A 114,303-nucleotide genomic window follows, 5' to 3' on the forward strand; every position below is an offset into this window, starting at 1 on the left:
CGGCGCCACCCGCGCCTCCTGCGTACCGGGGGTGCGGCGTGGACCGCGGGGTCTCGGCCGTCGGCCACTGCTGCAGGGCGGCGTAGCGGCCCCAGTCCTGCCACCAGGCCGACTGGGCGTCACCCATGCGCAGGTAGGCGGACAGCAGCTGGGCGGTCGCCGCCGCGTCGCCGAGCGACTCGTGGGCGACGGAGAGGTCGACGTCGATGGCCGCGCAGCAGTCGGCGAGCGTGCGGCCGGCGCCGGGCAGGTACGTGGGGGCGAGCTTCATCGTGCAGAGTGCGCCCGACCCGTCGGTCCCGAGCGGCGACACCAACCCGAGGCGCGCGAACTCGGCGGCCAGGAACTGCGCCTCGAAGCGGGCGTTGTGCGCGACGACGACGCGTCCGCGCAGGCGGTCGCAGAGGTCGTCGACGACGTGCTCGAACCGGGGTGCCCCGCGGACGTCCGCGCTGCGGAGCCCGTGGACGTGGATGGGCCCGAGGTCCCGCGAGGGGTCGACGACGGTCTCGAACGACGCCTCGACCTCACCGTGGACGTCGAGGTGCACGATGCCGATCTCGATCACCCGATGGTGTCGCCCGGGCCAGAGACCCGTCGTCTCGACGTCGATGACCGCGTAGCCGCCGTGAACCATGTCATCCCTTTCGTCGGGGCGAGCCTGGCAGGTTGCCCGATGGGCATCCAGCCCGCAATCGGGTGACACCCGTCGTGGGGCGGTGGGGGGACGCGGGGTCAGGAGGCGCGGCTCGGTGCTTCCCGTCGGTCCCGTCGTCCGCCACGATGGGGGCATGACCGCCGCCCCCGCCTCCGTCACCGCCGCGACCGCCTCCGTCACGGCCCCGACCGCGTCCGTCACGGCCGTCTGCCGGGTGTCGGCCCTGCTGCCCGACTCGGGCACGATCGGCGTGACCGCCATCGACAAGCGCCCCGTGGACGGGCCCGTCCACGTGCGCCCCCTCGGCCTCCGTGCCGACGTGCAGGCCGACCGCAAGCACCACGGCGGGATCGACCAGGCGGTGTACGCCTTCGCCGACGAGGACGCCGCCCACTTCGCCGAGCTGCTCGGCCGCGAGGTGGTGCCGGGGCTGTTCGGCGAGAACCTGCGGACGTCCGGGATCGACGTCACCGGCGCGGTGATCGGCGAACGCTGGGCCGTGGGCGGCACCCTCGTGCTCGAGGTCACGAAGCCTCGCGTCCCGTGCGGCACGTTCGCCCGCCGACTCGGCGAGGCCATGTGGGTCAAGCGGTTCTACGCCGAGGGTCGCCCCGGCACCTACCTGCGGGTGGTGAAGGCGGGGCCCGTCCAGGCGGGTGACGGCGTCACGGTGCTGTCACGACCGTCGCACGGGGTGACGATCGGCGAGTCCTTCACGGGGCTCCGGCCCGACCGGGCCGAGGCCCTCCTCGCAGCCGTCGACGGACCCGACCGCCTGAGGCTCACCGACGAGGTCCGGGGCTTCGCCGAGAAGGCCCTGCGAGGGCGCGTCCCCGCCTGAGCGCCGGCACGCACGCTCCACTAGCCTCGACCGAGAGGGCCCGGACGGGGCCCGCGCCAGAGGAGGCACCCATGTTCGAAGCCGAGAACATCCGCGACTGGATCGGCATGCCGGTCGTCGACCCCGACGGCGACAAGGTCGGCTCGCTCGAGAGCATCTACTTCGACACCGCCGCCGACCAGCCCGCCTTCGCCACCGTGACCGCCGGACTGCTCGGCCGCTCGCGCCTGGTCTTCGTGCCGCTGCAGGGTGCCGTCGTCGCCCCCAAGCACCTCAAGGTGCAGTTCGCGAAGAAGCTCGTCAAGGACGCCCCGTCGATCGAGACCGACGGCGAGCTCGAGGCAGCCCGCGAGCCCGCCGTGTTCGAGCACTACGGCCTCGTGTACCAGACCGGCGCGGCCGGCGAACGCCGCCTCGGCCGCCGCTGACCGCCGCCGCTCCCGACCGCGAAGGGCCCCGCCGCATCGGCGGGGCCCTTCGGCGTCCGCTCCGGCGATGGTGCGCGGACGAGTGCAGAACGTGCAAAAATCAGGAGGCGCGGGTCGGTGACCCGCGCCTCCTGCGTCGTGCGCCCGCCCCGACGCCGCCGCCACGTGCTCCGGCCTCGTGCCGCCCCTCCCCCCCTCGCCTCGCCCCCGTCGCCTCGCCCCACGCCCCCTTCGCCTCGCCTCACGCCCCCTTCGCCTCGCCTCACGGCCCGTGCCGCTGCCCGAAAGGCCACCCCATGACCCACGCCCCCGCCCCGACCGGCGCCACATCGCCGTCCTCCCCCGGAGCGGGCCCCGGCCAGCCCGCCGGGGTGCCGCGTCACGCCTGGTACGCCCTCGTCGCCCTTCTCCTCGGCATGTTCATCGCCCTGCTCGACACCACGATCGTCAACGTCGCCCTGCCGACGATCCGCACGACTCTCGACGCCTCGGAGTCGACCCTGTCGTGGATCATCTCGGGGTACGCCCTCGCCTTCGGCCTCGCGTTGATCCCCGCCGGGCGCATCGGCGACCGCATCGGCCACAAGTGGGTCTACTTCACGGGAGTCCTGCTCTTCACGCTGGCGTCGCTCGCCTGTGGCCTCGCCCAGGACGACACCCAGCTCGTGGTGTTCCGCGTCGTGCAGGGCCTCGCCGGCGGCATCTTCGTGCCGGCCGTCACGGCGTTCATCCAGTTGCTGTTCCCCGGTCGCTCGCGGGGCAAGGCCTTCGCCATCATGGGCGCCGTCATCGGCGTCTCGTCGGCGCTCGGTCCGATCATCGGCGGCCTGATCATCCAGGCCTTCGGCGACGAGAACGGGTGGCGTCTCGTCTTCTACGTCAACCTGCCGTTCGGCATCATCACCCTCGTCGCCGCCGCCGTCCTGCTGCCCAAGCGAGACGAGTCGGTGCCCCGTCCCGACCGCGGGCTCGACTGGATCGGCCTCGTGCTGGTCTCGGGCGCCTTCGTCGCCCTGCTCGTCCCGCTGATCCAGGGGCAGGACGAGGGCTGGCCGCTCTGGACCTACCTGACCATCGCCGCCGGCGTCGTGCTGCTCGCCCTGTTCGGCCTGTGGGAGGTCGCGTACACGAAGCGCGGCAAGACCCCCCTCGTCCCGCCGAAGCTGTTCGCGCACCCGTCGTTCACCGGTGGCGTCGTCCTCGCGCTCGTCTACTTCGCGGCCTTCACGAGCATCTTCTTCACGATCTCGCTACTCTGGCAGTCGGGGCTCGGCCACAGTGCGTTGGCCTCGGGCGCCGTGGCGATCCCGTTCGCGGTGGGCAGCATCATCAGCTCGTCGCAGAGCAACCGCATCGCCGCCCGGCTCGGTCGCGGCGTGCTGATCCTCGGCACGGCCCTCGTCACCATCGGCCTCACCTGGATGTGGCTCGTGCTCGTCACGGTCGACGCCTCCGACCTGACCAACTGGATGCTGCTGGTCCCTCTGCTGCTCGCCGGCCTCGGCAACGGCTTCTTCATCGCGCCGAACGTCCAGTTCATCGTCGCGACGGTCGACCGGCAGGACGCCGGCTCGGCCAGCGCCGTCATCTCGGCGATCCAGCGCATCGGGTCGGCCGTGGGCATCGCGATCATCGGCAGCGTGCTCTTCGGCACGCTGACCATCTCGGGCCGCACGCCGGCCGACGTCGCCACCGGCTTCACCGACGCGGCGGCCCACGCCATGCTCGTCAGCGCGATCTTCGCCCTGGCCTCGTTCGTGCTCGTGTTCGCCCTGCCGCGTCGCGTCCCGCAGCAGCGCGGATAGCGCCGTCCGGGCGCCGCCACGCGCGGGTGGGGCCGGGATGCGAACCCGGCCCCCTCGTTCGGGCGGCACCAAGGAAGGTGAGGCACACTGCAACGATGCCCTCAGCCCTGCCGACCACAGAGCCGACCGTCCGCCCCGTCTCGACGACCCGTCGAGACCGGGTGCTGCCGCTCGACGGCCTGCGCACGCTGGCCATCGCCCTCGTCGTGCTCTACCACCTGCACGTGCCGGGCTTCGGCAGCGGTTTCGTGGGCGTCAACGTCTTCTTCGTGCTGTCGGGCTACCTGATCACCACGTTGCTGCTGCGCGAGCACGCGTCGACGGGACGCATCCGGCTCGGCCGGTTCTGGGTCCGCCGCCTGCTGCGGCTCTACCCGACGCTGCTCGCCGTCGTCGTGGTGGGCGTCTCGCTGTGGTGGCTCGTGGGTGACTACCAGGGCTCGACCCTCGGCCCGGTCGGTGCCGCCCTGATCGCCCTCACCTACACCGGCAACGTCGCCCGGGCGTTCTTCGACACCTCGCAGGGCGTCTTCGCGCCGATGTGGAGCCTGTCGATGGAAGAGCAGTTCTACCTCGTCTGGCCGCCGGTGCTGGTGCTGCTGCTCGCCGTCGCGGTCAGGCGCAAGGCCCTGGTCGCCGGCCTCTCGGTGGTCGTGGTCGCCTCGGCCGTCGCCACCTGGTTCCTCTACGACCGCCCCTCGGGCGGTGCGACCCCCGACATCTACTTCAGCCCCGTCCTCAACGTGGCCCCCCTGCTGATGGGCTGCGTGCTCGCGGTCGTCCTGCGGTCCGACCGCGTGCGGGCAGCCCTCGCCGGCCGCTGGGGAGCCCTCGCCACCTGGCTCGGATTCGCCGGGGTCGTGGGGTCGCTCTTCGTCATCGGAGCGGGGTGGCAGCAGAGCGTCCTCACCTTCGCGGTCGCGTTGCCCGCCGTGGGCCTGGCCTCGATGCTCCTGATCGGTGGTCTCGTCACGGCGTCGTCCCCCGTCGCCTGGGTGCTGTCCCTGGCACCGGTCGCCTGGTTCGGACGGGCCGTCTCGTACCCGCTCTACCTCTGGCACGTCGTCTTCATCGCGCTGGTCGAACCGTACGTGCAGGGTGCGCTCGGCATCGTCCTCGTGCTCGCGGCGGCGATCGGCACGTCCGTTCTCTCGCACCACTTCGTGGAGAAGCCGGCCCTCGCGCTGAAGGGCCGTTTCGAGCCCCGGGAGCCTCGCCGCGCCTCCTCGACCGTCTCACGCGACCGCGAGCTCACGAACGCCTGACGCCGGGCGCCTGACGCCGGGTGCGGGCGCCTGACGCATGGCGCCTGACGCCGGGCGGACCGGGGTCAGAGCCAGCCGCGCTCGCGCGCGACCCGGGCGGCGGCGTGCCGCGACGAACTGCCGGTCTTCTGCATCGCCGACGACAGGTAGTTGCGCACCGTGCCGGACGCGAGGTGCAGCCGGGCGCTGATCTCACGCACCGAGAAGCCGTCGGTCGTCAGTCGCAACGTGTCGAGCTCGCGCTCGGTCAGCGGACAGTCGTCCATCATCGCCGAGGCCGAGATGTCGGCGTCGATGTAACGGCGGCCGTCGTGCACCTGCACGATCACCCGTTCGAGCTCGTCGGGATCGACCGACTTCGGCAGGAACCCTCGCACCCCGGCACGGAGGGCACGACGGAGCACGCCGGGGCGGCCGTGACGGGTCAGCAGCACGACCGCCTGCTCGGGTCGTCGACCCAGGATCGCGATCGCCGCGTCGATGCCGTCCATGCCGGGCATCTCGAGGTCGAGCAGCACGACGTCGGGCTCGTGAAGCGCGGCGAGGGCCACGGCCTCGGCACCGTCGGCGGCCTGGGCGACGACGGTGATCGTGTCGCTCAGGTCGAGCAGGGCGGCGATCGATCGACGCAGCAGGGTCTCGTCGTCGGCGAGCAGCACGCGGATCATGCGGGCCCCGTGCCGGTCGACGCCGCGGTCGACGCCCCGGTCGACGCCCCGGTCGATGCCGCGGGGGCCGCCCCGGCCCGTGTCGCCGTCGGCCGGGATGCTCCGCCGGCTCCCGTCGCCGTCGCCCTCGCCTCGACCCGGAACCGGCCGTTCTCGAGCCGGGTGGTCACCGTGCCGCCGACCGCGGCGAACCTCTCGCCGAGACGGGCGAGGCCGCTGAGTCCGCGCAGGGGCTCGGGGGCACCGTCGTTGACGACCTCGACCGACTCGGGGCCGAGCACGATGGAGACCCGCTCCGCCTGGGCGTGACGCAGCACGTTCGTCGTGGCCTCACGCACGACGTGGCCGAAGAGGTCGTCGGCAGGGTGACCGACGGGAGGGACGCCCGTGACCTCGAGCTCGATGCCCGCCGCCCGGATCAATTCGGCCGAGTTGGCCAGTTCGCCGGCGAGCGTGAGCGTGCGTTCGCCGTAGGCCAGCCGACGGGTCTCGGCGATGGTCTGCACGATCAGCTGCTCGGCCTCGCGGAGGTGCCGTCGCGCGGCGGCGGGGTCGCGGTCCAGGGTCTTGTCGGCCAACTGCAGCTGCAGGCGACCGACGTGCAGGGCCTGCCCTTGGATGTCGTGCAGGTCGACCGAGAACCGGTACCGCTCGCGCATCACGGCGAGCTCGGACTGGGTCTCGCGGGCCGCGTCGATCTCGAGGTACAGGTCGAACCCGTACCGGTTCAGCCGACAGATCCCGTAGAGCGACAGCAGGCCGATCACGACCACCGTCGACAGCCCCACGAGCGGTGCGGCCGCGTCGACCTCGACGACCACCACGGGCACGAGCGCCGCGACCACGGCGGCGACGACCCATCGCCAGGAGGCGGACGGGGGCGTCGTCGCCAGGTACCCGACGGTGAGGCCGAAGGGGAAGAGCAGCAGGGCGTTGTGCCCGCCGAGCGGGACCGCCAGCCAGACGAGGTACGAGACGACGAGACCGGCGACGGCCAACGGCACGGGTGGGCGGCGTTCCCAGAAGAACGAGTGGGCCGTGACGAGAGCCCCCGCGGCGCCGGAGGCCGCCACCAACCACCAGGAGGTGCCCTCGGCCACCAGCGTCACGACCAGGACGAGGGTGGTGAAGAGCGCGAGCGCCACGAACGACCACGTGACGTACCGCCGCATGCGCGCGAGCGGGGGCAGGTGGCCGCCCGGTCGAGGACGCACGGCCAGCGGGAGGTGGGGCATGCGACCACGCTAACGGAGGCCGCCGACGCACGGAGGTGCCCGATGTCACGGCCGAGCATGACCGATGTCACACGGCACGGGTGGCACGCCGGCACTACCCGTCGTCCGCCCGGCACGAGATCGTCGAGGTCATGACGAACTCCACCGACACCACGCCCCGACCGGCCGTCGCGCCCGGCTCCGCCGAGCGCGGCGACGCCGTCATCTCGACGCACGGCCTCCGCTGTTCGTACGGCTCGTTCACCGCCGTCGACGGCCTCGACCTGACCGTCCACCGCGGCGAGCTGTACGCGCTCCTCGGCACGAACGGTGCCGGCAAGACCACCACGCTCGAGGTGCTCGAAGGGCAACGCACGGCCGACGCGGGCCGGGTCGAGGTGCTCGGCGGTGATCCGACCGACCGGGGGCGCATCCGACCGCGCATCGGCACGATGTTGCAGGACTCGGGCCTCGCCCCCGAGCTCACCGTGCGCGAGAGCGTCCAGCTGTCGGGCGCCGTCTCGGGTCGCGACGACGACGTCGACCGCGTGCTCGGCCTCGTCGGCGTGGACCACAAGGCCTCGGCCCGGGTCGCACGGCTCTCGGGCGGCGAGCGGCGGCGGGTCGACTTCGCCGCGGCCGTCTGGGGCACGCCCGAGCTGGTCTTCCTCGACGAACCCACCACGGGCCTCGACCCCGCGGCACGGGACGCGCTCTGGGCCGTGGTCGCCGGACTCCGGGAGGCGGGGGTCACCTTCGTCCTGACCACCCACTACCTCGAGGAAGCCGCCGAGAACGCCGACCGCATCGGTCTGATGCACCGCGGGCGCATCCGCCGCGAAGGGACCGTCGCCGACCTCACCGCCGGCAGCACGACCTCCATCCGCTTCGTCGCCCCCGGCCCGCTGGACGGCCTCCCGCTGCAGGTCGCCCGGACCGAGAACGACCTCGTCGTGATCGAGACCGACGACGCCCAGCGCGACCTCGGGGCGTTGCTCGGCTGGGCGGCCGACGCCGATCGCCCGTTGGCCCGTCTCACGGTGCACGAGTCGGGACTCGACGACGTGTTCCGCGACCTCGGCCGCGCCTCCTGACCGTCGACCGTCGCCGACTCCGCTCCCCACGCGCATCCCCGAAAGGACATCCCATGACCACCGTGACCCGTCCCTCCCCCACCCGGTCGGCAGGCTCGCGACGTCGTTCCGGCCCGCTCGCCATCGCCCTCGCCGAACTGCGCATGCTCGTGCGCAACCGCACCGTCGCCCTCTGCGCCCTGCTGCTGCCCCTCGGCTTCGGGGCCCTCACCTACGCCTTCGACTCGTACGGCACGGCCGGCATGCTCGCCGGCGTGCAGATCATCGGCATGGTGGGCCTCGGCGTCTACGTCACCGCGACGACCACCCTCGCGGCCCGTCGTCAGTCCCTGTACCTGAAGCGGTTGCGCAGCGGGTCCGTCGGCGACGCGGGCATCATCGCCGGGCTCGTGCTGCCCGTCGTGGCGGTCAGCGTCGCGCAACTCGTCGTCGTGCTCGGCGTGCTCGCGCTCCGCGAGCCCCCGGTGCACGCCGGGCTGCTGATCGTGGCCGTCCTGGTCGCCGAGGCCATGTTCGCCGGCTTCGCCCTGGCCACGGCCGGGTTCAGCACCTCGCCCGAGCACGCTCAGTACACGACCATGCCGCTCTACCTGATCACGCTCGGGGTGGCGATCTGGTGGACGGTCACGGGTGCCGACGACCTGCTCTGGCTCAAGCGCATCCTGCCCGGGGGCGGACTGATGGAACTGATCACCCTCGCCTGGAACGGCGGCGACCTGTCACTCGTGTCCGTGCTGCTGACTCCGACGCTGGTCTGGGCCGCCCTCGGGGCCCTCGCGGCCACGAAAGCCTTCCGGTGGGAACCCCGGCACTGAGCGGCCCCGACCTCGTCCCGAGGGCCGATGCGGCCTCGTCAGGGTCGATGCGGCTTCGTCAGGGCCGGCGCGGCTTCGTCAGGGTCGACGCGGCTTCGTCAGGGCCGACGCGGTAGGTCAAGGCCGACGCGGCCGGGCGACGGCGGGCACGCCCACCGCGACCGACCCGGCCGGAACGTCCTTGGTCACGACCGCGTTGGCCCCGACGACGCTGCCGCTGCCCACGGTGACGCCGCCGAGCACGGCGGCCCCGGCACCGATCATCACGCCGTCACCGACGGTGGGGTGCCGGCGGCCGAGCGCGCCTCCGCGTCCCTTGCCCCCGAGGGTCACTCCGTGGAAGATCGTGCAGTCGTCACCGACGACCGCGGTCTCGCCGATCACGACGCCCATGCCGTGGTCGATGAACAGACGGGCCCCGAGGCGAGCCCCGGGGTGGATCTCGACGCCGGTCAGCGATCGGACCGCCTGCGACAGCAGGCGGGCGGCGAACCGCGACCCGAGGAGGCGCGGTGCCGGCCCCGCACGCCACAGTCTCGAGGTCACGCGGTGCGCCCACACCGCGTGCAGGCCCGAGTAGACGAGGGCGGTCTCGAGGCGTCCTCGGGCAGCCGGGTCGCGCCTCCGGACGGTGTCGAGGTCCTCGCGGAGGCGCGCGACCAACCGCACCCTAGGCGTCCGCGAGGTCCTGGAACAGCACGGTCGACAGGTAACGCTCTCCGGTGTCGCAGACGATGGCGACGATGCGCTTGCCGGCGTTCTCGGGTCGCTTCGCGATCTCGAGTGCGGCGTGGATGATCGCCCCCGACGAGATGCCCGAGAGGATGCCTTCCTTCGTGGCGAGGTCGCGCGCGACGCGCAGGGCGTCGTCGAGCTGCACGGGGAACACCTCGTCGATCTGCGAGCGGTCGAGCACCTCGGGCACGAAGTTCGCCCCGATGCCCTGGATCTTGTGCGGGCCGGCCTTGCCCTCGCTCAGCAGGGGCGAGTCGGCGGGCTCGACCGCGACGACCTTCACACCGGGGACCTTCTCGTGCAGCACCTGACCGACGCCCGTGATGGTGCCGCCGGTCCCGACGCCCGCCACGAAGAAGTCGATCTTCCCGTCGGTGTCGCGCAGGATCTCGGGCGCGGTCGTGCGGCGGTGGATCTCGGCGTTGGCCTGCGTCTCGAACTGCTGGGCCCAGATCGCGTTCTCGGTCTCGGCCGCGATCTGCTTGGCGCGTTCGACGGCGCCCTTCATGCCCTCGGGTCCGGGGGTCAGCACGATCGTCGCGCCGTAGGCCTTCATGACGGTGCGTCGTTCGACGCTCATCGTCTCGGGCATCGTGACGATCACCCGGTAGCCGCGGGCGGCTCCGACCAGGGCCAGCGAGATGCCCGTGTTGCCACTCGAGCCCTCGACGATCGTGCCGCCGGGCTTCAGGTCGCCGGAGGCCTCGGCCGCGTCGACGATGGCGACGCCGAGACGGTCCTTCACGCTGGCCCCCGGGTTGTAGAACTCGAGCTTGGCCAGCACCTCGGCCCCGCCCTCGGCGGGCAGCGAGTTGAGCTTGACGAGCGGGGTGTTGCCGAAGGCCGAGGTGATGTCGGCGTGGATTCCGGGCATGCGCGGGTCTCTTCCGTGAACGGGGGTCTGTGCGGACGGATCGATGCTCATCTTAGGCAGCCGTCCTGCACCGTCCCCCTGTGTGTCCCCGAGCGACGTGTGCGTCCCCCGCCAGCCCTGCCACCCCGCCGCCGCCGTCCTGCCGCGCCACCCCGCCACCCCGCCACCCCGCCACCCCGCCACCCCGCCACCCCGCCACCCCGCCACGAAGTGGTCACAGCACCATGCCTAGATCTGGCGGTGTGGCCACATCCTGGCGTTCTGCCGTGGCCTGAGCTCGACCTCGAGGTCTCGGAGAACCCTGGCGAGCGGTAGGCGGAGCGCAACGTCCTCGGCGTCGCATCGACCGATCGCCGTGATCGCACCCGATCGCACGAGTCGCCGCTCACGGGCCTTCTCGGCCTTCACCACCGCCGACGGCACCCGTCCCGCACGCATCGCCGCGTCGTCGTACTTGGCCTTGCCGTCGAACTCGAGCGCCACGTCACCCATCACGAAGTCGCAACGTCCCGCCAGCCCTGCGCCGTCGAAGATCTCGACCTGCATCACGGGCTCGGGAGCACCGAGCTCGAGGAGCGCGAGCCGACAGAGCGATTCGCCGCCGTTCTCCGTCCAGGGCGTGCCGAACGCCGTGACCTGACGAGCCGTCGCGAGTCCTCGGGCACCGGGTTCGCGGTCCAGGCGCTCGAACAGCAGACGGCGCATGGCGTCTGCCGCCGCGTCCACGCCCGACCGGTGACCGGCGGACGGATGCGGGCCGCGTCGCGCGGGCGCGTCGAAACATCCCGCCCGGGCGGCGGCGCGGCGAAGGACGGCGTCGACACAGAGCACTCCGTCGGCGAACGACGCCGTCCGCGACCTGTCGACCGCCGTACGCCCCTCGCTCGTCAGGACGAGCCCGTCGACCGTGACCGTGTCGCGGGCATCGATCGGACCCGGGTGGCGAACGACTCGTGCGGTCGCCTGCGTCCGGTCCCGACCGGGATCGATGACGTGGATGGGCCCCCGCGGCCAGTCGACGCTCGGCAGCCCGTGGAGGGCGACGGCGGAGCCGTGCGACACGACGACCCGAGGCGACAGGCCTGCCATGACCGCTCTCGTCGTCAGGACGTGCCGTCGACGTCCGTCGAGACACGCCCAGTCGGCCGCGTCGACGTAGGCCCCGGGGTGCACCCGATGCAGAAGGCCGCGACTCGCGTCACGTCGCAGGACGGTGCCGTGCCTGGTCTGAGAACCGTAGGTGGCGGCGAAGACGAGGGGTGGAAGCGCGTCGGTCACGCACCCGAGAGTGTCCCCGCAGCCCACCCTCGAGAGCCGAGCTGCGCCTCCTTGTGGACGGCCTCCACGCAGCCATCGCTGTGTGCGAGACGCGCACTGTCGCACAACACCGAGAAATGGTCACAGCACCCGGATTAATCGGGGTGCTGTGACCATCTCGTGGCGGGGTGCGGCAGCGGCGCGGCGGCGGCGGCGCGGCGACAGCGCAGGAGGCGCAGCGCGGGACTACGCGCCCGTCACCTTCCCGGGGTTGAACACGCGCCCCGGGTCGGCCGAGTCGAACAGCCCCTGCATGACGGCCACGCCCTCGGGCGAGACGTCCTGTGCGAGCCACGGCTGGTGCTCGAGCCCGACGCCGTGGTGGTGCGAGACGGTCGCCCCGGTGTCGATGAACGCCTGCTGGATGGCGTGCTTGACCACGTCGTACTCGGCCTCGGCGTCGTCACCGTGCTCGAAGGCGAAGGTGAAGTACAGGCACGCGCCCGAGTGGTACGAGTGCGACAGGTGGCCCATGATCCAGCCCTGCTTGCCGATGCTGTCGAAGGCCTGGTTCGCCGCGGCGTAGACGCGCGACGACACGAGGCGCAGCTTCGACCAGGGGGCGGCGGTCTCGGAGACGTCCGCCGCGCCTCCGTGGTCCATGAAGAAGTCGCGCAGGTAGGGCGTGTCGAACTTCTTCTGGTCGTAGAGCTTGCCCGGCCCCTTGCCGACGCTCATGCCCTTGTTCGCCTTGACGATCTTGGCGACGGCCTTCTGGGTGTGGGCGACGTGCTCGGGGCTGCCCTCGTAGCCGATGAACGACAGGCACATCGCGTCGACGTCCCAGCCCTTGGCCTTCAGGATGGTCGGCAGCAGGTCGGTGACCTTCTGCGAGATGCCCTTGCCCGGCTTCGACGTGGCGAACGAGAAGGCGGTCTCGTGTGCGTCGCTGACGCGGGTGACCGACGGGCTCACGTCGCTCTCGGCGATGGCCTGCATGGCGGCGAGGCCGTCGTGCCACGACGGGAACAGGTAGGCGAGGATCTCGCGCTTCTCGGGCAGGCGGTGCACCTGGGCGGTGACCTCGGTGATGACGCCGAGACGTCCTTCGCTGCCGATGATCATCTCGCGCAGCGACGGACCCGTCGACGCGCTCGGCACGGCGCGGATCGACAGCACGCCGCCGGGGCGCACGACCCGCAGCCCCTTGGTGATGTCGGCGATGTCGCCGTACTTGTCGCTCTGCATGCCCGACGAGCGGGTGGCGACCCAGCCGCCCATGGTCGAGTGGGTGAAGCTGTCCGGGAAGTGACCGAGGGTCCAACCGCGGGCGTTGAGCTGCTCCTCGAGGTCGGGGCCCTGACCGCCGGCCTGGATGCGCGCCAGTCCGCCGTCCTCGTCGATGTCGAGCACCTTGTCGAGCCGGCCCATGTCGAGCGAGACGATCGTGCGCTCCTCCGCGGGCAGCGGTTCGAGGCTGCCGACGATGTTGCTGCCGCCGCCGAAGGGGATGAGGACGAGGTCGCTCGCGACGGCCAGGTCGACGATGCGCTGGATCTCGTCCTCGTCGGCCGGGTACACGACGACGTCGGGCACCCGGTCGAGACGTCCGGCGCGGATGCGGATCAGGTCGCGGATGCTCTTGCCGTAGGTGTGGACGACCCGGTCGTGGTCGTCGGTGACGACCTGGCCGTCGCCCACGATCTGCACGAGCGAGTCGAGCACCTCGGTGCCGACCCGGGACGAGGGGACGTCGAGGTCGTCGAACGAGAGGCCGGTGTCGTGCCCCTGGGACAACTCGACGCCCACGATCTTCTTGACGAAGGGGGCGAAGGCGGGCTTGTCGTCGTGGTGGAAGGCGACGCCCTCGACGCCCCAGCCCCACCACTTCATGTGCTTGACGCCGTCGACGGCAGGACTCTTCTTCTGTTGGACGTCGGTCACGGGCGTTCTCCTTCGAGCGGGTCTGACGGGCCCAGGATGCGGGCGGTGTTGGCGTCCTTCAGACGCAGGATCTCGGTGCGCACGCGCGTCGAGAAGTCGGTGACGGACTCGCCGTCGTGGGGCCGCATCGGGTCGCCGAACGCGACTCCGACGGGCAGTCGGCCGGGCCGGGGCCAGCTGCGGCCGCGCGGTTGGGCGATGTTGGCCCCGATCAGGGCGAGCGGCACGACCGGCACGCCGCAGGCCGAGGCGAGGGCGGCGGCGCCGGGCTTGAAGGCGGCGACGGTGCCGTCCTTCGAGCGGGTGCCCTCGGGGAACACCAGCACGGGGTAGCCGCGCTGCAGCAGCGATCGAGCACTGACCGTGGGCTGCCCCTGACGCCCCCGGGCGGCCGCCTTGGCCGCGGCGCGTCGGCGGGCCGAGCTCTGCGGAGTCGACCCCGCCGACGCACCGGACGAGGAGGCGCGGGTCGCGTCGACCGCGGAGGCCGGGGTCCCCGAGCCCCGCTGCACCGGGAACGCGTTGAAGAACAGTTCGGTCAGCTGACGCCGCCAGGGCACGTCGAAGAAGTAGTCGGCCGCGGCGCCCGTGGCCAGGTAGCGCGCGAGCTTGCGCGGCAGGGCACCGAGGATGAGCGGCGCGTCCAGGTGGCTCGAGTGGTTCGCGACGACGATGAAGCCCCCGGTGAGGCCCTCGACCCGGTCGCGGTCGATGACCGTCACGTCGGTGATCGACCAGATCGTCGGCTTGAGCACCATGCGCTGCGCGACGTAGCGGGCCATCGCGTGTCGCCGCGAGCTGAAGCGGTCGCGGACGTCGCTCGCGACGTCACCGGCACGCTGGGCGACGCCACCGGCCCGCTGGGCGACGTCCCCGGCTCGCTGGGCGACGTCGGCCCTGACGTCGTCGACCCGCTGGGCCACGGCGTCGAGGCGGGCGTGTTCGCGGCGTCGTTCCCCGTCGTCCTTCACGCTCACTGCCCCACCGGCTTGCGGCGGCTCGACGAGATCGCGCCGGACGCGGCCCGGACGGCGCCCTTGGGGGCGTGCCGGACCAATCCCATCAGCACCTTGTACCGAAGCGTGGGCATGGAGATCACCTTGCCTTTGTCGACGTCGCGCAGACAGGCGACCACGAGTTGTTCGGTGCTGAGCCACAGGGCGTTGGGTATGGACGACGACTTTATGCCGGCACGCTGATGGAACTCCGTCCGCACCCAGCCCGGCAGGAGGGCCGTGACGCCCACGCCGGTGCCCTTGAGCTCGACCGAGAGACCCTCGCTGTACGAGGTCACCCACGCCTTGATCGCCGAGTAGCTGCCCATGGCCATCAGCCCCGCGGTGCTCGACACGTTGACGATGCGACCGCGGCCGCGCTCGCGCATGGACCTCGCCGCCGCACCCGAGAGCACGAGCACGGCCCGGCACATGACCTCGAACGCGAGGTCGTGCGCGGCGACGTCGGTGGAGGTCAGCGGGGTGTGCATGCCGAAACCGGCATTGTTCACCAGCAGGTCGACGGGGCGGGTCGGGTCGGCCAGCCGTTCGGCCACCCGGTCGACGTCGCGACGGTCGCCGAGGTCGGCCGCGAGCACCTCGACGTCACGGCCGAGCGCGCGCAGGGCGGTCGCCGTCTCGTCGAGTCGGGTGAGGTCACGAGCGACCAGGACGATGTCCCAGCCGCGCATGGAGAGTTGGCGGGCGAATTCGGCTCCGATGCCGGACGTGCCCCCGGTGACGAGCGCTACAGCCATGCCGCTTACGATACGGTGCTGAGAGCAGACTGCGCGCATCGAGACACGTTCGAGGCCCTTCTCGCCTCGTCCACTTCTGCCCCGGAGGACCCCCTGTCATGACGACCAGAGATGCCCCGCGCGCCGACCCCGACTTCGACATCCGCGAGTTCACCAAGACGGCCCAGGGCAACTGGCGCCCCGACCTCGACCTGTCCGGCTTCGCCGACCGCCCCCTGGGCCCCGACGCCCTGCGCCTCGTCCGCCATCTCGGACGTCTCGAGAGCGCCACGATGGAGAACCTGCGCAACCTCCTGGTGACGGCCACCCACAAGGACACGAGGGTCACCGCGTTCCTCGTGACGTGGGCGTTCGAGAAGTTCTGGCTGGCCGACGCCCTCGACGCCGTCCTCGAGGCCCACGGCGAGCCCCGCAACCGCGACGTGACCGAGGGGCCCAAGCGTCACGCCGCCTCCGAGGCCGTCGAGCGCCGTGGCCCGATCACCCGGGCCCTCCAGGCCATCACCGTCGGGTCCCCCATCGTCGCCGTGCACACGACGACGGGGGCCGTCGACGAATGGGTGCTCCGAGAGGCATACGACCGCCTCGACGAGCTCGCGGCACACCCCACGCTGACCACCGTGATCGACCGTGTGAGGGTCGTGAAGGGTCGTCACGAGCAGTTCTTCGCGAGCGAGGCCGACTGGCGCCTGCGCGACTCGCGCCGGTCGGTGAAGATGACCCGCGCCTCCTTGCTGACGGCCGTCTGGCCGATCGGCGCCGTCGAGCGCGCCGACTCCGAGCGCACCTTCTTCGACGCCACCGTCTTCGGCGGGGCCGAGGGCCACCTGCGCGCCGACCGCGTGGGCGCGCAGGTCGCCGACCTGCCGGGCCTGGACGCCTCCGTCGGGGCGGCCGTGACCAGAAAGCTGACCGCATGAGCTCCACCCCCGGCCTCGCGCTGCCCGACCAGACCCCGGGCGCCACCCGAGTCGACCTCGGCGGCTCGCACGTCCTGCTCACCGGCGGCACCGGCTTCGTCGGCCAGGCGATCCTCGAGCGTCTGCTCTCGTCGCACCCCGGCACGACGGTCACGCTCCTCATCCGACCGAAGGCCGGCACCTCGGCCGAGGGGCGTCTGCGGCACCTGCTGAAGAAGCCGGTCTTCGCCTCGTGGCGCGAGGCCGTCGGGGCCGAGGGCGTCGAGAAGGCCCTCGCCGAGCGGCTCCGGGTGATCGAGAGCGGTCTGGGCGACCTGCCCGACCTGCCCGACGACCTCGACGTCGTCATCCACAGCGCGTCCACGGTGTCGTTCGACCCGCCGATCGACCAGGCCTTCGAGACCAACGTCGGCGGGGCGGTCGGGCTCTACGAGGCCCTGCGGAAGACGGGCACCGACCCGCACGTCGTGCACGTGTCGACCGCCTACGTCGGCGGCATCCGCAAGGGCGTGTTCCCCGAGGCGTCGCTCGGCCACACCGTCGACTGGCGTGTCGAGCGCGCCGCCGCCGCCGACGCCCGCGCCCGGGTCGAGGCCGCCTCCCGCCAGCCCGAGACGCTTCGCACCTTCCTCGCCCAGGGTCGTGCGGCGCACGGCAAGACCGGTCCGCAGGCGGTCGCCACGGCCGCAGAAGACGCCCGCGTCGCCTGGGTCAAGGCCCGTCTCGTCGACTACGGACGCACCCGGGCCGAGACGCTCGGCTGGACCGACGTCTACACGCTGACCAAGGCCTTCGCCGAGCGCGCCGCCGAAGAGCTCTGGGCCGAGGCCGGGCACCGCCTGTCGGTCGTCCGACCGGCGATCGTCGAGAGCGCCCACCGGCACCCCTACCCCGGCTGGATCGACGGCTTCAAGGTCGCCGACCCGCTGATCATGTCGTACGCCCGCGGGCTGCTGCCCGAGTTCCCCGGCGTGCCCGACAGCGTGCTCGACGTGATCCCGGTCGACTACGTCGTCAACGTCATCCTCACCGTCGCGGCGAACCCGGTCGAGGCCGGCAGCCCCCAGTACTTCCACGCCAGCTCGGGCGGCAGCAACCCGTTCTCGATCCTGCGCATGTTCGAGAACCTCAAGGCGTTCTTCACGGCCAACCCGCTGCCCCGCGACGAGCACTCGTCGATCGAGGCGCCGCACTGGAACTTCCCAGGCGTGCGCAAGGTCGAGGGCGCCATCCGCACCGCGAACCGTGTCAACGACGTCCGCGAGGCCGTGCTCACGCGACTGCCGAGCACGCTGCGCACCCGGACGGCGCTGGCCGGGGTCCAGACGCGGCGGGCCGACCTCGAGTCGCTGCAGAGCCTCACCGACCTCTACCGCCACTACGTGCAGTCCGAGATCATCTTCGACGACCGACGCACCCGGGCCCTGCACGCCGGACTCCCCGCGGGCTCGCCCGCGGACATCGGCTTCGACGTGACCGACGTCGACTGGGAGGCCTACTTCCAAGAAGTGCACTTCCCGTCCATCACCTCGATGACCCGGGCGTTCTCGGTGCGACCCGCCGCGTCGGCCGCCGTCGCCGACACGCGGGCCCTGCCGCCGCGCGACGACGTCGTGGCCGTGTTCGACCTCGAGGGCACGGTGCTCGACAGCAACATCGTCGAGCAGTACCTCTGGGTGCGCTCGGCCGGGTTCCGCAAGGCCGCCTGGCCCGGCGAGGTCGCCAGCCTGCTCACCTCGCTGCCGCGCTACCTCCGGGCCGAGGGTCGCGACCGCGGCGAGTTCATCCGCACGTTCTCCCGACGGTACGAGGGCATGCCCGTCGCGCGGCTCTCGGGAGTGGTCCGGTCACGCGGCTACGCCGACACGGTCCTGCGCCACACCCTCCCCGACGCGCTCGCCCGACTGGCCGAGCACCGTGCCGCCGGGCACCGCACGGTACTGGTCACGGGCTCGATCGACACCCTGACGACTCCCCTGGCACACCTCTTCGACGACGTCGTCGCCAGCACGATGCACCAGCGCAGCGGCGTCTACACGGGTTACCTCGCACAGCCTCCGCTGGTCGACGAGGCCCGTGCCGCCTGGCTGCGCCAGTACGCCCAGGCGAACGACATCGATCTCTCGGGGTCGTACGGTTATGGTGACTCGTTCGCCGACCTCGCCTGGCTCGAGATGGTCGGCCACCCGAACGCGGTCAACCCCGACAGCAATCTGGCACGCGAGGCGCTCCGAAGAAGATGGAGCATCCGCGATTGGACTCGCAGCGGCCCCCACGGCAGAAGCGGCACCAGCACCACGAGCGGCACCAGCAGCACCACAGCGAAAGGAGACGGAGGCAGGGCCTGAGCCCGCGCCTCCTGACATCACATGGCCTTCGACATCGACAAGTTCGCCGCGACCTCCGAACGCCTGAGCTGGGACGACCTCGACCTCGACCACTTCCGGAAGAACCCGCTCTCGGCCGACTCGCTGCGGACGCTGCGCTACATGGCCGACGTCGAGTACCACACGGTCTGCTACACCCGTGACCTCCTCACGACTCCTTCTCACAAAGAGAACGAGATGACCACGTTCATGACGATGTGGAACCGCGAGGAGTTCTGGCACGGCGAGGCCCTCGCCGCGATCCTCGAGGTCCACGGCATCACGGTCGACTACGACCAGCTCCGCGCGAACCGGCTCAAGCTCGGCTGGCGTGAGCGCCTCGACCCGGTCAAGCAGGGCCTGCTCGGCAAGATCGTGGGCTCGGACTTCGTCGCCGTCCACATGTCGTGGGGCGCGGCCAACGAGTACTCGGCCGTGTCGGCGTACAAGCGCATGGCCGAGCTCGAACAGGACCCGGTCCTCGCCGAGTTGCTGAAGCGCATCGCCAAGCAAGAGGCCCGCCACGTCGCGTTCTACGTCTCGCAGGCCCGTGAGCGTCTGCTCGCGAGCAAGAAGGCGCAGAAGCTGACGCGCTTCCTGCTGTCGAAGGTCTGGGCCCCGGTCGGCTCGTCCATCATGGAGGTCGACGACGTCAAGTTCGTCTTCGGCCAGCTGATGAGCGGCGAAGAGGGCCGCAAGGCCGCCGTCAAGCTCGATCAGAACATCTCGAACCTCCCGGGCATGAGCGGTCTGACGATCTTCCAGAAGGCCCTCGACGGCCTGGGCATCCGCGCGGACTCGGTCGGCGGCTCCTCCGCCGGTTCGGTCGCCACGGCGTGAAGACCAGCCACCTGAGACACTTCCTGGTCGCGGCCGACGTGCTGCACTTCCCGGTGGCGGCCGACAAGCTCGGCATCTCGCGGCAGAAGCTCGAGTCGTCGATCGAGGCCCTCGAGCTCGAGTTCGGTGCGAAGCTGTTCGACCGCGACGTCACGCCCTACCGGTTGACCAAGGCCGGCAAGGCGGCGGTGGTCGTCGCCGAGGACGAACTGGCGAGTCCTTCCACCCCGACCCCGCCGCCACCCCCGCCGGCCGGCGGCAAGGCCAAGGCGTCGAAGGGCAAGGGCCGTACGCCCGCCGTCAAGGGCCAGCCCAAGCCGTTCAAGAAGCGCCAGGGCCGCTAGCAGCGCCTGAGGCGGGCCGCCCGCTCGCCACCGCATCACACCGCACCACGAAGTGGACACGGCACCGCGTTTTCGCCTGGTGCGGTGTCCACTTCGTGGCGGAGTGCGCCTCATGGCGAGATGGTCAGTTCGTGGCGGCGTCGGGCCCGACCGTGGCGAACCAATCCGCGTACCGCGTGTTCCGTGCCATGCGGCGGGTCTCGTCGGGGGCGTCGTCGTCGCACCACACCGGGCCGCGTTCACCAAGCAACGTCTTCGCGGCGTCGACCCGGGCCCGCGCGTCCTCGACGGCGGCAGCGTCGTCGGCGGCCAGCGCCGTCTTCTTCGCGCGTCGCGCCTCCATCAGGTCGTGGACCAAGGAGGCGCGGGTCGCCTCGTCGAGGCGAGGATCGGTCCGGCGCCACAGCCGGCCGCGGACCACGAGGTACCGGCCGTCGGGCGTGACCAGGGGTTCGGCGCTCATCCGTCGCGTCGGTGACGCTGCACGAGGGAGTGCAGGAGGGGAAAGCTCCGGGTCACGGTCTGCCAGAGGGTCTCACGGTCGAGGCGATCGTAGTGATGGACGACGAAGTCGCGATTCTTGGCGGCGAGTGAGAACTCGACCTCGTGGAACCTCGTGCCGTCGTACGCGACCAAGCGCTTGCTCAGGTCACCGGCCCGGTTGGCCAGCGCCTCGAACGCCAACGGAAGCGCAGGGTCGCCGTCGAACGCCTCGCGACCACGGGACACGAGCTCGGCCGAGGCCGCCAGGGTCGCGTCGAGGTCGACCAGCCAACGTTCGGCGCGGTCCGGAGAGGGGTTCACACGGGCACCGCTTGTGTCAGGATCTCGCGGTCGGCCTCGGGGTCGAGCCCCCGCCGGGACACGACGTCGACCGGACGCTGGAACACGGCTTCCATGTCGATCTCGAACTGCGCGAAGTCGAAGTAGGTCGCCTCGGCCCCCGGATCGACCAGGAGGTCGATGTCACTGTCGTCGGTCTCGGTCCCGCGAGCGACCGACCCGAAGACGCTGACGGCGTCGATGTGGCTCAGGCCCGCGAGGCGCCGGACGAGACCGGCACGCGAGGTGATCCTCGTCCAGCAGCGAAACGCCCTCTCGACCAGACGGAGGACGCTCGGACATCTCGACGAAACGGCTCCACGGCACGATGACGACCTCGGGGCGGCGGTGCGGCCCCACGGCAACGGCCGGACGGTCGGGGTCGAGCCGGAAGTCCCTCATGAGGCGGCTGAAGCCGCTGCGGGCATCAGCCACGGCGAGGACGTCGGCGCTTCGGATGGAGGTCTCCATGGAGACGATGCTAGCGCGGAGCCCCTCATCGTGTACATCTTTCTGTACATCTGCTCTCAGGCCCGCGCGACGGCCTGCCTCGCGAGCTCGCGCTGCACGCTGAGGGCGAGCTCGCGCAGCATGACGAGGTCGACGCTCTCGACCGTGCGGGGCTCGGGGTCGGCGACGCAGAGCGCTCCGATGCGGACGCCCTCGGGGCTCTCGACCGGGTAGCCGGCGTAGAACCGCGCCGGCGCCTCGACGCCGAACCGTTCGTCGGCCCAGGCGTCCTCGACGATGAACGGCTGGCCGCCGGCGACCGTGTGGGCGCAGAACGAGAGCGCCATGGGCAGCTCGCGGTCGCCGCCCCCGGCGAGGGCCTTGTTCCAGTGTCGGTCGGCGGTGACGAGGGAGAACGCGGCCCCGCTCGCGCCGAGCAGGGTCCGCGCCCGTTCGACGATGTCGTCGAAGCGTTCTTCGGGGTCGGTGTCGAGGAGGCCCAGGGCCCTGATCGCCTCCACGCGGTCGACCTCGGCCTGAGGGGCGTGCCGGCGCGCCCGGGCCACGCCGCCGCCGGCGGACATCTGCGCGTCGAGCATGGGCGCGAGCATCTCGGCCTGCGCCTCGCCCCAGCGGGCGTACTTGGCGATGAGCTTGTCCCGGTCGTCGTGGCCCGAGAGCGGCGACGGAGGCATGAGCACGTGCACCCGGGGGTGGGTCGAGCAGACGTCCCGGATGGTCTCGTTCAGCTCGGCCGCGTGTCGGTCGACGAGGCCCCCGCCGGCGATGCGGAACACCGTCACCTCGCTGGGCGACTGGACGCCCGTGACGAGCACGGGACTGCTCGCGCCCCCGGTCTCGGTCTCGATGTGCACGAGCAGGTCGACGAACGCGCGCCGCCACTTCGTGACGTCGGTCATGGCGAGGGCGTCGTTGATGCCCGTCACCACGACCACGGCGTCGTAGCGCGTGAGGTCACGGTGTCCGAGCACCCGGCGGGCGGACACCGTCCCCATCGAGGGGTCGGCCACGACGTCGACGTCGACCCCGCGACCCGTGGCCTGCGAGACGGCCCGCGCGAGGTGACCCGCGAGCCCCAGGTCGTGGCTGCGGACGCCCCACCCGACGGCGGGCCCGCTGCCGAACAGCAGCACGCGATCGGGGCTGACGCCGGGAGCGTGCGTCCGGGCGACGCTCTCGGGCCTGGGCAACCCCAGGCGTCGGTCGAACCAGCGGTTGCGCTGGCGGATCATCCCGCGCACGAGCGGGCTGACGAAACGGTTCATGCCGGGTTCCTCCCACAGCGGTGGCCTGATCGACGAGGGCTCCGCGTGGTGAGGGCCGAGCGGTGTCCCTCCATGCTCTCGCCCGGGTACCGGGCGGGACAGCCCCAGGTCGGGGGCCGCCGGACGGCGCGTCCGTCAGACCGCGCGGGGACCGTCCGACCCCGGCGGCGGCTGGGCGAGCAACCGCGCGAGGTCCACGTCGACGAGATCACGGAGGCGCTGGTCGCGTTCGACGGGATACGCCGGGTCGACCGCCTCGACGGCCGACACCTTCGTCACGATCGCGGCCCCGACGTCGCCCCAGGCCCGGTCGACCGCCGCCGCGACGATGTCGCCCACGAAGTCGTCGTCGGACTGCAGCTCGTCCAGCCGGTGGGCCACGGCCGTGTAGGTCTTCTCCCGGAACCAGAGGGTGTCGTCGTCCCCGCGCCGGTAGTCGTGCTGGTGTCGCGACCGGCCCTTGGCCTTGAGGGCCTTCGCCCGTTCGCCGCCGATCCGTTCGTTCTGCTCGCGTTGTTCCGCCGCGAGGCGACCGAGGATGGTGCGCACGGCCTCGCGGGTGCGCTCGTGGTCGAAGTGCTCGTCGTCGCGGAGGGCACGGATGACGATCGAGTTGGCCACCGAGACGACGGCGGCCGCCCGCGAGATGAGCACCCCTTCTGCGACGGCGCGCTCGAGGGCGGCGGGATCGGGCGTCGCCGGCTCGGAGGGGGCCCCGCGCGTCTTGCCGAACTTCATCGCGCCTCTCTCTCGACCGGTGGGCGCCGGAGCGCCGGGTGACGGACCGACGATGGCCCGACGTCCCATTAAAGACCCACGGAGGGGTCCGTCGCCCCGGGGTGGGACGACGGACCCCGCCGCGACGGAGACGACGGATCAGGCCGTGGCGGCCAGCGCCGACGAGGTCTCGCGGACGAAGTCGTCGAGGTCGCCGGGGTCACGCGACGTGACGAGCGTGAAGCCCTGCTCGACGTCGGTCACCACCGAACGGTCGACCCAGCTGCCGCCAGCGTTGCGGACGTCGGTCTGCAGCGACGCATAGGAGGTGAGCTCCTTGCCCGTCACGAGGCCGGCCTCGATGAGCGCCCACGGGCCGTGGCAGATCGCCGCGATCGGCTTGCCCGCCGTGGCGAAGGCCTTCACCAGGTCGACGGCGTCGCTCTCGGTGCGGAGGGTGTCCGCGTTGATGGTGCCGCCGGGAACGAGCAGGAGGTCGTGGTCGGCGGCGTCGACCTCGGCGATGGTCGTGTCGGGGCGGACGGTCTGCCCCGGGTCCTTGTCGCCGACGAGCGTCTGGATCGGCTCGGTGGAGACGCCGGCGACGACGACGGTGGCGCCCTGCTCGCGCAGCTTCGCGACGGGGACGACGAGCTCGTCCTGCTCGACGCCGTAGTTGGTGACGATCGCGAGAACGCGGCGTCCGGTGAGTTCGGTGCTTGCCATGGTGATGCTCCTCTCGGGGCCGGTCGGGGCCCGGTGTACGACGCCTCCCGTCTACGCGGGCGGGCTGGGTCGTGGCTGGCTCGGTGTACCCCACCCGCGCCTCCGGACCGCGGCCCCTCCCGCTCAGCTGGCCAGGAGCGCCCTGGCGGTCCCCTCGTCGAGGATGAGGTCGGTGACCAGGCCCGCGGCGAGCGCACCGCGGACGCTGACCACCTTGGCCTCCCCCGCGACGACGCAGACGCGACGCGGCGTGCGTCGGATGGTCGCCAGGTCGGGCCCGGTGGCGCGCCGGTTGAGCTCGATGTCGGCCGACGAGCCGTCCTCGCGGAAGAACACGGTCGCGACGTCGCCCACCACGTGGTCGTGGGCCAGGCTGTCGTGGTCGCTCTGCTCAAGGTAACCACCCGAGTAGACGTGGCTCGGCACGTGTGCCTCGCGCGAGCCGACGCCGAAGACGACGAGGTCCATGGCGCCCTGCAGCGAGAGGACGCGTCGGGTGCTGCGCTCCCGCCACAGGGCGCTCTTGGTGGCGGGGTCGTCGAAGAACGCGGGCACGGGGAACTGCTGGATCAGGGCGCCGTACGCGTGGCCGAACCGACGCAGGATCTCGCTGGCGTACTCGATGCCGGTGGTGCGGGTGTTCGCCGCACCGTTGAGCTGGACGAAGACGGTGTTGTGCGTGGTCTTGGGCACCAGGTACCGGCTGACCGCACTGACGGTGGAGCCCCAGGCGACGCCGACGACCATGTTCGAGTCGACGTACTGGGTGAGCGTTCGTGCAGCCGACAGCGCGACCCGGTCGAGCCGGTCGACGTCGCTGGTCTGGTCGGGCACCGGGACCACGTGCGCGACCACGCCGAACCGCCGGTGCAGCCCGTCGCCCACGGCCGTCGGCTGGTCGAGCGGGGACTTGATCTGGATGTCGACGAGGCCCGTCTCGCGTGCCGCCTTCAGGAGGCGCGACACCGACGAGCGGGACGTCTGCAGTTCGTGCGCGATCGCCTCCATCGTGAGGTCCTGCATGTAGTAGAGGTGCGCGGCGCGCAGGGCCTCCTGCGTGCGTTCGGACGTGTCGCCAGCGACCAACGGGACCTCCTTGCACGTTCGTGCAGATACGTTGCACCTTGTGTGCATCGGGACGACGATGAATCTACCGGCCCGCAGGACGAGTCGGTCACCACCACCTGACATCGCATCTCGAAAGAAGCAGTGACCATGTCGAAGAAGACAGACTCGATCCGTCCCAACGTGCAGCGCATCGTCGACCGCCCGACGGCACAGGTGCTCGTCGTCGGCGGTGGCATCAACGGCATCGCGACCTTCCGCGACCTCGCCCTCCAGGGCGTCGACGTCGTGCTCGTCGAACGGGCCGACTACGCATCCGGCGCGTCCGCCGCGTCGTCCCACATGATCCACGGCGGCATCCGCTACCTCGAGAACGGCGAGTTCCGCCTCGTCCGCGAGAGCGTCGAAGAGCGCAACGGCCTGCTGAAGATCGCCCCGCACTACGTCAAGCCGCTGCAGACCACGATGCCGATCTTCTCGACGTTCAGCGGCATCATGAACGCCCCCTTGCGCATGCTGACGCACAAGCAGCGCTCCACGAAGGAGCGCGGCGCACTGCTGATCAAGGTCGGCATGACCATGTACGACTCGTTCTCGCGTGACGGCGGCTCGGTGCCCCGTCACAAGTTCCTCGGGCGCAAGAAGGCGCTGGCCGAGATGCCGCACCTCAACAAGGCCCTCAAGTACACGGGCACCTACTACGACGCGTCGGTGCACGAGCCCGAACGCCTCGCGCTCGACGTGCTGAAGGACGGCCTGGCCGCCGGCGACAACGCCCGCAGCGCCAACTACCTCGAGGCCGTCGGGACCGCCGACGGCGGCGTGACCCTGCGCGACGTCGTCAGCGGGACCGAGTTCACGGTGAAGGCCGACGTCGTCATCAACGCGTCGGGCCCCTGGACCGACCTCACCAACAAGGCCTTCGGCGCCGAGTCGCAGTACATGGGCGGCACCAAGGGGTCGCACATCGTCGTCGACAGCCCCGAGTTGCTCGAGGCCACGAACGGTCGCGAGATCTTCTTCGAGAACAACGACGGCCGCATCGTCCTGATCTACCCGCTCAAGGGTCGCGTGCTCATCGGCACGACCGACCTCGAGGCCGACATGGCCGAGCCGGCCGTCTGCACCGAAGAAGAGGTCGACTACTTCTTCGACCTGGTGAAGCACGTCTACCCCGACATCGAGCTCAACCGCGACCACATCGTCTACCGCTACTCGGGCGTCCGCCCCCTGCCCAAGCACGACGACCTCGCCGCGGGCTTCGTGTCGCGCGACTACCGCATCGTCGAGACCGAGGTCGCCGAGCTGCCCGGCACGGCCGTCCTCAGCCTGGTCGGCGGCAAGTGGACCACCTTCCGTGCCCTGTCGGCGCACCTCTCGACCGAGGCGACGACGAAGCTCGGCGTGAAGCGCACGGTCGACACCACCGGCATGGCGATCGGCGGCGGCAAGGGCTTCCCCACCACCGAGGGCGCCCGCACCACCTGGGTCGCGGCCCACGCCGACGGGCTCGACCGTGACCAGGTCGACCGTCTGCTCACCCGCTACGGCACCCGCGCCTCCGACGTCATCGAGGTGCTGCTCGACCAGCCGTCGCAGGCCCTCGAGGCCGACTCGACGCTGACCACGGCCGAGATCGCCTACTTCGCCGAGCACGAGGACGCCGTCCACCTGGCCGACGTCGTCCTGCGCCGCACGAACCTCGCGTTCGTCGGGGGCGTCACTATCGAGTTGCTCACCGAGATCGCGGACGTCATGGCCCGCTCGCTCGGATGGACGACCGAGCAGCGCGACGACGAGATCGAGCAGACCCTGACGACCCTGCGCGACTCGCACGGCGTCGAGGTCCACTCGCAGCACGTGCCGGCAGCGGCCCCCGCCGCGGCGACGAACTGACGACACCGACCCGATCGAGAAGCCCCGCCCCTCCCTCCGAGGGGCGGGGCTTCGTCGTCGTCGCCGGGGATGTCGTGACCTGACATTGACATGTCGACTTCGCTGCCCATCGGGCAAAATGTGACGTTTCCGTATTAGGATGCTGGCCGGGCACACGCCCGTGAGGATCTAGGAGGCCGCATGCCGATTCCCGTCACTCCCCCTGCCGCCGAACGACAGCTGCTGCGCGACACGGTCCGCAGCCGCATCCGTGACGCGATCATCGACGGCACGCTCGAACCGGGCGAACGCCTGCACGACGACGAGCTGATCGCCTGGCTGCAGGTGTCGCGCACCCCGATCCGCGAGGCACTCGGCGACCTCGTGCGCGCCGGCCTCGTCGAGATGGCGCCGAACCGCTACACGAAGGTCGCGACGCCGAAGGCCGAAGAGGCCGTCCAGGCGGTCCAGACCCTGGGCGTGCTCTTCGGCGGCGCCGTCCGGCTGGCCGTCCCGAACCTGCCGGACGCCGTCAAGCGAGAGATCGTGCGGGCCATCGACGTCTGCCTCGGCGACCTCGACCGTGAAGACGCCCCGGCGTTGAACGCCCACGCCATCGCGCTGTTCTCGACCTACGTCGACCACTGCGGCAATCCGTCACTGGTCAAGGTCTGCACCGACGTCACCGACGGCCTCGCCTACAAACTGCGCGTGCCGAACATCGTGCAGGTGCTGCAGTGGGACTCGATGGCCGACTCGTTCGCCGCCCTGCGCGAGGCGACCGAGGCGGGCGACCCCATCGCCGCCGAACTCGCCGCCGAGGACCTGCACGCCCTGCCCGGCCAGCGCCCCGTCGCCTGAGCGGGCGGGCGCGGCCGACCGAGCGGGCACGGGCGACCGAGCGGGCACGGCCGACCGAGCGGGCACGGCCGACCGTCCCTCGACCCGTCAGACCGCCGTGACGTCGTCGACCTCGCCGACGAGTTCTTCGATGATGTCCTCCAAGAAGAGCACGCCGGTGGTGACGCCCTCGGGCGAGACGGAGCGGGCGACGTGCGCGCCGACCCGGCGCATCGAGGCCAGGGCGTCCTCGAGGTCGGTGTCGCGGCCGACGGCACCCAGGCGGCGGATGCGCTTCTCGGGCACGGGTGCCTCGAAGGCCCCGTCGCCGGTGAGGTCCATGACGTCCTTGAGGTGCAGGTAGCCCGTGGGCTGACCGTCTCCGTCGGTGAGCACGTACCGCGAGTACCCCCGGGCCGCCACGGCGCGCTGCACGTCGGACGGAGTCGACCCCGGCGCCAGGTGCACCATCTCGTCGAGGGGCACCTCGACGTCGCGCACCTTGCGGGTGGTGAACTCGAACGCCGCCGACAGGGTGCCCGACGAGTCCGTCAGCGTGCCCTCGCGGGTCGACTGCTGGACGATCGTGGCGACCTCGTCGAGCGTGTACGAGCTCGTCGCCTCGTCCTTCGGCTCGACCCGGAAGAGCCTCAGCACGCCGTTGGCGATCGCGTTGAGCGACCAGATGACCGGCTTGAACACCGTCGCCACGAAGACGAGCGGGGGCGCCAGGATGAGCGCCGCCCGGTCGGGCACCGAGAACGACAGGTTCTTCGGGATCATCTCGCCGACGACCACGTGCAAGAACGTGACGAGCACGAGCGCCACGACGAACGCGACGACGCCGATCGCCTCGGCCGAGAGGCTGGTGAGACCGAGCGGGATCTCGAGCAGGTGGTGGATCGCCGGCTCCGAGACGTTCAAGATGACCAGCGAGCAGACGGTGATGCCCAACTGGCTGGTGGCCAGCATGAGCGTCGCGTGTTCCATCGCCCACAGGGTCTTCTTCGCGGCCTTGCTGCCGGCCTCGGCACGCGGCTCGATCTGCGAGCGGCGTGCCGAGATGACGGCGAACTCGGCGCCGACGAAGAATCCGTTGACGATCAGCAGCACGACCAGCCAGACGATTCCGGGCAGGTACTCGTTCATCGGTCGACCCCTTCGGTCAGCGAGGCGACCACGCGGTCGTGCTCGGTCGTGGGTGCGGCGGCGTCGAGGCCGCCGTCAGGTGGGGCCGGGACGAAACGCAGGCGTTCGAGGCGTCCGTTCGCGACGCGTTCGACCCGCAGGCTGCCGCTGCCGCTCTCGAGGGCGACCTCGTCGCCCACCTCGGGCAGGCGGTCGAGCCGGTCGATGACGAACCCGGCCACCGTCTCGTAGTCGCCGTCGTCGGGCACGCGGATGCCCGCCCGGTCGGCCAATTCGTCGGGCCGGAGGGCACCGTCGAAGAGCACGGTGCCGGCCTGGCGCACGATGCCCACGCGGGCCCGGTCGTGCTCGTCCTCGAGCTCGCCGACGAGCTCTTCGACGACGTCCTCGAGCGTGACGAGGCCGGCGGTGCCGCCGAACTCGTCACGCACCACGGCCATCTGCAGGCCGCCGTGGCGCAGCAGGCCGAGCAGCGAGTCGGTGCCCATGCTCTCGGGCACGAAGCGCGCCTCCTGCATGAGGGCGGTCGCGACGACGGAGGCGCGCTCGGCGAGCGGGACCGCGAACGCGTGCTTCACGTGCACGACCCCGACGATGTCGTCGCTGTCGTCGCCGATCACGGGGAACCGCGAGAAGCCCGAGGTGAGGGCGGCCTCGACGACGTCGGCGGCCGAGCCGGTCGACGCGATGGTCGTCATGCGGACGCGCGGCGTCATCACCTCGGACGCGTCGTGCTGCGAGAAGCGCAGGGTACGGCCCAGCAGGGTCGCGTGGTCCTGGTCGAGTTGGCCCTCGAGGGCCGACCGGCGCACGAGCGAACTCAGCTCTTCGGCCGAGCGCGCACCCGACAGCTCTTCTTTGGGCTCGATGCCCATGGCGCGGATGGCCGCGTTGGCGGTGTTGTTGAAGAGCAGGATGAGCGGCTTGAACACCGTGGTGAACGCGGCCTGGAACGGCACGACGAACTTCGCGGTGGCGAGCGGCAGCGCGAGGGCGAAGTTCTTCGGCACGAGCTCGCCGAGGACCATCGAGAAGAGGGTCGCGAGCACGATCCCCGCGACGCTGCCGACGACCGGGACGGCCGCGGCGGGCACGCCGAGCGAGCCGAGCGGACCGCTCAGCATCGAACTGATGGCGGGCTCGAAGGTGTACCCGGTGAGCAGGGTCGTCAGCGTGATGCCGAGCTGCGCACCGGAGAGGTGCGTCGAGGTGATGCGCAACGCCTTGATCGTGGGACCGAGGCGTTTCTCGCCCCGGTCGCGCCGCGCCTCCAGCTCGTTCCGGTCGAGGTTGACCAGCGAGAACTCGGACGCGACGAAGAAGCCGGTGCCGACGGTGAGCACGAGGCCGATGCCGACCATGACCCAGTCATTCATGTCGCCCCTCCCCGTCTGTGACGACCGCGCGGGCGGTCAGGCGTGGGAGAGGCCAGGGCATGTGAGAGGGAGGTTCGTCCATGACCGAGAACAGTAAGCAGATCCCCCGACCGATGCCTGAGAACGTGCAGTCGATGCAGTCGACCCGCCCACGAGCCGAGGAGGCGCGGGTCAGGCCGGAGGGGCCGCCGCCGCTGTCGAGGTGGTCGGCGTGGAGGTCTCCGGCGTCGAGATCGTGGGCGCCGGGATGGTCGGCGTCGGGATGGTCGGCGGCAGGGCGGGCGGCGTGGCCCGCAGGTCGGCCACGCGGTCGGCCGGCTCGGTGCGGGCGAGGAACCCGATGCGCGACTCGCGCACGTGCCAGCCCATCAGCTCGGCGGCCCCGGCCTCGTCGCCGGCGTCGATCGCCGCGAGGATGCGTCGGTGGTCGGGCCAGAGCCGCTTGCCTCGCGAGAAGGTGTCGAGGGCGTACAGCCACTCGATCTTGTTCGACAGCTGGCGCAGCAGGGTGGCCAGGGTGGCGCTCCCGCTCAGCTGCGCCACGCCCACGTGGAACCGGTCGTTGAGCTCGACGAGACGGTCGAGGTCGCCGGCCTCGACGGCGGCGTCCCCGTCGTCGAGCAGCTGGCCGAGCACGCGCCGCGTGCGCCACCAGTCCTCGGGCGGGCGCGGCTCGCCGAACAGCTCGCGCGCCCGCAGGGCGGCGCGTCGCGCGGTCGAGATCTCGAGGGCCTCGCGGACGGCGAAGAGGTCGTCGGCCTCGTCGACCGGGATCGCCGCGACCCGGCTGCCCACGTGAGGCGTCGACTCGACGAACCCCTCGGCCTCCAGCGCACGCAGCGCCTCGCGCACCGGGACGCGCGAGACCCCGTGGCGGCGGGCGACCGACGCCTCGGTGATGCGCGTCCCCGGCACGAGGGCGCCCTCGACGATCTCGCGACGCAGGGCGTCGACGAGGACGACGGGCGTCGGGCCCTCAGAGGGCGAGGCTGGCACCGGGGATGGCTCCCAACAGTTCGGTCGTGTACTCGGCACGGGGCGACAAGAAGATGTCGTCGACGCTACCGCGCTCGACCACGGCACCCTTGCGCATCACCACCACGTCGTGCGCGATCTGCCTCACGACCGCCAGGTCGTGCGTGATGAACAGGTAGCTGAGGCCGAGCCGACGCTGCAGGTCGCCGAGCAGCTCGAGGATCTGCTCCTGGACGAGCACGTCGAGCGCCGAGACGGCCTCGTCGCAGATGAGCAGCTCGGGCTCGAGCGCCAGCGCCCGGGCGATGGCCACGCGCTGACGCTGCCCGCCGGACAACTCGTTCGGACGGCTCTGCGCGACCGACCGCGGCAGGGCGACCTGGTCGAGCAGCTCGGCGACCCGGTGCCGACGCGAGGCACGGTCGCCGACGCCGAAGATGCGCAACGGCTCGTCGATCAGCCGCTCGACGCTGGAGGTCGGGTCGAGCGAACCGTAGGGGTCCTGGAAGACGGGCTGCACCCGGCGACGAAGCGCGCGACGGGACGCACCGCGGCTCGTCGTGATGCTCTCGCCGTCGATCAGGGCCGACCCGCTCGTCGCCGACTCGAGGCCGAGCACGATGCGGGCCACGGTCGTCTTGCCCGAACCGGACTCCCCCACGATCGCCGTCGTGGTGCCGCGCGGCACCTCGAACGAGACGTGGTCGACGGCCCGCACCTGCTCGCCACGGCGACCACGGAGGCGGAACTCCTTGACCAGGTCGGTGACGGTCAGGATCGGGTCGACCCGCGCCTCCTTCGCGTCCGTCGCCTCGTCGAGGACGGCCTCGCCGCGGCGGAGGGCGGTGGCCGAGGCCAGCGTCGGCGCCGCCGCGACGAGGCGCTTCGTGTACTCGTGCTGCGGGCGACGCAGGATCTGCTCGGGCGTGCCCTGCTCGACGACGCGTCCCTCGAGCATCACGACGATGCGGTCGGTGCGGTCGGCGGCGAGCCCCAGGTCGTGGGTGATGAAGAGCAGGGAGGTGCCACGGCTCTCGACCAGCGTCTGCAGGTGGTTCAGGATCTGCCGCTGCACCGTCACGTCGAGCGCGCTGGTCGGCTCGTCGGCGATGAGCAGCTGCGGCTCCCGGGCCAGGGCGATCGCGATGAGCACGCGCTGGCGCATGCCGCCCGAGAACTCGTGGGGGAACTGCCCCGCCCGGCGCTCGGCCTCGGGGATGCCCGCCTCGCTCATCAGCGCGACGACGCGGCGTTGGACCTCGTCGTGGCCGCGGAGGCCGTGGGTCCGCAGCGCGTCGGCGATCTGCGCGCCGACCTTCATCGACGGGTTCAGGTTGGTCGACGGGTCCTGCGGCACGAGGCCGATCCGGGCGCCGCGCACCTGACGCATGGGGGCCTCGGTCGCCTGCGCGAGGTCGAGGGAGCCGCCGTCGGGCCCCGCCAGCTCGATCGTGCCACCCGTGATGTGGCCGGCCCCGGGCAGCAGGCGCAGGATGGCGGCGACCACCGTCGATTTACCCGAGCCGGACTGGCCGACGATCGCCACCCGCTCGCCCGGCAGGACGTCGAGGTCGACGCCGTGGACGGCGGGGGTGTCGCCGAACGAGACGCGGAGGTCGCGCACGGTCAGCAGGGGGGAGGTCGGGTTCTCAGCGTCCTGCGGCATAGGCCTGGGCTCCTCGGGGGTTGGCGGCGGCGGAGAGCACACCGGTCTCGGGGTCTCGCGACACGCTGGACAGCCGGCCCAGGGACCAACCGCCGGCGCGGGTGACGACGTGGCCGCGGGCGACCAGCGCGTCGATGACGTCGTCGCCCAGGCGGTCCTCGACCACGACGCCTCCGGGCTCCCAGGTGCGGGGCCAGAAGCTGCCCGGGAACGACGTGGTGTGCAGGGCCGGGGCGTCGATCGCCTGCTGCGGGGTGTAGCCGCCGACGATCGTGCGCAGCAGGTAGAGCAGCTGCCACTGGTCCTGCTGGTCGCCGCCGGGCGAACCGAGCGCGACGACGGGCTCGCCGTCCTTCAGCACGAGCGTGGGCGTCAGCGTGGTGCGCGGCCGGGTGCCGGGTGCGAGCGTCGACGCCGTGCCCTCGTCGAGCCACGACATCTGCAGCCGGCTGCCGAGGCAGAAGCCGAGCTCGGGGATCGTCGGCGACGACTGCAACCAGCCGCCCGACGGCGTCGCCGACACGACGTTGCCCCAGCGGTCGACGACGTCGAGGTGGCAGGTGTCGCCGCGCGTCTCGCCGGTGGGCTCGGTGAACGGCTCGGCCAGACGGTCGGCAGGAGGCGCGGTGGCGGTCGCCGGGGCGTCCTCGGTCGGTGCGACGGGTGCGTCGGGTACGTCGGCTGCGTCGGCTGCGTCGGCCGCGTCGGCGCGAACCGGTGCCCGACCGGGGGCGGCGACGGTGGGCTCGCCGACGCCGGCGGGTGCCTCGCTGAGCGCGGGTGGCAGGTACTCGGTGCGCATCGTGGGCAGGGTGAACGGTTCGCGCCCCGGGACGTCGCCCGGTCGCAACTCGCGCGACGCCCGCTCGCCGATCAGCGCGCGACGCCGGTCGGCGTAGTCCGCGGACAGCAGCACGTCGAGGGGCACGTCCCCGGGGCCGTACCAGGCCTCGCGATCGGCCATCGCGAGCTTCTGCGCCTCGACGATGGTGTGGGCGCCGTCGGCCGTCGACGGGTCCAGCAGGGCGTCGTCGAGCGGCTCGAGCAGCGCCAGCACCTGCAGCAGGGCGGGACCCTGACCCCAGGCGCCGGTCTTGGCGACGGTGTGGCCGCGGAACTCGATCGTGGTCGCCGGCTCGGTCGTGGCCCGGAAGGCGGCGAGGTCGGCGGCCGTGACCACGCCCGCGTGGTCGGTGCCCGACGAGTGACGGTGCGGAGTGCGGACGAACGCGTCGATCGCCTGCGCGACGTGTCCGCTGCCCCACTCGACCCGCGCCTCCTCGATCTTCGCCTCGCGGGACGCGTCGGGGCCGAGGGCCTCGCCCGCCGCGACCAACTCGTCGAGCACGGCCGCGTAGGCGGGGTTCGTCAGCAGGTCGCCCTCACGGGGTACCTCGCCACCCGGCATCCACTGGGCGGCGGACGTGGGCCAGTGCTCGGTGAACAGGTCGGCGACGGTCTCGATGGTCGACGCCACGCGCGCCACGATCGGGTGGCCGTCGCGGGCGTAGCCGATCGCGTAGGCCAGGACGTCGGCCAGGGACCAGGTGCCGTGCTCGGCCAGCAGCTTCAGCCAGGCGTCGACGGCGCCGGGGACGGCGGCCGCGAGGGCTCCCGACCCGGGGACGAGCTCGAGGCCCTCGGCCAGGTAGTGCTCGCGGGTGGCCCCGGCCGGGGCGGGGCCCTGGCCGACGAGCACGGTCGGCGCGTCGGGGGCCTCGGCCGTGGCGTAGATCGCCGTGAGGTCGCCGCCGGGACCGTTGAGGTGCGGCTCGACGACGTGCAGGACGAAGGCGCCCGCGACGGCCGCGTCGAAGGCGTTGCCGCCGCGCTCGAGGACCGACTGGGCCGAGGCCGTCGCCAGCCAGTGCGTCGACGACGTCATGCCGAAGGTGCCGCGCAGGTCGGGGCGGGTGACGAACTCGTCAGGGGTGGTGTAGGTCACGAGGGGGTCACTTCCGGTCGCTGGCGGTGGGGTCGAGGGCGTCGCGCAGGGCGTCGCCGAACAGGTTGAAGCCGAGGCAGATCACGGCGATCGCGAGACCCGGCACGACGGCCGCGAAGGGCGCCTTGGCCAGGTACTGCTGCGCGTCGCTGAGCATGATGCCGAGACTCGCCGTCGGCGGCTGGATGCCCAGCCCGAGGAACGACAGGAGGGCCTCGCCGATCACGGCGACCGGCATGATGACCGTCGCCTGGACGATGATCGCCGAGACGCAGTTCGGCAGGACGTGCTGGAAGATCACCCGCAGCCCCGAGGCGTCCATGGTCGTCGCGGCGAGGACGAAGTCGGTCGACTTGATCCGGAGCGTCTCGCCGCGCACCACGCGGATCATCGTCGGCACCTGCGCGATGCCGAGGGCGACCACCGCGTTCGTCAGGCTCGGACCGCTGATCGCGGCGAGCGCGACGGCGATGATGAGGAACGGGAACGCCAGCATGACGTCCGTGAGGCGCGAGATCACGCCGTCGAGCCACCGCCAGTAGCCGGCCAGCAACCCGAGCGGCGTGCCGACCACGACGGCCAGCAGCACCGACAGCACGCCGACCTGCAGCGAGACGCGGATGCCGTAGACGGTGCGCGAGAGGATGTCGCGGCCGAGGTCGTCCGTGCCGAGCACGTAGCCGACCGTGCCGGGCACTTGGAACGGCAGCTCGAAGTTCACCCGGGTCGGGTCGTACGGGGCGATGAGGGGCGCGGCGAGGCCGGCGACGAGCACGACGAGCAGCATGACGCCGCCCGTGACGCCGAGCTTGTTGCGGACGAGGCCGCGCCAGACGCGTCCCCGCCCCGACCCGAGGCCCGCCCCTGCGGCGGTGGGTGTCTCGATGACGGTCACGATGCGCCTCCTACCCTGATGCGCGGGTTGATGACGGAGTACAGGACGTCCACCGCCAGGTTGATCAAGATGTAGCCGACCGTGATGATCAGCACGACGGCCTGGATCACGGGGTAGTCACGGGTGAACACCGAGTCGAGCGTGAGCTTGCCGAAGCCCGGCAGCGCGAAGATGCGCTCCGTCACCACGGCGCCCGAGATCAGACCGCCGAGTTGCAGGCCGACGATCGTGACGACCACGATCATCGAGTTGCGCAGGCCGTAGCGCATCAGCACCCGCCCGCGCCCGAGCCCCTTGGCCCGCGCGGTGCGCACGTAGTCGGTCTTCATCGTCTCGATCATCGAGGCCCGGGTCTGCCGCATGATGACCGCGGCGAGGCTCGTGCCGAGGATCAGCGCCGGCAGGGTCAGGTGGTAGAACGCGCTCGCCGGGTTCTCGGCCACCGGCACGTAGCCCGACGCCGGGAACAGGCCGAGGCCCGCCGCGAGCCAGAGGATCGCGAGGATGCCGAGCCAGAAGTTCGGCACCGACAGACCGACCAGGGCGGCGGCGTTGGCCATCCACTCGGGCCAGCGTCCGCGGTAGCGCTCGGCGACGACGCCGAGGGCGACGCCCACGACGACGGCGACCACGATCGCGTAGAGGGCGAGCCACAGCGTCACCGGCAGGGTGGCCCCGATCAACTCGGTGACCGGGGTGCCGGTGCGGGTGGACTCACCGAAGTCGCCGCGGACGAAGTTGCCGACGAACCGGCCGTACTGCACCAGCAGCGAGTCGTCGAGGCCGAGGTCGGCCCGGATCGCGGCGACGCGCTCGGGCGTCGCCTCTTCTCCGGCGAGGGCCAGGGCCGGATCGCCGGGCAGCTGGCGCACGCCCCAGAACACGACGATCGAGGCGATCACGAGCGTGACGGCCGACTGCCACAGCCGGGTGAACAGGTAACGGGTCATCAGGTCACTCCCCCTCGACGAACGCGGCGTTGCTGAGCCGTACGACGCCGTCGGCGTAGGTGGACACCCCGGCGACCTCGTTCGTCAGCGCGGTCAGGCTGCGGGTGCGGTACAGGTAGATCAGCGGTTCGTCCTCCTGCACCTGCGTCACGGCCTCGCCGTAGAGCGCCGCACGCTCGTCGACGTCGATGGACGCGGCGGCGTCGGCCAGCAGCTCGTCGACCCGGGGGTTGCTGTAGCCCGAGTAGTTGTTGCCGCCACCGGTGCGCAGGAAGTTCACCATGTTGCCGTTCGGGTCGACGCGGCCCGACCAGCCGAGCTGCAGCGCGTCGAAGTCGCCGCGCGACTGGACGTCGAGCAGGGTCGAGTACTCGACCGGGGTGATCGACAGGCGGAACCCGCCGTCGGCGACCTGGGCCTGCAACGCCTGGGCGAGGCGCAGCGTGTCGGCGTTGTTGCTGGCCTGGATCTCGATCTCGTAGGGCGTCGTCACCCCCGCCTCGGCGAGGAGGCGCTTGGCCCCCTCGGGGTCGTAGCCCGGGCACGCGTCGCTGGCATCGGTGGCGAACGGACTCGTCGGCGGGATCGGCGAGCAGGCGGTGTCGTTCCACCCGCCGAAGACGCTCTGGACCAGCGCGTCCCGGTCGATCGACATGGCCAGCGCCTGACGGACGCGCACGTCGCTCGCCAAGGGGGTGTCGATCTGGACGGGGTCGGTCCCGACGCCGTCCTGGTTGCCGATGTTCACGGTGATGCCCTGGTAGCCGAACGAACCGACCTGCAGCACCGTGAGGCCGTCGTCCGCCATGAGGGAGTCGACGTCCATCGTCGACATCGAGTCGGCGACCTGCACGTCACCCGCACGGACGTTCGCCGCACGGATGCTCGCGTCGGTGATGATGCGGTAGGTGATCGAGTCGAGGTGCACGTCCTCGGCGTCGTAGTACAGCGGGTCGCGCTCGACCGAGATCGAGGTCTGCGGCACGCGGTCGACGAACTTGAAGGGGCCCACGCAGACCGGGGCGTCGCCGAAGTCGTCGCCCTCGGCCTCGAGCGCCGTCGGGGACATGATCATCCCCGCGCGGTCGGCGAGGGCCGCGGTCAGCGGGGCGAAGGGGCGCTCGTAGGTCAGGCGCACCGTGTCGTCGTCGAGGGCCTCGACCCCGGTCACCGGGCCGAGCTCGCTGGCCCGCGACGAGTCGGGCTTGTCGAGGTGACGACGCAGCGTCGTGACGACGGCCTGGGCGTCCAACGGGGTGCCGTCCGCGAACACGGCGTCGGTGCGCACGGGGATGTCGACCGTCAACCCGCCGTCCGACAGCGTCGGCAGCTCGGTCGCCAGCAGCGGCACGAGGTCACCCTCGGCGTCGATGTCGTACAGCTTCTGGCACACGGTCTCCATGACGTAGCGCGTGTAGAGCGACGACGACGTGGTGGGGTCGAGGGCGTCCGGCTCGGCGGACAGCGCCATGACCAGGTCGCCCCCCTCGACGATGGTCCGGTCGCCGATCGGCGCGGTGGTCACGTCGGTCTTGTCGGGCGGGTTCGTCCCGGCGGGTTGCTGCGGGACGCAGGCCGTCAGGGCGAGCGTCGCGGCGGCGGCGAGGGCCGGCAGCGCGAGGGCCCGGCGCAGGCGGCGACGCCCGGCCGGGGAGCTCGCGGCGCGGGCCGTGCTCGCGGCGCGGGCCGTGCTCGCGGCGCGGGCCGTGCTCGCGGCGCGGGCCGTGCTCGCGGCGCGGGTCGCGCCGGCGCTCGCGGCGCGGGTCGGGCGGGGTGGGCGGGCCATCGGGCCTCCGATGCTCGGGTGGTATCGGTCTGCGCGGCGTGGATTGCATACAATCCTGCCGCACGCCCCAGTTTTGTATACGAATTGTTTCGCGCGGGTAAAACGTGGCCCGGCCGGTCCGGCTCCGGCCCGTCTCGCCTAGAGACGCACCCGCCCGCACCCGCACCCGCACCCGCACCGAGGTCGCACCACGATCGCGTCACGAAACCACGCTCGGGGTTGGTTCGACGACTCGGAAGTGGTGCGACCTGAGCGTCACGGCAAGGGCAGCCCTGCTGAGCGGAGGTTCGCGGCCAGGCGGGGTGGGTGCGACAACTCGTCCCAGACCGTTCGCGCGAATCCGTTGACCTCGGGCCGGTTGCGGATGCGGTCCTCTCGGATCTTCTCGTCCACCACGACTTGTCCGGGCGACCGGCCGTTCTTCCACCGCCCTTCCGCGTACTTGATCCGTCCGTCGAATTCGAGCACGACGCCGAACCGGGGCCACCAGAAGTCGACGACGTCGGCGAAGAGGCCGCCGTCTTCCCAGGTGAAACGCTGCTGGAGCACCGGAGGAGGCGCGCCCAGCTCGTGCAGGACGACCCGCGTCAGCGACTCCCCCGGGGATTCGGCCTCGGGCGTCGCGAAGGCGACCGCCCGGCGTGCACTCGGCAGGCCTCGTGCCGACCCACGTCCGTCGAGGACGTGCCGCACGTCATCCGCGGTGGCGAGCCCCCTCCGCACGAGGGCATCGAGGGCGACCACCGCGTCACGGAACGACGACGTGAGGGCGAGATCGGCTGCTGTTCGAGCCGGAGAGGTGAGGGAAAGTGGAGGGAGCGACCGCACCTCCTCACCGGAGAGCGGTCCCGGGTGCCGCACGACGTTCGCCGTCGTCTGGGTCGTGCGGCGGTCCGGGTCGACGACGTGCACGCGGCTCGGCCACTCACCGAGGGCCGGCAGCTCCCAGCATGCGGCCGCCGACGCATGAGACACCACCATCCGCGAAGCGAGCCGCGGCATGACGGCGAGGACGAGGATCAGGTGGCGATCCCGAGAGGAGGCCGCTCGCCACGCGGCAGCGTCGACGGCTGCCCCACGACGCACCCGGACGAACTCACCCCGCTCGACACCACGACGCACGGCCTCGGACTCCCGCCGCCCGTGCTCGAGCCGGTCGGACCGGATGATGTGGGGCAGATGTTCGATCACAGGGAGAGACTGCCGTCACATGGCGGCCCGCCAGTGGTTGTCCACAGGCAGGGCGACGACGAGGTCACACCACGTCTGCGGCATCGAACCGCCCGACGGGGCAGTTCGACGACTCGACGGTGGTGCGACCTCGTGCAGAGCGGGGCGAAGAAGCCGCGCGGAGGCGAGGAGGCGCGGGGCGGCTACTCGAGGTTGGCGTGACGGGGCCAGAGCTCGTCGGCATCGGCACCCGAGCGCTTCCACAGCGCGTGGAAGACGGCGTCGCCGAGCAGCACGACGGTCTGCTCGAACAGCCCGCCGGCGTACTGCGACGACGCGGCTCCCGAGCGGTCCTGCTTGTCGGCGGCGGGCACCACGAGCACGGCCTCGGCCAGGTCGGCCAGCGGCGAGTCGGCGGCGGTGGTGATGGCGGCCACCCGCGCGCCGGCGTCGACGGCCGTCCGGGCCGCGGCGACGATGCCGGACGTCGTGCCCGAGCCGCTCGCGGTGAGCAGCACGTCCCCGTCGGCGATGGCCGGCGTCGTGACCTCGCCGACGACGTGGACCTCGAGTCCGAGGTGCATCAACCGCATCGCGGTCATGCGGAGGGCGAGACCCGAGCGACCCGCACCGTGGACGAAGACGCGCTCGGCGTCGTCGAGCAGGTCGGCGAAGGCGTCGAGCTGGCCGGACGTGTCGGACGAGTCGTCGCCTCCGGCGTCCGCGTCGAGCACCGCCGAGACGGCGGCGTCGACCTCGTCGGCCACGAGCTCGAGGGCGGTGGCGACGGAACCGTGGTCGTCGTCGGGGGTCGTGCTGTCTGCGGGGGTCACGGGTACCAGCCTGCTCGCCCCGCGCCTCCGGCGTCCAGGTTCGGGCAGGCGGTCCGCGTCGACGGGCTCCGGGCGGGGGTGCGACCAGAAGGGGGGCCACCGTCGACCCGCACTGGGGGCAGCCCGGCTGCCGACCGCTGCCTAGCCTGGGACAGGGGGACGAGACACCGAGAGACACCCGAGGAGCACCACGTGACCAGGACGGTCGACACACCCGCGCACCCGACGCGCAGCTACGAGCGGCTGAGGCCTGCCATGCGCCTGTTCTACCTGTGGACGCTCTCGCGTTCCCGGCACGTGCCCTCGCCACGCGGACGGCCGACCTACCGGGCGGACTCCCCCGACCCCGACACCGTGCTGCTGATCGGCACGGGCCCGACCCACGGCTTCGGCGTGACGAGCCACGAGCAGGCGCTCACCGGTCAGATCGCCAAGGAGACCTCGAAGAGCACCGGTCGCGCCTGCTCGGTCGACTACATCGGCGACGAGATGATGAACGCCGGTTCGGCCCGTTCGTGGATCGGCGACCACGACCTCAGCCTGTACGACACGGTGGTCGTGATGCTCGGCCTCAACGACGCCGTCATGCTCACCCCGCTCGAGGGATGGCAACGTGACGTGACGACGCTCGTCACCGACCTGACCCGCCGCGTCCACCCGACCGCCCGCATCGTGCTGGTCGGCGTGCAGCCCGTGCGCTCGGTCACGCGGTTCGACAACCCGTTCGGATCGGTCGCCGACCGGCACGCCGCCCGCATGAACGAGATCACCGAACGGATCGCCGCGCAGCACCCGTCGGCCTCGTACTTCCGGCTGACCCCGGGAGAGCTGCAGCCCGGTCGCCCGCACGGCTGCGAGACGATGTACCGGAAGTGGGGCTCCGTGGTCGCCGACCGGGTGGCCCCGACCCTCGACGTCGTGCGCCGCGGCGAGACCGTCGAGCACATCGGACGCACGTCCGTCGCACCCGTCGTGCCCGAGCGGGTCGCCGCCCAGCTCGAGGTGGCCCGACTGGCGGCGTCCGTGGCCGCACCGGCCCCGGTCGACCCGGTCGTCGCACAGCTCGGGGCCGCGCGGGCGGCCGTCGCCCGACTCGAGGCCGAGCAGGCCGTCGCGGCACGCCCGGCGGACGCACCCGCGTCGGCACGCCCGGCGGACGCACCCGCGCCGGCCCCGGCTGCCGCAGCACCCGCACCCGCACCGACCCCGGCGGACGCACCCGGGACCGCTCTCGGAACCGGGGCCACCCCGTCGACCGACACCGCGCCTCCTGCCCGTCCGCGTCGGGCCCTGCCCGAGCCGACCTTCGAGTGGTCAGGAGCCGAAAAGCTGGTCGAGCTCGCGAGCAGCGGCGGGTCCGACACCCTGCAGGACCTCGCCCGCCGAGCCGAGAAGGAGTTCGGCGTCGACGTCGCGGTCGTCTCGCTGCTCGACGGCAAGAAGCTCTACTACGCGGTCAACACCGAACTGCTGCCGGTCTCGATCCCCCGCGAGCTGACGTTCTGCGACGTGACCGTGGCGGCCGACGCGCCGGTGATCGTCGAGGACGCCCGCAAGGACGACCGGTTCAAGGACAACCCCTACCTCGACCTCAACCACGGGTACTTCTACGCCGGGCACCCGATCCACTCGTCGTCCGGCGAGGCGATCGGCACCTTCTGCCTGCACAACACGCGGCCCCGCAAGGCGAAGAGCGTGTCGTCCGAGAAGCTGGCCGAGTTCGCCCGGCTCGCCGAACTCGAGCTGCAGAGCTACGAGACGGCCGAGGGCGGTCACGACCTGCCGACGATGTACGAGACCCGGGAGGCGGCGGTCGCGGCGGCCGTGTCGGGTCGCGCCCCACAGGCGGCCGCGCTGGCACGGGGCGTGGCCGACGCCACGAGCGTCGTCGCCGCGCCCCAGCCCGTGGCTACGCCCACGGCTGCGGGTGCAGGTGCGGGTGCGGGCACGGTCCCCATGGTCGCGGCTGCTGCCGCACCCACTCCGCCCCCCACGCGCGTCGGCCGCCACGCCGCTCCCTGACCGCGACCTGCGGGCGAGGACGCACCACGTCCGCGTCGTCGAACCACCCGAGAGCGTGGTTCGACGACGCGACGGTGGTGCGACCGGCACACCACCACACCGTCACACCGCCACGCCGGCGCGCCGTCACGCCGTCACGCCGTCACGCCGTGGCGGTCGGTGAGGCGCCCTTCCGCTGCTTCAGCCACAGCACGAGCACGAAGCTGAAGATCACGAGCACCATCCACGAGCCGATCTTGCTGGGGTGCACGAGGGTCCAGCCGTCGACCTGCGAGGCGTAGGTCCAGGCGCCGAGCATGGTCGCGGCGTTCTCGGCGATCCAGATGAACAGCCCGATGAGGGCGAACGACACGAGCAGGGGCATGCGGCGGTCGACGCCCCGCACGCGGAAGGTCACCGACCGCCGCGCGATCAGCAGCGCGGCGACGCCGAGCAGCACCCAGCGCAGGTCGGCGATCCAGTGGTTCGTGAAGAAGTTGACGTAGAAGCCGACCGCGACGGCCATGGTCGCCGCCATCGGCACGGGGTCGACGCGGAGGTCCAGCCGGCGCCACGCCTGGCAGATGTAGCTCGCGACCGCCGCGTACATGAAGCCGCTGTAGAGCGGCACGTCCCCCAGGCGCAGCACGCCGGGCTCGGGGTACGACCACGAGCCGATCGCGACCTTGAAGACCTCGAGCCCGAGCCCCAGGACGTGGAAGACGCAGATGACGAGCAGCTCGTCCCGGGTCTCGAGCCGCGTCGCGACGAGGACGACCTGCACGAGCAGGCACCAGATCAGCATCGCGTCGTAGCGCGGCACGCCCACGTCGACCACGCGGGTCAGGGCGAGCCCGGCGAAGATCGCGACGGCGAACGCGCACGAGAGGGCCTGGGCGCGGCCGAAGGCCAGCAGGTCGAGCAAGAACTCTCGCGCCCGGGTGACGCGACCCGGACCGTGGCGCGGGACGACCTCGACTGCGGACACCGTGCCTCCTCGGAGTTCGTCGTCGGTGCGGGCCGGGTGGCCGCACCGTCGCGCCCCGTGGGTGCGACCTCGTCCACGCTACGAACCCCGAGGAGGCGCGGCGTCCGCCCCGAGGACCACCCGCCTCCCCCGCGGGTCGCGTCCGCGGACACGCGAGAGCCCCCTCGCCGCGGGGGGCGAGGGGGCTCTCGTGGGGTGCTCGTCGGCGTCCCGCGCTGCGGGTCGCTGGTACGCACCGTCGACGGGCCGGGCGTCAGCCCGTCCGAAGTCGTTCACCGGGCCGGGGCCCGGGACGGTCAGATCTGGTCGTCGTCCACCAGGCCCGCCACGAAGGGGTAGCGGTCGGCCACGTACTCGTGGAGGTCGGGGTGGACGAGGGTGTCGAGCGAGGGAAGTGAGGAGGTCATGGTCGGGCCGTTCAGTCGAGGTCGTCGGTGTCGTCGAGGGCCGTGTCGAAGTACGACACGTGGTCGCCGACCTGGTCGGCGAGGATGCGCTGGGCGAAGGTCACGACGCGCGCCTCAGGCCGACATCGCGTGGGCCGGAGCCGCCACGAGGAAGTCGGCGTAGGTGGGCTCGTCGACCCGGGCGACGGCCGAGACGGCTGCCGAGATCGGGGCGGCGAGGGCGACGGCCGCGACTCGCGCCCGACGACGACGGGGGTAGGTCTCGATGCGGACGGCCGGGACGCGGGGGTCGCGGCGGTAGAGGCCCGCGTCGACGCGACCGGTGGTCGGGCGGGTCGCCGCGGGGCGGGCCGAACCGACCGTGCCCCGGACGAGGGAGACGAGTTGCTCGTGGCCGAGGCCCTGGAGCGAGGTGCTGCTGGTGTTCATGTTCTTCTCATTTCTGGTGACCCTGCGTCACCTGAGGAACCTGCTGGAACTCCGGCACCGCCCGTGAAGTCGGTGCCCGTACCGCCGTGAACCGGTACGTCCACCACTGTGGCAGGCAGATTGCTAGATGAACTAGCCAGATCGAGAAGAGTGCGCATTGCGGACATGGCTCGGTCCTCGCCTGCACGATCTGCGTTCTTCTTCGTTTTTCTGCTTTTGTCTTGTTTTCTCTGTGGAAGCGACGTACAGTCGGCCCACGCCGGCAGCACGCATGCCGGCAGCGCCGCGAGACGACGAGGAGGTCGCATGTACGCCACCGAACGGCACGAGTCGATCGCCGAAGCCCTGCGCTCGGCCGGTCGGGTGTCGGTCAGCGATCTCGCCCTGCGTCTCGACGTCACGGCCGAGACGGTCCGCCGAGACCTCGACGCCCTCGAACAGGCGGGCCTGCTCCAGCGCGTGCACGGCGGTGCCGTCGCCGCCGGCCGCTCCAGCGTCAGCGAACTCAGCCTGAGCGAGCGCGAGACCCGGCACAGCCCCGAGAAGACCTCGGTGGCCCAGGCCGCCGCGCACCTCGTGCCGCCGACGTTCACGGGCTCGATCGCCCTCGACGCCGGCACCACCACCGCCGCCGTCGCCGCCGAACTCGCCCGCTGGACGCCGGCGACGCCCGGCACCGTCCTCACCGTCATCACCAACGCCGTCCCGATCGCCGCGCTGCTGCAGCACAGCCCCCACGTCGACCTGCACCTGCTCGGCGGACGCGTCCGCGGGCTGACCAGCGCCGCCGTCGGCACCAGCACGGTCGAGCAGATCCAGGCGCTCCGCCCCGACATCGTCTTCGTCGGCGCGAACGGCGTCAGCGCCGGCTTCGGCCTGTCGACCCCCGACGAGTTCGAAGGCGCCGTCAAGTCGGCGTACGTCCGTGCCGGACGCCGCGTCGTGGCCGTGGTCGACCAGACCAAACACGGCGAGGAGGCGCTGGTGCGGTTCGCGCGCCTGGCCGAGATCGACACCGTGGTCACCGACGCGCCCCCCGCGCCCGACCTGGGCGAGGCCCTCGAGCTCGCCGACGTCGAGGTGATCGTCGCATGAGCGCCCCGATCCCCACGCCCCGCCCCGTCGTGGCCCCGATCGACACCGCCCCGCGGCCAGGAGGCACCCGCATGATCCTCACCGTCACCGCGAACCCCTCGCTCGACCGCACGATCGAGCTGCCGGGCACCCTGCAGCGCGGGGCGGTCCAGCGCTCGGTCAGCACGACCGACGAGCCCGGCGGCAAGGGCGTCAACGTGTCCCGGGCCCTGGCGGCGTCGGGTGCCGAGACCGTGGCCCTGCTGCCCGGCGCCCTCGACGACCCGGTCCTCGTCGCCCTGCGCGAGCGGGGCGTGCCCACCGTCAACCTGCCGATCGGGCAGCGCCTCCGGGCCAACGTCACCCTGACCGAACCCGACGGCACGACCACCAAGATCAACGAGCTCGGCCCCGACCTCGGCTCCCACGTTGACGAGCTCACGGCCCTCGTCGTCGAACACGCGGCCCTCGCCTCGTGGCTGGTGCTCGCCGGCTCGCTGCCGCCCGGCCTGCCGACGACCTGGCTGGCCGACGTCGTCCGGGCCGTGCGCGCCTCCTGCGGTGACGCCGCCCCGCGCATCGCGGTCGACTCGTCGGGCGAGCCGTTCGCGGCCCTGATCGCGTCGGGCGTCGGCATCGACCTCGTCAAGCCCAACGCCGACGAGCTCGCCGAGATCGTCGGCGGTGACCCCGAGGCGTACGAGGCCGACCCGGCCTCGGCCGTCGCCGGGGCCCGACGCCTGCGCGAGCTGGGCGTCGAGACCGTGCTGCTCACCCTCGGCAGCGCGGGCGCCCTGTTGATCGACGACGAGGGCTCGTGGTTCGCCGCCGCCCCCGTCATCACCGCCCTGAGCACGGTGGGCGCCGGCGACTCGTCGCTGTCGGGCTACCTGCTCGCCGAGACCGCCGGGGCCCCCGCCCCGGCCCGCCTCGCCCAGGCCGTCGCGTCCGGAGCCGCCGCCGCGGCCCTGCCCGGCAGCATCGTCCCCCGCCTCGACCAGACCTTCCCTGACGACATCGACGTCGTCCCGGTGGCCCCCGCGGCCGTCGGGCACCTCTGAGCAGCGTCGCCCAACCCCAAGGAGCAGAACAGCATGTCATCCCTCATCAGCACCGACCTCGTCGGTCTCGACGAAGACCTGGGCGGCACGTCGACCGACGTCATCCGCGCCCTGGCCGCGCGCGTCGCGGCCTCGGGCCGCGCCGGCTCGGCCGATTCGCTCGCCGACGACGCCATCAAGCGTGAAGCCTCGGTCGGCACCGGCGTCCCCGGCGGCATCGCGATCCCCCACGCGCGGTCGGCCTCGGTCACCGAGCCCACCCTCGCCTTCTCCCGGCTCGCGCGCACGGTCGGCTTCGGTGCCCCCGACGGCGACGCCGACATCGTCTTCATGATCGCGGTGCCCGAGGGCGCCGACGGCGACCACATGACGGTCCTCTCGACGCTCGCCCGCGCCCTCATCCGCGACGACTTCACCGCCGCCCTCCGCGCCGCGAAGACCCCGGCCGACATCGTGCAGCTCGTCGACGACGAGGTCAGCGGCGAGGTCGCCGAGACGCGCGGCGCCACCGCCGCCTCCGCGGCCGGGGCGACCAGCGCCTCCTCGACCGCGGCCGACGCGACGGGCGACGGCGCGCGGCGCCCGAAGCTGGTCGGCGTCACCGCCTGCCCCACCGGCATCGCCCACACCTTCATGGCCGCCGACGCCCTCGTCGCCGCGGCGAAGCGCCTCGGCGCCGACCTGCAGATCGAGCCGCAGGGCTCGGGCACGGTCACTCCCCTCGACCCGGCCGTCATCGCCGAGGCCGACGCCGTGATCTTCGCCGTCGACGTCGACGTGCGCGACCAGGGCCGCTTCGCCGGCAAGCCCGTCGTCCGCGGACCGGTCAAGCGCGGCGTCGACGCTCCCGACGCCATGGTGAAGGAGGCGCTGGCCGCCGCCAAGGACCCGAACGCCGCCCGCGTGGCCGGCACGGCCGGTGCCGCCGGTGCCGCCGCGGGCTCGACCGCCGAGAAGCAGGGCTTCGGCTCGTCGCTCAAGCGCTGGCTGCTGACCGGCGTCTCGTACATGATCCCGTTCGTCGCCGGTGGTGGCCTGCTGCTCGCCCTGGGCTTCCTGCTCTCGGGTTACGAGATCGCCGGCAACGCCGCGACCGTGCTGACCGACTACTCGCTGTTCAACCTGCCGCCCGAGGGCCTGCCGTACTTCCTCGGCGCCGCCGCGTTCCAGATCGGCAACCTGTCGATGGGCTTCCTCGTCGCCGCCCTGGCCGGTTACATCGCCTATGCCATCGCCGATCGACCCGGCATCGCGCCCGGTTTCGTCGCCGGTGCCGTCGCGGTCTTCATGGGGGCCGGCTTCATCGGCGGTCTCGTCGGTGGTCTGCTCGCCGGCTTCGCCGCCTACTGGATCGGCAAGCCCGACGTGCCCCGCTGGCTGCGCGGCCTGATGCCCGTCGTGATCATCCCGCTGCTCGCGTCGATCTTCGCCTCGGGTCTGCTCGTGCTCGTGCTCGGCGGCCCGATCGCCGCCCTGACCGTCGCCCTGACCGACTTCCTCAACGGCCTCAGCGGCACCGGGGCGATCGTCCTGGGCGTCATCCTCGGCCTCATGATGTGCATCGACCTCGGTGGTCCGGTCAACAAGGTCGCCTACTCGTTCGCCGTCGCCGGCCTGTCCGCGGGCTCCATCAGCGACAACCCTGCCCCCCTGATGATCATGGCCGCCGTGATGGGCGCCGGCATGGTGCCGCCGCTGGCCATGGCCCTCGCGTCGACCGTCCTCTACCGAAAGGGCTTCTCACAGGTCGAGCGCTCCAACGGCACGGCCGCCTGGCTGCTGGGCGCCTCGTTCATCTCCGAGGGCGCGATCCCCTTCGCCGCGGCCGACCCGCTGCGCGTGATCCCCGCCAGCATGGTCGGAGGCGCGGTGACCGGAGCCATCTCGATGGCCGCCGGCGTCACGTCGCAGGCCCCCCACGGTGGCATCTTCGTGTTCTTCGCGATCGGCAACCTGGGCATGTGGGCGTTGGCGATCGTCGCCGGCACCGTCGTGAGCGCGTTCGTGCTCGTCCTGCTGAAGAAGTTCGTCCGCCGGGGTGCGGCCGCCGGGGCCGACGCGTCGGCCGAGGCCGCCGAGGCCGGTTCGGTCGTCGGCCAGCGCAGCCCCGTCGCCGCGTAGCAGCGACGCCGCCTAGCAGCGACGGCACGTAGCAGCGACGCGGCCCCGCACCGACGGCCGTCGAGGCGACCACACGAGGAGGCGCGTTCCGGGAAGTCCCGGAGCGCGCCTCCTCGGCTGTGGACGGGCCGCGGACGGGCGGCCGCGTCCTCTACCCTGGCGTGAGCAACCGATTGGACCCCACGCCGTGACCGACATGAGCCTGAGGCTCCCCACCACCCATTTCCGTGCCGTGTTCGACCTGGGCCAGCGCCCGGCCGCGCAGACGCCACTGCCGACCGCGCTCGGCAAGCCGAACCTCTACGCCGAGTACGACGACGACGACCTGATCACCGCCCTGTACGTCGGCTACGAGACCGGACAGGTGCACCTCGAGACCACGCCCTCGGGCGACGTCGAGCACCACTTCCACCTCGCGAACGGTGACGACAGCGACCTCAGCCCCTTCGGCGTCGCCGACACGCGGGTGCTCGTCGAGTGGTCGACCCGGCTGATCGTCGACCTGCACCGCCGCATGCCCGACCTGCTCGACGAGGTCGACGAGGCGGCGGCCTGGCACGACGCCGGCTTCGACCTCTACGTCTGCGAGGTCGAGGAACCACGCAAGCTCGACCTGGTCGAGGTCGACATCGAGGGCGAGCTGCTGACCCTGCCGTGGCTCGGCTCGGGTGCCGTCGAACACGACCACATCGAGGGCGACGACCACCCGATCGCGCTGACCTGGACGCCCCAGGGCGCGTCCGAGGGCGTGCCGATCGCCGAGGCCTGGCTCGACCCCCGGACCGACCAGCCCCTGACGAAGGCCCTGCCCGGTGTCGACTGGGAGGCCGTGGGCTGGGGCCGCGACGAGGTGCTGCCCTGGCTCGAGGCGATCTACATGAACCACCACGTGCTGCCCGACGCGGCCGGCACGATCCTCACGGGCGTGCTCGAACGGCTGGGCGGGATCGACGGCACCGACTAGCCGGCGGGCCTTCGGCCCTCCGCTCTCCGCGCTCCGCAGTGCGGTGCACGAAAGGCGGTGCGGTGCGGTGCGGCCGGGGCTGCCAGGATGGCGCGATGAGCAACTCGCCCGCACCGCGCCTCCTGAACCTGTTGCTCCTCGACGTCACCGACGAGGCCCGCGACGACCCCGCGTTCGAGCGAGAGCTCGACGCCCTGTCCACCTCGGTGGTCGCCGCCGCCGAGCAGGTCGGGTTCACGGTGCGCCGGGTGCCGGCCAACCGGCTCGGCGACGTGCACGCCGCCCTCGCCGAGGCGGACGCGGTGCTCGTCACCGGTGGCGAGGACGTCGACCCGAGCCACTACGGCGGTCCCCTCGACCACCCGGGGCGGGGCCAGACCTTCGCCGACGCCGACCGGGTGCAGATCGAGGTGGTGCGCGGGTCCGTGGAGGCGCGGCTGCCGCTGGTCGGCATCTGTCGCGGCATGCAGGTGGTCGACGTCGCCCTCGGCGGCGACCTCGTGCAGCACCTCGAACACCCCGGCCACGTGAACCCGGACGACGTCTCGGACAGCATGGTCGACCACCCGGTCCGCCTCGCCGACGACAGCACCCTCGCCTCGATGCTCGGCACGACGTCGCTGGTCGTGCGCAGCTCGCACCACCAGGCGGTGGGACGCCTGGGCGAGGGGCTGCGCGCGGTGGCCTGGGCCGACGACGGCACGGTCGAGGCCGTCGAGCACGTCACGGCTCCGGTGTGGTGCGTGCAATGGCACCCCGAGGACCGCGGGGCCACCGGCACGGTGCTGACCGACCTGCTCGTCGCGGCGCGCGACGCCGCCCTGGTTCGTCGAGAGGACGTTTGATCCGCTAACCATGGCTAAGGTGGGTGGCATGCCCCTGATTCCCCCGCCCTCGTGGCCGCGGGTCGAGTACGAGAGCCACCCCTGGGACGACGACGAGGACGCCCCGCTCTCCCGCCGAGCTCGACTGCGGTCACGCGGCCCGTACGAGGCCGCCGTCACCCCGGCCATCGCCGGGGCGGCCGCGCCGAACCTGCCCGCGGACCTCGTGGTCGACTGCGAGGACGCCGTCGCCGAGCTGGCCCGCTTCGACGCCGAGGTGGGCGCGTTCACCGCCCCTTTCGCGGCGATCCTGCTGCGGAGCGAGAGCGCGTCGAGCTCCGAGATCGAGAACCTCACGGCCATGCCCCGTGGCATCGCCCTCGCCGCCCTTGGCCGGAAGGCCGGGACGAACGCCCGGCTCGTCATCGCCAACGCGCACGCGATGGAGGCCGCCGTCGCCCTCGCCGACGACCTCGACGACGCTGCCGTGATCGCGATGCACGCGGCCCTCCTGGGCGACGAGCAACCGCATCACACGGGCCGCTGGCGCGATCAGCAGGTGTGGATCGGCGGCACGGGAACGAGCCCGCACACGGCGGACTTCGTGCCGCCCCGCGCCGAGAGGGTGCCGCGAGCCATGGACGACGTGCTCGCCTTCGCCCGTCGTGACGACCTGCCGGCCCTCGTGCACGTCGCGCTGACCCACGCGCAGTTCGAGACCATCCACCCCTTCCCCGACGGCAACGGCCGGACGGGTCGCGCGATCGTCCACTCGATGCTGAGACGGCTGGGCGTCATGCGTCAGGTGACGGTGCCGGTCTCGGCCGGCCTCCTGCGGGACGCCTCGGGGTACTTCGACGCACTCGGGGCGTATCGCGACGGCGACGTCGAGCCGATCGTCCGCGCCTTCACCCGCGCGACCGTCGAGGCGGTCGACAACGGCCGTTCCCTCGTGATCGATCTGACCCGGCTCCGCCTGCAGTGGGACGAACTCACGACCGCCCGCGCGGGGTCGGTCGGTCGACGTCTGCTCGACGTGCTGCAACGCCAGCCCGTCGTCGACGTGCCGTCGGTCGCCCGCGAACTCGGGGTCGCGACGAACAACGCCCGGGCCGGCATCGAACGACTCGTCGACGACGGCATCGTGCGGCCGATCGGTGAGGCACGCCGCGGACGCCTGTACGAGGCGCCCGACGTGCTCGTCGCCCTCGACGCGTTCGCCGTGCGGGCCAAGCGCGGCCGACGACCCGGGCCCGGCGCCTAGCGCTCGCGGACGATAAGGGCCGAGGCCGCGGTCACGAGCCGCCGGGGCAGGAACCGGTGCGCCTGGGCACCGATCGCGTTGCCGAGCCCGCTGACCACGACGGCACGGCGACGGCGCACGGCTCGCAGCGCCGCGGTGACGACCTGCTCGGGCGTCTGGCGGCCGCTCGTGAGGAAGTCGCTCCCGGTCGCGGCGAAGAAGCCGGTCTCGGTCGCGCCCGGGCAGAGGGCCGTGACGGTGACGCCCGACCCCCGCACCTCGGCGTGCACCGCCTCGCTGAACGAGAGCACGAACGACTTGGTCGCCCCGTAGACCGCCATCGTCGGGATCGGCTGGAAGGCCGCGGTCGAGGCGACGTTGACCACCGTGCCGCGGCGTCGCTCGACCATGCCCGGCAGCAGCGCGCGCGTCAGCGCGACCACCTGCGAGCAGTTGAGGTGCACCTGCGCCTGGACGGCGGCGGGGTCGGACTCGACGAACGCCCCGTGGGAGCCGACGCCGGCGTTGTTCACCAGCACGTCGATCGCGCGGTCGCCGACGGCGGCCAGCACGGTCTCGACCCCGTCGGGCGTCGACAGGTCGGCGACCACGGCCGTGAACGACCCGGAGGCGCGGGTCGCCACGAGCTCGGCCCTCACCTGCTCGAGACGGTCGCCGCTGCGCGCCACGATCACCACGTCGTGGTCGGGGGCGAGCCGCCGGGCGAACTCCGCGCCGATGCCGCCGGAGGCGCCGGTGACGAGTGCGGTGGGCAGGGACGTGGTGGGTGCGGGCATGTCGCCCATCCTGCCTCGCCCGCCGTCGGAGGAGGTCGCACCACGCTCGCGTGGTCGAACCACCCGGGGGCTGGTTCGACCACGCGAGCGTGGTGCGACCGGGCCCCGCTGCCGGGCCCCGCGGCGGGGCGGTGCGACACACGGCGTCACGCGGCGACGCATGACGTGACACGTCCTCGCGAACGCGACCCGCGCCTCCTTATGCTCGGCGACACCCCGAACCCACCACCTCAGCCGACACCCTGGAGCCCCCATGATCAGCCTCGAGCAGCTGACGAAGGTCTACGAGACCGGATCGCACCGCACGACCGTCCTCGACCGCGTCGACTTCCGGGTCGACACCGGCGAGATCGCCGCGGTCGTCGGCCCGAGCGGCGCCGGCAAGAGCACCTTGGCCCAGTGCGTGACGCTGCTCGAACGACCGACCTCGGGCTCGGTGGTCGTCAACGGCGACGACCTGACCCGGCTCGGCGAGCGCGACCTGCGGGTCGCACGCCGTCGGATCGGCACGGTGTTCCAGTCGGACGGGCTCTTCGGCCGTCGGACCGCCGCACAGAACGTGGCCCTGCCGCTCGAGTACCTGGGCGTGACGAAGGCCGAGACGAGGCGTCGAGTCGCCGAGCTGCTCGACCGCGTGGGGCTCGGCCACCGCGCCGACGCCCGGCCGCACGAGCTCTCGGGCGGGCAACGCCAGCGCGTCGGCATCGCCCGGGCGCTGGCCCTGCGGCCGACCGTGCTGCTCTCGGACGAGGCGACGTCGGGCCTCGACCCCGCCTCGACCACCTCGATCGTCGACCTGCTGCGCGAGTTGCGTGACGACCTCGGCCTGTCGATCCTGTTCGTCACCCACGAGATGGACACCGTGCTGCAGATCGCCGACACCGTCGCGCGCCTCGACCACGGACGCATCGTCGAACGGGGTCGCGTGCTCGACCTGCTGCGCGACCCCGCGTCGGGGCTCGGTGCGGCGCTGCGACCGACCCGACCGGCGGCCGGCGCCCCCGACGGCTCCCGCACCTGGCGGCTCGACTACGTCTCGGCCGACGTCCCGACCGACTGGCCGACCACGCTCGGATCGGCCCTGGGGTCGCCCGTGTCGCTGCTCGGAGCCTCGATCGAGACCCTGGGAGGCGCGACCGTCGGGCACGCGACCGTCGCCGTCCCCGAGGCGGTCGCCTCGCGCCTGCCCGGGGTCGCCGCCGCACTCGGGCTCACCGCCCGCTCCCTCGACCCGTCCTCGGCGCCCACGCCCACGCCCGAACAGGAGCTCGTCCGATGAGCGTCGTCAGCACCGTCGCCCCGATCACGACGACCGTCCTCGCGTCGGGCACCAGCCCGTCGACCGCGTACGACAACTCGGTGCCGTGGGCGCAGATCCCCGCCCTGGTGCTCCCGGCACTCGGCGACACGTTCGTGATGGTCGGCATCGTGATGGCGATCGTCGTGCTGGTCGGGTTGCCGCTCGGGGCCCTGGTGCACAACCTCGGCCCCGCGGGCCTCGTGCCGAACGCGCCGGTGCACACGGTGCTCAGCGCCGTCATCAGCATCGGACGCTCGCTGCCGTTCTTGATCCTTATGGCGTCGATCGTCCCGTTCACCCGGTTCGTGACCGGCACCAACATCGGCATCGCGGCCGCGGTGGTGCCGATGTCGATCGCCGGCATCGCCTTCTTCACCCGCATCGTCGAGAACTCCCTGCGGAGCGTCCCGAGCGATCGGGTGCGCGTGGCGACCGCGAGCGGGGCGTCCCGCCTGCAGATCGTCCGCACCGCACAGCTGTCCGAGGCGCTGCCGGGCCTGATCGGTGGCCTCACGATCAACACGATCGCGATGATCGAGTACTCGGCCATCGCCGGCACCATCGGCGCCGGCGGCATCGGCTACGTCGCCGTCACCTACGGCTACCAGCGCTTCGACCACACCGTGATGATCGTCACGATCGTGTTGCTCGTCGCGACGGTCGCGGCCGTCCAACAGCTCGGCGACCTCGCCGTGCGGGCCACGAGCCCCGAACCGGTCCGCCGGCGCCGCTGGTGGCGGCGCCGCGCGACCGACCTGCCCCCGGTAGCCGCCGCGGCCTGAACCGCACCGCGCCTCCTCGTTCCCCCTGCGGTCCCGCACCGCGGCTCCTCGTCCCCCTCTGCGGTCCCGCACCGCGCCTCCCCGTTGCCCCCTTGCGGTCCTGCACCGCGCCTCCCCCGCCCGCAGGCGCCGCCTGCCCCCTCCCGAAGGACAGCCATGCCCGAGAACACCCCCACCCCTGCACCCCGCACCGCGACCGTCACGGACGACCACGGCTTCGAGCTGAGGCGTCGCCGCCGTTGGCCCTGGATCGCCGGAGGCGCGGTGGCGGTCGTCGCCGCCGCCGCCGCGATCGTCGTGCCCCTGACCGCGCCCGCCGGGCCGGCCGTCGCCGAGGCCGGGGCGACGCTGACCGTCGCCACCGCCGAGGGCAACGCGTCCGAGCAGGCCCTCGTGCAGTTCGTCGCCGACGAGGTCGCCCCCGAGTACGGCATCACCGTCGCCTTCACGGGCCTGAGCGACAGCAACACGATCAACCGGGCCGTCAGCGAGGGCGAGATCGCCGGCACGGTGTACCAGCACGAACTCTGGCTGGACCAGGTGCTCGCCTCGAACCCGGACTTCCGGGAGGAAGCGGCGACGCCGGTGTTCCGCTGGGGCTTCGGCCTCTGGTCGTCGAGGTACACCGATGCCGGGCAGCTGCCCGACGGTGCCACGGTGTCGCTGTACTCCGACCCGGCCAACGAGGCCCAGGGGCTCTGGGTGCTCGAGCGCGCTGGCCTCATCACGCTGAAGGACGGCGTCGACAAGGCACACGCCACCCAGGACGACATCGCCTCGAACCCGAAGGGGCTGCAGTTCACCCTGCTCGACTTCGCCGCGCAGTCGCGGGCCCTGCCCGACCTCGACGCAGCCGTCGGCTACACCGAGTACTATCTCGCCGCCGGCGTGCCGATCGAGCAGCAGATCTTCGCACCCGCCGCACCGGACGAGTTCGCAGGCCAGCTCACCATCGGCAGCGACTACGCCGACGAGGAGAACGTGAAGAAGCTCGTCGCCGCCTTCCAGGACCCGGCCGTGCAGGAGTTCCTCGCGACCGACCCTCGCGTGAAGGGCATCCTGCTGCCGCTCGACGCGGAGTAGGTCGTGACGCGGAGTAGGTCGCACCGACGGGTCAGGCGAGCACGACCTCCCAGGCGCGAGCGGAGGGCCACAGGGCATGACGGGGCAACACGTCGGGACCGCAGGCCCGCGAGCCGAGTCCGTGCTGCGCGTCGTCGAGGTAGAGGTGCAGCGCCGTGGGCTCGGGCAACTCGTGGGGGTGCGCGGCGAGGGCGACCTGCTGTGCCGTGTGCCTCGCGAGCTGGAACCCGCACCGGTGCCCCGCTCCGTCGGGCACGGTCGTCACCGACAGCACCGGGCCCCCCGCCGACGCAGCGACGCCACCCGGACCCCCGAGCGTCAGCGACCGCAACCCGGGGCGGTGCCCGGTCTCCTGCGGCCGGGCGTACTCGACCGAGAGCCCGTCGACGCTCGACGTGAACCGGCCCACCCGGGCGGCCGCCGCGCTGTCCGCGTACGACTCGGCGGGCCCGGTGCCGAGCCAGTCGACCGGCGACGACGCGAGCGACAGCGGCAGGTCGAACCGGGCGCCGACGCGCGGCCAGGTGCAGTCCCACGGCCCGAACGGCACGGCCTCGGTGCGCAGCAGCACGCCGTCGGCGGTCGCCGTCCAGCGGAAGGTGACGTCGACGCCGGTGCCGGTGTGCGCGGCGGACACCCGCACGCGCTGCTCGAGCCCGTGGTCGGACCGGCACACCGACAGCACCCGGTGCACGAGCCGGTGCAGGCCGCGCTCGACCCAGCGCTCGGCCGAGGGCGGGGTCTCCTCGGCCCCGCGACCGTGGGTCAGTTCGGGTTCGGCGAGCTCGTACGAGCCCTGGCCGGCCCCGCGGTCGTTGTCGGTCGGTGCCCGCCACAGTTCGAGGCGGGGCCCCGCCACGGGCAGCCCGTGCCACGAGGTCAGGGCGCCCCGGGCGTCGAAGGTGAGCGCACCGAGCGTGTCACCGCTCCAGGCCCCGGAGGCGCGGGTGCGGGCCGCCGGGCGACTCGCCACGAGCGCCTGGTCGCGCCCGAGCACGTGGCCGGCCCCGGCCCAGCGCAGGTCGTGACGCGTCACCGCCGTGACGGTGAGGTGGGCCTCACGGACGGTGGCGGCGTCGCCTGCCGCGCGCGCCTCCTCGGGGACCTCGACCGTCGCGGTCGACTGCGCGGTCAGCGACGGCACGTCGAGCACGCCCGAGGCGATGACGTGACCGTCGTGCTCGAGCTGCCAGCGCACCTCGACGTCGTCGGTCGACGCGGTGTGCCGTCGGTTCTCGACGGTGACCAGTCGGGCCGCGTCGAGCAGACGCACGCGGACCGGAGTGATCACGGCGGCGAACTCGGCGAGGGCCGGGGTGGGCGTGCCGTCCGAGAGCAGCAGGCCGTCCATGACGAACTGACCGTCGTGCACGACCTCGCCGAAATCGCCGCCGTAGGCGAAGTACGGCGTGCCGTCGGGGGTGCGGGTGGCGATGCCGTGGTCGCGCCACTCCCAGACGAAGCCTCCGTGCAGGCTTGGCCAGCGGTCGACGGCCGCCTCGTAGTCGGCGAACGAGCCCGGGCCGTTGCCCATCGCGTGGCCGTACTCGCAGAGCACGAAGGGCTTCTGCCGCTGCCGGGCACCCTGGGCGCCCTCGGTCTCGTGGATCGTCGTGGCCGGTTCGCCGCAGACCGACGCGATCTCTTCGAGGGTCGGGTACATGCGCGAGTAGACGTCGGTGTACTCGCCGGCCAGGTCGCCCTCGTAGTGCACCGGTCGGGTGGCGTCGCGCCCGTGCAGCCAGGTCGCCATGGCGGCGAGGTTGCGCCCCGTGCCCGACTCGTTGCCGAGCGACCACATCACGATGCTCGGGTGGTTCTTGTCGCGTTCGACCGTGCGGGCGATCCGGTCGAGGTAGGCATCGCACCAGGCGGGTTCGTCGCTGGGGTTGCCGCGCCACTCGACGTCCCAGAAGCCGTGGGTCTCGAGGTCGCACTCGAGCACGACCCAGAAGCCGTACTCGTCCGCCAGGTCGAGGAGTCGCGGGTGCGGCGGGTAGTGCGCGGTGCGGATCGCGTTCACGTGGGCCCGCTTCATCAGCTCGAGGTCGGCACGCGCCTCGGCCTCGTCGAACACGCGTCCTCGCACCGGGTGGGACTCGTGGCGGTTGACGCCCCGGAAGGTCACGCGGCGGCCGTTGACCTCGAACGAGTCGCCCACGATGCGCACCGTGCGGAACCCCACCCGCAACGAGACGGTCTCGCCCGGCGAGGCGACGGTCGCGTCGTAGAGGCGCGGCACCTCGGCGCTCCACGGCTCGACCGCGGGCAGGTCGACGGGAGCCACGTCGGCCGGGGTCGCCCAGGTGACGTCGACGCCCAGTGCCGGCACGCGCAAGGTCACGGGGAACGCGCCGACCACGTCGAGGTCGAGCCGGCCCGCCCCGGTGGCGTGGTCGTACGACGCCCGCAGGTCGACGTCGTCGAGGGCCGCGGCGGGGCGCGACTGCAGGGTGACGCTGCGGAAGATGCCGGGCATCCACCACTGGTCCTGGTCCTCGAGGTAGCTGGCCGCCGACCACTGGTTCACCCGGACCGCGAGGGCGTTGGCCCCCTCGACCAGCGCGTCGGTCACGTCGAACTCGGTGGCGAGGCGGCTGCCCGTCGTCCAGCCGAGCTCGACGCCGTTCAGCCACACGGTCGCGAGGCCGTCGACGCCGTCGAACCGCAGCACGACGCGCGCGCCACTCCGGAACGACGCCGGCACGACGAGCGTGCGTCGGTACTCTCCGGTCGGGTTCTCGTCGGGCACGTGCGGCGGATCGATAGGGAACGGGTACTGCAGGTTCGTGTAGATCGGCGACCCGTGCCCGTGCAGCACCCAGTGCGAGGGCACCGGCAGCTCATCCCAGTCGGCGTCGTCGAGTTCGGGGTCGGCGACCTCGGGGACCCGTGCCTCGTCGTCGAGGGGAGCCTCGGGCAGCAGTCGGAACCGCCACGGCCCGTCGAGCGAATGGGTCGGGGCGTCGCTGTGCAGCCACGAGCGGGGGGCAAGCCGTGAGGCGGAACCGGGGGCGACGTCGTCGAGGTGGGTCATGGTGCTCTCTGTGGTGGGGGCGGTCGCAGGAGGCGCGGGGGGCGGGAGGCGCGCGGGAGGCGCGGGGCGGTCAGACCGCGCCCAACGCCTCCCGGTCCGCGACGATCGTGACACGCGGGTGGCGCCGCAGCAGCGAGGCGGGCACCGACTCGGTCACCGGGCCCTGCAGGGCCGCGGCGAGCGCCGCGGCCTTCGCGCGACCGCGCGCGACCAGCAGCACCTGCCGCGCAGCCATGATCGTCCCGAGCCCCTGCGTGATCGCGTGCGACGGCACGGCCCGGGCGTCGCCACCGAAGTAGCGGGCGTTGTCGAGGCGGGTACGGTCGGCCAGTTCGACGACGCGGCTGCGGCCGTCGAACGGCGAACCGGGCTCGTTGAAGCCCAGGTGGCCGTTGGCCCCGATGCCGACGATCTGCAGCCCGACTCCGCCGAGCTCGACGATGCGCCTCTCGTGCGCGTCGGCGGCGAGGGTCGCGTCGACGGGGTCGGGGCACGACCCGTCGGGCACGACGACCCGGTCGTCGTCGACGCCGAGCGGCCTCGCGATGCGGTCACGCACGAACGTACGGTAGCTCTCGGGGTGGTGGGCCTCGAGCCCCACGTACTCGTCGAGCGCGACGAGGGTCAGGCCGCAGGTGCGCAGGCCGTCCTGTCGGCGCAGCACGAGCTCGGCGTAGAGCGGCTCGGGTGACGAGCCGGTCGCCACGCCGAGCACGCCATGGGGTTCGGCCCGCACGAAGGCGGCGACGACGTCGGCCGCGTGCTGGCCGATCTCGTGGGCCCCCGAGGCCGCGACGACCTCGGGGCCGACGACGGCCTCGGTCACTTCAGCGCCCCCTTCGCGATGTCACCGATGAACTGCTTGGCACCGATGAGGAACACGATGATCAGGGGCAGGACGGCGAGCAGGGCCCCCGCCATGACCATGCCGTAGTCCTTGCCGTGGGCGCTGTTCAGCTGGCTCATCGCGACCTGCAGCGTCAGCGTGCCCGGGTCGTTCAGCACGATCAGGGGCCAGAGGTAGTCGTTCCACGAGGCGATGAAGGTGAAGACGCCCAAGAAGCCGAGGCCCGGGCGGATCAGCGGGATGCAGACCGTGAGGTACTGACGGAAGAACCCGGCGCCGTCGATCTTGGCGGCGTCGATCAGTTCGTCGGGCACGGCCGACACGATGTACTGGCGCAGCCAGAAGATGCCGAAGGCGTTGGCCGCGGCGGGCACGATCAGGGCCTGCAGCTGACCGACCCACCCGAGGTTGATCATCGTGATGAACTGCGGGATCACGCTGAGTTGAGCGGGCAGCATGAAGGTGACGAGCAACAGGGTGAAGAGCAGTTTGCGGCCCGGGAACGAGAACTTCGCGAAGGTGAACGCCGCGATCGAGTCGAAGAACAGCACGAGTGCCGTGACCGAGACGGCGACGATCACCGTGTTGAGCAACGAGCCACCGAAGTCGATGGTCTCGAACACCGCGCGGATGTTGTCGAACAGGTGCGTGCCGGGCACGAGCACGGGCGGCGACTTGTAGATGTCGCTCGTCGTGTTGCTCGCCATGACCACGAGCCAGTACAACGGGAACAGCGAGACGACGGCTCCGGCGGCGAGCAGGCCGTGCAGCACGGCTCGCGAGGTCGGCACCTTCGCGCCGCGCCCGGCGGCCCGGCCACGACGCTGCTTCGGATCGTCGTCCGCCGTGGCGTCGACGACCTCGGCGGTCACGCCGCGGGCGGCGTTCACGATCGTGCTCATCGCGCGACCACCTCCTCGCGCGGGGAGACGGGATCGACGTCCACGGGTTTCTCCTTCTTGCCCGATCCGAGCCGCCAGTTGATGATCACGAAGATCACGACGAGCAGGAACACGGCCCAGGCGATGGCTGCTCCGTAGCCGAAGCGGTTGTAGTTGAAGGCCTGCTGGTAGAAGTACAGGACCGTCGTGAGACCGGCTTGACCCGCGCCTCCGGAGTTGGGGTTCGTCGTCGACGACGACGCCGTCAGCACCTGCGCTTCGGTGAAGCTCTGCAGGCCGGTGATCGTCGAGACCACCAGCACGAAGAGGATCGTCGGGCGCAGCAGCGGAAGCGTGATCGACCAGAAACTGCGGATCACCCCCGCGCCGTCGAGCTTGGCGGCCTCGTAGACCTCGCCACTGATCGACTGCATGCCGGCCAGGAACAGGATCGCGTTGTAACCGGTCCACTGGTAGGTGATCAGCACGGCGATGGTGACCTGGATCGCCCAGGGGGTCGACAGCCAGGCCACGCCGTCGAAGCCGAGGGCCCGCAGGCCGGCGTTCAGCAGGCCGAAGCTGTCACCGAAGATCGAGCCGAAGAGCACCGCCATCGCGACGACCGAGGTGACGTTCGGCACGAAGAACGCGATGCGGTAGAACGTGCCGAACCGCTTCGCCGAGTTGAGCATGGCCGCCACGATCACGGCGATGACCATCATCGGGAAGGTCGACAGGGCGAAGATGATCAGGGTGTTCTTGATCGACAGCCAGAAGGTCTGGTCGGCGACCAGGGCCCGGAAGTTGTCGAGGCCGACCCATTCGGGCGAGCCGAGGCCGTTCCAGTCCTGGAACGACAGCACCAGCGAGTAGCCCGCGGGGAACAGCCCGAAGATCGCGAAGAGCACGAAGAACGGCGCGATGGCGACGTAGTAGGGCCAGCTCTTGCGCAGCCCCGCCCGGGAGCGCGCGGTGGGGCGCGCTCCCGGGCTCAGCACGGTGGGGATCACTACTCGGCGGCCTTCAGGGCGGCCTCGCCGGCCGAGACGGCGTCGTTCCAGGCCTGGTCGGGGTCCTTGCCGAGCGACTGCACGTTCTGCAGCTCGGTCATGTAGGGCGCCGCGACCTGGTTCTCGAACGGGCTGGTGTACGCGGTGGGCATGTCGGCGGCGGCCTGCGCGAAGACCTCGACGGTCGACTGACCGCCGAAGAACTCGTCGCCCGCGGTCAGCTCGGGGGCCGAGTAGGCGGCCGTGGCCGACGGGAAGATGCCCTTGTCCTGGTAGGCGACGATCTGGTTCTGCTCGCTCAGGATGTCCTTGATCACGGCGAATGCGGCCTCGGGGTCGTCGGTGCCCTCGGGGATCGTCAAGAACGACCCTCCGATGTTGGCGGGGCCGCCGGGCATCGGTGCGACGCGCCAGTCGCCCGAGGTGTCGGCCGTGGCGCTCTTGATGTCGGCCTGGTACCAGGCGGCACCGAGCAGCGTCGGCAGCGAGCCACCGGTGATGGCGGCGGCCCAGTCGGGGCTGCCGTCGGTGAGCCCGGCGGTCAGGCCCTTCTCCTTGGCCTCGACCGCACGGTCCCAGGCCGCCTTGATCTCGTCGCCGTCGCCGGTGAACTCGCCCTCCTCGTTCACGAAGCGGGCGCTGCCCTGACCGATCGACTTGGTGAACACGTCGCCCATGTCGACCTCGAGGCTCGCCCCCGTCGCCGCCTTGAGCTTCTCGCCGAAGGCGAAGTAGTCGTCCCAGGTCGAGGTCGCCGCGGCGACGTCAGCGGGCTCGGAGGGCAGACCGGCCGCGGCGAGCACGTCGGCCCGGTAGTAGAGGGCGGTGGGGCCGATGTCGATCGGGATGCCGATCAGCTTGCCGTCGGCGGTCGTCGCCTCGGCGAGCTTCCAGGCCGGGAACTGGTCGACGATGTCCTTGGCACCGAGGTCGTTCAGGTCGGTGAAGAGGTCGGATTCGCTGAGGAAGTACGGCATGTCCTCACCTTTGACGCCGCTGACGGCGGGCAGGCCGGTGCGTCCGGTGAAGGTGGTGACGAGCTTCTGCTTGAAGTCGCCGCCGATCGTCGACACCTTGATCGGCGTCGTCTCGTCCACGCTGCTCAACACCTTGTCGCTCAGGCCGTCGGGCCAGATCCAGACGTCGGTCTCTCCGGAGGCGTTCGCACCCCCGCCCGAACCGGCGCACGAGGCGAGCAGGGGGGTGACGAGGGCGAGCGCGGCGACGGTGCCGGCGATCTTGCCGACGAGGCGTCGGGTGGGGAGTGCCATGGGGTCTCTCAATCGGTTGGGGGGAAGCCGAAGTGGGGCGGGGGGACGAGCAGGAGGTACGGGTCAGCGGAACAGCGTCGTGCTGCTCTCGCCCTGGTCGTGGAGGGCCTCGAGCACGAAGTCGTAGCGGCCGGGTTCGGCCGCCGTCGGATGGGCACCGAGCCAGTCGGCGAGTTCGTCGAGCCGAGGGGCGCCCGAGGCGCCACCCGGTCGCGAGACGGTGACGCCGGCCACGAGGCAGGCGAAGTCGACGCGCTGCAACAGCGACCAGTCGGACCGCGAGCCGGCCACGGCCAGCGCGGCACCGAACACGTCGCCCGCCCCGGTGGCGTCGACGGCGTGCACCCGCACGGGTGGACGGACCACCTCGTCACCACTGGCGGAGTCGACGGCGACGACGCCGGCCGAGCCCGAGGTCACGACGCTCAGCGGCACGCGGTCGCCGAGGCGGCGTGCGGCGTCGATCGCCGAGTCGGTGCCGGTGTAGGCCATGGCCTCGAGGTGGTTCGGCATGAACGCGTGGCAGTCGTCGAGCTGCTCGAGCAGGGAAGGGTCCCAGCGTTCGGACGGGTCCCATCCGACGTCGGCGAAGACGCGGGTGCCCTGGGCGGTGGCCCGCGCGGTCCAGGTGCTGCGCGCCTCCTCGAGGTGCACGAGGGCGACGGCGGCGGCGGGCAGGACGTCGGGCAGCAGGGCGTCCGACCCGATCGGAGCGGGCGTGCCGCCGGTGACCAGCGCGCGGTCGTCGCCGTAGCCGAGGGACGCGGTGACGGGCAGGGCCCAGCCGGGCACGGTGACGAGGTACGACAGGTCGATGCCCTCGGCAGCCAAGGAGGCGCGGGTCATGGTCGAGAACGTGTCGCCGCCCACGGCGGCAGCGATCGAGGTGGGGACACCGAGGCGAGCGCCCACCAGGGCGAAGTTGGCGATGCCGCCGGGGCCGGCCCCGAACGACGAGGTCCAGACCTCGTGACCGAGCACGGGCGCACCGGGCAGGTCACCGAACACCACGTCGGCGAACAGCTGCCCCACGACGAGCATGCCGGCGAGGGCGTCGCTCTCGGCGGGTGGGGCGGTGCGGGGTGCGGTCTGCACGGGGTCCTCCTCGGGTCAGATCGGCGTCGGCGTCGACCTGCTGAGACGTTTCTAGCCCATGTGCGCACAAATGTGAATGATTTTGTTTGTTACAAGATTGTTTCTGCTCGAAATTGCGCGCTACTGTTCAGACTATGAAAGACGTCCGAGACATCGTGATCCTCGATCGGCTGCGCTCCGAGCGGGCGGCGACGGTCACCGACCTGGCCCTCGCCACCAGCACGAGCGAGGCCACGATCCGCCGCGACCTGCAGCGCCTCGACGAGGCGGGGGTGCTGAGACGGACCCACGGCGGCGCCGTGCTCGTCGAGGCGGATGCCCCCTTCGCCGAGGTCGAGCAGGTCAATCGCCGCGCGAAAGAGCGCATCGCCGCGGCGGCGGCATCCCAGGTGGCCGACGGTCAGTCGGTCGTGCTCGACATCGGCACCACGACCCTGCACGTCGCCGAACACCTTCGGGGTCGCGACGTCACGGTGATCACGGCGAGCATCGCGGTCTTCGATCTGCTGCGCGACGACCGTGCCGTCCAGCTCATCCTGCTGCCGGGCGACTGGGACCCGGTCTACCGGTCCGTCTCGGGCCCGCTGACGGCCGAGAGCCTGCGACTACTGCACGCCGACCACGCCTTCATGGGCGTCAGTGGCATCGCCGACAACGGCGACCTCCGCGACACGACCATGAGCCAGGTGCCGATCAAGCGCGCCATGGCCGAGGTGAGCGACCGGGCCACGGTGCTCGCGGACTCGAGCAAGTTCCCGGGCACCGGCGCCGGCCGCGTCGCCCCCAGCGCGTCGTTGACGCAGCTGATCACCGAATCGACGCCGCACGAGAACGTCTCGGCTGCGCTGGCACGCAAGGGAGTGACGGTGACCGTCGCATGAAGCTGACCATCCTGGGCGGGGGCGGCTTCCGCGTCCCGCTCGTCTACTCGGCGCTGCTGCGCGACCACGCCGAGGGCCGGGTCACCTCGGTGGCCCTGTACGACACCGACGCGATCAGACTCTCGGCCGTCGCCCGCGTGCTGCGAGAGCAGGCACTCGAGCACCTCGACGCGCCCGTGGTCTCGCTGCACACCGACCTCGACGACGCCCTGCGCGGAGCCGACTTCGTCTTCTCGGCGATCCGGGTCGGCGGCATGGCCGGTCGCTCCTGCGACGAACGGATCGGTCTGTCGCACGGCGTGATCGGTCAAGAGACCGTGGGCTACGGCGGCATCTCGTACGCCCTGCGCACCCTGCCCGTCGTGATGGACCTCGCCGTCCGCGTCAAGGCCCTGGCCCCCGACGCCTTCGTGATCAACTTCACCAACCCGGCCGGCGTCGTGACCGAGGCGATGTCGCGCGTGCTCGGCGACCGGGTGATCGGCATCTGCGACAGCCCCATCGGCCTCGCGCGCCGCGTGCTCGGAGCCCTCGACGTGCGCGTGCCCGACGACGCCTTCGACAGCGTCACCATCGACTACGCGGGCCTCAACCACCTGGGCTGGCTGCGCGGACTGACCGTCGACGGCGTCGACGTGCTGCCCCGGCTCTTCGAGCAGCCGGAGCGCATCGAGACCTTCGAGGAAGGCAAGCTGTTCGGTGCCGACTGGGTCACCGAACTGGGCGCCGTGCCCAACGAGTACCTGCACTACTACTACTTCACCCGCGACGTGCTGCACGCCGACCAGCTGGCCGTGCAGACCCGCGGTGGTTACCTCGTCGACCAACAGGCCCGCTTCTACGACGAACTCGCCGAGGGCGACGGCTCGGCCCTCGCCCTCTGGGAACGCACCCGACTCGAACGCGAGACGACCTACATGGCGACCAACCGGCAGTCCGCAGGCATGGGCGACCGCGACCAGGACGACCTCGTCTCGGGCGGCTACGAGCACGTCGCGCTGGCCCTGATGCGCGGCATCGCCTACGACCAGAGCGCCCGACTCATCCTCAACGTGCGGAACGGCGGCACCTTGCCCGAACTCGACGCGGACGCCGTCGTCGAGGTGCCCTGCGTCGTCGACGCGAGCGGCGCCCACCCCGTCGTGGGCACCTCGCTGCCCGACTTCGGCGTCGGCCTCGTTACGAACGCGAAGTACGTCGAGCGCCAGACGATCGAGGCCGGCGTCGACGGCTCGAAGGCGGCCGCCGTGCGCGCCCTCGCGCACCACCCGCTGGTCGACTCGGTCACCGTCGCCCGCTCGCTGCTCGGCGACGCGATGGCGAGCTTCCCCGGGCTCGACTACCTGCGCTGAGGCGCGACCCCGCAGGGCCGGGGCGACCCGCGCCTCCTCGACCTCCCCCCGACCACCCTCTTACCCGGCGACGCCGCCGGGGCCCCACCCCGTGAGGACCCACCGTGCACCAGAACCAGAAACTCGTCGAAGAGCGCATCGAGCGCGTGCTGAACGAGCGCATCACCCCCGCCGTCCACTCGGCGACCACCCCGGTCACCCTGCGCGCCTGGCAGGTGCCCGACGAACCGGTGCCGGTCGCCGAGGCCCTGGTCCAGACGTACGACCCCTTCGAGATCGGCCAGCCGTGGGGACGCGCCTGGTCGACCTGGTGGTTCGAAGTCCTCGGCGAGGTCCCTGCCGACTGGGCCGGGCACACGGTCGAGCTCGTGCTCGACCCCGGGTTCATCGGCGACTGGCCGGGCAACCAGGCCGAGTGCCTGGTGCACACCCCGGACGGCGTGCCGATCAAGGGCATCCACCCGCGCAACACCTACGTGCGCCTGCACGACGAGGCCGCCGGGGGCGAAGCCGTGCACTTCTTCGTCGAGGCCGCCGGGAACCCCGACATCTTGGTGAACGAGTTCGTTCCGACCGCCTACGGCGAGAAGTCGACCGCGCCGACGGAGCCGATCTACCGGTTCCGCACCGCGCAGCTGGCCGTCTTCGAGCACGAGGTCTGGGGCCTGCGCTTCGACGTCGAGGTGCTCTACCAGATGATGAAGGAGCTGCACCAGGACGACCCGCGTCGCCACGAGGTGCTGCGAGCCCTCGAACGCTCGCTCGACGTGCTGCGCCTCGACGACATCGTCGGCACCGCGGCAGCCGCCCGCGAGGTGCTCGCCCCGGTGCTCGCGAGCCCGGCCGTCCCGAGCGCCCACACCCTGAGCGGCATCGGCCACGCGCACATCGACAGCGCCTGGCTCTGGCCGATCCGCGAGACCAAACGCAAGACGGCCCGCACCTTCTCGAACGTGCTGACGCTGGCGAAGCAGTATCCCGACTTCCGCTTCGCCTGCTCGTCGGCGCAGCAGTACCAGTGGGTGAAAGAGAACTACCCGACCGTCTTCGAGGGCATCAAGCAGGCCATCGCCGACGGAACCTGGTACCCCGTCGGCTCGCAGTGGATCGAACCCGACGGCAACCTGCCGGGCGGCGAGGCCATGGTGCGTCAGATCACCCACGGCCTGCGCTTCTTCGCCGACGAGCTCGGCGTCGAGACGCACGGCGTCTGGCTGCCCGACTCGTTCGGCTACACGGCGTCGTTCCCGCAGATCGCCAAGCTGGCGGGCCTCGAGTGGTTCCTCACCCAGAAGCTGTCGTGGAACCAGACCAACACGTTCCCGCACCACACCTTCTGGTGGGAGGGCATCGACGGTTCGCGGGTCTTCACCCACTTCCCGCCGATCGACACCTACAACTCGACCCTCGAGGCCGAAGAGCTGCACCATGCGGTGCGGCAGTTCCGAGAGAAGGGCGCCGCCACGCGCTCGCTCGTCCCCTTCGGCTACGGCGACGGAGGCGGTGGCCCGATCCGCGAGATGATGGAACGCCAGCGTCGGGTGAAGGACCTCGAGGGTTCGCCCCGGGTCGAGATCGAGCACCCCGACGAGTTCTTCGCCAAGGCCCGTGCCGAGTACGAGGACGCCCCCGTCTGGGTCGGCGAGCTCTACCTCGAGCTGCACCGCGGCACGTTCACCTCGCACGCCCGTGAGAAACGCGGCAACCGCGAGGCCGAGCACCGCCTCCGCGAGGCCGAGCTGTGGTGGACCACCGCGGCCGTCCGCACCGGTGCCGCCTACCCGTACGCCGCCCTCGACCGCCTCTGGAAGCTCACGCTGCTGCAGCAGTTCCACGACATCCTTCCGGGCTCGTCGATCGCCTGGGTGCACCGCGAGAACGAGGACGACTACCGCCGCAGCCTCGCCGAGCTCGACCTGCTGATCGAGGAGGCGCTGGTCGCCGTGGCCTCGCCCGGCAGCGTCGTCAACGCGGCCGGTCACGACCGCGTTGCCCTGGTCGAGGACGCCTCGGGTGTCGCCGCCGCCCTGGTCGCGGTGCCCGGCTCGGGCGTCGCGCCGCTGGTCGCCGTGGACGCGACCTCGCCGGTGGTGGTGACCCGCGCCTCCTCGAGGGGTGCGACGGTCGAGAACGGGCTCGTGCGCATCGTCGTCGACGAGCGCGGCCTGATCACCTCGATCGTCGACCTGCGGCACGACCGCGAGCTGGTGCCGGCCGGCCGCGCGGCCAACCTGCTGCAGCTGCACGAGGACCTGCCGAACGCGTGGGACGCGTGGGACATCGACGCGCACTACCGCCACAGCCGCACCGACCTGGTCGAGGCCGACGCGGTCGAGATCGTCGAAGAAGGGCCGCTGCGCGTCACGGTGCGCGTCGAGCGCTCGTTCGGCCGCTCGCGGGTCGAGCAGTTCGTCTCGCTCGTGGCCGACGACGCCCGCGTGCACGTCCGCACCGAGCTCGACTGGCGCGAGGACGAGAAGCTGCTCAAGGTGAGCTTCCCGCTCGTGCTGCACGCGCAGCACCACAGCGCCGAGATCCAGTTCGGCCACGTCCGCCGCGCCACCCACACCAACACCTCGTGGGACGACGCCCGGTTCGAGGTGATGGCGCACCGCTGGGTGCACGTCGAGGAGCCCGGCTACGGCGTCGGCCTGACGAACTCGGGCAGCTACGGCCACGACATCACCCGCACCGTGGGCGAGACCGGCGAGGTCGAGACCGAGGTGCGCGTCAGCCTGGTGCGCGCGGCCCGCAGCCCGGACCCCGTGCAGGACATCGGTCACCACCGCTTCGACTACGCGCTCGTGCCGGGTGCGACCATCGACGAGGTCGTCCGCGCGGGGTACGAGCAGAACCTGCCCGTGCGCGTGGTCGGCGCCGGACGCGGCGGGGCGACGTTCGTGCTCGGCGCGGGTGCCGGCAGCACGGCGGGTGCGGGGCACGGCGCGTCGACGACTGCGGAGGTCCCTCCGGCCTCGGACGTCTCGGCCAGCTCGACCACCTCGGCCGCCTCGACGCCGTCGACGTCCTCGGCGGTCGGGGGTCTCGTGTCGCTCTCGGGCGAGCAGGTGCGCATCGAGTCGCTCAAACTGGCCGACGACGAGACGGGCGACGTGGTCGTGCGGCTGTACGAATCGACCGGCGCCCGGGCCGGCACCCGTGTCGACGCCCACTTCGACGTGACCCGCGTGACCGAGGTCGACGTGCTCGAGCGTCCGCTGACCGAGGCCATGCCCAGCGCGCTGCGCTTCGCGCCCGACGCCACCGGGGCCGACCTGACCCTGCGCCCGTTCCAGGTCGTGACACTGCGCCTGCACCGCGCCTGAGTCGCGTCGGGTCGCGACCCGCGCCTCCTTCCCCCTGAACCGGCAGGAGGCGCGGGTCGACCCGGCCGCGGCGGTGCCACCCGACCGACATCGCACCGCCGAATGGACGTCGCACCGCCGAAGTCGGCGGTGCGACGTCCATTCGGCGGTGCGACACGGGCGCTGGCGCGCCGACGGCGGCGCGCGGGCCAGAGGCTCAGCCGGCGGGCGCGACGACCACGTCGACGCCGGCGGCCGCGAACTCGGCCAGCGCCTCGGTCGTGGCGGTGGCGTCGGTCACGAGCGTCCAGCCCTCGGGCAGCGCCGCGCGGGCGCGGAACGTCGCGCGACCGAGCTTCGACCCGTCGGCCAGCACGTAGACGCGCTCGGACTGCCGGCACATCAGCTCTTTGAGCCGGGTCTGCACGAGGTCGGCCTCGACCACGTGGCCCGAGGCGAGCACGCCGTCGGCGCCGAGGAACACCCGGTCGAAGGTCAGGCGCTCGAGGGCGGCCTCGGCCAGCGGCCCGACGAAGCCCTGGCTGGCCGGGCGCAGCGTGCCGCCGAGGCACTCGAGGTGGATGCCGTCCGAGTCGGCGAGCTGTTGGATTACGGCGATCGAGGTGGTGGCGACGGTCGCGACGAGACCCGAGCGCGCCTCCCGGGCGAGGGCCGCGACCGACGAGCCGGCGTCGAACAGCAGCGTCTCGCCGTCGTGGACCAGCGTGCGGGCGTGCCGCGCGATCTCGGCCTTGGCCACCCCGGCCTCGAGGTTGCGCTGACGAAAGGTCGGCTCGGCACCGGGGGCACCGAGCGGCATGGCCCCGCCGTAGGTGCGGGCGATCTCGCCGCGCCGGGTGAGCTCGGCGAGGTCGCGGCGGATGGTCGACGGGGTCACCTCGAAGCGACGACTCAGCTCGTCGACGCTCGCCAGGCCGGTGGTGTGGGCCAGGTCGACGATGTCGCGGCGTCGCTCGCGTGCCGTGGTGCTCATGCGGTGGTGCTCATGCGATGGCCGTCCTGATCGGTGGGGCGGGCGGCGTCACGCCGACGACGCACCGACCCGGGCGGCGTCGGCCGGGCTGGGCGACATCTCGACCGCCTGGCGCAACGCCTCGATCATGCTACCGACGGCCACGACGCCGGTGCCGGCGATGTCGAACGCGGTGCCGTGGTCGACCGAGGTGCGGATCACGGGCAGTCCGACGGTGATGTTGACCCCCGCCTCGATGCCGAGGACCTTCACCGGGCCGTGGCCCTGGTCGTGGTACATCGCCACGATGAGGTCGTAGTCGCCGCGGCCGCCGAGGAAGAACGCGGTGTCGGCCGGCAGCGGCCCGACGGCGCGGATGCCGTCGGCCTGGAGCACCTCGAGGGCCGGGGTGATCTTCTCGGCCTCCTCGCCGTAGCCGAAGAGCCCGTTCTCGCCGGCGTGCGGGTTGATCGCGCAGACGCCGATCCTGGGGTCGTCGACGCCGGCCCGGCGCAGCGCCTCCCAGCCGCGGCGCACGGTGCGCTCGACGAGGCCGGGCTCGATCTTCGCGATGGCGTCGATCAACCCGATGTGGGTCGTCACGTGGATCACCTTGATCTTGGGGGTCGAGAGCATCATCGACACCTCGCCGACGCCCATGAAGTGCGCCAGCAGCTCGGTGTGGCCCGGGAACACGTGACCGGCCTCGTGCAGCGCCGCCTTGTTCAGCGGTGCGGTGCAGATGCCCTGCACGAGACCGGCCATGCCGAGCTCGCACGCGATGCGGATGTACTCGTACGCCGCGTGCCCGGCCTCGGCCGAGACGGCACCCCAGGGCAGGTCGGCCGAGAGCAGGTGCGGGTCGACGACGTTGATGCGGCCGGGGGTGAAGACGGCGTCGGCGGGCCCGTCGACCTCGACGATCTCGGTGTCGACCCCGAGCGCGGCGGCGCCGAGCCGCAGGCGGTGGGCGTCCCCGACGACGACCGGTCTCGCGTCGCGGTAGGCGGCCTCGTCGAGCAGTGCGCCGACGGTGACCTCGGGTCCGACGCCGGCGCCGTCGCCCATGGTGACGGCGATGAACGGCCGCGTGTCGGGGGTCGTCGTGGTCATGGGGTTCTCCGTTTCGTGGGGGCGCCGGACGCTGCCGACGCGGTGAGGACGTGGGGGTCGGCGCCGGCGCGCGTGCGGCGCACCAGGTCGACGAGGTCGGCGAGCACGGTCGGGCCGCCGAAGCTGCCGGGCTTCGTGGCGACGAGCCGGCCGTCGCCCGCGGTGCCCCGCCCGTCGGCCGCGAGGCTGAGGACGGCACCGTGCTCGACCTGCGCGAGCGGCCGCAGGGTGATCGTGGCGAGCCGGTCGAGCACCGCGCGGGCGGTCTCGCCGCCGGTCAGCACGAGGTCGAGCTCGACGTCGGCGCCGATCCGGGCGACGACCTCGGCGAGGGCCGCCGACCCGACGAGCGGGTCGGGCAGGCGCCGGGCGGTCACCGTCAGCACGGCGACGGACGACCGGGACAAGGAGGCGCGGGTCACCTCGACGAGGTCACCCGCGTCGTCCGCCGGGTCGAGCACGTGCACGTCCGCACCGGTCGCGGCGAGCGCGTCGGCGTGGCCCCGGGCCACCTCGGCGGCCGAACCGACCACGACGAGGACGGGCCGCTCGGCCCCGGCCCCGTCGCGGGGCCCGGCCTCGTCGCGGACCCCGGCCTCGTCCGACGCGTAAAGACCAGCCTCCGTGCTCGACGCCGGAGGGACCGCGTCGGCCAGGGCAGCGGCGAGCGCCGCACTGCCCGCGAGGGCGACCGGCCGACGGACTCCGGGAGCGGCGACCAGCCGGAGGACGGCGTCGACCACGGCGGCGAGGTCGTCGTCGGTCTCGGCGTCGACCAGGAGCACCGCTCCCCCGGCGAGGGCCGCGTCGAGGTGCGCCGCGGACGCGTCCGGCCCCGAACGCACCACGTCGAGGCCGACGAGCACCGTCGGCCGATCGACGAGTTCGGCCAGGGTCGAGGGGGCGCCGTGCGGTTCGAGATGCCAGAACGGCGTCTCGGCGAGGGGTCGCCCGTCCACCAGGGGCCGCCCGTGGACGACGGTGCGCCCGAGGGCGGGCAGCGCGCCGGCCACGACGAGGTCGTACCCGCGGGCGGCCAGGGCCTCGAGCTCGGGCCCGACGTGGCCGCGCCACAGGGAGTCGGTCTTCTTGAGCACGAGGGTGCCGGCCGTCAGGGGCAGCGTGTCGATCGCGACCCGCGCCTCCTCGGCGGTGCCGGAGCGGGTGCCGACGTCGACGACCGTGACCGCCGCGGCGGGACCCGCCGGCACGCCGAGCGAGACCACGGTCTCGTGACCGCGCAGCCGGAACTGCTCGGCGGTCTCGGCGGCGCCGGAGAGGTCGTCGGCGATGACGGTGATCGGGCTCATGATGCCGCCATCCTGACACGACTGCGCGTTATGCGCCACCGGTCTTGCGCGAAACGCGCAGCGGTGGCACAGTGTCATCCAGCCCGGACGAGGGCGTCGCAGCGCTGCGGGACCGGGCGCCGTCGACCTCGTCGAACCCCTGGATCGAGAGGTCGATGATGACCGTTCCGTTCGCGGACCACGAGATGTCTCGCCGCACCCTGCTCCGCTGGGGTGCCGCGGCCGGCCTCTTCGTGACCGCCACCAGCCTCGCCGGCTGCGCCGGACCGACCGGGTTGCCCGGACCCGGCACGCTGACCCTGGCCCTCAACCGCTCGCTGGTCAGCCTCGACAACAAGCTGAACCAGTTCGACGCGGCCGTCACGGTGCAGCGGGCGGTGCGTCAGGCCCTCACGCAGATCGGCCCCGACATCACGCCCGAGCTCGTGCTCGCCGAGAGCTTCGAGCCGACGAGCGACACACAGTGGACGGTCCGCCTGCGCGAGGGCGTTCGCTACTCGGACGGGACGCCCGTCACGGTCGCCGACGTCGCCACCGCGCTGCAGATGTACGAGCAGGTGCAGGGCTCGTTCGTCGCCAGCTTCTTCCCCGAGTTCCCGACCGTGACCGCGATCGACGAGCGCACCTTCACGCTCGACTCGTCGCAGCCGATCCCGGTGCTCGACGCGTTGATGAGCAACATCCTGATCACCCCGGCCGCGGCGAACAAGCCCGAGGAGCTGCAGGACGGCGTGGGCAGCGGCCCGTTCGTCGTCACCCGGTTCAACCGCGGCGCCGGCACCTACAGCCTGAGCCGCAACGAGCAGTACTGGGGCGAGGCGCCGGGCGTCGACCGGGTCGAGGTGCGGTTCCTGCCCGAGGAGTCCAGCCGCGTGATCGCCCTGCGCAGCGGCGAGGTCGACGTGATCGACTCGATCACGCCCGACTCGGCGACCCAGTTGCAGGGCCTGCCCGGCATCGTCCTCGACGAGGCCTCGAGCCTGCGCATCAACCAGATCTTCTACAACTTCCGCAAGCCCGAGGGGCACCCGCTGGCCGACGCCCGGGTGCGCGGAGCGCTCAGCCACGCGATCGACGGCCGGGCGCTCGTCCGCGACGTGCTCACCGACTCGGTCACGCAGGCCGACGGCGTCGTGCCGCCGAGCCTGCTCGGCTACGCCAAGACGGGCGAGTACACCTACGACCCCGACCTCGCCCGCCGCACGCTCGCCGAGCTCGGGGCGAGCGACCTCACGTTGCGCATCATCTGGGAGACCGGCGAGTTCGCCGGCGACACCTTCATCATGGAGGCGCTCGTCGAGATGTTCGGCGCGATCGGCGTGCGCACCACGCTGCAGCAGTTCGAGCCCGGCGGCGACATCCTCCAGTGGCGCCAGGGCAAGGCCGGCGACTGGGACCTGCTCGGCAACGGCTTCTCGGCCCCCACCGGCCTCGCCTTGACCATCCTGCAGGGCATGTACGCGGGCACCGCCGAGAAGGAACAGACCCGCGACACGTACCAGGGCTACGTGCAGCCCGACGTGGCCGAGGCGATCGCCCGGGCGTCGACCGAGCCGGACGCGACCCTGCGCCAGCAGCGGCTCGCCGAGGCGCAGCAGGCGGCCTGGGACACCTGGCCCTGCGCCTGGGCCTTCGTGCCCAAGTCGGTGCTCGCCCGTCGCGAGCGGGTCGAGCGCCTCGCCCTCGCGTCGTCCAACACGTATCCGCTCGCCGACGTCCGACTGGGGGCCTGACCATGGCGACCTACATCCTCAAGCGCCTCGGCCAGGGCCTGCTCACCGTGTTCCTCACGGTGTCGACGGTCTTCGTGCTGATCCGCCTCGCCCCCGGCGACCCGGCCGTGGCCTACGCCGGGCCGCTCGCGACCAACGAGCAACTCGCCGCCGTGCGCGAGCAGTTCGGCCTGGACGACCCGCTGCTCCAGCAGTACGGCGTGTTCCTGCAGCAGTTGTTCACGGGCAACCTGGGCACCTCGTACTCGTTCCAGGCACCGGCCGTGCAGGTCGTGCTCGAGCGGCTGCCGTACACGCTGACCCTGTCGTTCGCGGCGATCCTGTTGGCGGCGGTCGTGTCGATCCCGCTCGGCGTCTGGATGGCCCGTCGCACCGACACCCGCAGCGAGACCGGCGTCAACGTCGTCGCCATCGCGGGCCAGTCGATGCCCGACTTCTGGACCGGCATCCTGCTGCTCAGCGCCTTCGCCGTCGTGATCCCGATCTTCCCGGCCTCGGGCTTCGCCACCTGGGGCGGCCTCGTGCTGCCGACGGTGACGATCGCCATCCTGCAGGTGGCCCTGATCTCCCGGCTCGTGCGCCGCGAGATGGCGACCAACTTCTCGGCGCCCTACCTGACCGTGGCCCGGTCGCGCGGCGTCTCGGAGCGCGCCCTGACCTGGCGCTACGCCATGGGCAACTCGGCGATCCCCGTCTTCACGGCCCTCGGCACGCGCTTCGCGGCGATGCTCAACGGCGTCGTCGTGGTCGAGGTCGTGTTCGCCTGGCCCGGCGTCGGGTCGCTCATCGTGCGGGCGCTCGAGACCCGCGACTACCCCCTCATCCAGGCGACCGTGCTGGTCACGTCGCTGCTCGCCGTCGGCGTCCAGCTGCTGATCGACCTCGCCTACCCCCTGCTCGATCCGCGCGTGCGGCTCGGAAAGGCGAGTGCCGCATGACCCGCACCGAGACCACCGGACAGCCGTCCGGCACGTCGACCGCCGGCGCGGCCGGTCGCACCCCCGAGGAGGCGCGACGCACCGCGGTCACGCCCCGCCTGCTGAAGAGGTCCGAGGCGGCCCGGCGGACCTCCGCCGCACGGGTGAAGCTCTGGGTCGGCGCGATCTGCGCCCTCGTGGTGATCATCCCGATCGTGCTGGCCCAGGCCCTCCCGCTGCCCGACGCGAACGGCCAGGACCTCGGCAACCGCCTCGCGCCTCCGTTTACCGCCGGCCACCTGTTCGGCACCGACCAGCTCGGTCGCGACCTGCTCTCGCGGGTGCTGCACGGCGGTCAGGTCTCGCTCGCGATCGGCGTGCTGGCGGTCATCGTCTCGGGCGCCATCGGCGTCGTCCTGGGCTCGATCGCCGGGTTCTACGGGCGCTGGGCCGACACGCTGATCAGCCGCCTGCTCGAGGCCCAGATGTCGCTGCCGCTGCTGATGATGCTGCTGCTCGTCGTCGCCCTCTTCGGCCCGTCGATCCCGGTGATCACCTTCGTCATCGCGATCGCGCAATGGCCGGAGGTGGCCCGCCTGACCCGGTCGCTCGTGCTCGTCGAACGCGAGAAGCCGTACGTCTCGTCGGCCCGCACGCTCGGCCTGAACCGCTTCACGATCCTGCTGCGCCACGTCGTCCCGAACGTCATCAAGCAGGCGACACTCGTCGTGCTGCTGCTGCTCGCGCAGGCCGTGCTGCTCGAGAGCGCCCTGAGCTTCCTCGGGGCCGGCCCGCAGCGACCGTTCGCGACCTGGGGCCGCATCATCTCGGACGGCCAGGACTACGTCACGACCGCCTGGTGGATGGTGACGATCCCGGGCCTGTTCATCGTGCTGCTCGTCGTCGGGGTCAACCTGCTGGGCGACGCCCTGCGGGACCGGCCGCGCCGGTCGACGGCCTCGCGCCTCCGTCGGTTCGTCGGGCTGCGCCCGTCGACCCCGGCCTCGACCCCGGCCTCGGCATCGACCCCGGCCCCGGCCCCGACCCCGACCCCGCAGAAGGGAACGATCGCATGACCTCCGTGACCGACGACACCGTCGACCCCGACCTGCTCCTCGAGGTGCGTGACCTGCAGATCGAGCTCATGACGACCAACGGGATCGTGCGCGCCGTCGACGGCGTCTCGTTCCACATCGCCCGGGGCGAGACCGTCACGATCATCGGCGAGTCGGGGTCGGGCAAGTCGACCACCGCCATGGGCGTGCTGCAGCTGCTGCCCGCCGACCTCGCCGTCGTCTCGGGCCACGTGCGCATCACCGGACTCGACGTGCTCGCCTCGGCCTCGGCCGTGCGCAAGGTGCGCGGTCGGGCCGTCGCCCTGATCCCCCAGGACCCCATGACGGCGCTCAGCCCGGTGCGGTCGATCGGCTCGCAGCTCGGCGAGGCCATCCGCATCGCCGGGGCCGCCAGCGGTCGGGCCGCCGTCACCGCCCGGGCCGTGCGCCTCCTCGAGCAGGTGCACATCCCCGACCCTGCGGCCCAGCTGGGGAAGTTCCCGCACCAACTCTCGGGTGGCATGCTGCAACGCGTGCTGATCGCCATCGCGTTGGCCTGCGAGCCGCAGCTGATCGTGGCCGACGAGCCCACCAGCGCCCTCGACGTCACGGTGCAGGCCGGCATCCTCGACCTGTTGCTCGAGCTGCAGGAACAGCGCGGCATCGGCCTGCTGATGATCACCCACGACCTCGGCGTCGCCCGGCTCGTGTCCGACCGCATCCACGTCATGAAGGCCGGCGTGTTCGTCGAGTCCGGCGACGTGCGGCAGATCGTCGAGCACCCCGCCGAGCCCTACACGCAGGGGCTGCTCGCCGCGGTGCCCACCCTGGGCGCCTGGGACGAGACGCCGTCCACGCCCGCCACGACCAGCACCGACCGACCGGAGGCCACCCGTGTCTGACACCATCCTCGAGGTCGACGACCTGGTCGTCGACTACGGCAGCGGCTCGAGTGCCCACCGCGCCGTCGACCACGTGTCGTTCTCGGTGCGCCGCGGCAGCACCTTCGCCATCGTGGGCGAGTCGGGCTGCGGCAAGTCGACGATCGCCAAGGCGGTCATGCGGTTGCTGCAGCCGACCAGCGGGCGCATCGTGCTCGACGGCACCGACCTGGCGACCCTGTCGGAGGCGCGGTTGCGGCCCCTGAGGCACCGCTTCCAGATGGTCTTCCAGGACCCGTACGGCTCGCTCGACCCGCACCTGAGCGCCCGCGACATCGTCGCCGAGCCGCTCCGGCTGAAGGGCGTGCGGTCGGCCCAGGACCGGGCGACCGAGGCGGCGCGCCTGATCGACCGCGTCGGCCTGCCGTCGACGGCGCTCGACCGTCGCCCGCACGAGTTCTCCGGCGGCCAGCGCCAACGCATCGGCATCGCCCGGGCGCTCGCCTCGAGCCCCGACCTGTTGATCTGCGACGAGGCGACGAGCGCGCTCGACGTGTCGGTGCAGGCGCAGGTGCTCGACCTGCTGCGCGAGATCCAGGTCGACACCGGCATCACCTACGTCGTCATCTCGCACAACCTCGGCGTCGTGCAGCAGATCAGCGAGAGCGTCCTCGTCATGAAGCAGGGCGCCGTCGTCGAGCAGGGCGCCACGGCGCAGGTGCTCACGTCGCCCGCCGAGGACTACACGCGGCGGCTGCGCCGGGCCGCCCTCGACCCCGCGACGATGACCGGCGTGAAGCCTCGCCACGTCGTCCGCAGCCTCTCGTTGGGAGCCACCACATGACCCGGACCGACACCGCCCGGACCGACGCCAACCCGCTCGACCCCACCGCGCTCGACGCCGCGGACACGGTCGCCGAGGCGGCCACGCGCCCCGCGCCTCCTCGGCTCGTGCTCGGCACGATGACCTTCGGCGACACCGTCGACGAGGCCACCGCCGCCCGCATGCTCGACACCGCGCGCGACGCGGGCGTCACCTGGATCGACACGGCCAACGCCTACGTCGGCGGCTCGACCGAGACGATGCTCGGCCGCCTGCTCGCCGGGCGGCGCGACGAGGTCGTGCTCGCCTCGAAGGCGGGCATGCCGCACGCCGACGCGGGCGGACTGCCGCCGCTCTCGGCCGTGGCCCTGCGCGCGAGCGTCGAGGCGAGCCTGCGCCGCCTCGGCACCGACCGGCTCGACCTGTTCTACCTGCACCAGCCCGACCGGGCGACCCCGCTCGACGAGACCCTCTCGACCGTCGCCGCCCTGGTCGCCGAGGGCAAGGTGCTCTCGCTCGGGGTCTCGAACTACACCGCGTGGCAGATCGGCGACGTCGAGCGCGTCGCCGACGCCGTCGGCGCACCCCGGCCGGTCGTCGCCCAGCAGCTGTGCAACCTCGTGGCCCGCCGCCTCGACGACGAGTACCTCGAGTTCGCGAGCGTCCACGGGCTCGAGACGATGGTCTACAACCCGCTCGGCGGCGGCCTCCTGACCGGCCGGCACCGCTTCGACGAGACGCCGGCCGACGGGCGCTTCGGCGACTCGGCCCTCGCCGAGATGTACACGAAGCGCTACTGGGACGCCGACCTGTTCGCCGCGATCGACCGCCTGTCGGGCGTCGCCGCCGAGGCCGGCGTGACGCTCGTCGAGCTCGCCCTGCGCTGGGTGGCGTACCGGCCCGAGGTCGGGTCGGTGCTGCTCGGCGGCTCCCGGCCCGAACAGCTGACGGCCAACGTCGCCGCCGTCGCCGCCGGGCCGCTGCCCGACGAGGTGGTGGCGGCCTGCGACGAGGTCGGGCGTCAGCTGCGGGGGCCGATGCCTCCGTACGCGCGCTGAGCCGCGCCTCCCGACCCTCCGCACCGCGCCGCACGCCCCCGAACCGCACCGCACCGCACCGACCGCACGCCCCGCACGAGAGAGAGCACCATGAGCACCGCCAGCGACTTCGCCCGTACGATCCGCCGCCGCGAGAGGGCGGTCGGCTACTGGATCACCCTCGACGCCCCGCCGGCGACCGAGCGCATCGCGCGGCTCGGCTACGACTACGTCTGCCTCGACGCGCAGCACGGCCTCTTCGGCTACCAGGGCATGATGACCGGCCTGCTCGCCATCGACGCGGGGCAGACCTCGGCCGGGCTCGTGCGGGTCGAGGCGAACGACATCACGCCGATCGGCAAGGCCCTCGACGCCGGGGCGGCCGGCGTCATCGTGCCGCTCGTCGACACGGCCGAGGACGCCGCCTCCGCCGTGCGCAGCGCGAAGTACCCGCCCCACGGCCGCCGCTCGTACGGCCCCATGCGGTCGAGCCTGCGCATCGGGCCCGTGCCGGCGGACGCGAACGACACGACGATCGTGCTCGCCATGATCGAGACGCCCGACGGGCTCTCGAACGTCGAGGCGATCGCCGCGACGCCGGGGCTCGACGGCCTCTACGTCGGGCCGAGCGACCTGTGCATCGCGGTCGGCGGGGCCTACCCGGGCGACCCGGCCGTGCAGGAGGCCTTCGACGCCGCCCTCGTCCGCGTCGCGGCGGCGGCCGAGGCCGCGGGCATCGCCGCGGGCATCCACACACCGCACGGCGACGTCGCCCGACAGCGGCTCGCCGCGGGTTACACGTTCGCCACGGTCGCCGGCGACCTCAACCACCTCGAGGCCGCCGCCCGCGACCACCTGCAGCGGGCCACCGCGACGGACGACCCCGACGCGACCGCCGGAGGCGCGGCGTGAGCAGGCAGGACGCGGTCGCGGACGACGCGGGCGCCGACGGCGTGGTCGCCGACGGACGACTGCGGCCCGACGCGGCCGGTCGCGCCTGGGCGTACCTGCCGACGGCCACGGTGCAGTCGCACGCGGCCAACCTCGCCGAGCTGCCCGACGGGCGCCTGGCCTGCGTCTGGTTCGGCGGCACGCAGGAGGGCGTCTCGGACATCCACGTCTGGTGCTCGGTCCTCGACGGCGAGGTGTGGTCCGAACCGGTGCGCCTCAGCGACGACCCCGCACGCTCCGAGCAGAACCCGGTGCTCTTCACGGCCCCCTCGGGCGACGTCTGGTTGCTCTACACGGCGCAACGGGCCGGGAACCAGGACTCGGCCGAGGTGCGCCGCCGCATCTCCACCGACGGCGGGGCCACCTGGGCCGAGCCCACGACCCTCTTCGCGGCCGACGAGACGGGTGGCGTCTTCGTCCGGCAGCCGCCGGTCGTCACCCGCGCAGGCGACCTGCTCGTGCCGGTCTTCCGCTGCGTGACGACCCCCGGGCAGGCGTGGGTGGGCGACCACGACACGAGCTCGGTCATGATCTCCCGGGACGGCGGCTCCACGTGGGGTGAGGTCGCCGTCCCGGGGAGCACGGGAGCCGTGCACATGAACGTGCACGAGCTGCCCGACGGATCGCTGCTCGCGCTCTTCCGCAGCCGCTGGGCCGACGCCGTGCACGAGTCGCGCTCGACCGACGGCGGACTCCACTGGTCGGCACCGGTGCCGACCGAGCTGCCCAACAACAACTCCTCGGTGCAGTGGGTTCCGCTCGCCGACGGGCGCCTCGCGATCGTCTACAACCACCGCCGCGCCGACGCGACCACCCCGCGTCGCCTCGGGCTCTACGACGAGATCGACGAATCCGGCATCGTCGAGCAGGCCGTGCTGCCCGGCGCGGACGCGGACCTCGACCAGGAGGCGCGGGCCGGGTCGCCTGCGGAGGACGGCCGGACGGCGTTCTGGGGCACGCCCCGGGCTCCGATGTCGCTGGCGGTGTCGACGGACGGCGGGCGCAGCTGGCCGCACCGCGTCGACCTCGAGGATGGCGACGGGTGGTGCCTCTCGAACAACTCCCGCGACGGGCTGAACCGCGAGCTGTCGTACCCGAGCATCACGCAGACCGGCGACGGCGCCGTGCACGTGGCGTACACCTGGCACCGCCGGGCGATCCGCCACGTGCGACTGTCGGCCGCCGATCTGCCCGGACCCGACGTCGAGGGCTGAGCCGTGTCGGACGACGGGACGCCCGTCACCGAGCGGGCGGGTGGCGGTGCCGGCACCGACCGGCACGCCGTGGTGACGGGCTGCAGCTCGGGCATCGGACGGGCGATCGCCGAGTTCCTGCTGGCCGACGGGTGGCGGGTGACCGGTCTCAGCCGACGCGCCGTCGACCTGGGCGACGGGTTCTCGTGGCTCGGCTGCGACCTCTCCGTGACCGCCGACGTGGCGCGAGCGGTCGCCGACGTCGGGTCGGTCGACGCGATCGTCCACGCGGCCGGCTACCAGGTGGCCGCCCCGCTCGGGCGGCTCGACCCCGCCGCCCTCGAGGGCATGTTCGCCGTGCACGTCGGGGCCGCGGCCGCGCTCGTCGACGCACTCGTCGGCCGGCTGTCCGACGGCGGTCGCGTCGTGCTCATCGGCAGCCGCACCGCCGTCGGCGTCGCGGGCAAGAGCCAGTACGCGGCGACGAAGGCGGCCCAGGTCGCACTGGCCCGGAGCTGGGCGGCGGAACTGGCGCCGCGCGGCGTGACCGCCAACGTCGTGGCGCCGGGGCCCACCGACACGCCGATGCTCGCCGACCCGGCCCGCGCCTCCTCGGCTCCGGTCGTGCCGCCGCTGGGCGCGCTCGTCGACCCGGTGGACGTGGCGGCCCTCGTCGCGTTCGTGCTCGGGCCGCACGGACGGAGCATCACCGGGCAGGCGCTCGTCGTGTGCGGCGGCGCCTCGCTCTGAGGTCGCACCGGGTCGAGGTCGCGGCGGGTCGAGGTCGCGGGTCGGGGTCGCGGCGGCTCGAGGTCGCGGGTCGAGGTCGCGGCGGGTCGAGGTCACAGCGGCTGCGAGGACGCACCACCATCGCGTCGTCGAACCATCCGCGGGCCTGGTTCGACGACGCGGGCGTGGTGCGTCCTGTCCCGAAAGCGACGATCGGGGCCCCCATTGTTTTGATTCATTCAAAAGAAGGCGTATGGTGGTGTCAACGCCGACGGAGGCCAGGGCCACCGTCGAGCACCTCGGCGCCGCCCTCCTCACCTCCGCTGGCCGTCCGCTCGATCGCCCGATCGCGGGCCCCCGACCAGCACGACCCGCCCAGCCCCGAGGAGTCACCGTGAACACCACCGCCACGACCGCCCGCACCGCCACCACCCCGCTCGGCGGCCGCTACGTCGGCACCACCACCGCCCCGACGGTCGGCAGCTACGTCGGTTCGCTCGCCGCCGACGTCGCGCCCGGCTCGTACGTGAGCACCTCGGCACGCCGCGACCTGTCGATCGGTCGCTACACCGCCAGCGCGCGGCGTCGCCTCTCGGCCGCCACGGCGTCCGTCCGGACGGCCACGGGCTCGATCCACACCGCCACCGGCTCGATCCGCACCGCGTAGTCGGTGCCGGTCGGGGGCACCCCTCCCCGACCGACCCGGACGGGCCGCCCCACCAGACCCGGGCCCGCCGCGCGACCTGAATCCGCGCGGCGGACCCGTTCCTCTGGGCGATGTCACGACCTACCCGGTCCGCCCACCTCGCCCAGTAGACACGACGTGCCGCTCACCCCCGAAGGTGAGCGGCACGTCGTGTCTCCGGGACGACCGGGCCCGAGCCCGGCACGCCGGACTAGAGGGTCGCGGCGGAAGGGTCCCAGCTCTCGTCGAGCGGCACCGGCTGCTGCACGGCGGACTCGACGGAGACCGGTGCACCCTGCTCGGCGGCCGACGAGATCGCCAGCAGGACGTCGAGCACGTGCGAGGCCACGGCCCCGCTGGCACGCTCGGCGTCGCCACCGCGGATGGCCCGCGCGAGGTCGAGCACGCCCGAACCGCGTCCGTAGGTCGAGCCCGCGGCGGTGAGCGTCTCGGGCTCGTCCCGGCCGAACCGCCAGAGGCTCGAGTCGCCCTCGAAGGTGTTGGGGTCGGGCAGCACGAGGGTGCCCTCGGTGCCGCTGATCTCGACGAAGCCCATGCGGGGCAGCGCGTTCTGGAACGAGAACGTCGACTGGGCCGACTGCCCGCCCGCGAACTCGATGAGCGCCGCGTGGTGCGTCGGCACCTCGACCGGGAAGGTCTCGCCGGCCCGGGGACCGCTGCCGATGGTGCGGGTGTCGAACGACTTCGACGAGACCGCGCTGACGCGGCTGGCCGAGCCGAACGCGTGCACGAGGGTCGTCACGTAGTACGGCCCCATGTCGAAGAGCGGACCGGCCCCGAGCGCGAACAGGAAGTCGGGGTTCGGGTGCCACGACTCGGGCCCGGGCACGTGGAACATCGTGGTCGCCGTGAGGGGCTGACCGATGTCGCCGCGGGCGATGGCGCGCATCGCGGTCTGGATGCCGGCACCGAGCACGGTGTCGGGGGCACACGCGACGCGGACGCCGGCCGCCTCGGCGGCGGCGAGCAGGTCGCGGGCCGACTCGTGGTCGAGCGCGAGGGGCTTCTCGCTCCAGACGTTCTTGCCGGCGGCGATGATCTGACGGCCGACCTCGGCGTGCACGGCAGGGATCGTGAGGTTGACGACGATCTCGATCTCGTCGATCGCGAGCAGCTCGTCGACCGTGCCGTGACCCGGGACGCCGTACGCCTCGGCCTGCGCCTGGGCGCGGTCGAGGTCGAGGTCGGCGACGAAGAGCACCTCGAGGTCGGCGAACTGCGTCATGTTCTCGAGGTAGGTGCCGCTGATGACGCCCGCGCCGATGACGCCGACGCCCACGCGTCCCGTGCGGCCGGCGGTCGCGTCGACGCCGCTCACTTGTCGTTCTCCTGCAGCCAGGCGAAGGACTCGGCGACGCCGTCGAAGACGTCCTTCGCGTAGTCGTCGAACTCGACGACGCGCAGCGCGTGCGGCGCGGCGGCGAGGACGGCGGCGACGTCCACGTCGCCCTGACCGGCCGGGGTCTGGTTCTTGAAGGCGGCGGCGAGCGCGTCGGGCACCTCGAGGGCGCTCTCGCTGCTGGGCAGGGCGGTCGCGATGTCGCCGGAGATCTTGCCGTCCTTGACGTGCAGGAACTGCACGCGGTCACCCAGCGAGCGCAGCAGCGCCGGGGTGTCCATGCCGCCGACGGTCGACCAGAAGGTGTCGATCTCGAGGACGACGTCGTCGTTCAGTCGCTCGAGGAAGAAGTCGTAGACGGGGCGGCCGTCGACCTTGTTCGCGAACTCCCACTGGTGGTTGTGGTAGCCGAACCGCAGGCCCGACGCGGCGGCCAGCACCTGCAGCTCGTTGACGCGGTCGGCGATCTTCGCGGCGTCGTCGGCGGTCTGCCAGCGGTCGCTCGGGATGAACGGGTCGATCACGGTGCCGATGCCGAGCTGGGCGGCGGCGGCGAAGGCGCGCTCGGGCTCGTCGGAGTCGATGACGGGGGCGTGGCCCGAGGGCGCGGTGACGCCGGAGGCGGCGAAGGCCTTCTCGAACTCGTCGGCACGCTCGACGAACGAGTAGGGCTCGACCTTGGTGAAGCCGATCTCGGCGATGCGGGCGACGGCGCCCTGCAGGTCGGCCGAGACGGCGTCTCGGACCGTGTAGAGCTGCACGGAGGGTGACGAGGTCATGGGAGTGACTCCTTTGTCGTGAGGGGTTCAGGTGGTCTGGGCCCAACTCTGCCACTTATGTCGACCGATGACAAAAGTTCGTCCCGAATCGACGCATTCTCTTGCCCGGACGACACCCGCTGTGTATTCTGCGAACACCTAGCGCGACTAGGTTTTGACTCGAGGAGGCGTCATGGCCAACCCAGGCCCCATCGGCACGCAGGGCGTGCTCACCCAACCCATCAGCACCGTGCGGGTGTCGCGGGGCTACATGATCGCGCTGGGGCTCGCCCAGTTCGGTCTGTTCGCGGCCCTGCTCTCGCCGGTCTACGTGAGCATGCAGCTCAAGGCGCAGCAGTTGAACCCCGACGACCCGGCGAGCATCATCGGGCTGGTCCTGCCCTTCGGTGCGTTCGGCGCGCTCCTCGCCAACCCGCTCGTCGGCGCGCTGAGCGACCGGACCCGCACGCGGTGGGGCCGTCGTCGGCCCTACCTGGTGGGCGGCATCGTCGTGTTCACCCTCGCCCTCGCCTGGCTCGCCTTCGCCCCCACCGTGCTGCAGCTCGGCATCGCCTGGGTGGTCGCGCAGATCGCGGCCAACGCCGTGCTCGCCGCCCTGACCGCGAGCTTCGCCGACAACGTGCCGCAGTTCCAACGCGGCAAGGCCTCGAGCGTCATCGCCCTTGCTCAGAACGTCGCCGTCCTCGCCGGCACCTACCTCGCCGTCCTGTTCGTCGCGAACCTGCCGGTGCTCTTCATCGCGCCGGGCGTCCTCGCCGTCGTGCTCATCCTCGTCTACGCGGTCGTCGCCCGCGACGACCTGCCCGAGTACGAGCTCAAGCCCTTCACGTTCGTCAACCTGGTCAGCTCGTTCTGGACGAACCCACTGAAGCACCGCGACTTCGCCTTCGCCTGGTGGTCGCGGTTCCTGATCATCCTCGCGACGTTCATGTTCACGACCTACCGGCTGCTCTACATGCAGGAGCACCTCGGCATCGCGGACGTCGCCGACGCCACGGCCGCGGTCGCCTTCGGCGTCCTGCTCTACACGATCGCGTTGATGGCGAGCGCCGCGCTCTCGGGCTGGCTGAGCGACAAGCTGAAGATGCGCAAGGTCTTCGTCGGGGGCTCCACCGCCCTCTTCGCGGTCGGTCTGATCCTGCTGGCCCACGCCGAGACGGTCACCGGCTTCTACGTCGCCGAGGTCGTCATGGGCTTCGCCTACGGCATCTACGCCGCCGTCGACACGGCGCTCGTCGTCGACGTCCTGCCGAACGCCGACCGTCCCGGCAAGGACCTCGGCGTCATCAACATCGCGAACGCCCTGCCCCAGTCGCTCGCCCCGGCGATCGCCCTGTTCTTCCTCGGCGTCGGCAACGCCGGTTCGGGCAACTACACGCTGATGCTCTGGGCGGCCGGCGTCGCGGCCATCCTCGGCGCCCTGGCCGTCATCCCCATCAAGCGCGTGCGCTGAGTCGGGCGGAGGCGTGTGCGACGGCCTACCGTCGCACACGTCATGACGCCCCCGACCGACCCCGCACCCGCCCCCGCCGCCGCCACCGGTCCGGGTGCGGACCGGGTCGTACCCACGGTCGGGCCGGTCGCTGCACCCGATCTGCACCTCATGACCTACAACGTCCGTCGCCGCATGCCGCAGGTGCTGACCACCCGCCACGCGCTGGCCGACCGGTGGTCGACCCGGCTGCCGGCACTGCGCCTCCTGCTCGAGGCCGAGCGCCCCTCGGTGCTGGGCATCCAGGAGGCGCTGCCCGACCAGTCCGCGCAGCTCGCGGACGCCCTCGGTGCCGACTACGCCTCGGTCGGCACGGGTCGCGACCGCGACCGCGGCGGTGAGCGCGTCGAACTGCACGTCGACACCACCCGCCTGCGGATCGTCCGCCACGAGGCGCTCTGGCTCTCGGCCACCCCCACGGTGCCGGGGTCGCGCTCGTACGGCAACATGATCCCCCGTACGGCCGTCCATGCCGAGCTCGACGACCTCATGACCGGGGCCCGGCTGCACGTCGTCGTCACGCACTTCGACCACCTCTCGGCCCGCTCGCGGCGTCACTCCGCCGTGCAGCTGCGCACCTTCACCGACGCCCTCGACGGACCCGTCGTCGTGATGGGCGACTTCAACGCCGTGGTCGACTCCCCCGCGCACCGCGAGCTGACCCGCGGCAGGCTGGTCGACAGCCGCGCGGTGGCCGACGCGCGGCTCGACCCGGGCTGGGGCTCGTTCTCGAACTACGGCCCGCCCCGCACCGGCGGCCGCCGCCTGGACTGGCTGCTCGTCGACGCCAGGGCCCACGTCGAGCGGGCCGGCGTCGGCGGGGTCCGTCCCGGCGGCGTCGCCCCCTCCGACCACGACCCCGTGCACGCCGTCGTGCGCTGGCCGTCCGGGCACGCCGCCCCGCGTCCGCCCGAAGACCCCACCGCCGAGCACGGCCCCGTCGAGCACCGCACCACCGAGCACGGCCCCGCCGAGCACCGCACCGCCGAACACCGCCCCGAGGAGTCCTGAGATGTCCACCGTCGCCGAGACCTTCCTCCGCCGCCCGCACGGGGTCCTCGAGTACGTCGCCGACGCGGTGCGCGTGGTCGCGGCCCTGAGCGTCGTCGTCGCGGGCATCGGCTGGGGCGTGGTCGAGATCGCCGTGCTGATGCTCGCGCTGCTCGGCACCCTCGTGCCCCGCATGCTCGGCCTCCGGGCGAGCGTCGACCTGATGGTCGGCGTCGCCGCCCTGGGCGCCGCCTGGAGCAGCGTCTTCGAGCTCTACACCCGGGTCACGGGCTACGACACGGTGGTGCACTTCCTGCTCAACGGCCTGCTGGCCGCGGTGTTCGTGGTCCTCGCCCGGCGGGCCGGCTGGATCGCCTCGGCGGGCGAGACCGATGGACGAGGAGGCGCGGGTCGCTCGGCCCGCGTCGGCTCAGTCCTGACGACGGTCGCGTTCGGCCTGGCGGCCGGCACCCTGTGGGAGATGGGCGAGTGGGCGGGCCACACCCTCGTCGACTCGGCGATCTTCGTCGGCTACGACGACACGATCGGCGACCTCGCCGCGGGAGGCCTCGGCTCGCTGCTGGCCGGGCTGGCGCTGCCGTTCCTCGTGGGGGGCGACGTCCGCGGTGGAGCCGCCCGCGCCTCCTCGTCCGGAGCCGGTGCCAGAGCCGGTGCCGGTGCCGGTGCCGACGGACACGGGGTCGACGCCGTCGGCCACGGCCGCCCGCGCGTCAACCACCGCTGACGGCGTCCAGCCGAGCCGGGTGAAGACGCCGGCCGGGTCGGCGCGCAACCAGCGCGACCACGGCAGACCGTCGGTGCCGTGCACCGTGAACGAGTGCAGCGCCCGGTACGTCCGCAACCAGGGGGCGTTGCCCGGGTCGAGCGGCCGGGCCGAGATGCCCGTGACGACGTCCCGGCGGTAGGCGATGCGGCCCCGCCCGGCGAGTTGGCGGTCGCCGAGGTGCAGGGCGAGGTCCATGTCGTCGTGCAGCAGGGTCTCGTGCCGGTGCACCTCGTCGCGCACGTCGAGCCAGGCGGTGCGGCGCATCATCATCGTCGAGCCGAACAGTGGCCAGTGCGCCAGGGCGGCCCCGATCACGAGGTGGTACGCGCCCACGTAGAGGGCGGAGAGCAGGCGCTCGACGCCGACGGGTGCGTCGTAGAAACGGGCGTTCGTGCTGACGGCGAGCACGTCCGGATCGTCGACGAGGGTGCCGACGAGGTCGGCGACCCAGGTGCGGGGCAGGACGCTGTCGGCGTCGACCCGACCGATGAGGTCGACGGGTGCGGCGGCGGCCGGTCCGGCCCCCACGCCGGCGGCGACGTCGTAGCCCGTGCTCGCGGCCGCGGCGATGCCGACCTCGGCCTCGGTGACCACCCGGGCACCGTGTCGCAGGGCCACCTCGACGGTGTCGTCGGTGCTGCCGTTGTCGACGACGATCACCTCGTCGGGCACCCGCGTCTGCCGCGCGAGCGAGCGGAGGCAGGCGTCAAGCAGGGCTCCGTCGTCGCGGACGGGGACGACGACACAGACACGCACTCGCCCATCCAACCCGGTCGGGGCGGGTCACGTCGAGCGTTCACACCCGAGGACGTCGCCGAGACCCGTCGGCGCGCACGGGGGTCTCGGCGGTTCTGCGGGGTCTGGCCGCACGCCCGCCCGTCGAGAGCAGACTCGGCGCATGATCCCGACCGCCGCCGAACCGATCGTCCCCATGCTCGCGAAGGCCGTGGCCGACGTGCCCGAGCCCGACTCCGTCGAGGGCGGGCTCGTCTACGAACCCAAATGGGACGGGTTCCGCGGCATCGTCTACGCGGAACGCGCCGACTCCGACGCCGACGACCCCGACGCCCCGCTCACCGTCGAGATCGGCAGCCGCGGGTCGAAGATGCTGACCCGCTACTTCCCCGAGCTGGTCGAGGCCCTCGCCCGCCTCCTGCCAGGGCCCTGCGTGCTCGACGGCGAGATCGTCGTGCGGACCGGCGACCCCGGCCACGAACGCCTGGACTGGGACGCGCTCGGCCAGCGCATCCACCCGGCCGCCTCGCGCGTCGCGAAGCTCAGCGCCGAGACCCCCGCGATGTTCGTCGCGTTCGACCTGCTCGCCCTCGGCGGGCGCGACCTGCTCGACACCCCGTTCGCCGAACGCCGCGCGCTGCTGCTCGAGACGCTCGGCCCCGAGGGAGGCGTCGAGGGAGGCCCCGACGAAGGCGCCGACGGCACGGCAGGAGGCGCGGACCGCCCCCTGCACGTCAGCCGGGCCACCGACGACGTCGCGACCGCCCGCCGGTGGCTGACCGAGTTCGAGGGCGCCGGGCTCGACGGGGTCGTGGCCAAGCCGGCCCGCGCCTCCTACGCTCCCGGCAAGCGCACCATGCTGAAGGTCAAGCACCACCGCACCGCGGACGTGGTGGTGCTCGGCTACCGCGTCCACAAGAGCGGTTCGGGCGTGGGGTCGCTGTTGCTCGGGCTGTACGACGCCGACGGCGAGCTGACGAACGTCGGAGGCGCGTCCGCGTTCTCGGACGCCCGTCGCCTCGAGCTCGTCGACGAGTTGGCGCCATTCGTCGACCGTGACGACGACGGCGAGGTGCGGCACGCCGAGACCGAGCGCAGCCGCTTCTCGTCGGGCAAGGACGTGTCGTTCGTCCCGCTGCGCCCCGAGCGCGTGGTCGAGGTGCGGTACGACCAGATGGAGGGCTCCCGCTTCCGCCACACCGTGCAGGTCGAACGGTGGCGCGACGACCGCGAGGCGCGCTCGTGCGGTTTCGACCAGCTCGAGGTCCCGGCGGCGTACGACCTGGGCGAGGTGCTCGCCTAGGCGACCCGCGCTTCGTCGGGCACAGGGCACCGCGTTTCGGGCATCGCACACCGACAAGACGCGGTGCCGTGCACGAGACGCGGTGTGCTGCGGGTCAGTCGTCGGCGGGCTTCCGCGCCCGGCTGGGCTGCACGCGGGGCGGCTCGCCGGGCATCTTCGGGAAGTCCGGCGGGAAGGGCAGTTCGCCGAGGCCGTCGGCGACGTCGCGTTCCCACCAGGCGAGCAACGTGTCGATGCGCCCCGGCGACTCGTGCATCGAGGCCCACGGGTCGCCGTGGGTCTGCAGCCGCTCGGGCACCGTCAGCACGGTGTGCTCGGCCGGGTCGATGCCGGGCAGGTCGTCCCATGTGACCGGCAGGGACACGGAGGCGCGGGGCAGCGCCCGGGGAGACCAGGCCCCCGCCATGGTGCGGTCGCGATTGGCCTGGTTGTAGTCGACGAAGAGGCGGTCGCCGCGTTCCTCCTTCCACCACGCGGTGGTGACGCGGTCGGGGGTGCGGCGTTCGAGTTCGCGGGCGGCGGCGATCACGGCGTGCCGCACCTCCAGGAACTCGTGCGTCGGCTCGATCGGCGCGAAGACGTGCAGGCCCCGGTTGCCGCTCGTCTTGACGAACGCGGTGAGACCGGCCTCGTCGAGCACGGCCCGGAGGTCGACCGCGGCCGTCACGGCGTCGGCGAAGCTCGTGCCCGGCTGCGGGTCGAGGTCGATGCTCAGCTGGTCGGGCAGGTCGTGCTGCTCGGCGCGCGAGGCCCACGGGTGGAAGACCAGGGTGTTCATCTGGGCCGCCCAGACCGCGGCGGCCGGCTCGTCGATCACGAGCTGCGGGTGCACGCGGCCGCTCGGGTAGGTGACGTCGACGGCCCGGACGTACTCGGGCGTGCCGCGGGGCGGGTTCTTCGAGAAGTACTGGTCGCCGTCGACGTCGCCGCCGAACCGCTGCAGCGAGATCGGACGGTCGCCGTTCGCCGCGACGAAGGGCGTGCCGACCTCGACCAGGTAGCGCGCCAGGTCGAGCTTGGTCACGCCGAGGTCGGGCCAGAGCACGCGGGACGGACTGCTGATGCGGACGTCGCGGTCGCCCACCCGCAGGGTCGTCGCCTCGGATGCCATGTGCGTGACGCTAGTCCCGTCGCGCCGCCGGGGCACGAGGTGCCGGCGTTCACGGGGCGTTCACCCGGGCGTCGCTTCCGTCCGAGATGGTTCGGTCCACACCCGACGAAACGGACACCCGAATGCGCACGCCCCTGCTCCGCCTCGGCGCCCTGACCCTGGCCGGCTCGATCGCCGCCGCCGGGCTCGTGGCCACGAGCGCCCTGCCCGCCCTCGCGGCCGACGCCGACGTCGTCGTCAACGAGATCGACACGACCGACGACTGGGTCGAACTGCTCAACACCGGCCAGACCCCGACCGACGTGTCGGGCTTCGTGCTGCGGGACGACAAGGACACGCGGACGCTCGCGCTGCCCGCGGGCACGGTCCTCGCCGCCGGCGAGCGCCTGGTCGTCGACGTCGCCGACGACGCCGTGTGGGGCGCCGCCGCCTACGGACTCGGACGCGCCGACGCCGTCCGGCTCTACGCCGCCGACGGCACGACCCTGCTCGACTCGTACGCCTGGACGCAGTTCCCGACGACGACCTACGGCCGCTGCGCCGACGGCACCGGCGAGTTCGCGACGACGGCAGCCGGGACGCGAGGCACCGCCAACGAGTGCGCGACGACACCGGCTCCGACCGACCCGACGGACCCCGCCCCGACCGACCCGACGACCCCCGCCGTGCCCGCCACGACCGACGTCGTGATCAACGAGGTCGAGTCGAACGGCGACGACACCGACTGGGTCGAACTGACGAACGTCGGCACGGCGCCCGTCGACGTCTCGGGCTACACCTTCCGCGACGAGGACGACGTGCGCACGCCCTTCACCCTGCCCACCGGTTCGGTCGTGCAGCCCGGCGCCTTCTTCGTGATCGACCAGGCCTCGGGCTCGAACCCGGTCGGCTTCGACTTCGGACTCGGCCAGCCCGACTCGGCACGACTGTTCGACACGGCGGGCACGCTCGTCGCGTCGTACGCCTGGAGCGTCCACAGCACCGTCAGCTACGGCCGCTGCCCCGACGGCACCGGCGAGCTGACGACGACGACCGCGACCACGAAGGGCGCGGCGAACGACTGCTCGTCGCCCGTGCGCATCAACGAGGTCGAGAGCCAGGGAGGCACGCCCGGCGACTGGGTCGAGCTCACGACCGTGGGCACCTCGTCGGTCGACCTCGGCGGCTACGTGCTGACCGACTCCGACCCGACGCACCGCTACGTCGTCCCCGCCGGGACCGTCGTCGCCCCCGGCGGCTTCGTCGTCCTCGACGAGCAGACCCCGACCTCGGCCGGCTTCGACTTCGGACTGGGCGGTGCCGACTCGGTGCGCCTGCTGCTGCCGGACGGCACGACGGCGGCCGACGGTTCGACCCTCGCCGACGAGTACTCGTGGACCTCGCACGCCGCCACCACCTACGGCCGCGGCCCCGACGGCACGGGCGACTTCGCCGTCACGTCGGCCCCGACCAAGGGCTCCGCCAACACCTTCGCCGGCGTCTCCGTGCCGACGGCCTGGCCCGGCGGACCCGACGAGGTCCCCCTGGACGACGAGGGCACCTTCACCGGTGACCTGAGCGGTCTCGACTACGAGCCGACCGGCACCGCGACCCCCGGCACGCTCTGGGCGGTGCAGAACGGCGACGGCCTGCTCTACCGCATCGTCTCGGACGGCGCCGGCGGGTGGGCCCCGCAGACGACCGACGGCTGGGCTGCCGGCAAGAAGCTGCTGTACCCGAGCGGGGTCGCGACCGACATCGTGGACGCCGAGGGCGTCACGGTCGCCGACGACTCGTCCGCGGGCGGCGTCTACGTGTCGACCGAGCGCAACAACGCCTCCGGCTCGGTCAGCCGCCCCTCGGTGCTGCGCTACGACGCCGCGACCGCGAGCCCGGCCACGACCCTGGTCGCCACCGACGAGTGGAACCTCGCCGCGGACTTCCCCGGCCTGGGGGCCAACGCGGGCCTCGAGGGCATCACCTGGGTGCCCGACGCCTGGCTGACCGAGGCGGGGTTCGTCGACGAGGCGACCGGCGCCTCCTACGACCCCGCGACGTACGCCGGCCACGGTGACGGGCTCTTCTTCGTCGGCGTCGAGGGCACCGCGAGCGTCTACGCCTACGCCCTGATGGACGACGGTTCGTTCGAGCGCGTCGCCACCATCGCGACGTCGTTCGCCCTGGTCGCCGACCTGCAGTTCGACGCCGACCTCGACTCGCTCTGGGTCGTCTGCGACGAGGCCTGCTCGGGCCGCACGGCGCTGTTCTCGGTCGACGAGTCGGGGTCGTTCGCCGAGGACGTCGTCTACGAGGCACCGACGAACGCCGACCGCGGGCTCGCCAACGAAGGCTTCGCGATCGCCCCGGCGGCGACGAGCGTCGACGGGTTCCGCCAGACGTTCTACGCGGACGACAACGACACCGACGGGTTCTCGCTGCGCGCCGGGACGTTCCCCGGCGTGGCGGCCGAGCCCGGGACGCCCGGCGACCCCGGCACCCCCGGGACGCCCGGCAACCCCGGGACGCCCGGCAACCCCGGGACGCCCGGCACGCCCGGCGACCCCGCTGCCCCCGCCGATCCCGGCACGGGCGTGACGCCGATCGGTCAGGGCTCGGCCCCGGCGACGGTCGACGGGCAGCTCGCCTTCACCGGTTCGGACGCCCGATGGGCAGCGGCCGCGGCCCTGCTGCTCGTGCTCGCCGGGGCGGGCGCCCTGATCGCCCGCCGGCGTCGACTCACCCGCGACTGAGGCACGACGCCCCACGACCCCGTGTCGAGCGATGCACCCGGAAGCGTCCGGGCGCGTCGCTCGACACGGGGTCCGTCGTCGTGGGGCGCGCGGCGTGCGGCCGCGGAGGCCGACCGGTCAGCGGGTCAGCGGGTCAGCGGGTGAGCGGCGTCGCCGTGCCGGTGACCGTGACGCCGCCGACGACCGGGACGTCGACCACGAGGCGGCTCGGACGCCCCACGTGCCGCCCCTGCCTCACCACGACGCGGGCAGGAGGCGCGATCAGGTCGAGTGCGCGGAGGTAGCCGCCCAGCGACGCGGCCGCCGACCCCGTCGCCGGGTCCTCGGTGAGGGAGCCGACGGGGAACAGGTTGCGTGCCTCGACCACGGTCGCCCCGGACTCGTCGACACCCTGGGCGTGGATCACCGTGATCGTGCCCGCCCAGCCCTGTTCGTCCATGAGGGCCCGCACGGCGACCGGGTCGAACCCGAAGGCGTCGAAGACCCGCTGGTCGCGGACCGCCACCACGGGGTGCCGGTTGCCCGCGAAGGACTCCCGCAGCGGACGACGCTCGTCGAGGTCGGCGTGCGTGAGGCCGAGCAGCGCCAGCAACCGGTCGGCGACGGTCGGGTCCAGGTCGCGCACGACGGGGTCGACGCTCGTGAACGACGCCGTCACCGGGCCCGCGACGGCGTCGGCACCCCCACGCGAGGTCTCGATCACGACCGGCCCGACCGCCGTCTCGAGCGTGAACGCTCCGACCCCGCGACGCTCGGCCAGGGCGACGGCGGTGGCGATCGTCGCGTGCCCGCAGAACGGGACCTCGGCCCCGGGCGAGAAGTAGCGCACGACCATGTGCCGGTCGTCGCCGGCGCGGGACGGATCGATCACGAACGCCGTCTCGGCGTACCCCACCTCGGCGGCGATCCGCCGCATGTCGGCGGCCGAGAGGGCCGACGCGTCGAGCACGACGCCGGCCGGGTTGCCGCCGCCCGGTCCGTCGGCGAAGGCCGTGAGGTGCAGCACCTCGACGGTCGGGGCGGACGGCGAGGGAGCGGCGGGGCCGGCGGGAGGCGAGGGTCTGCGGTCGGTCACGACGCCACTGTGCCGCACCGCGCCTCCTCGTCGCCAGTGCCACCTCGTGCCGGGTGGCCGGCCCGGACCTCGCGACCGTGCCGGACCGTGTCGGACCCCGAGCCGCCTCACACGACCCGACCGGCCTCGAGCCGCACCACGTGGTGCGCGGCGTCGAGCAGCAACGGATCGTGCGAGACCGCGAGCACCCCCGTGCCCCGGGCCGCCTCGTCGAGCAGCGTGGCCCGGATGCGGTCCGCGCTGTCGGCGTCGAGCCCGGTCGTGGGCTCGTCGAGCAGCAGCAGGTCGGCCCCGCGCGCGAGTCCGTGGGCCAGGAGCGCACGCTGCCGCTGGCCACCCGAGAGCGCGGCGAAGGGTCGGGGCGCCAGGTCGGCGACGTGCAGGCGCTCGAGCGCCTCGTCGACGGCGGCGCGGGCTCGACGGTCGAGGGGACGCCACCGGCCCACGCGACCCCAGGCACCGACCGTCACGACGTCGCGCACGGTGACCGGGAGCCCGTCCGGGATCGACGTGCGCTGCGGGACGAAGGCGATCGTCGACGTCGTCGAGCGCGTGCCCGACGACGGTTCGCGGACGCCCGCGACGACCTCGAGCAGCGTCGACTTGCCGGCGCCGTTGGGGCCCGCGACCACCGTCAGGGCACCGCCGCGCACGTCGAGGTCGACGTCGGCCAGGGCCATCCGGTCACCGAACGTGCACCCCACCCCGAGGAGGCGCGCCAGGGACGAGGGAGCGGCGGCGGTGGTCGTCGTCATGCCGTCAGCCTAGTTGATAAGCGTTCTCATTCTCAGCTACGGTCGTGTCTCGTGTCCTTCCTCTCCACCGCCGTCCTCGAGCCGTTCTCGCTCGACTTCGTCCAGCGCGCCCTCGTCGGCGGCGGCCTCGTCGCGATCCTCTGCGGCGTCGTCGGCACCTGGGTCGTGGTGCGCGGCATGGCCTTCCTCGGCGAGGCGCTCGCGCACGGCATGCTGCCCGGCGTCGCCCTCGCGACCGTGCTCGGTGCGCCCGTCCTCGTCGGCGGGGCCCTCAGCGCCGTCGTCATGAGCCTCGGCGTGGCGGCGCTGCAACGACGCGGTCGCCTGTCGTACGACACGAGCATCGGCCTCCTCTTCGTCGCGATGCTCGCCCTCGGCGTCGTCGTCATCTCGCACTCGGGCAGCTTCGCCACCGACGCCACGTCGATCCTGTTCGGCGACGTCCTCGCGATCACGACGGCGGACCTCGGCCTGCTCGCCGGCGCGACGATCGTCGGCGTCGGCCTCGCGGCCGCCTTCCACCGCCCCCTGCTGGCCCTCGCCCTCGACCCGCGCCTGGCCGCCGTGCTGGGGCTCGGTCCGCGCTCGGCCCAGGCCGTGCTCGTGGGACTGGTCACGCTCGCCGTCGTCGCCTCGTACCAGGCCGTCGGGTCGTTGCTCGTCGTCGGACTGCTGCTCGCACCGGCCGTCGCCGCGGGCCACTGGACGACGCGCCTGCCCACGCGGATGGTCCTCGCCTCGGCCGTCGGCGTGCTCGCCGTCGCCGTCGGCTTGCTCGTCTCGTGGCACGCCGCGACGGCCGCCGGCGCCTCGATCGCGGCGACGGCCATCGCGTTCGCCGGCCTCTCGGGGGCCGGCCACGCCGCCCTCGGCCGTCGGCGGGCACGTCGGGTCGACACCGCCGCCCCGGGTCGCACGGGCACGGCGCCCGTCGCGACCCCCGTCTCCTGACCCGCCCGCACTCCCCCCGTCCGCACTCCCCCGCCCGTCTCCCCGTCCCACCCCACGCCCACCCGGAAGGACCGCATGCGATCCCCCCTCCTCACGACCTGCCTGCTCGGTACGCTCGCCCTCGGGCTGACCGCCTGCTCGACCGACACCTCGCCGGGCGACGACCCCGCCGCCGGGACGACGGCCGACGAGACCGGCGCCAGCGGCGAGGGCCACGGCGCCGTCGCGGGCGCCGAGGAACTCGCCGAGCCCCGTCTCGGCCTCACCACGATCGACCCGTCGGGCACGGTCGCCCACCTCGACCTGCTCGACGAGGGCGTCGTCGAGCTCGGGTCGGTCGACGCCCCGACCGCCGTGGAGACCGACGGGCGGTACCTGTTCGCCGAGACCGCCGGCGGCCTCGAGGTCGTCGACAGCGGGGTCTGGACGTGGGACCACGGGGACCACTTCCACTACTACCGGGCCGACCCGCGCCTCCTCGGCACCGTCGAGGGCGACGGCGCGGCGACCGTCGCGACCACGAACCTGTCGACCTCGGGTTCGACCGGCGTGCACTTCGCCGGCTCGGGCGACGCCGTGCTGCTCGACACCGAGGCGCTGTCCCGGGGCGAGCTGCGGGAGCGGTTCCGACTCGACGGCGAACCGGGCACCGGCATGGTCGTCCCCGTGGGCTCGTACGCCCTGGTGACCGAGGGGCGCGGCGAGGCGACGACGCTCGTCGGACGCACCGCCGACGGTGACGAGACGGGCCTGCGCGAGGCCTGCCCGGACGCCTCGGGCACGATCACGACCCGCGTCGGGGCGGTCGTCGGCTGCTCGGACGGCGCCCTGCTCGCGACCGTCGCCGACGACGAGCTCGTCGTCGAACGCATCCCCTACCCGGCCGGCTCGACCCCGTCGTCGGGCGGCACGGCGGCCCCGGCCACCGCGTTCGACAACCGGGAGGGGCGACCCACCGTGGCCGGGCTCGCCGGCTCCGCGGGCGTCTGGTTGCTCGACACCCGGGCCCGGGCCTGGACGCTGCTGCCGGCACCGACCCCGCTGGTCACGGTGACCGCCGTGGACGACGCCGACCAGCGCCTCCTCGCCCTCGCCCGGGACGGCCGCGTGCTCGTCCTCGACGGCGCCACCGGCCAGGTCGTCGCCGAGACCGCGCCGCTCGTCGCGGACTCGCTCGCCGCGGGCCGGACGCCGACGCTGATCGCCGACCAGCAGCGCGCGTACCTCTCGGCCCCGGTCGAGGGGCGGCTGTACGAGATCGACGCCGCCGACGGCGCGCGGATCGCCCGCAGCTTCGAGACGGCGGGCGAGCCGGCCTTCGTCGCGGAGACGGGTCGATGAGGGCGCCGTCGACGGCCCGCCGCCGGGCCGGGCTCGCCACCGCCAGCCGCAGCACCGCCGCCCGCGTCGCCGCTGTCCGCGTCGCTGTTGTCCGCGCCGCCGCCGTCACCGTCGCGGCCGCGCTGGCCCTGACCGGCTGCGCACCCGCCGGCGACGACCGTCCGGTCGTGTTCGTGTCGACGAACATCCTCGGCGACGTCGTCGACGAACTGGTCGGCGACCAGGCCGAGGTCGTCACCCTGATGAAGCCGGACGCCGACCCGCACTCGTTCGAGATCTCGGCGCAGCAGGCGGCACGGATGCGGGCGGCCGACCTCGTCGTCTCGAACGGCCTCGGCCTCGAGGAGGGGCTGCAGCAGCACCTCGACGCGGCGGTCGACTCCGGCGTGGCCTCGTTCGTCGCCGCGGACGCGATCGACGTCCTCGACTACCGCGACGGCGACGCCGCCGGCACCCCCGACCCGCACTTCTGGACCGACCCGGGCCGCATGCTCGACGTCGTCGACGCCCTCGGGCCGGTGCTCGCCGAGGTCGACGGCGTCGACGCCGCGGCGCTCACCGCGCGCACCACCGACTACCGGGCCGGGCTCGACCGGCTCGACGCCGACATGGTCGACGCCTTCGCCGCGATCCCCGCCGAACGGCGCGCACTCGTGACGAACCACCACGTCTTCGGCTACCTCGCCGACCGGTTCGACTTCGACGTCGTCGGGGCCGTGATCCCCGGCGGCACGACGCTCGCGGCGCCGTCGGCGTCCGACCTCGCCGACCTGGTCGACGCCGTCGAGACGACGGGCGTCCCCACCGTGTTCGCCGAGTCGTCCTCGCCCGACCGGCTCGTGCAGGCCTTGGCGAGCGAGGCCGACGTCCACGTCGACGTCGTCGAACTGTTCACCGAGTCGCTCACCGCGGCCGACGGGGACGCCCCCGACTACCTGACCATGATGCGCGTCGACACCGAGCGCATCGCCACCGGACTCTCCCCGTGAGCGTCCGACCACCAGAAAGAGGAACACCCATGCGCACCACCCACCTGCGACGGACCGGCGGCACGCTGCTCGCCCTCGGCGTCGCCGCGACCCTCGTCGCCTGCTCGACCGGCGGACCCGGCTCCGCGTCCGACGCGACGGGCGGCGCCGACGCGACCGGCGCCTCCTCGTCCGGCCCCCGCCTCGCCGTCTCGTCCGAGGGCCGCGTCACCGTGCTCGACGGCGAGACCCTCGAGACCGTCGGCGCGTTCGACTCCGAGGAGTTCACCCGCCTCAACCCGGCCGGCGACGGCCGACACGTCATGGTCACGACGAGCGGAGGGTTCCAGGTGCTCGACACGGCGGCCGGCAGCTCGTCCGAGCCCGCCCTGACCGACCTCGTGTTCGACGCCGACACCGCGGGCCACGTCGTCCGGCACGGCGGCAAGACGATCCTCTACGCCGACGGCACGAGCGACACCACGGTGTTCGAGTCCGCCGACCTGACCGACGCCGTCACCGACGGCGAGCTGCCCGCGGTCGAGACGATCGAGGGCGTCGAGGCCCACCACGGCGTCTCGGTCGTGCTCGAGGACGGCACCTTCCTCACGACGGTCGGCGACTCCGACGGCCGCACGGGCATCCAGGTGCGCGACGCCGACGGTGCGGTCGTCGCGCAGAGCGACGAGTGCCCGGGCGTCCACGGCGAGGGCACCGCGGCCGACGAGGCCGTCGTCCTCGGCTGCGAGGACGGAGCGCTCGTCTACCACGACGGGACGATCACCAAGCTCGCCTCGCCCTCGCAGCCCTACGGCCGCATGGGCAACGCGTACGTCAGCGAGACCAGCCCGCTCGTCGTCGGCGACCACAAGGACGACCCCGACGCCGAGGGCTACCTGCTGCACGCGGTCACCCTGATCGACACGGCCGCCGACACCCTCGACGTCGTCGACCTGCCCGAGGGCGTCGAGTACACCTTCCGGGGCGTCGCCCGCGGCCCGGGCGACCTCGCGTACCTGATCGGCACCGACGGCGCCGTGCACGTGCTCGACCCCGCGACCGGCGAGCTCACGGCGTCGTGGCCCGTGATCGGCGCCTGGGAGGGCCCGGCCGAGTGGCAGGACGCCCACCCCGCGATCGTCGTCGCGGGTGACGTCGGCTACGTCACCGAGCCGGCGACGGACAGCGTGCACGCGGTCGACCTGACCACGGGCGAGGTGCTGTCGTCGCGCGAGCTCGACGTCACGCCCAACGAGGTCGCGGTGGCCACGGCCGACTGACGCGACCACCCCAGGGACGAGGAGGCGCGGTGCGAGGGCACCGCGCCTCCTTCGTGGTCGGGGGCTGCGCACGGCTCGTCCGGCCGGCCCGGCGCGCTCGGCCGACCCGGCCGGCCCCACCCCGCCGGCCCCGCCCGCCCGCCGGTCGCCGGCCCGTCCACTGGGGGCACCTCGAGCCCCTTCCCCGCGTCCCGCGGCACCGAAGACCGGGAGAGTCCGACGAATTCGTGACGTTTCGCCCTCGGGCCACGTCTCCATCGTGTGCCGCCCACGGCGGTGCCGCAGGACCACGGATCGAGAGGACCCCATGCCGAGCTTCTACGTCAGCGCGCCCGACGGAGAACCGGAACCCACCGGCGGGGTCTCCGCGCACCCCGTCGACCTCACGGGCGGCGGCGACGACGGGGGCGGGTCGACCTACCGGCGCGTCCAGGACGGCGGCACCGACCTCCGCGAGGCGACCCGCCGCCTCGAGACGCACTACCGGGGCCGACGATTCCGGTCCCAGTCGGGGGGCAGCCCGTTCGAGTACTCGTACGTGCTCGCCGGCGACGACCGCCTCGTCATGCAGACCTCGTCGTTCAGTGCACCGATGCAGGGCGAGATCCCCTTCCCGGGGCAGTACATCGTCGCGTGGAACCGCAGCGGACGCACCACCCTGCACCAGCGCGGCCACACGTTCACGAGCGAGGGCTCCACGCCGTTCCTCATGCCGGCCGAGGAGGCCTTCTCGTTCGAGTCGACCCCGCGGAGGAACGGCATGGTGCAGGTCGGCAGCGACTTCCTCGAACGGACCGCCGCCGAACGCCACGGCGGACCGTCACAGCGCGTCGTGTTCGACTACGCGGTCACCCCTCTCCCCGAGGCGGTCGCAGCCTGGCGGACCGCCGTCGGGTCGAGCGCCGCGGCCGTCGTGGCCGAGCAAGCGTCACCGCTCGTGCGACTCGAGGCCCAGCTCACCCTCGCCCGGGCCATGCTCGACCTGTTCCCGTGGCGCGCCGTCGACGTGCCCGTCGGCCTGCGCACACAGGAGGCCGCCCGCGTCCGGCACGCGGTCGAGTACATCCACGCCCACGCCGCCGAGCCGCTCACCCCGGCCGACATCGCCGAGGCGTCGGGCATGCACACCCGCACCCTGCAGACGTCGATGAAGGAACACCTCGGCACGTCACCGGCGGCGTACCTGCGCCAGGTGCGCCTCGACCGCGTCCACGACGAACTGCTCGCGGCGGCCCCGAACGAGACCCGCGTCTCGGACGTCGCCCGACGCTGGGGCTTCGGCAACTTCGGCCGGTTCGCGGGGTCGTACGCCGCGCGCTTCGACGAGTACCCCCGCGACACGCTCGCCCGCTAGCGGCGGCCTGGCCCCGCGCGGCCCCGCCCCGCCCCGCCCCGCCCCGCCCCGCCCCGAGGAGGCGGTTGGTCGAGTGGGCAGAAATCGTCCTTCCGGCTCGCACGAAGGACGTTTTCTGCCCACTCGATCGTCAGTCGCCCTGCTGCTGGGCGTAGGCCTCGGGGCCCTGTTCAGCCGCCGACGGGTCCATCCAGCCGAACTCGAGGATGTTGCCGTCCGGGTCGGTCAGCTGGCGCTGGTACATGAAGCCGTAGTCCGACGCGGGGCGCGCCTCCGTGCCTCCGGCGCCGAGGCCGGCGGTGACCGTCGTGTCGACCTCGTCACGGGAGTCGAGCATGACGGCGGTGGCGACCGAGGGGGCCGTGGTGGGATCACCGATGGGCAGGTCGGTGAAGGTCTGGAAGTACTCACGCCGGAGGATCATGAACGCGCTGTGGTCCTCCTCCACGATCACGCACGCGGCGTTCTCGTCCGTGAAGAGCGGGTTGATGGTGAACCCGAGGGCCGCGTAGAACGACTTCGCCCGGTCGAGGTCGGTCACGGGCAGGTTGACGAACATCATGGCCACGGGGTTCTCCTTCGAACGGTCCACGGGTGGTGACGCACAGCGTGGCCCCGCCCGTGTCGGCCGTCAAGACCTCGGCGGCAGCTCAGAAGTCGAGCAGGCGCACCGTGACGCCCACGGTGTCGCCGACGCCGAGGCCCTCGGCGTCGCGCACGGCCCGCTTCACGGGCAGGGCGTAGGCGTTCTCGTCGCCGAGGGGGAAGACCGACGTGGTGAACGTCGACGAGCCGACCCGCGCCTCCACGCGGACGGAACCCCAGCCGCGCAGCAGGTCGCCGGCCACCATCAGGACGTGGTCCTCGACGTCGGGCGGCAGGCTGACGAAGGTGTAGAAGGCTCGCCGGCTCTCCCACCGCCACAGGTCGGCGTCGAAGTGGAATTCCATCCGGCCTGTCTACTCCCGACCCATGCGGCCCGACGCCCGCGGCAGCGTGACCTCGATCGTCGTGCCCGCGCCCGACGTCGTCACGACCCGGACCTCGCCGCCGTGGCGGTGGGCGATCTCGCGGACGAGGGCGAGACCGATGCCGAAGCTCGGACGCACCGGGGCCGAGGTCTGGCCCGACGGCGACTCGGCCCGGGCGAAGCGGTCGAAGACGCGCGCGGGGTCGATCCCGATGATGCCGAGCCCCTGGTCGGCGACCGTGATCACCACGCTCGCCGCCTCGCCCCGGCCCTCGACCCGGACGGTCGTCACGACCACCGACCCCACGGGCGCATGGCCGAGGGCGTTGTCGACCAGGGCGAGGACCGACCGTCGCAGGCTCGTCCGCGGCACTGCGACCCGCGCCTCCTCGCCGCCGGGGACCAGCTCGAGACGGACGTCACGCTGGTCGGCCAGCACGGCCAGGGACGAGAGGACCTCGGCCACCACGGCGTCCACGCCGACGGCCCCGAGGACGTCCCCGGGGTGGTCCTCGCCCCCGGCGGCCTCCAGCAGGTCGCCGACGATGTCGATCAGGGCCCGGGAGTCGTCCCGGAGGTGCGCGACGTCCGACGCGACCTTCTCGTCCGCCGACACCGCGCCTCCGGAGATCCCGCGTTCGAGGGCCTGGAGGCGCGCGTCGAGGACGGCCAGCGGGGTGCGCAACTCGTGGCTCGCGTCGGCGACGAACCGACGCTGCAGGCGCAGGGCGTCGCCGAGCGGTCGGACGGCCCGCCGCGCGATGACGACGCTCACGACCCCGGCGAAGACGACACCGGCGAGCCCGAGCACGACCAGGCCGGCCACCACGTCGGTGGCGCTCACGAAGACCTCGCCGCGCCGCGCCGCCGCGACCTGCTCGAGTCGCTCGGTCGGCACCGTCTGGTGCAGTACCCACGCGATCGTCAGCGTGAGAGCGGCCACGACCACCACGGCGGAGACGAGCACGATCTGACGACCGACCGACCGAGCCGCCGCCTGGAGCGCCACCGCGTCGGGGTCCGGCCGCCGCACGCTCGGGGTGGCGCCGGGGCGACGTCGACCGCGCCCCGCTGCTCGGCGGGATCGCGCGGTCACAGCGCCCCGATCCGGTAACCGCGCCCGCGCACGGTCAACACGACGTCGCGATCGATCTTGCGCCGGAGGTAGCTGACGTAGGTGTCGACGGTGCCGAGCTGTTCACCGCGGGGGAAGACCGCCGCCAACAGCTCGGACCGGTCGAAGGTGTGGTCGGGCCGCTCGGCGAGCGCGGCCAGCAGGCCGGCCTCGCGGTCGCTCAGCACCACCCGGCTCGACCACGGCGTGACCACGATGCGGCTCTCGGGGAAGAACCGGCCGGCACCGACGTCGAGCCACGCCTCGTGGGCGGCGAAGGACCGGGTGAGGGCGCGCAGCCGCGCGAACAGCTCGTCGAACTCGAACGGCTTCACGAGGTAGTCGTCGGCTCCGAGGTCGAGGCCCTCGACCCGGTCGGCCGTCGAGCCGAGCGCGGTGAGCATCAGCACGGGCGTGGTGACGTGTTCGCGACGCAGGGCCGCGACGAGCGCGGTGCCGTCGAGTCCGGGCAGGCGTCGGTCGACGACCAGCACGGCGTGGACGCCGGTGCGGGCCGCGTCGAGCCCCCGACGACCGTCGGCGACGAGGTCGACTCGCCACGCCTCGGCGAGCACGTCGGCGACGATCGGCCCCAGCGCGGGGTCGTCCTCGACCAGCAGGAGGCGCGGGCGCGGATCAGGATCGGTCACCCAGGGCCTCCTTCCGCCGTCGTGTCCCCGCCGATCGTCGCACAGCGGTGAGCACGAGGGGCAGCACCGACACCGCGACGAGCGCGATCGCGAGCAGGTCGATGTGGTCGGCGACGAACGGCAGGCCGCCGAGGAGCGAGCCGAGCACGGTCATGCCCGCGGCCCAGAGGAACGCCCCGGCGAGGTTCCACACGACGAAGCGGCGGTACGGGTAGCCGCTGGTCCCGGCCGCGAGCGGCACGAACGTGCGCACCACCGGGACGAAGCGGCCGAGCACGAGCGCCGGGCCGCCGTGCCGCGCGAAGAACGCCTCGGCCCGCTCGAGGTGTGCCGTCTTGAGCACCCGCGCGTCGGGCCGGAACCACCGTCGACCGAAGCGGTGACCGAGGAAGAACCCGACCTGGTCACCCGCCGCGGCGGCCACGAAGGCGCAGAGGGCGATCACCGCGACGCTCAGCCCGAGGCCCTGGTGCAGCAGCCCCGCCGTGACGAGCAGGGAGTCGCCGGGCAGGAAGGGGAAGAGCAGGCCGGACTCGACGAACACCATGAGGGACAGCCCGCCCAGGGCCCAGGGGCCGAGGGCGGTGAGCAGCGTCTGCGGGTCGAAGAGGGTCATGGGGCGTTCCGTTCGGTGTCGTGTGCCGTCAGGGCACCGGGTGGTGTGGTGGCAGGTCGGTCGAGTCGGTCGAGTCGGTCGAGTCGGTCGACGATCCGTCGCCAGAGGGGCAGGGCGAGGGCGACGACCGAGCAGCCGAGCACCACCGACGCGATCGTGTCGGTGGGGTAGTGCACGCCGATCCAGACGCGGGAGGCCGCCACCAGGACGACGCCGAGCGCGGCCACGACGGCGACCGGCTGCCACCCCCGCCGTCCGTTCCGTCCTCTCACGACGAGCACGATCGCCAGGGCGAGGCCGGTCGCCAGCGCGGTGTGGCCGCTGGGGAACGAGAACGAGTGCGGTTCGACCAGCAGGGGGTCGACGAGGAGGCGCGGGTCGGGTCGGTCGCGTCCGACGACCAGCTTGACGGTCTCGGCCGCAGCCCACGGCAGCACCGAGACGCCGACGACGGTCAGCGCCTCCGCTGCCCGCCGGGTCGTCACCCCCACGGCGACGGCCAACAGCAGGACGAGCGCCACCCCGAGCTGCGGCCCGAGCAGCCGGTCGATCAGCAGCGCCGCCCCGTCGAGCAGGGGCGAGTGCATCCGGCCGACGCGCTCGACGACGTCGAGGTCGGCCGCCCCCACTCCCCCGGCGCCCGACGTGATGAGCAGACCTCCCAGGACGACCGCCACGACGCCCGCCCCACCCGCCGCCGCGATCCCGACGTCGCGGCGGACCGGCCGACGGTCGGGACGAGGGTCAGGAGGCGCGGGTCGTCCACCCCGGGACGTCACCGGGGGCCTTCCGTCGAGTGCGGTCATGGTCCGAGGGTCGCCGCATCCCTCCCAGAAACCGCCCAGCGGCGGGTTCGAGCCGACCCGCGCCTCCTCGATCGGGCGTCTGGGCGGTTTCTGGGACAGACCCCGCGAGGGTCTCCTCCATGACGACACGAGCCGAACGCACCGAGCCGGCGATCCGCCGACCCGCGTCGCTGCTGAACAAGGTCCCCGAGGTCACCACGGCCTTCTGGGTGGTCAAGGTGCTCTGCACCACGGTGGGCGAGACGTTCGCCGACTTCCTGAACGACGGTCTCGGCCTCGGCCTCACGGTCACCAGCGTGGTCATGACGGCGCTGCTCGTCGTCGCTCTCGTGTTGCAGTTCCGGACGCGACGGTACGTGCCCTGGGTCTATTGGCTCACGGTGGTGCTCATCAGCGTCGTGGGGACGCTGCTGACCGACACCCTGACCGACTCGCTCGGGGTGAGCCTCTGGACCTCGACCATCGTCTTCTCCGTCGCGCTCGCCGTGCTGTTCGGCGTCTGGTACTCGGTCGAGCGGACGCTGTCGGTGCACGACATCACGACTCGTCGCCGGGAAGGCTTCTACTGGGCGACCATCCTGGTCACCTTCGCGCTCGGAACCGCCGTCGGCGACCTCCTGGGCGAGCAGCTCGCCCTCGGGTACCTGCCGTCGGTGTTCGTCTTCGCGGGGGTCATCGCCCTCGTCGCCCTGGCCCACCGTTTCCTCGGCCTCGGCGCGGTCGTCGCCTTCTGGTCGGCCTACGTACTCACCCGGCCGTTGGGCGCGTCCCTCGGCGACCTCCTCTCGCAAGACCGGTCCGACGGAGGACTCGGGCTGGGTCCGACGGCGACGAGCCTCGTCTTCCTCGTGGCGATCGCCGGGGTGGTGGGAGCGATGACCGTGTCGGCCCGGCGCGAGGTCTCGACTGCACGCCACGCCTGACCCCTCACCTACCCCACCCGCACCGACCCGACCAGAAGAGAGACGCCATGGACTGGCAACTGAACGGACTCCCCCTCCACCCGCTGATCGTTCACCTCGTCACGGTCGCCTTCCCGACGGCCTCGCTGCTGATCGTGGCCGGTGCCGTGTCGTCGCGGCTGCGCCGACGACTGGGCGTCATCACACCGCTCGTCGCCCTCCTGTCGCTCGTCGCGGTGCCACTCGCGACATCGTCGGGCGAATCGCTCGAGGCGAGGGTCGGGCACAGCGCCCTGCTCGAGGCGCACACGCAGCTCGGCGACACGCTGTTGCCTTGGGCGATCGCGGTGTTCGTCGCCGCCGTGGCGCAGTGGGCGTGGCAGCACTACGTGCTGACCCCGGACGCCAAGCGACCGCATCCCACCCTGAAGAAGGGCACGCGCACGATCGTCGGGGTCGCGCTCACCGTGGCGGTCGCCGTCGCCGCGATCGGCGGCATCGTCACGACGGTGCGCATCGGCGATTCGGGCGCGAAGGCGGTCTGGTCGGATTCGAGCGAGGGCTGAGATGGAGCAGATCACCGTCGACCGGTTGGCCGCCCTCACGACACCGCTGGTGATCGATGTGAGAGCCGCCGACCGCTTCGCCGAGGGCCACGTCCCCGGGGCGCTCAACCTCCACCCCTCGCAACTGGCGGATCGACTCGACGAGATGCCGCACGAGACCGCTGTCTACCTGATCTGCCAGAGCGGCGCACGGAGCTCCCGGGCGGCCGAGGCCCTGTCAGCTCGAGGGATCACCGCCGTCGACGTGATCGGCGGCACCACGGCCTGGGTCGCGGCAGGGCTGCCGCTCGATCAGTCCTGAGGGGCGAGCCCGGCGACCGGCGCCGGGGTGATCGTGAAGGCGTCGAGGTTCGGGAGCGCACCGCGGACGCGCAGGCCCGCTTGGTCGGCGATCCGCGACGCGTCGACCAGGTCGTGCGTGTCGACCTGGACGGTCGCCGACCCCGTCAGCCGGTGGCCGATCCACCGCAGGCGGAGGTCGCGCACGGCGACGACCCCCTCGGTGTGTTCGAGTGCGTGCTCGGCCCGGTCGAGCAGGTCGGGGTCGACGGCGTCCATCAGGCGGGCCCCGACGGACTTCATGGTGCCCCACAGCAGGACCATGATCGACACGGCGATCAGCAGGCCGATGATCGGGTCCGCGAGGGGGAAGCCGAGCAGCACCCCGACGGCGCCCAGCACGACCGACAGCGATGTGAACCCGTCGAGACGAGCGTGCACCCCGTCTGCCACCAGGGCGGCCGAGCCGATCCGGCGACCGACTCGGATGCGGTAGATCGCGACCACCTCGTTGCCGGCGAAACCGACGAGGCCGGCCAGGACGAGCAACCAGGGCGCCTGGACGGGCTGCGGGTGGACGAGACGGTCGATCGCCTCCCACCCGGCGACCACGGCCGAGAGGGCCACGACGATGACGATGAACAGACCGGCGAGGTCCTCGGCGCGTCCGAAGCCGAAGGTGTGACGGCGGGTGGCGACCCGCCGGCCGAGGACGAACGCGATCCAGAGAGGCACCGCTGTCAGCGCGTCGGCGAAGTTGTGGATCGTGTCGGCCAGCAGGGCGACCGACCCGGTGGCCACGACGAGGACGGCCTGCACCACCGTCGTCGCGAGCAGGACGAACAAGCTGATCTTGACCGCCCGGACACCCGCCGTCGACGCCTCGAGGGCGTCGTCGACGGAATCGGCGGAGTCGTGCGTGTGCGGGACGAACAGGTCGTAGAGCCAGGCCTTCACCCGGCCGTTCGGGTGCCCGTGCTCGTACCCGGGCTCGTGCCCGTGCCCGTGCCCGTGCCCGCGCCCGTACTCGTGCTCGTGCTCGTGCTCGTGCTCGTGCTCGCGGTCGCGGTCGCGGTCGCGGTCGTGGTCGTGCCCGTACCCGACCACCTCACTGCCCCCCTGCGTGGTGCGGTGCGTTGCCGACGACGTGCTCTGCCTGCCTCACGGCGTCGCTGACGAGCGCGGACGCGTGCTCGTCGGTCAGACGGTAGAAGGCGGTCGTCCCCTCACGGCGCGGCTGCACCATGCGGGCGAGGCGAAGCTTGGCCAGGTGTTGCGACACCGCCGCCGGGCTCTTGTCGACGATGTCGGCGAGGTGGTTCACCGACAGCTCTTCGGCGTTCCGAAGCGCCAGGATGATGCGGATGCGGGTCGCGTCGGCGAGCATCGAGAACACCTCGACGGCGAGTTCGACGTACTCGGAATCCGGGTCGAGTCCGCAAACCTTCTTATCTACGTGCATGCGCAGATACTAGTACGACGTCGACCGGTTCCGTCGTCTGGCAGGATCTCCTGATGCCCACCAAGCGGACCCCCCGCCGACCCGACGTCACGACCACCGAGATCGTGGGCGGCGCCGAGGCCGTCCACGTCTCGTTGCACGAGTACGACGAGCGCTGGCCTGCCGCGTTCGCCGAGCACCGACGCCGCATCGTCGAGGCCCTGGCGCCGTCGGGCATCGCCGTCGAGGTCGAGCACATCGGCTCGACGTCGGTGCCAGGCCTCGCGGCGAAGCCGATCGTCGACGTCGTGGTCGCGGTGCCCGACATCACCGCGGAAGAGGACTACCTCGGCCCGTTGCTCGCCGCGGGCTACGAGCTGCGGGTGCGCGAGCCGGGGCACCGACTCGTGCGGACGCCGGAGCGCAGCGTCCACGTGCACGTCTACGAGCAGGGTGCCGACGCGATCGCCGGGTACCTGCTGCTGCGCGACCACCTGCGCACCGACGCCGCCGACCGCGAGCTGTACGCCGGCGTCAAGCGGGCCCTGCTCGACCGCCGCTGGGACGACATGAACGACTACGCCGACGCCAAGACCGAGGTCGTCACGGCCATCAACGCGCGGGCTCGCGCCGCCCGGGACGCAGCCCGCGAGGCAGCCCGCGAGGGCTGACCCGGGCGGGCACGGCCTCAGCCGGCCGAGGTCGCCGCCATCGACTGCAGCCCGGTGACGCGCAGCAGGTCGAGTCGCGCCTCGTCGTCGGACCCCGGCGCGACCGTGTAGACGACGATCCTCAGGTCGCCGGGCGCGGTCAGCACGTCGCAGTCGATCGCGATCGGGCCGACCGGGGTGCCCGTCACCGTCTTGCGACTGGCCCGGTGCTCGGCGACCTTGGCCTCGGCCCAGCGGCGTGCGAACTCGGGCGACGTCTCGAGCAGGCGCGACACGAGGTGGCCGAGCGAGGGGTCCGACGGATAGCGCCCCACCGCCGCCCGCAGGTCGGCGGCGAGGTCGCGCGCGAAGTCCTCCTCGTGCCGGGCGTCGAACTCGGTGCCCTCGTGGCCCGACGTGAAGTGACGCCAGACGAGGTTGCGCTCGAGCCCGACCAGGCGCGACGGGTCGCCGTTCACCGCGGCCCAGAGGGGGTTCCAGAGCAGGATGTCGTGGGTCGCCGAGAAGACGGCCAGCGGCACGTCCCCGAGCCGGTCGACGATGCGCTGCACGCCGGGCCCCACGTGGCGTGGGACGATCCCGGCCGACGGAGGCGCGGCGCCGGCCGAGCGGTAGAGGTGGTCGCGTTCGTCGTCGCTCAGGCGCAGGGCGACCGCCAGGGCGCGGAGCATCTGCGGGGACGGGTTGGTCGCCCGACCCTGCTCGAGGCGGACGACGTAGTCGACGCTCACCCCGGCGAGCGCCGCCAGCTCTTCGCGGCGGAGACCCGTCGTGCGTCGCCCCGCCCCCGCGGGCAGCCCCACGTCGGCCGGGCCGACCCGGTCACGCCACGACCGCAACACGTCCGCGAACTCGCTCATGCAGCCATCCTCCCCCGGCCCGCGCGCCCGAGGGTGGTACCGGCAGTCCTCCCGTCGTGCGGGGCCTGGGTGCCGAGGCGGGGCCGGGCGCAGCATGGACCCATGACCACCACACTCATCACCGGGGCCAACAAGAGCCTCGGACTCGAGACCGCCCGCCGCCTGCTCGAGGCGGGCCACACCGTGTACGCCGGCATGCGCGACCTCGACTCGGGCGACGCCGTCCGGGCCCTGGGCGCCCACGCCGTGCAGCTCGACGTCACCGACCAGGCCGGCGTCGACGCGGCTCTCGCCTCCCTGCCCGAGCTCGACGTCCTCGTCAACAACGCGGGCGTCCTCGGGTCGTCGTTCGGCGTCGACGACCTCACCCCCGAGACGATGCAGGAGGTGCTCGACGTGAACGTCGTCGGGCTCGTCCGCGTCACCCAGGCCGCGATGCCCCTGCTGCGCCGCTCCGACCGTCCCGTGATCGTCAACGTCGCGTCGGGCGTCGGCTGGCCGCGCTGGCTGAGCACCGAGGGCAACGACGAGTACCCCGTCGCCGCGGTGCCCTACGCGTCCTCGAAGGCGGCCGTGATCGCCCTGACCGTGCAGTACGCCAAGAACCTGCCGACCTTCCGCGTGAACGTCAGCGACCCCGGCTACACCGCCACCGACTTCAACGGGCACGGCGGCCACCAGACGGTGACCGAGGGCACGGACGCCACCGTCGCCCTCGCCCTGCTCGGGCCCGACGGCCCGACCGGCGAGTTCCACGACCGCCGGGGCCGCATCGACTACTGAGCGGCGACCGCAGGAGGCGCGGTGCGAGTCCTCGGGACCGGCACCGCGCCTCCTGCGCGTCCGGTGGGCCGGCCGTTCAGCAGCAGTCGCAGGCCTCGGCTTCGCGTTCGCCCGTGAGGGCCGAGACGGGTGTCGTGCAGGCCTCGCCGCGCCAGGCCTCGACCCCCTCACGGACGGCGAAGACGACGATGACGAGTCCTGCGACGGGGTCCGCCCAGGTCCATCCGAAGGCGAGGTTGAGCACCAGGCCGAGCAGGACGGCGGCCGAGAGGTAGCTGCAGATGAGGGTCTGCTTGGAGTCGGCGACGGCGGAGGCCGAGCCGAGTTCGATGCCGGTTCGTCGCTCGACGAGGCTGAGGAACGGCATGACCGCCAGGCTGACGGCGGCCAGCACGATGCCGACCGGGGAGTGGTCGGGTTCGCGGGCGCCGGTCAGGGCGAGGACCGCGTCCACGCCGACGTAGGCGGCGAGACCGAGGAACGAGACGGCGATCACGCGGAGGGCGAGCCGTTCGCGCCTCTCGGGGTCGGGGGCCGCGAACTGCCAGGCGACCGCCGCGGCCGAGAGCACCTCCACGACGGAGTCGAGGCCGAAGCCGATCAACGCGGTCGAGGACGCGACCGTGCCCGCGGCGATCGCGACGATCGCCTCGACGACGTTGTAGCCGATCGTGATCGCCACGACGAGACGGATGCGCCGTTGCAGCAGGAGGCGACGGGCCGGGGTGATGGGCGCGGGCGACAGTGCGGCGGAGGTCATGCACCGCCCCCGCAGCAGAGCGGCACGTCGCACGAGTCGTCCGGACACGGCAGACCGTCGTCGACCGCGAGGACCACCTCGACGAGGGCGGTCAGTGCTCGGGTCAGGTGGACGTCGGCGATCTCGTACCGTGTGGATCGCCCCTCGGGGGCGGCCACGACGAGGCCGCACCCGCGGAGGCATGCGAGGTGGTTCGACACGTTCGACCTGGTCAGGCCGAGTTCCGTCGCGAGGACGCCGGGGTAGCCGGGGCCCTCGAGCAGGGTCAACAGGATGCGTGAGCGGGTCGGGTCGGCCATCGCCCGCCCCAGGCGGTTCATCACGTCGACGCGGGACGAAAGGGTCAGCACGTACTGACCATACAGCACTCGCTGACCGGTCCGGGCGCCCGGGGCATACGTCCATCCCCCGCGGGTCCGGTCCTCGGGACCGGCACCGCGCCTCCTGCGCACGGAAGGACTAGACACGTCCTCGTGCCCTCACCGCTCCTCCTCGCCTCTCTCGCCGGCCTGCTCTCGGGCCTCTCCCTGGTCGTCGGGGCGGCGGTGTCGTGGTTCGTCAGGGTGCCCCGCGAGGTGGTCGCCCTGGTCATGGCGTTCGGTGCCGGCGTCCTGATCTCCGCGCTCTCGTTCGACCTCGTCGACGAGGCCACGAGCAGCGGCGGGCTGCTCCCGACCCTCGGCGGGTTCCTGGCGGGCGCCGTCGTCTACGTCGTCCTGGACCAGCTTCTCGAGCACGGCGGGTTCCGGCGCAAGCACCACCGTCGCGGGTCGGCCGGCTCGGGCACCGGCCTGGGCATCGCCCTCGGCGCCCTGCTCGACGGCGTCCCCGAGACCGCCGTGCAGGGCGTCAGCCTGACGGGCGGCGGGTCCCTCAGCATCGCCGTGCTGGTGGCCGTCGTGATCTCGAACTTCCCCGAGGGCATGTCGAGCACGGCCGACCTCAAGTCGTCGGGCCGGTCGGCCGGGTACGTCTTCGGCCTCTGGTCGGGCATCGCCGTGGTGTGCGCCCTGTCCGCGCTCGGCGGGTACGCCCTGCTCGGCGGGGTGCCCGAGGGCGGACAGTCGTTCGTCATGGCGTTCGCCGCCGGGGCGATCCTCGCGATGATCTGCGACACGCTGATCCCCGAGGCCTTCCGCAAGACGCAGACGCTCACGGGACTCGTGACGGTGCTCGGCTTCGTCGCGAGCTACGTCGTGCACCAGGTCGCCTGAGCGGGTCGCCCGAGCGGGTCGTCGCGCCCCGAACTGGGTCATCCGTTCTGCGCAACGGTGCCGACACCGGGGGCGATGCTCGGTACCCTGCTGTCGTGAGCCCCGACCTTCCCGCCACTCCGGAGAACCACCCGGAGTCCGTCCGGCGCCTCGCCGCGACGCTGCAGACCCTGGACGAGGCCCACCGCCGCTACCGGCTCCACGCCGCGAAGGTCTTCGGGATGGGCCACACCGAGCTGGCGGCCCTGCTCGCCGTCGCCGACGCCCCGGGGCTCACCCCGGGAGCACTCGCCCAACAGCTGCTGCTGAGCACGGGGGCGACGACGGCCGTGGTCGACCGACTCGAGAAGTCGGGGCAGGTCACGCGCAGCCGTCACCCGGGCGACCGCCGCAGCCTCTTCCTCCACCTGACCACGCAGGGAGAGGACACCACGACCACCCTGCGCGAGGCGTACCAGTACGTCCTCTCGACCACGGGCACGGACGAGACGATCGCCGAGGCCCTCCCCCAGCTCGACAGCATCGCCGCCGCGCTCGACGCCGCCGCCCGCGAATCCGCGTCCTGACCCGGGCCGGCCGGTGCCGGACTCGTGCGCCCGGTCGCACCGCGCCCCTCGCCCGCTCTCGCCGCGCCTCCTCGCCCGCCGCGCCGCGCCTCCTCGCCCGGGTTGCACCGCGCCTCCTCGCCCGCTCTCGCCGCGCCTCCTCACCCGTGTCGCACCGCGAACTGAGCGTCGCACCGCCGATTTGCGCGGTGCGACGTCCAGTCGGCGGTGCCGCACCGCCCCTGTCGATGCGACGCCCCGCCATCGAGGTCGAGGTCGCACCACCGTCGCGTCGTCGCACCACCGTGTTGCGTGGTGCGACGACTCGACGGTGGTGCGACTCCGACTCCGACTCCGACGCCGACTTCGACTCCGGCCCCGGCCCCGGCCCCGAGCCACGACTCGTAGGCTGCGGGGCATGACATCCGACGTCGGGGAGCGCTACGCCGCGCGCGCCCGCGAGTACGTCGACCACCTCGGCTCGATGTCGGCGGTGCACCCCGCCGACGAACACCTGGTGACGTCCTGGGCGACGACGGTAGAGGGCCCCGTGCTCGACGCGGGCTGCGGGCCGGGCCACTGGTCGGGGCACCTCGCCGCGCGGGGCGTCCACGTG

Annotated in this window: 107 protein-coding genes (2 of these 107 running past the window's edge); 52 read left to right on the forward strand and 55 right to left on the reverse strand. The window is 72.6% G+C overall.

The annotated features are described in order from the left end of the window. Positions 1–637, reverse strand: partial view of a 3'-5' exonuclease gene (locus OVA02_RS16045; RefSeq protein ID WP_056046824.1) — the start only. Its footprint begins 953 nt before the window's first position; the window shows 637 of its 1,590 coding nt (coding positions 1–637); its start codon is at positions 635–637; its stop codon lies off the left edge, out of view. Between the two features lie 154 nt (positions 638–791). Here OVA02_RS16045 and OVA02_RS16050 point away from each other — a divergent pair, with 154 nt between their 5' ends. The 4 genes from OVA02_RS16050 to OVA02_RS16065 all read left to right on the forward strand — a co-directional run bounded on the left by OVA02_RS16050 (position 792) and on the right by OVA02_RS16065 (position 4,997). Further along, positions 792–1,499: an MOSC domain-containing protein gene (locus OVA02_RS16050; protein ID WP_267658800.1), complete on the forward strand. Its 708-nt coding sequence runs from the start codon at positions 792–794 to the stop codon at positions 1,497–1,499. Positions 1,500–1,570: 71 nt separating this feature from the next. After that, on the forward strand, positions 1,571–1,927 hold the full coding sequence (locus tag OVA02_RS16055) for a PRC-barrel domain-containing protein (protein ID WP_043596802.1): 357 nt from the start codon (positions 1,571–1,573) through the stop codon (positions 1,925–1,927). 296 nt (positions 1,928–2,223) lie between these two features. Continuing rightward, on the forward strand, positions 2,224–3,732 hold the full coding sequence (locus tag OVA02_RS16060) for an MFS transporter (RefSeq protein ID WP_056046829.1): 1,509 nt from the start codon (positions 2,224–2,226) through the stop codon (positions 3,730–3,732). Positions 3,733–3,827: 95 nt separating this feature from the next. Beyond that, entirely contained in the window at positions 3,828–4,997 is a 1,170-nt protein-coding gene (locus tag OVA02_RS16065; RefSeq protein WP_082460347.1) for an acyltransferase family protein, read from the forward strand. A gap of 65 nt (positions 4,998–5,062) precedes the next feature. Here OVA02_RS16065 and OVA02_RS16070 read toward each other — a convergent pair whose 3' ends face one another. After that, positions 5,063–5,665: a response regulator transcription factor gene (locus OVA02_RS16070; protein ID WP_056046833.1), complete on the reverse strand. Its 603-nt coding sequence runs from the start codon at positions 5,663–5,665 to the stop codon at positions 5,063–5,065. Further along, positions 5,662–6,900 (reverse strand): sensor histidine kinase, encoded by a 1,239-nt coding sequence (locus OVA02_RS16075; RefSeq protein WP_056046834.1) that lies wholly within the window; start codon positions 6,898–6,900, stop codon positions 5,662–5,664. Before OVA02_RS16075 ends, OVA02_RS16070 begins: the two co-directional genes overlap by 4 nt. Before the next feature lie 131 nt (positions 6,901–7,031). Here OVA02_RS16075 and OVA02_RS16080 point away from each other — a divergent pair, with 131 nt between their 5' ends. Continuing rightward, the gene (locus tag OVA02_RS16080; RefSeq protein WP_082460461.1) at positions 7,032–7,973 is read left to right on the forward strand and encodes an ABC transporter ATP-binding protein; all 942 of its coding nucleotides are present in this window, start codon (positions 7,032–7,034) and stop codon (positions 7,971–7,973) included. A 53-nt stretch (positions 7,974–8,026) separates the two neighbouring features. Continuing rightward, complete coding sequence (locus OVA02_RS16085) at positions 8,027–8,788, forward strand: hypothetical protein (protein ID WP_056046836.1); 762 nt, start codon at positions 8,027–8,029, stop codon at positions 8,786–8,788. A gap of 117 nt (positions 8,789–8,905) precedes the next feature. Here the strand turns inward: OVA02_RS16085 and epsC are convergent, their stop codons facing one another. The 6 genes from epsC to OVA02_RS16115 all read right to left on the reverse strand — a co-directional run bounded on the left by epsC (position 8,906) and on the right by OVA02_RS16115 (position 15,351). Further along, the gene (gene epsC / locus OVA02_RS16090; RefSeq protein WP_082460348.1) at positions 8,906–9,457 is read right to left on the reverse strand and encodes a serine O-acetyltransferase EpsC; all 552 of its coding nucleotides are present in this window, start codon (positions 9,455–9,457) and stop codon (positions 8,906–8,908) included. 1 nt (position 9,458) lies between these two features. Further along, entirely contained in the window at positions 9,459–10,397 is a 939-nt protein-coding gene (gene cysK, locus OVA02_RS16095; RefSeq protein WP_056046838.1) for a cysteine synthase A, read from the reverse strand. Positions 10,398–10,625: 228 nt separating this feature from the next. Next, complete coding sequence (locus tag OVA02_RS16100; protein WP_056046840.1) at positions 10,626–11,675, reverse strand: hypothetical protein; 1,050 nt, start codon at positions 11,673–11,675, stop codon at positions 10,626–10,628. Positions 11,676–11,900: 225 nt separating this feature from the next. Continuing rightward, positions 11,901–13,598: an FAD-binding oxidoreductase gene (locus OVA02_RS16105; protein WP_324289756.1), complete on the reverse strand. Its 1,698-nt coding sequence runs from the start codon at positions 13,596–13,598 to the stop codon at positions 11,901–11,903. Continuing rightward, positions 13,595–14,569 (reverse strand): lysophospholipid acyltransferase family protein, encoded by a 975-nt coding sequence (locus OVA02_RS16110; protein WP_192124373.1) that lies wholly within the window; start codon positions 14,567–14,569, stop codon positions 13,595–13,597. The genes OVA02_RS16105 and OVA02_RS16110 overlap by 4 nt, the downstream gene beginning before the upstream one ends. Positions 14,570–14,571: 2 nt before the next feature. Continuing rightward, complete coding sequence (locus OVA02_RS16115) at positions 14,572–15,351, reverse strand: SDR family NAD(P)-dependent oxidoreductase (protein WP_056046842.1); 780 nt, start codon at positions 15,349–15,351, stop codon at positions 14,572–14,574. Positions 15,352–15,449: 98 nt separating this feature from the next. On the opposite strand from OVA02_RS16115, the gene OVA02_RS16120 reads away from it, so the two are divergent. The 4 genes from OVA02_RS16120 to OVA02_RS16135 are packed head-to-tail and all read left to right on the forward strand — an operon-like array spanning position 15,450 to position 19,821. After that, positions 15,450–16,271, forward strand: a complete 822-nt coding sequence (locus tag OVA02_RS16120) for a hypothetical protein (protein ID WP_159825838.1) — start codon at positions 15,450–15,452, stop codon at positions 16,269–16,271. Then, a complete protein-coding gene (locus tag OVA02_RS16125; RefSeq protein ID WP_123570649.1) occupies positions 16,268–18,619 on the forward strand; it encodes an SDR family oxidoreductase in 2,352 nt (783 codons plus the stop codon). Before OVA02_RS16120 ends, OVA02_RS16125 begins: the two co-directional genes overlap by 4 nt. A gap of 21 nt (positions 18,620–18,640) precedes the next feature. Beyond that, positions 18,641–19,477 carry a hypothetical protein gene (locus OVA02_RS16130; protein ID WP_055970915.1) on the forward strand — a complete coding sequence of 279 codons (837 nt, stop codon included), beginning with the start codon at positions 18,641–18,643 and terminating at the stop codon, positions 19,475–19,477. Then, complete coding sequence (locus OVA02_RS16135; protein ID WP_043595703.1) at positions 19,474–19,821, forward strand: helix-turn-helix domain-containing protein; 348 nt, start codon at positions 19,474–19,476, stop codon at positions 19,819–19,821. The genes OVA02_RS16130 and OVA02_RS16135 overlap by 4 nt, the downstream gene beginning before the upstream one ends. Before the next feature lie 124 nt (positions 19,822–19,945). Here the strand turns inward: OVA02_RS16135 and OVA02_RS16140 are convergent, their stop codons facing one another. The 7 genes from OVA02_RS16140 to OVA02_RS16170 form a co-directional block, all read right to left on the reverse strand. Continuing rightward, positions 19,946–20,284 (reverse strand): biopolymer transporter Tol, encoded by a 339-nt coding sequence (locus OVA02_RS16140; RefSeq protein WP_267658801.1) that lies wholly within the window; start codon positions 20,282–20,284, stop codon positions 19,946–19,948. After that, positions 20,281–20,625 carry a HepT-like ribonuclease domain-containing protein gene (locus OVA02_RS16145; protein ID WP_056046849.1) on the reverse strand — a complete coding sequence of 115 codons (345 nt, stop codon included), beginning with the start codon at positions 20,623–20,625 and terminating at the stop codon, positions 20,281–20,283. Before OVA02_RS16145 ends, OVA02_RS16140 begins: the two co-directional genes overlap by 4 nt. Beyond that, positions 20,622–21,008, reverse strand: a complete 387-nt coding sequence (locus tag OVA02_RS16150) for a nucleotidyltransferase family protein (RefSeq protein WP_267658802.1) — start codon at positions 21,006–21,008, stop codon at positions 20,622–20,624. The genes OVA02_RS16145 and OVA02_RS16150 overlap by 4 nt, the downstream gene beginning before the upstream one ends. Before the next feature lie 162 nt (positions 21,009–21,170). Continuing rightward, positions 21,171–22,379 carry a GAF domain-containing protein gene (locus OVA02_RS16155; RefSeq protein WP_159825943.1) on the reverse strand — a complete coding sequence of 403 codons (1,209 nt, stop codon included), beginning with the start codon at positions 22,377–22,379 and terminating at the stop codon, positions 21,171–21,173. A 135-nt stretch (positions 22,380–22,514) separates the two neighbouring features. Beyond that, on the reverse strand, positions 22,515–23,117 hold the full coding sequence (locus tag OVA02_RS16160; protein WP_267658803.1) for a hypothetical protein: 603 nt from the start codon (positions 23,115–23,117) through the stop codon (positions 22,515–22,517). 138 nt (positions 23,118–23,255) lie between these two features. After that, positions 23,256–23,822 carry a type 1 glutamine amidotransferase domain-containing protein gene (locus OVA02_RS16165; protein ID WP_123570651.1) on the reverse strand — a complete coding sequence of 189 codons (567 nt, stop codon included), beginning with the start codon at positions 23,820–23,822 and terminating at the stop codon, positions 23,256–23,258. A gap of 123 nt (positions 23,823–23,945) precedes the next feature. Beyond that, positions 23,946–24,845 (reverse strand): sugar-binding transcriptional regulator, encoded by a 900-nt coding sequence (locus OVA02_RS16170; protein WP_233568409.1) that lies wholly within the window; start codon positions 24,843–24,845, stop codon positions 23,946–23,948. A 192-nt stretch (positions 24,846–25,037) separates the two neighbouring features. Between OVA02_RS16170 and OVA02_RS16175 the strand changes: the two genes are divergently transcribed. Beyond that, on the forward strand, positions 25,038–26,783 hold the full coding sequence (locus OVA02_RS16175; RefSeq protein ID WP_267658804.1) for a glycerol-3-phosphate dehydrogenase/oxidase: 1,746 nt from the start codon (positions 25,038–25,040) through the stop codon (positions 26,781–26,783). A gap of 180 nt (positions 26,784–26,963) precedes the next feature. Next, on the forward strand, positions 26,964–27,623 hold the full coding sequence (locus tag OVA02_RS16180; protein WP_056046860.1) for a GntR family transcriptional regulator: 660 nt from the start codon (positions 26,964–26,966) through the stop codon (positions 27,621–27,623). An 87-nt stretch (positions 27,624–27,710) separates the two neighbouring features. Here the strand turns inward: OVA02_RS16180 and OVA02_RS16185 are convergent, their stop codons facing one another. The 10 genes from OVA02_RS16185 to hxlB all read right to left on the reverse strand — a co-directional run bounded on the left by OVA02_RS16185 (position 27,711) and on the right by hxlB (position 40,347). Next, positions 27,711–28,751, reverse strand: a complete 1,041-nt coding sequence (locus OVA02_RS16185; RefSeq protein ID WP_200413344.1) for a hemolysin family protein — start codon at positions 28,749–28,751, stop codon at positions 27,711–27,713. After that, positions 28,748–30,127, reverse strand: a complete 1,380-nt coding sequence (locus tag OVA02_RS16190) for a hemolysin family protein (RefSeq protein WP_267658805.1) — start codon at positions 30,125–30,127, stop codon at positions 28,748–28,750. Before OVA02_RS16190 ends, OVA02_RS16185 begins: the two co-directional genes overlap by 4 nt. 171 nt (positions 30,128–30,298) lie before the next feature. Beyond that, the gene (locus OVA02_RS16195) at positions 30,299–31,123 is read right to left on the reverse strand and encodes a GntR family transcriptional regulator (protein WP_267658806.1); all 825 of its coding nucleotides are present in this window, start codon (positions 31,121–31,123) and stop codon (positions 30,299–30,301) included. Continuing rightward, a complete protein-coding gene (locus tag OVA02_RS16200; RefSeq protein WP_267658807.1) occupies positions 31,104–32,768 on the reverse strand; it encodes a dipeptide ABC transporter ATP-binding protein in 1,665 nt (554 codons plus the stop codon). The genes OVA02_RS16195 and OVA02_RS16200 overlap by 20 nt, the downstream gene beginning before the upstream one ends. After that, the gene (locus tag OVA02_RS16205; RefSeq protein ID WP_267658808.1) at positions 32,752–34,713 is read right to left on the reverse strand and encodes a gamma-glutamyltransferase family protein; all 1,962 of its coding nucleotides are present in this window, start codon (positions 34,711–34,713) and stop codon (positions 32,752–32,754) included. The genes OVA02_RS16200 and OVA02_RS16205 overlap by 17 nt, the downstream gene beginning before the upstream one ends. Positions 34,714–34,720: 7 nt before the next feature. Beyond that, positions 34,721–35,608: an ABC transporter permease gene (locus tag OVA02_RS16210; RefSeq protein WP_236556928.1), complete on the reverse strand. Its 888-nt coding sequence runs from the start codon at positions 35,606–35,608 to the stop codon at positions 34,721–34,723. Next, entirely contained in the window at positions 35,605–36,558 is a 954-nt protein-coding gene (locus OVA02_RS16215; RefSeq protein ID WP_056046871.1) for an ABC transporter permease, read from the reverse strand. Before OVA02_RS16215 ends, OVA02_RS16210 begins: the two co-directional genes overlap by 4 nt. Positions 36,559–36,562: 4 nt before the next feature. After that, positions 36,563–38,344 carry an ABC transporter substrate-binding protein gene (locus tag OVA02_RS16220; protein ID WP_267658809.1) on the reverse strand — a complete coding sequence of 594 codons (1,782 nt, stop codon included), beginning with the start codon at positions 38,342–38,344 and terminating at the stop codon, positions 36,563–36,565. Between the two features lie 255 nt (positions 38,345–38,599). After that, positions 38,600–39,535, reverse strand: a complete 936-nt coding sequence (locus OVA02_RS16225; RefSeq protein WP_267658810.1) for a hypothetical protein — start codon at positions 39,533–39,535, stop codon at positions 38,600–38,602. Between the two features lie 182 nt (positions 39,536–39,717). Continuing rightward, positions 39,718–40,347, reverse strand: coding sequence for a 6-phospho-3-hexuloisomerase (hxlB, locus tag OVA02_RS16230; protein WP_056046874.1), 630 nt, complete (start codon positions 40,345–40,347; stop codon positions 39,718–39,720). Between the two features lie 192 nt (positions 40,348–40,539). Between hxlB and OVA02_RS16235 the strand changes: the two genes are divergently transcribed. Further along, a complete protein-coding gene (locus OVA02_RS16235) occupies positions 40,540–42,369 on the forward strand; it encodes a GAF domain-containing protein (protein ID WP_267658811.1) in 1,830 nt (609 codons plus the stop codon). Between the two features lie 142 nt (positions 42,370–42,511). Here the strand turns inward: OVA02_RS16235 and OVA02_RS16240 are convergent, their stop codons facing one another. Next, positions 42,512–43,336 (reverse strand): DUF817 domain-containing protein, encoded by an 825-nt coding sequence (locus tag OVA02_RS16240; protein ID WP_267658812.1) that lies wholly within the window; start codon positions 43,334–43,336, stop codon positions 42,512–42,514. 521 nt (positions 43,337–43,857) lie between these two features. Continuing rightward, positions 43,858–44,172, reverse strand: coding sequence for a hypothetical protein (locus OVA02_RS16245; RefSeq protein WP_056046878.1), 315 nt, complete (start codon positions 44,170–44,172; stop codon positions 43,858–43,860). A 306-nt stretch (positions 44,173–44,478) separates the two neighbouring features. On the opposite strand from OVA02_RS16245, the gene OVA02_RS16250 reads away from it, so the two are divergent. The 6 genes from OVA02_RS16250 (at position 44,479) to OVA02_RS16275 (ending at position 51,480) form a co-directional block, all read left to right on the forward strand. Further along, complete coding sequence (locus OVA02_RS16250; RefSeq protein WP_056046880.1) at positions 44,479–45,267, forward strand: DeoR/GlpR family DNA-binding transcription regulator; 789 nt, start codon at positions 44,479–44,481, stop codon at positions 45,265–45,267. 71 nt (positions 45,268–45,338) lie between these two features. After that, on the forward strand, positions 45,339–46,307 hold the full coding sequence (locus OVA02_RS16255; RefSeq protein WP_159825498.1) for a 1-phosphofructokinase family hexose kinase: 969 nt from the start codon (positions 45,339–45,341) through the stop codon (positions 46,305–46,307). A 33-nt stretch (positions 46,308–46,340) separates the two neighbouring features. Then, positions 46,341–48,428 carry a PTS fructose transporter subunit IIABC gene (locus tag OVA02_RS16260; RefSeq protein ID WP_267658813.1) on the forward strand — a complete coding sequence of 696 codons (2,088 nt, stop codon included), beginning with the start codon at positions 46,341–46,343 and terminating at the stop codon, positions 48,426–48,428. 187 nt (positions 48,429–48,615) lie between these two features. Further along, positions 48,616–49,392 (forward strand): hypothetical protein, encoded by a 777-nt coding sequence (locus OVA02_RS16265; protein ID WP_123570659.1) that lies wholly within the window; start codon positions 48,616–48,618, stop codon positions 49,390–49,392. Positions 49,393–49,487: 95 nt separating this feature from the next. Beyond that, positions 49,488–50,237 (forward strand): gamma-glutamyl-gamma-aminobutyrate hydrolase family protein, encoded by a 750-nt coding sequence (locus OVA02_RS16270; protein ID WP_267658814.1) that lies wholly within the window; start codon positions 49,488–49,490, stop codon positions 50,235–50,237. 28 nt (positions 50,238–50,265) lie between these two features. Beyond that, entirely contained in the window at positions 50,266–51,480 is a 1,215-nt protein-coding gene (locus tag OVA02_RS16275; RefSeq protein ID WP_267658815.1) for a Fic family protein, read from the forward strand. Here the strand turns inward: OVA02_RS16275 and OVA02_RS16280 are convergent. Continuing rightward, positions 51,477–52,256, reverse strand: coding sequence for an SDR family NAD(P)-dependent oxidoreductase (locus OVA02_RS16280; protein WP_123570661.1), 780 nt, complete (start codon positions 52,254–52,256; stop codon positions 51,477–51,479). The genes OVA02_RS16275 and OVA02_RS16280 overlap by 4 nt on opposite strands. Before the next feature lie 253 nt (positions 52,257–52,509). On the opposite strand from OVA02_RS16280, the gene OVA02_RS16285 reads away from it, so the two are divergent. From OVA02_RS16285 to OVA02_RS16295, 3 genes are all read left to right on the forward strand, one after another. Next, positions 52,510–53,535 (forward strand): methionine ABC transporter ATP-binding protein, encoded by a 1,026-nt coding sequence (locus OVA02_RS16285; RefSeq protein WP_267658816.1) that lies wholly within the window; start codon positions 52,510–52,512, stop codon positions 53,533–53,535. Next, positions 53,532–54,338, forward strand: coding sequence for a methionine ABC transporter permease (locus tag OVA02_RS16290; RefSeq protein WP_267658817.1), 807 nt, complete (start codon positions 53,532–53,534; stop codon positions 54,336–54,338). The genes OVA02_RS16285 and OVA02_RS16290 overlap by 4 nt, the downstream gene beginning before the upstream one ends. A gap of 156 nt (positions 54,339–54,494) precedes the next feature. Then, entirely contained in the window at positions 54,495–55,421 is a 927-nt protein-coding gene (locus tag OVA02_RS16295; RefSeq protein WP_267658818.1) for a MetQ/NlpA family ABC transporter substrate-binding protein, read from the forward strand. 31 nt (positions 55,422–55,452) lie between these two features. On the opposite strand, the gene OVA02_RS16300 is transcribed toward OVA02_RS16295, so the two are convergent. The 6 genes from OVA02_RS16300 to OVA02_RS16325 all read right to left on the reverse strand — a co-directional run bounded on the left by OVA02_RS16300 (position 55,453) and on the right by OVA02_RS16325 (position 63,562). After that, positions 55,453–58,458 (reverse strand): glycoside hydrolase family 2 TIM barrel-domain containing protein, encoded by a 3,006-nt coding sequence (locus tag OVA02_RS16300; RefSeq protein ID WP_267658819.1) that lies wholly within the window; start codon positions 58,456–58,458, stop codon positions 55,453–55,455. Between the two features lie 70 nt (positions 58,459–58,528). Beyond that, positions 58,529–59,284: a glucosamine-6-phosphate deaminase gene (locus OVA02_RS16305; RefSeq protein ID WP_056046897.1), complete on the reverse strand. Its 756-nt coding sequence runs from the start codon at positions 59,282–59,284 to the stop codon at positions 58,529–58,531. Further along, complete coding sequence (locus tag OVA02_RS16310; protein ID WP_082460355.1) at positions 59,281–60,207, reverse strand: carbohydrate ABC transporter permease; 927 nt, start codon at positions 60,205–60,207, stop codon at positions 59,281–59,283. The genes OVA02_RS16305 and OVA02_RS16310 overlap by 4 nt, the downstream gene beginning before the upstream one ends. Then, complete coding sequence (locus OVA02_RS16315; protein WP_056046899.1) at positions 60,204–61,196, reverse strand: carbohydrate ABC transporter permease; 993 nt, start codon at positions 61,194–61,196, stop codon at positions 60,204–60,206. The genes OVA02_RS16310 and OVA02_RS16315 overlap by 4 nt, the downstream gene beginning before the upstream one ends. Beyond that, complete coding sequence (locus OVA02_RS16320) at positions 61,196–62,467, reverse strand: ABC transporter substrate-binding protein (RefSeq protein ID WP_267658820.1); 1,272 nt, start codon at positions 62,465–62,467, stop codon at positions 61,196–61,198. The genes OVA02_RS16315 and OVA02_RS16320 overlap by 1 nt, the downstream gene beginning before the upstream one ends. 63 nt (positions 62,468–62,530) lie before the next feature. Then, positions 62,531–63,562, reverse strand: coding sequence for a carbohydrate kinase family protein (locus OVA02_RS16325; RefSeq protein ID WP_267658821.1), 1,032 nt, complete (start codon positions 63,560–63,562; stop codon positions 62,531–62,533). A gap of 134 nt (positions 63,563–63,696) precedes the next feature. On the opposite strand from OVA02_RS16325, the gene OVA02_RS16330 reads away from it, so the two are divergent. From OVA02_RS16330 to OVA02_RS16340, 3 genes are all read left to right on the forward strand, one after another. After that, on the forward strand, positions 63,697–64,443 hold the full coding sequence (locus tag OVA02_RS16330; protein WP_199859672.1) for a DeoR/GlpR family DNA-binding transcription regulator: 747 nt from the start codon (positions 63,697–63,699) through the stop codon (positions 64,441–64,443). After that, positions 64,440–65,795, forward strand: coding sequence for a 6-phospho-beta-glucosidase (locus tag OVA02_RS16335; protein ID WP_056046903.1), 1,356 nt, complete (start codon positions 64,440–64,442; stop codon positions 65,793–65,795). The genes OVA02_RS16330 and OVA02_RS16335 overlap by 4 nt, the downstream gene beginning before the upstream one ends. A 104-nt stretch (positions 65,796–65,899) precedes the next feature. Then, positions 65,900–69,121: an alpha-mannosidase gene (locus tag OVA02_RS16340; protein ID WP_267658822.1), complete on the forward strand. Its 3,222-nt coding sequence runs from the start codon at positions 65,900–65,902 to the stop codon at positions 69,119–69,121. Positions 69,122–69,317: 196 nt separating this feature from the next. Here OVA02_RS16340 and OVA02_RS16345 read toward each other — a convergent pair whose 3' ends face one another. From OVA02_RS16345 to OVA02_RS16355, 3 genes are read right to left on the reverse strand one after another with little or no spacing between them, the layout of a single operon-like run. Then, the gene (locus tag OVA02_RS16345) at positions 69,318–70,094 is read right to left on the reverse strand and encodes a DeoR/GlpR family DNA-binding transcription regulator (protein ID WP_267658823.1); all 777 of its coding nucleotides are present in this window, start codon (positions 70,092–70,094) and stop codon (positions 69,318–69,320) included. A 48-nt stretch (positions 70,095–70,142) separates the two neighbouring features. After that, positions 70,143–71,186: a 4-hydroxythreonine-4-phosphate dehydrogenase PdxA gene (pdxA, locus tag OVA02_RS16350; protein WP_200413649.1), complete on the reverse strand. Its 1,044-nt coding sequence runs from the start codon at positions 71,184–71,186 to the stop codon at positions 70,143–70,145. Then, complete coding sequence (locus tag OVA02_RS16355; protein WP_267658824.1) at positions 71,183–72,496, reverse strand: four-carbon acid sugar kinase family protein; 1,314 nt, start codon at positions 72,494–72,496, stop codon at positions 71,183–71,185. The genes pdxA and OVA02_RS16355 overlap by 4 nt, the downstream gene beginning before the upstream one ends. Before the next feature lie 71 nt (positions 72,497–72,567). Between OVA02_RS16355 and OVA02_RS16360 the strand changes: the two genes are divergently transcribed. The 10 genes from OVA02_RS16360 (at position 72,568) to OVA02_RS16405 (ending at position 82,482) form a co-directional block, all read left to right on the forward strand. Then, positions 72,568–74,229 carry an ABC transporter substrate-binding protein gene (locus OVA02_RS16360; RefSeq protein WP_267658825.1) on the forward strand — a complete coding sequence of 554 codons (1,662 nt, stop codon included), beginning with the start codon at positions 72,568–72,570 and terminating at the stop codon, positions 74,227–74,229. A gap of 2 nt (positions 74,230–74,231) precedes the next feature. Beyond that, entirely contained in the window at positions 74,232–75,167 is a 936-nt protein-coding gene (locus OVA02_RS16365) for an ABC transporter permease (RefSeq protein WP_043594466.1), read from the forward strand. Beyond that, on the forward strand, positions 75,164–76,222 hold the full coding sequence (locus OVA02_RS16370) for an ABC transporter permease (RefSeq protein ID WP_267658826.1): 1,059 nt from the start codon (positions 75,164–75,166) through the stop codon (positions 76,220–76,222). Before OVA02_RS16365 ends, OVA02_RS16370 begins: the two co-directional genes overlap by 4 nt. After that, positions 76,219–77,103 (forward strand): ABC transporter ATP-binding protein, encoded by an 885-nt coding sequence (locus tag OVA02_RS16375; RefSeq protein WP_056046912.1) that lies wholly within the window; start codon positions 76,219–76,221, stop codon positions 77,101–77,103. The genes OVA02_RS16370 and OVA02_RS16375 overlap by 4 nt, the downstream gene beginning before the upstream one ends. Then, positions 77,096–77,926: an ABC transporter ATP-binding protein gene (locus OVA02_RS16380; protein ID WP_056046914.1), complete on the forward strand. Its 831-nt coding sequence runs from the start codon at positions 77,096–77,098 to the stop codon at positions 77,924–77,926. The genes OVA02_RS16375 and OVA02_RS16380 overlap by 8 nt, the downstream gene beginning before the upstream one ends. Beyond that, positions 77,923–78,963: an aldo/keto reductase gene (locus tag OVA02_RS16385; RefSeq protein WP_267658827.1), complete on the forward strand. Its 1,041-nt coding sequence runs from the start codon at positions 77,923–77,925 to the stop codon at positions 78,961–78,963. The genes OVA02_RS16380 and OVA02_RS16385 overlap by 4 nt, the downstream gene beginning before the upstream one ends. Before the next feature lie 90 nt (positions 78,964–79,053). Next, positions 79,054–79,854: an HpcH/HpaI aldolase family protein gene (locus OVA02_RS16390; RefSeq protein WP_267658828.1), complete on the forward strand. Its 801-nt coding sequence runs from the start codon at positions 79,054–79,056 to the stop codon at positions 79,852–79,854. After that, positions 79,851–81,107, forward strand: a complete 1,257-nt coding sequence (locus OVA02_RS16395) for a sialidase family protein (protein ID WP_267658829.1) — start codon at positions 79,851–79,853, stop codon at positions 81,105–81,107. The genes OVA02_RS16390 and OVA02_RS16395 overlap by 4 nt, the downstream gene beginning before the upstream one ends. Positions 81,108–81,110: 3 nt before the next feature. After that, positions 81,111–81,836, forward strand: coding sequence for an SDR family NAD(P)-dependent oxidoreductase (locus OVA02_RS16400; protein WP_267658830.1), 726 nt, complete (start codon positions 81,111–81,113; stop codon positions 81,834–81,836). 373 nt (positions 81,837–82,209) lie between these two features. Beyond that, positions 82,210–82,482 carry a hypothetical protein gene (locus tag OVA02_RS16405; RefSeq protein WP_267658831.1) on the forward strand — a complete coding sequence of 91 codons (273 nt, stop codon included), beginning with the start codon at positions 82,210–82,212 and terminating at the stop codon, positions 82,480–82,482. 229 nt (positions 82,483–82,711) lie between these two features. On the opposite strand, the gene OVA02_RS16410 is transcribed toward OVA02_RS16405, so the two are convergent. Continuing rightward, positions 82,712–83,839, reverse strand: a complete 1,128-nt coding sequence (locus OVA02_RS16410; RefSeq protein ID WP_267658832.1) for a Gfo/Idh/MocA family protein — start codon at positions 83,837–83,839, stop codon at positions 82,712–82,714. After that, positions 83,836–84,639, reverse strand: coding sequence for a sugar phosphate isomerase/epimerase family protein (locus OVA02_RS16415; protein ID WP_200413159.1), 804 nt, complete (start codon positions 84,637–84,639; stop codon positions 83,836–83,838). Before OVA02_RS16415 ends, OVA02_RS16410 begins: the two co-directional genes overlap by 4 nt. A gap of 172 nt (positions 84,640–84,811) precedes the next feature. Between OVA02_RS16415 and OVA02_RS16420 the strand changes: the two genes are divergently transcribed. Continuing rightward, on the forward strand, positions 84,812–86,092 hold the full coding sequence (locus tag OVA02_RS16420; protein WP_123570675.1) for an MFS transporter: 1,281 nt from the start codon (positions 84,812–84,814) through the stop codon (positions 86,090–86,092). A gap of 42 nt (positions 86,093–86,134) precedes the next feature. Beyond that, positions 86,135–87,142 carry an endonuclease/exonuclease/phosphatase family protein gene (locus tag OVA02_RS16425; protein ID WP_267658833.1) on the forward strand — a complete coding sequence of 336 codons (1,008 nt, stop codon included), beginning with the start codon at positions 86,135–86,137 and terminating at the stop codon, positions 87,140–87,142. 409 nt (positions 87,143–87,551) lie between these two features. On the opposite strand, the gene OVA02_RS16430 is transcribed toward OVA02_RS16425, so the two are convergent. Further along, positions 87,552–88,664 carry a glycosyltransferase family A protein gene (locus OVA02_RS16430; protein ID WP_267658834.1) on the reverse strand — a complete coding sequence of 371 codons (1,113 nt, stop codon included), beginning with the start codon at positions 88,662–88,664 and terminating at the stop codon, positions 87,552–87,554. A gap of 142 nt (positions 88,665–88,806) precedes the next feature. Here OVA02_RS16430 and OVA02_RS16435 point away from each other — a divergent pair, with 142 nt between their 5' ends. Continuing rightward, complete coding sequence (locus OVA02_RS16435; RefSeq protein ID WP_267658835.1) at positions 88,807–89,946, forward strand: ATP-dependent DNA ligase; 1,140 nt, start codon at positions 88,807–88,809, stop codon at positions 89,944–89,946. 94 nt (positions 89,947–90,040) lie between these two features. Here the strand turns inward: OVA02_RS16435 and ligD are convergent, their stop codons facing one another. Continuing rightward, complete coding sequence (gene ligD / locus OVA02_RS16440) at positions 90,041–91,057, reverse strand: non-homologous end-joining DNA ligase (protein WP_267658836.1); 1,017 nt, start codon at positions 91,055–91,057, stop codon at positions 90,041–90,043. 122 nt (positions 91,058–91,179) lie between these two features. On the opposite strand from ligD, the gene OVA02_RS16445 reads away from it, so the two are divergent. After that, positions 91,180–93,786: a lamin tail domain-containing protein gene (locus OVA02_RS16445; protein ID WP_267658837.1), complete on the forward strand. Its 2,607-nt coding sequence runs from the start codon at positions 91,180–91,182 to the stop codon at positions 93,784–93,786. 133 nt (positions 93,787–93,919) lie between these two features. On the opposite strand, the gene OVA02_RS16450 is transcribed toward OVA02_RS16445, so the two are convergent. Beyond that, positions 93,920–94,861: a PhzF family phenazine biosynthesis protein gene (locus tag OVA02_RS16450; protein WP_267658838.1), complete on the reverse strand. Its 942-nt coding sequence runs from the start codon at positions 94,859–94,861 to the stop codon at positions 93,920–93,922. Positions 94,862–94,968: 107 nt separating this feature from the next. Then, positions 94,969–95,616 (reverse strand): zinc ABC transporter ATP-binding protein AztA, encoded by a 648-nt coding sequence (aztA, locus tag OVA02_RS16455; RefSeq protein ID WP_192124314.1) that lies wholly within the window; start codon positions 95,614–95,616, stop codon positions 94,969–94,971. Between the two features lie 51 nt (positions 95,617–95,667). Here aztA and aztB point away from each other — a divergent pair, with 51 nt between their 5' ends. From aztB to OVA02_RS16480, 5 genes are all read left to right on the forward strand, one after another. Then, on the forward strand, positions 95,668–96,567 hold the full coding sequence (gene aztB, locus OVA02_RS16460) for a zinc ABC transporter permease AztB (protein ID WP_267658839.1): 900 nt from the start codon (positions 95,668–95,670) through the stop codon (positions 96,565–96,567). Between the two features lie 75 nt (positions 96,568–96,642). Continuing rightward, on the forward strand, positions 96,643–97,908 hold the full coding sequence (locus tag OVA02_RS16465) for an ABC transporter (RefSeq protein ID WP_267658840.1): 1,266 nt from the start codon (positions 96,643–96,645) through the stop codon (positions 97,906–97,908). Further along, positions 97,905–98,897, forward strand: a complete 993-nt coding sequence (gene aztC / locus OVA02_RS16470) for a zinc ABC transporter substrate-binding protein AztC (RefSeq protein WP_267658841.1) — start codon at positions 97,905–97,907, stop codon at positions 98,895–98,897. Before OVA02_RS16465 ends, aztC begins: the two co-directional genes overlap by 4 nt. Positions 98,898–98,926: 29 nt before the next feature. Next, a complete protein-coding gene (gene aztD / locus OVA02_RS16475; RefSeq protein WP_267658842.1) occupies positions 98,927–100,156 on the forward strand; it encodes a zinc metallochaperone AztD in 1,230 nt (409 codons plus the stop codon). A gap of 307 nt (positions 100,157–100,463) precedes the next feature. Next, positions 100,464–101,510: a helix-turn-helix transcriptional regulator gene (locus tag OVA02_RS16480; protein WP_267658843.1), complete on the forward strand. Its 1,047-nt coding sequence runs from the start codon at positions 100,464–100,466 to the stop codon at positions 101,508–101,510. Positions 101,511–101,640: 130 nt separating this feature from the next. On the opposite strand, the gene OVA02_RS16485 is transcribed toward OVA02_RS16480, so the two are convergent. From OVA02_RS16485 to OVA02_RS16510, 6 genes are all read right to left on the reverse strand, one after another. After that, on the reverse strand, positions 101,641–102,078 hold the full coding sequence (locus tag OVA02_RS16485) for a VOC family protein (RefSeq protein ID WP_157485471.1): 438 nt from the start codon (positions 102,076–102,078) through the stop codon (positions 101,641–101,643). A gap of 82 nt (positions 102,079–102,160) precedes the next feature. Beyond that, complete coding sequence (locus OVA02_RS16490) at positions 102,161–102,460, reverse strand: DUF1905 domain-containing protein (RefSeq protein WP_056046945.1); 300 nt, start codon at positions 102,458–102,460, stop codon at positions 102,161–102,163. A 9-nt stretch (positions 102,461–102,469) separates the two neighbouring features. After that, positions 102,470–103,489, reverse strand: coding sequence for a sensor histidine kinase (locus OVA02_RS16495; protein WP_157485387.1), 1,020 nt, complete (start codon positions 103,487–103,489; stop codon positions 102,470–102,472). Positions 103,490–103,572: 83 nt separating this feature from the next. Beyond that, positions 103,573–104,244, reverse strand: a complete 672-nt coding sequence (locus OVA02_RS16500) for a response regulator transcription factor (protein ID WP_056046949.1) — start codon at positions 104,242–104,244, stop codon at positions 103,573–103,575. Beyond that, positions 104,231–104,860, reverse strand: coding sequence for a DedA family protein (locus OVA02_RS16505; protein WP_056046951.1), 630 nt, complete (start codon positions 104,858–104,860; stop codon positions 104,231–104,233). Before OVA02_RS16505 ends, OVA02_RS16500 begins: the two co-directional genes overlap by 14 nt. Beyond that, on the reverse strand, positions 104,857–105,666 hold the full coding sequence (locus tag OVA02_RS16510) for a phosphatase PAP2 family protein (protein WP_267658844.1): 810 nt from the start codon (positions 105,664–105,666) through the stop codon (positions 104,857–104,859). The genes OVA02_RS16505 and OVA02_RS16510 overlap by 4 nt, the downstream gene beginning before the upstream one ends. Before the next feature lie 119 nt (positions 105,667–105,785). Here OVA02_RS16510 and OVA02_RS16515 point away from each other — a divergent pair, with 119 nt between their 5' ends. Genes OVA02_RS16515 through OVA02_RS16525 form a run of 3 tightly spaced genes read left to right on the forward strand, consistent with a single transcriptional unit; the run spans position 105,786 to position 107,435 of the window. Continuing rightward, complete coding sequence (locus tag OVA02_RS16515; protein ID WP_267658845.1) at positions 105,786–106,589, forward strand: hypothetical protein; 804 nt, start codon at positions 105,786–105,788, stop codon at positions 106,587–106,589. A 47-nt stretch (positions 106,590–106,636) separates the two neighbouring features. Continuing rightward, positions 106,637–107,134, forward strand: a complete 498-nt coding sequence (locus OVA02_RS16520) for a DUF2231 domain-containing protein (protein WP_043595663.1) — start codon at positions 106,637–106,639, stop codon at positions 107,132–107,134. A gap of 1 nt (position 107,135) precedes the next feature. After that, on the forward strand, positions 107,136–107,435 hold the full coding sequence (locus tag OVA02_RS16525; RefSeq protein ID WP_267658846.1) for a rhodanese-like domain-containing protein: 300 nt from the start codon (positions 107,136–107,138) through the stop codon (positions 107,433–107,435). On the opposite strand, the gene OVA02_RS16530 is transcribed toward OVA02_RS16525, so the two are convergent. Both OVA02_RS16530 and OVA02_RS16535 read right to left on the reverse strand, forming a co-directional pair. Beyond that, the gene (locus OVA02_RS16530) at positions 107,426–108,520 is read right to left on the reverse strand and encodes a cation diffusion facilitator family transporter (protein ID WP_267658847.1); all 1,095 of its coding nucleotides are present in this window, start codon (positions 108,518–108,520) and stop codon (positions 107,426–107,428) included. The genes OVA02_RS16525 and OVA02_RS16530 overlap by 10 nt on opposite strands. A 1-nt stretch (position 108,521) precedes the next feature. Then, positions 108,522–108,875 (reverse strand): ArsR/SmtB family transcription factor, encoded by a 354-nt coding sequence (locus OVA02_RS16535; protein ID WP_056046956.1) that lies wholly within the window; start codon positions 108,873–108,875, stop codon positions 108,522–108,524. Between the two features lie 53 nt (positions 108,876–108,928). On the opposite strand from OVA02_RS16535, the gene OVA02_RS16540 reads away from it, so the two are divergent. Continuing rightward, positions 108,929–109,525: a GrpB family protein gene (locus OVA02_RS16540; protein WP_267658848.1), complete on the forward strand. Its 597-nt coding sequence runs from the start codon at positions 108,929–108,931 to the stop codon at positions 109,523–109,525. A gap of 17 nt (positions 109,526–109,542) precedes the next feature. Here OVA02_RS16540 and OVA02_RS16545 read toward each other — a convergent pair whose 3' ends face one another. Further along, positions 109,543–110,385 carry a helix-turn-helix transcriptional regulator gene (locus OVA02_RS16545; protein WP_267658849.1) on the reverse strand — a complete coding sequence of 281 codons (843 nt, stop codon included), beginning with the start codon at positions 110,383–110,385 and terminating at the stop codon, positions 109,543–109,545. A 102-nt stretch (positions 110,386–110,487) separates the two neighbouring features. Here OVA02_RS16545 and OVA02_RS16550 point away from each other — a divergent pair, with 102 nt between their 5' ends. Further along, positions 110,488–111,168 (forward strand): SDR family NAD(P)-dependent oxidoreductase, encoded by a 681-nt coding sequence (locus OVA02_RS16550; RefSeq protein ID WP_267658850.1) that lies wholly within the window; start codon positions 110,488–110,490, stop codon positions 111,166–111,168. A 76-nt stretch (positions 111,169–111,244) separates the two neighbouring features. On the opposite strand, the gene OVA02_RS16555 is transcribed toward OVA02_RS16550, so the two are convergent. Both OVA02_RS16555 and cmtR read right to left on the reverse strand, forming a co-directional pair. Beyond that, complete coding sequence (locus tag OVA02_RS16555) at positions 111,245–111,928, reverse strand: cation diffusion facilitator family transporter (protein WP_267658851.1); 684 nt, start codon at positions 111,926–111,928, stop codon at positions 111,245–111,247. Then, complete coding sequence (cmtR, locus tag OVA02_RS16560) at positions 111,925–112,278, reverse strand: Cd(II)/Pb(II)-sensing metalloregulatory transcriptional regulator CmtR (RefSeq protein WP_324289757.1); 354 nt, start codon at positions 112,276–112,278, stop codon at positions 111,925–111,927. Before cmtR ends, OVA02_RS16555 begins: the two co-directional genes overlap by 4 nt. A 123-nt stretch (positions 112,279–112,401) precedes the next feature. On the opposite strand from cmtR, the gene OVA02_RS16565 reads away from it, so the two are divergent. The 3 genes from OVA02_RS16565 to OVA02_RS16575 form a co-directional block, all read left to right on the forward strand. After that, the gene (locus tag OVA02_RS16565; RefSeq protein ID WP_267658852.1) at positions 112,402–113,142 is read left to right on the forward strand and encodes a ZIP family metal transporter; all 741 of its coding nucleotides are present in this window, start codon (positions 112,402–112,404) and stop codon (positions 113,140–113,142) included. Positions 113,143–113,237: 95 nt separating this feature from the next. Next, on the forward strand, positions 113,238–113,708 hold the full coding sequence (locus OVA02_RS16570; RefSeq protein ID WP_056046983.1) for a MarR family transcriptional regulator: 471 nt from the start codon (positions 113,238–113,240) through the stop codon (positions 113,706–113,708). Between the two features lie 397 nt (positions 113,709–114,105). Beyond that, a protein-coding gene (locus OVA02_RS16575; RefSeq protein ID WP_267658853.1) for a class I SAM-dependent methyltransferase crosses the window boundary here: on the forward strand, positions 114,106–114,303 show its 5' portion. 441 nt of this gene lie beyond the right edge of the window; the window shows 198 of its 639 coding nt (coding positions 1–198); it begins with the start codon at positions 114,106–114,108; its stop codon lies beyond the right edge, outside the window.

Source organism: Frigoribacterium sp. SL97 (assembly GCF_026625765.1).
In the GTDB taxonomy this organism is placed as follows: domain Bacteria; phylum Actinomycetota; class Actinomycetes; order Actinomycetales; family Microbacteriaceae; genus Frigoribacterium.

Coding starts and splice junctions, on each gene's coding strand:
- OVA02_RS16050 (WP_267658800.1), top strand. CDS start 792: ATGACCGCCGCCCCCGCCTCCGTCACCGCCGCGACCGCCTCCGTCACG.
- OVA02_RS16055 (WP_043596802.1), top strand. CDS start 1,571: ATGTTCGAAGCCGAGAACATCCGCGACTGGATCGGCATGCCGGTCGTC.
- OVA02_RS16060 (WP_056046829.1), top strand. CDS start 2,224: ATGACCCACGCCCCCGCCCCGACCGGCGCCACATCGCCGTCCTCCCCC.
- OVA02_RS16065 (WP_082460347.1), top strand. CDS start 3,828: ATGCCCTCAGCCCTGCCGACCACAGAGCCGACCGTCCGCCCCGTCTCG.
- OVA02_RS16070 (WP_056046833.1), bottom strand. CDS start 5,665: ATGATCCGCGTGCTGCTCGCCGACGACGAGACCCTGCTGCGTCGATCG.
- OVA02_RS16075 (WP_056046834.1), bottom strand. CDS start 6,900: ATGCCCCACCTCCCGCTGGCCGTGCGTCCTCGACCGGGCGGCCACCTG.
- OVA02_RS16080 (WP_082460461.1), top strand. CDS start 7,032: ATGACGAACTCCACCGACACCACGCCCCGACCGGCCGTCGCGCCCGGC.
- OVA02_RS16085 (WP_056046836.1), top strand. CDS start 8,027: ATGACCACCGTGACCCGTCCCTCCCCCACCCGGTCGGCAGGCTCGCGA.
- cysK (WP_056046838.1), bottom strand. CDS start 10,397: ATGCCCGGAATCCACGCCGACATCACCTCGGCCTTCGGCAACACCCCG.
- OVA02_RS16115 (WP_056046842.1), bottom strand. CDS start 15,351: ATGGCTGTAGCGCTCGTCACCGGGGGCACGTCCGGCATCGGAGCCGAA.
- OVA02_RS16120 (WP_159825838.1), top strand. CDS start 15,450: ATGACGACCAGAGATGCCCCGCGCGCCGACCCCGACTTCGACATCCGC.
- OVA02_RS16125 (WP_123570649.1), top strand. CDS start 16,268: ATGAGCTCCACCCCCGGCCTCGCGCTGCCCGACCAGACCCCGGGCGCC.
- OVA02_RS16130 (WP_055970915.1), top strand. CDS start 18,641: ATGGCCTTCGACATCGACAAGTTCGCCGCGACCTCCGAACGCCTGAGC.
- OVA02_RS16140 (WP_267658801.1), bottom strand. CDS start 20,284: ATGAGCGCCGAACCCCTGGTCACGCCCGACGGCCGGTACCTCGTGGTC.
- OVA02_RS16155 (WP_159825943.1), bottom strand. CDS start 22,379: ATGAACCGTTTCGTCAGCCCGCTCGTGCGCGGGATGATCCGCCAGCGC.
- OVA02_RS16160 (WP_267658803.1), bottom strand. CDS start 23,117: ATGAAGTTCGGCAAGACGCGCGGGGCCCCCTCCGAGCCGGCGACGCCC.
- OVA02_RS16165 (WP_123570651.1), bottom strand. CDS start 23,822: ATGGCAAGCACCGAACTCACCGGACGCCGCGTTCTCGCGATCGTCACC.
- OVA02_RS16170 (WP_233568409.1), bottom strand. CDS start 24,845: ATGCAGGACCTCACGATGGAGGCGATCGCGCACGAACTGCAGACGTCC.
- OVA02_RS16175 (WP_267658804.1), top strand. CDS start 25,038: ATGTCGAAGAAGACAGACTCGATCCGTCCCAACGTGCAGCGCATCGTC.
- OVA02_RS16180 (WP_056046860.1), top strand. CDS start 26,964: ATGCCGATTCCCGTCACTCCCCCTGCCGCCGAACGACAGCTGCTGCGC.
- OVA02_RS16185 (WP_200413344.1), bottom strand. CDS start 28,751: ATGAACGAGTACCTGCCCGGAATCGTCTGGCTGGTCGTGCTGCTGATC.
- OVA02_RS16190 (WP_267658805.1), bottom strand. CDS start 30,127: ATGAATGACTGGGTCATGGTCGGCATCGGCCTCGTGCTCACCGTCGGC.
- OVA02_RS16200 (WP_267658807.1), bottom strand. CDS start 32,768: ATGCCGCAGGACGCTGAGAACCCGACCTCCCCCCTGCTGACCGTGCGC.
- OVA02_RS16215 (WP_056046871.1), bottom strand. CDS start 36,558: ATGACCCGTTACCTGTTCACCCGGCTGTGGCAGTCGGCCGTCACGCTC.
- OVA02_RS16220 (WP_267658809.1), bottom strand. CDS start 38,344: ATGGCCCGCCCACCCCGCCCGACCCGCGCCGCGAGCGCCGGCGCGACC.
- OVA02_RS16245 (WP_056046878.1), bottom strand. CDS start 44,172: ATGAACACCAGCAGCACCTCGCTCCAGGGCCTCGGCCACGAGCAACTC.
- OVA02_RS16250 (WP_056046880.1), top strand. CDS start 44,479: ATGTACGCCACCGAACGGCACGAGTCGATCGCCGAAGCCCTGCGCTCG.
- OVA02_RS16255 (WP_159825498.1), top strand. CDS start 45,339: ATGATCCTCACCGTCACCGCGAACCCCTCGCTCGACCGCACGATCGAG.
- OVA02_RS16260 (WP_267658813.1), top strand. CDS start 46,341: ATGTCATCCCTCATCAGCACCGACCTCGTCGGTCTCGACGAAGACCTG.
- OVA02_RS16270 (WP_267658814.1), top strand. CDS start 49,488: ATGAGCAACTCGCCCGCACCGCGCCTCCTGAACCTGTTGCTCCTCGAC.
- OVA02_RS16275 (WP_267658815.1), top strand. CDS start 50,266: ATGCCCCTGATTCCCCCGCCCTCGTGGCCGCGGGTCGAGTACGAGAGC.
- OVA02_RS16280 (WP_123570661.1), bottom strand. CDS start 52,256: ATGCCCGCACCCACCACGTCCCTGCCCACCGCACTCGTCACCGGCGCC.
- OVA02_RS16285 (WP_267658816.1), top strand. CDS start 52,510: ATGATCAGCCTCGAGCAGCTGACGAAGGTCTACGAGACCGGATCGCAC.
- OVA02_RS16290 (WP_267658817.1), top strand. CDS start 53,532: ATGAGCGTCGTCAGCACCGTCGCCCCGATCACGACGACCGTCCTCGCG.
- OVA02_RS16295 (WP_267658818.1), top strand. CDS start 54,495: ATGCCCGAGAACACCCCCACCCCTGCACCCCGCACCGCGACCGTCACG.
- OVA02_RS16300 (WP_267658819.1), bottom strand. CDS start 58,458: ATGACCCACCTCGACGACGTCGCCCCCGGTTCCGCCTCACGGCTTGCC.
- OVA02_RS16310 (WP_082460355.1), bottom strand. CDS start 60,207: ATGAGCACGATCGTGAACGCCGCCCGCGGCGTGACCGCCGAGGTCGTC.
- OVA02_RS16320 (WP_267658820.1), bottom strand. CDS start 62,467: ATGGCACTCCCCACCCGACGCCTCGTCGGCAAGATCGCCGGCACCGTC.
- OVA02_RS16330 (WP_199859672.1), top strand. CDS start 63,697: ATGAAAGACGTCCGAGACATCGTGATCCTCGATCGGCTGCGCTCCGAG.
- OVA02_RS16335 (WP_056046903.1), top strand. CDS start 64,440: ATGAAGCTGACCATCCTGGGCGGGGGCGGCTTCCGCGTCCCGCTCGTC.
- OVA02_RS16345 (WP_267658823.1), bottom strand. CDS start 70,094: ATGAGCACCACGGCACGCGAGCGACGCCGCGACATCGTCGACCTGGCC.
- pdxA (WP_200413649.1), bottom strand. CDS start 71,186: ATGACCACGACGACCCCCGACACGCGGCCGTTCATCGCCGTCACCATG.
- OVA02_RS16355 (WP_267658824.1), bottom strand. CDS start 72,496: ATGAGCCCGATCACCGTCATCGCCGACGACCTCTCCGGCGCCGCCGAG.
- OVA02_RS16365 (WP_043594466.1), top strand. CDS start 74,232: ATGGCGACCTACATCCTCAAGCGCCTCGGCCAGGGCCTGCTCACCGTG.
- OVA02_RS16370 (WP_267658826.1), top strand. CDS start 75,164: ATGACCCGCACCGAGACCACCGGACAGCCGTCCGGCACGTCGACCGCC.
- OVA02_RS16375 (WP_056046912.1), top strand. CDS start 76,219: ATGACCTCCGTGACCGACGACACCGTCGACCCCGACCTGCTCCTCGAG.
- OVA02_RS16385 (WP_267658827.1), top strand. CDS start 77,923: ATGACCCGGACCGACACCGCCCGGACCGACGCCAACCCGCTCGACCCC.
- OVA02_RS16390 (WP_267658828.1), top strand. CDS start 79,054: ATGAGCACCGCCAGCGACTTCGCCCGTACGATCCGCCGCCGCGAGAGG.
- OVA02_RS16415 (WP_200413159.1), bottom strand. CDS start 84,639: ATGACCTCGTCACCCTCCGTGCAGCTCTACACGGTCCGAGACGCCGTC.
- OVA02_RS16420 (WP_123570675.1), top strand. CDS start 84,812: ATGGCCAACCCAGGCCCCATCGGCACGCAGGGCGTGCTCACCCAACCC.
- OVA02_RS16425 (WP_267658833.1), top strand. CDS start 86,135: ATGACGCCCCCGACCGACCCCGCACCCGCCCCCGCCGCCGCCACCGGT.
- OVA02_RS16435 (WP_267658835.1), top strand. CDS start 88,807: ATGATCCCGACCGCCGCCGAACCGATCGTCCCCATGCTCGCGAAGGCC.
- ligD (WP_267658836.1), bottom strand. CDS start 91,057: ATGGCATCCGAGGCGACGACCCTGCGGGTGGGCGACCGCGACGTCCGC.
- OVA02_RS16445 (WP_267658837.1), top strand. CDS start 91,180: ATGCGCACGCCCCTGCTCCGCCTCGGCGCCCTGACCCTGGCCGGCTCG.
- aztA (WP_192124314.1), bottom strand. CDS start 95,616: ATGACGACGACCACCGCCGCCGCTCCCTCGTCCCTGGCGCGCCTCCTC.
- OVA02_RS16465 (WP_267658840.1), top strand. CDS start 96,643: ATGCGATCCCCCCTCCTCACGACCTGCCTGCTCGGTACGCTCGCCCTC.
- aztC (WP_267658841.1), top strand. CDS start 97,905: ATGAGGGCGCCGTCGACGGCCCGCCGCCGGGCCGGGCTCGCCACCGCC.
- aztD (WP_267658842.1), top strand. CDS start 98,927: ATGCGCACCACCCACCTGCGACGGACCGGCGGCACGCTGCTCGCCCTC.
- OVA02_RS16480 (WP_267658843.1), top strand. CDS start 100,464: ATGCCGAGCTTCTACGTCAGCGCGCCCGACGGAGAACCGGAACCCACC.
- OVA02_RS16490 (WP_056046945.1), bottom strand. CDS start 102,460: ATGGAATTCCACTTCGACGCCGACCTGTGGCGGTGGGAGAGCCGGCGA.
- OVA02_RS16505 (WP_056046951.1), bottom strand. CDS start 104,860: ATGACCCTCTTCGACCCGCAGACGCTGCTCACCGCCCTCGGCCCCTGG.
- OVA02_RS16510 (WP_267658844.1), bottom strand. CDS start 105,666: ATGACCGCACTCGACGGAAGGCCCCCGGTGACGTCCCGGGGTGGACGA.
- OVA02_RS16515 (WP_267658845.1), top strand. CDS start 105,786: ATGACGACACGAGCCGAACGCACCGAGCCGGCGATCCGCCGACCCGCG.
- OVA02_RS16520 (WP_043595663.1), top strand. CDS start 106,637: ATGGACTGGCAACTGAACGGACTCCCCCTCCACCCGCTGATCGTTCAC.
- OVA02_RS16525 (WP_267658846.1), top strand. CDS start 107,136: ATGGAGCAGATCACCGTCGACCGGTTGGCCGCCCTCACGACACCGCTG.
- OVA02_RS16535 (WP_056046956.1), bottom strand. CDS start 108,875: ATGCACGTAGATAAGAAGGTTTGCGGACTCGACCCGGATTCCGAGTAC.
- OVA02_RS16540 (WP_267658848.1), top strand. CDS start 108,929: ATGCCCACCAAGCGGACCCCCCGCCGACCCGACGTCACGACCACCGAG.
- OVA02_RS16545 (WP_267658849.1), bottom strand. CDS start 110,385: ATGAGCGAGTTCGCGGACGTGTTGCGGTCGTGGCGTGACCGGGTCGGC.
- OVA02_RS16550 (WP_267658850.1), top strand. CDS start 110,488: ATGACCACCACACTCATCACCGGGGCCAACAAGAGCCTCGGACTCGAG.
- OVA02_RS16555 (WP_267658851.1), bottom strand. CDS start 111,928: ATGACCTCCGCCGCACTGTCGCCCGCGCCCATCACCCCGGCCCGTCGC.